This window comes from Pseudomonas sp. AP3_22 TE3818, assembly GCF_053628995.1.
In genome coordinates this window covers 2,935,530-3,050,872 of sequence record NZ_JBRJHL010000001.1, presented here as the reverse complement: position 1 = coordinate 3,050,872, position 115,343 = coordinate 2,935,530, and the positions used below count along the sequence as shown (strand labels likewise).

General features: G+C 59.4%; 101 protein-coding genes, 1 tRNA gene and 1 pseudogene (2 of these 103 cut by a window edge). 47 read left to right on the top strand and 56 right to left on the bottom strand.

Translation table 11 applies throughout. The features are described 5' to 3' along the window. Positions 1-2,049: the 3' portion of a methionine synthase gene (metH, locus tag AB7M25_RS13765; RefSeq protein WP_429389012.1), read on the top strand. Its footprint begins 1,662 nt before the window's first position; 2,049 of the gene's 3,711 nt are visible here — the last part of the coding sequence; its start codon lies beyond the left edge, outside the window; it ends in the stop codon at positions 2,047-2,049. A 334-nt stretch (positions 2,050-2,383) separates the two neighbouring features. Here metH and AB7M25_RS13760 read toward each other — a convergent pair whose 3' ends face one another. Next, positions 2,384-8,863 carry an NEL-type E3 ubiquitin ligase domain-containing protein gene (locus AB7M25_RS13760; protein WP_454237464.1) on the bottom strand — a complete coding sequence of 2,160 codons (6,480 nt, stop codon included), beginning with the start codon at positions 8,861-8,863 and terminating at the stop codon, positions 2,384-2,386. Between the two features lie 280 nt (positions 8,864-9,143). Between AB7M25_RS13760 and AB7M25_RS13755 the strand changes: the two genes are divergently transcribed. Next, positions 9,144-9,362: a DUF2970 domain-containing protein gene (locus AB7M25_RS13755; RefSeq protein ID WP_429389016.1), complete on the top strand. Its 219-nt coding sequence runs from the start codon at positions 9,144-9,146 to the stop codon at positions 9,360-9,362. A 5-nt stretch (positions 9,363-9,367) separates the two neighbouring features. Here the strand turns inward: AB7M25_RS13755 and AB7M25_RS13750 are convergent, their stop codons facing one another. Beyond that, complete coding sequence (locus AB7M25_RS13750) at positions 9,368-10,453, bottom strand: ABC transporter substrate-binding protein (RefSeq protein WP_454237463.1); 1,086 nt, start codon at positions 10,451-10,453, stop codon at positions 9,368-9,370. 523 nt (positions 10,454-10,976) lie between these two features. Between AB7M25_RS13750 and AB7M25_RS13745 the strand changes: the two genes are divergently transcribed. Beyond that, on the top strand, positions 10,977-12,635 hold the full coding sequence (locus tag AB7M25_RS13745; protein WP_102699683.1) for a nitrite/sulfite reductase: 1,659 nt from the start codon (positions 10,977-10,979) through the stop codon (positions 12,633-12,635). Then, positions 12,619-13,113 carry a DUF934 domain-containing protein gene (locus AB7M25_RS13740; protein ID WP_007976503.1) on the top strand — a complete coding sequence of 165 codons (495 nt, stop codon included), beginning with the start codon at positions 12,619-12,621 and terminating at the stop codon, positions 13,111-13,113. Before AB7M25_RS13745 ends, AB7M25_RS13740 begins: the two co-directional genes overlap by 17 nt. Before the next feature lie 53 nt (positions 13,114-13,166). Here AB7M25_RS13740 and AB7M25_RS13735 read toward each other — a convergent pair whose 3' ends face one another. The 3 genes from AB7M25_RS13735 to sohB form a co-directional block, all read right to left on the bottom strand. Beyond that, positions 13,167-17,048: a dermonecrotic toxin domain-containing protein gene (locus AB7M25_RS13735; RefSeq protein ID WP_454237462.1), complete on the bottom strand. Its 3,882-nt coding sequence runs from the start codon at positions 17,046-17,048 to the stop codon at positions 13,167-13,169. After that, positions 17,045-17,782: a hypothetical protein gene (locus tag AB7M25_RS13730; protein ID WP_454237461.1), complete on the bottom strand. Its 738-nt coding sequence runs from the start codon at positions 17,780-17,782 to the stop codon at positions 17,045-17,047. Before AB7M25_RS13730 ends, AB7M25_RS13735 begins: the two co-directional genes overlap by 4 nt. A gap of 341 nt (positions 17,783-18,123) precedes the next feature. Beyond that, on the bottom strand, positions 18,124-19,146 hold the full coding sequence (gene sohB, locus AB7M25_RS13725) for a protease SohB (protein WP_046038501.1): 1,023 nt from the start codon (positions 19,144-19,146) through the stop codon (positions 18,124-18,126). 201 nt (positions 19,147-19,347) lie between these two features. Between sohB and AB7M25_RS13720 the strand changes: the two genes are divergently transcribed. The 5 genes from AB7M25_RS13720 (at position 19,348) to AB7M25_RS13700 (ending at position 23,866) form a co-directional block, all read left to right on the top strand. Beyond that, positions 19,348-20,058: a histidine phosphatase family protein gene (locus tag AB7M25_RS13720; RefSeq protein WP_429389025.1), complete on the top strand. Its 711-nt coding sequence runs from the start codon at positions 19,348-19,350 to the stop codon at positions 20,056-20,058. Between the two features lie 64 nt (positions 20,059-20,122). Beyond that, the gene (locus AB7M25_RS13715; RefSeq protein WP_007976511.1) at positions 20,123-20,437 is read left to right on the top strand and encodes an SCP2 sterol-binding domain-containing protein; all 315 of its coding nucleotides are present in this window, start codon (positions 20,123-20,125) and stop codon (positions 20,435-20,437) included. A 237-nt stretch (positions 20,438-20,674) separates the two neighbouring features. Further along, positions 20,675-21,538, top strand: coding sequence for a LysR family transcriptional regulator (locus AB7M25_RS13710; RefSeq protein ID WP_429389027.1), 864 nt, complete (start codon positions 20,675-20,677; stop codon positions 21,536-21,538). 106 nt (positions 21,539-21,644) lie between these two features. After that, positions 21,645-22,790 carry a sterol desaturase/SRPBCC family protein gene (locus AB7M25_RS13705; RefSeq protein WP_429561207.1) on the top strand — a complete coding sequence of 382 codons (1,146 nt, stop codon included), beginning with the start codon at positions 21,645-21,647 and terminating at the stop codon, positions 22,788-22,790. Continuing rightward, on the top strand, positions 22,787-23,866 hold the full coding sequence (locus tag AB7M25_RS13700) for an SMP-30/gluconolactonase/LRE family protein (RefSeq protein ID WP_429389031.1): 1,080 nt from the start codon (positions 22,787-22,789) through the stop codon (positions 23,864-23,866). Before AB7M25_RS13705 ends, AB7M25_RS13700 begins: the two co-directional genes overlap by 4 nt. Positions 23,867-23,987: 121 nt before the next feature. On the opposite strand, the gene AB7M25_RS13695 is transcribed toward AB7M25_RS13700, so the two are convergent. Then, complete coding sequence (locus tag AB7M25_RS13695) at positions 23,988-24,149, bottom strand: hypothetical protein (RefSeq protein ID WP_173677945.1); 162 nt, start codon at positions 24,147-24,149, stop codon at positions 23,988-23,990. Positions 24,150-24,258: 109 nt separating this feature from the next. Next, entirely contained in the window at positions 24,259-24,492 is a 234-nt protein-coding gene (locus AB7M25_RS13690) for a DUF465 domain-containing protein (protein WP_104448376.1), read from the bottom strand. Here AB7M25_RS13690 and AB7M25_RS13685 point away from each other — a divergent pair. Next, positions 24,491-24,667, top strand: a complete 177-nt coding sequence (locus AB7M25_RS13685) for a hypothetical protein (RefSeq protein WP_429394641.1) — start codon at positions 24,491-24,493, stop codon at positions 24,665-24,667. The genes AB7M25_RS13690 and AB7M25_RS13685 overlap by 2 nt on opposite strands. A gap of 43 nt (positions 24,668-24,710) precedes the next feature. After that, positions 24,711-25,232 (top strand): DUF4142 domain-containing protein, encoded by a 522-nt coding sequence (locus tag AB7M25_RS13680; RefSeq protein ID WP_454237460.1) that lies wholly within the window; start codon positions 24,711-24,713, stop codon positions 25,230-25,232. 563 nt (positions 25,233-25,795) lie between these two features. On the opposite strand, the gene AB7M25_RS13675 is transcribed toward AB7M25_RS13680, so the two are convergent. After that, entirely contained in the window at positions 25,796-27,907 is a 2,112-nt protein-coding gene (locus AB7M25_RS13675) for an ATP-binding protein (RefSeq protein WP_454237459.1), read from the bottom strand. Positions 27,908-28,186: 279 nt separating this feature from the next. Further along, entirely contained in the window at positions 28,187-28,876 is a 690-nt protein-coding gene (locus AB7M25_RS13670) for a GntR family transcriptional regulator (RefSeq protein WP_007973313.1), read from the bottom strand. A gap of 140 nt (positions 28,877-29,016) precedes the next feature. Between AB7M25_RS13670 and AB7M25_RS13665 the strand changes: the two genes are divergently transcribed. From AB7M25_RS13665 to AB7M25_RS13635, 7 genes are all read left to right on the top strand, one after another. Next, a complete protein-coding gene (locus tag AB7M25_RS13665) occupies positions 29,017-30,102 on the top strand; it encodes an ABC transporter ATP-binding protein (protein WP_454237458.1) in 1,086 nt (361 codons plus the stop codon). A 1-nt stretch (position 30,103) separates the two neighbouring features. Next, positions 30,104-31,021: an ABC transporter permease gene (locus AB7M25_RS13660; protein ID WP_007995937.1), complete on the top strand. Its 918-nt coding sequence runs from the start codon at positions 30,104-30,106 to the stop codon at positions 31,019-31,021. Further along, positions 31,018-31,806 carry an ABC transporter permease gene (locus tag AB7M25_RS13655; protein ID WP_429394649.1) on the top strand — a complete coding sequence of 263 codons (789 nt, stop codon included), beginning with the start codon at positions 31,018-31,020 and terminating at the stop codon, positions 31,804-31,806. The genes AB7M25_RS13660 and AB7M25_RS13655 overlap by 4 nt, the downstream gene beginning before the upstream one ends. Positions 31,807-31,823: 17 nt before the next feature. After that, positions 31,824-32,891: an extracellular solute-binding protein gene (locus AB7M25_RS13650; protein ID WP_454237457.1), complete on the top strand. Its 1,068-nt coding sequence runs from the start codon at positions 31,824-31,826 to the stop codon at positions 32,889-32,891. A gap of 156 nt (positions 32,892-33,047) precedes the next feature. After that, the gene (locus AB7M25_RS13645; RefSeq protein WP_454237456.1) at positions 33,048-34,244 is read left to right on the top strand and encodes an amidohydrolase family protein; all 1,197 of its coding nucleotides are present in this window, start codon (positions 33,048-33,050) and stop codon (positions 34,242-34,244) included. Next, positions 34,241-35,728, top strand: a complete 1,488-nt coding sequence (locus AB7M25_RS13640) for an amidohydrolase family protein (RefSeq protein ID WP_454237455.1) — start codon at positions 34,241-34,243, stop codon at positions 35,726-35,728. Before AB7M25_RS13645 ends, AB7M25_RS13640 begins: the two co-directional genes overlap by 4 nt. A gap of 12 nt (positions 35,729-35,740) precedes the next feature. After that, complete coding sequence (locus AB7M25_RS13635) at positions 35,741-36,403, top strand: flavin reductase family protein (RefSeq protein WP_150723605.1); 663 nt, start codon at positions 35,741-35,743, stop codon at positions 36,401-36,403. Between the two features lie 181 nt (positions 36,404-36,584). Here AB7M25_RS13635 and AB7M25_RS13630 read toward each other — a convergent pair whose 3' ends face one another. The 5 genes from AB7M25_RS13630 to AB7M25_RS13610 form a co-directional block, all read right to left on the bottom strand. After that, positions 36,585-39,683, bottom strand: coding sequence for an error-prone DNA polymerase (locus tag AB7M25_RS13630; protein ID WP_429561204.1), 3,099 nt, complete (start codon positions 39,681-39,683; stop codon positions 36,585-36,587). Beyond that, a complete protein-coding gene (locus AB7M25_RS13625; RefSeq protein ID WP_429561203.1) occupies positions 39,659-41,074 on the bottom strand; it encodes a Y-family DNA polymerase in 1,416 nt (471 codons plus the stop codon). The genes AB7M25_RS13630 and AB7M25_RS13625 overlap by 25 nt, the downstream gene beginning before the upstream one ends. Before the next feature lie 7 nt (positions 41,075-41,081). After that, positions 41,082-41,699 carry a translesion DNA synthesis-associated protein ImuA gene (gene imuA, locus AB7M25_RS13620; protein ID WP_007973327.1) on the bottom strand — a complete coding sequence of 206 codons (618 nt, stop codon included), beginning with the start codon at positions 41,697-41,699 and terminating at the stop codon, positions 41,082-41,084. Continuing rightward, positions 41,699-42,316: a transcriptional repressor LexA gene (gene lexA / locus AB7M25_RS13615; RefSeq protein WP_007973328.1), complete on the bottom strand. Its 618-nt coding sequence runs from the start codon at positions 42,314-42,316 to the stop codon at positions 41,699-41,701. The genes imuA and lexA overlap by 1 nt, the downstream gene beginning before the upstream one ends. Before the next feature lie 159 nt (positions 42,317-42,475). After that, entirely contained in the window at positions 42,476-42,550 is a 75-nt protein-coding gene (locus AB7M25_RS13610) for a gamma-butyrobetaine hydroxylase-like domain-containing protein (RefSeq protein WP_429561210.1), read from the bottom strand. 1,217 nt (positions 42,551-43,767) lie between these two features. Here AB7M25_RS13610 and AB7M25_RS13605 point away from each other — a divergent pair. Continuing rightward, the gene (locus AB7M25_RS13605; RefSeq protein WP_429389054.1) at positions 43,768-44,487 is read left to right on the top strand and encodes an AAA family ATPase; all 720 of its coding nucleotides are present in this window, start codon (positions 43,768-43,770) and stop codon (positions 44,485-44,487) included. 69 nt (positions 44,488-44,556) lie between these two features. Here AB7M25_RS13605 and AB7M25_RS13600 read toward each other — a convergent pair whose 3' ends face one another. The 11 genes from AB7M25_RS13600 to AB7M25_RS13550 all read right to left on the bottom strand — a co-directional run bounded on the left by AB7M25_RS13600 (position 44,557) and on the right by AB7M25_RS13550 (position 55,349). Next, positions 44,557-44,835: a DUF971 domain-containing protein gene (locus tag AB7M25_RS13600; RefSeq protein WP_429389056.1), complete on the bottom strand. Its 279-nt coding sequence runs from the start codon at positions 44,833-44,835 to the stop codon at positions 44,557-44,559. Beyond that, positions 44,832-45,794, bottom strand: a complete 963-nt coding sequence (locus tag AB7M25_RS13595) for a HEAT repeat domain-containing protein (protein WP_454237454.1) — start codon at positions 45,792-45,794, stop codon at positions 44,832-44,834. Before AB7M25_RS13595 ends, AB7M25_RS13600 begins: the two co-directional genes overlap by 4 nt. Next, a complete protein-coding gene (locus tag AB7M25_RS13590; protein WP_454237453.1) occupies positions 45,791-46,639 on the bottom strand; it encodes an ABC transporter ATP-binding protein in 849 nt (282 codons plus the stop codon). Before AB7M25_RS13590 ends, AB7M25_RS13595 begins: the two co-directional genes overlap by 4 nt. After that, positions 46,639-47,421, bottom strand: coding sequence for an ABC transporter permease (locus AB7M25_RS13585; RefSeq protein ID WP_102699700.1), 783 nt, complete (start codon positions 47,419-47,421; stop codon positions 46,639-46,641). The genes AB7M25_RS13590 and AB7M25_RS13585 overlap by 1 nt, the downstream gene beginning before the upstream one ends. A 117-nt stretch (positions 47,422-47,538) precedes the next feature. Further along, positions 47,539-48,945, bottom strand: a complete 1,407-nt coding sequence (locus tag AB7M25_RS13580) for an ABC transporter substrate-binding protein (RefSeq protein WP_429389064.1) — start codon at positions 48,943-48,945, stop codon at positions 47,539-47,541. 236 nt (positions 48,946-49,181) lie between these two features. Next, positions 49,182-49,427 carry a 4Fe-4S dicluster domain-containing protein gene (locus AB7M25_RS13575; protein WP_003180418.1) on the bottom strand — a complete coding sequence of 82 codons (246 nt, stop codon included), beginning with the start codon at positions 49,425-49,427 and terminating at the stop codon, positions 49,182-49,184. A gap of 26 nt (positions 49,428-49,453) precedes the next feature. Further along, complete coding sequence (locus AB7M25_RS13570) at positions 49,454-51,184, bottom strand: fumarate reductase/succinate dehydrogenase flavoprotein subunit (RefSeq protein WP_102699701.1); 1,731 nt, start codon at positions 51,182-51,184, stop codon at positions 49,454-49,456. Further along, a complete protein-coding gene (locus AB7M25_RS13565) occupies positions 51,181-51,933 on the bottom strand; it encodes a GntR family transcriptional regulator (protein WP_429517260.1) in 753 nt (250 codons plus the stop codon). Before AB7M25_RS13565 ends, AB7M25_RS13570 begins: the two co-directional genes overlap by 4 nt. Before the next feature lie 220 nt (positions 51,934-52,153). Then, positions 52,154-53,122: a Gfo/Idh/MocA family protein gene (locus AB7M25_RS13560; protein WP_429389070.1), complete on the bottom strand. Its 969-nt coding sequence runs from the start codon at positions 53,120-53,122 to the stop codon at positions 52,154-52,156. A 16-nt stretch (positions 53,123-53,138) separates the two neighbouring features. Beyond that, positions 53,139-54,026, bottom strand: coding sequence for a Dyp-type peroxidase (locus AB7M25_RS13555; RefSeq protein ID WP_429561200.1), 888 nt, complete (start codon positions 54,024-54,026; stop codon positions 53,139-53,141). A 282-nt stretch (positions 54,027-54,308) separates the two neighbouring features. Then, positions 54,309-55,349 (bottom strand): AraC family transcriptional regulator, encoded by a 1,041-nt coding sequence (locus AB7M25_RS13550; RefSeq protein ID WP_429517264.1) that lies wholly within the window; start codon positions 55,347-55,349, stop codon positions 54,309-54,311. Positions 55,350-55,587: 238 nt separating this feature from the next. Between AB7M25_RS13550 and AB7M25_RS13545 the strand changes: the two genes are divergently transcribed. Continuing rightward, a complete protein-coding gene (locus AB7M25_RS13545; RefSeq protein ID WP_429389094.1) occupies positions 55,588-56,505 on the top strand; it encodes a SphA family protein in 918 nt (305 codons plus the stop codon). A 105-nt stretch (positions 56,506-56,610) separates the two neighbouring features. On the opposite strand, the gene AB7M25_RS13540 is transcribed toward AB7M25_RS13545, so the two are convergent. The 3 genes from AB7M25_RS13540 to AB7M25_RS13530 form a co-directional block, all read right to left on the bottom strand. Continuing rightward, entirely contained in the window at positions 56,611-57,819 is a 1,209-nt protein-coding gene (locus AB7M25_RS13540; RefSeq protein WP_454238355.1) for a DSD1 family PLP-dependent enzyme, read from the bottom strand. 74 nt (positions 57,820-57,893) lie between these two features. Continuing rightward, on the bottom strand, positions 57,894-59,288 hold the full coding sequence (locus tag AB7M25_RS13535) for a D-arabinono-1,4-lactone oxidase (protein WP_429389076.1): 1,395 nt from the start codon (positions 59,286-59,288) through the stop codon (positions 57,894-57,896). A gap of 22 nt (positions 59,289-59,310) precedes the next feature. Next, positions 59,311-59,697 carry a c-type cytochrome gene (locus AB7M25_RS13530; RefSeq protein WP_429389078.1) on the bottom strand — a complete coding sequence of 129 codons (387 nt, stop codon included), beginning with the start codon at positions 59,695-59,697 and terminating at the stop codon, positions 59,311-59,313. A gap of 253 nt (positions 59,698-59,950) precedes the next feature. Here AB7M25_RS13530 and AB7M25_RS13525 point away from each other — a divergent pair, with 253 nt between their 5' ends. After that, positions 59,951-61,576, top strand: a complete 1,626-nt coding sequence (locus tag AB7M25_RS13525; protein WP_015094851.1) for an NADP-dependent glyceraldehyde-3-phosphate dehydrogenase — start codon at positions 59,951-59,953, stop codon at positions 61,574-61,576. Between the two features lie 44 nt (positions 61,577-61,620). Then, a complete protein-coding gene (locus tag AB7M25_RS13520; RefSeq protein ID WP_454238354.1) occupies positions 61,621-62,661 on the top strand; it encodes an FUSC family protein in 1,041 nt (346 codons plus the stop codon). 15 nt (positions 62,662-62,676) lie between these two features. On the opposite strand, the gene AB7M25_RS13515 is transcribed toward AB7M25_RS13520, so the two are convergent. Next, positions 62,677-63,570: a DMT family transporter gene (locus tag AB7M25_RS13515; RefSeq protein WP_454237452.1), complete on the bottom strand. Its 894-nt coding sequence runs from the start codon at positions 63,568-63,570 to the stop codon at positions 62,677-62,679. Positions 63,571-63,706: 136 nt separating this feature from the next. On the opposite strand from AB7M25_RS13515, the gene AB7M25_RS13510 reads away from it, so the two are divergent. Beyond that, on the top strand, positions 63,707-64,144 hold the full coding sequence (locus AB7M25_RS13510) for an Lrp/AsnC family transcriptional regulator (protein WP_007973356.1): 438 nt from the start codon (positions 63,707-63,709) through the stop codon (positions 64,142-64,144). A gap of 56 nt (positions 64,145-64,200) precedes the next feature. Beyond that, a complete protein-coding gene (locus AB7M25_RS13505; RefSeq protein ID WP_429389084.1) occupies positions 64,201-64,530 on the top strand; it encodes a YceK/YidQ family lipoprotein in 330 nt (109 codons plus the stop codon). 60 nt (positions 64,531-64,590) lie between these two features. Here the strand turns inward: AB7M25_RS13505 and AB7M25_RS13500 are convergent, their stop codons facing one another. Next, on the bottom strand, positions 64,591-65,262 hold the full coding sequence (locus tag AB7M25_RS13500) for a Bax inhibitor-1/YccA family protein (protein WP_429389085.1): 672 nt from the start codon (positions 65,260-65,262) through the stop codon (positions 64,591-64,593). Between the two features lie 123 nt (positions 65,263-65,385). Between AB7M25_RS13500 and AB7M25_RS13495 the strand changes: the two genes are divergently transcribed. Both AB7M25_RS13495 and AB7M25_RS13490 read left to right on the top strand, forming a co-directional pair. Beyond that, positions 65,386-65,473, top strand: a tRNA-Ser gene (locus AB7M25_RS13495). 203 nt (positions 65,474-65,676) lie between these two features. Continuing rightward, positions 65,677-65,886 (top strand): hypothetical protein, encoded by a 210-nt coding sequence (locus tag AB7M25_RS13490; protein ID WP_454237451.1) that lies wholly within the window; start codon positions 65,677-65,679, stop codon positions 65,884-65,886. A 55-nt stretch (positions 65,887-65,941) separates the two neighbouring features. On the opposite strand, the gene AB7M25_RS13485 is transcribed toward AB7M25_RS13490, so the two are convergent. Further along, positions 65,942-66,091 carry a hypothetical protein gene (locus AB7M25_RS13485; protein WP_454237450.1) on the bottom strand — a complete coding sequence of 50 codons (150 nt, stop codon included), beginning with the start codon at positions 66,089-66,091 and terminating at the stop codon, positions 65,942-65,944. Between the two features lie 413 nt (positions 66,092-66,504). Here AB7M25_RS13485 and AB7M25_RS13480 point away from each other — a divergent pair, with 413 nt between their 5' ends. From AB7M25_RS13480 to AB7M25_RS13470, 3 genes are all read left to right on the top strand, one after another. After that, positions 66,505-68,658: a flavin monoamine oxidase family protein gene (locus tag AB7M25_RS13480; protein ID WP_454237449.1), complete on the top strand. Its 2,154-nt coding sequence runs from the start codon at positions 66,505-66,507 to the stop codon at positions 68,656-68,658. Positions 68,659-68,904: 246 nt separating this feature from the next. Continuing rightward, complete coding sequence (locus tag AB7M25_RS13475; RefSeq protein WP_454237448.1) at positions 68,905-69,114, top strand: hypothetical protein; 210 nt, start codon at positions 68,905-68,907, stop codon at positions 69,112-69,114. Positions 69,115-69,680: 566 nt separating this feature from the next. Further along, positions 69,681-70,037: a hypothetical protein gene (locus AB7M25_RS13470; RefSeq protein ID WP_454237447.1), complete on the top strand. Its 357-nt coding sequence runs from the start codon at positions 69,681-69,683 to the stop codon at positions 70,035-70,037. Between the two features lie 286 nt (positions 70,038-70,323). Here AB7M25_RS13470 and AB7M25_RS13465 read toward each other — a convergent pair whose 3' ends face one another. The 9 genes and pseudogenes from AB7M25_RS13465 to AB7M25_RS13425 form a co-directional block, all read right to left on the bottom strand. Then, complete coding sequence (locus tag AB7M25_RS13465) at positions 70,324-70,764, bottom strand: hypothetical protein (protein ID WP_454237446.1); 441 nt, start codon at positions 70,762-70,764, stop codon at positions 70,324-70,326. A gap of 8 nt (positions 70,765-70,772) precedes the next feature. After that, a complete protein-coding gene (locus tag AB7M25_RS13460) occupies positions 70,773-72,296 on the bottom strand; it encodes a hypothetical protein (protein ID WP_454237445.1) in 1,524 nt (507 codons plus the stop codon). Positions 72,297-73,279: 983 nt separating this feature from the next. Then, positions 73,280-73,744: a hypothetical protein gene (locus tag AB7M25_RS13455; RefSeq protein ID WP_454237444.1), complete on the bottom strand. Its 465-nt coding sequence runs from the start codon at positions 73,742-73,744 to the stop codon at positions 73,280-73,282. 66 nt (positions 73,745-73,810) lie between these two features. Then, on the bottom strand, positions 73,811-74,605 hold the full coding sequence (locus AB7M25_RS13450; protein WP_454237443.1) for a DNA adenine methylase: 795 nt from the start codon (positions 74,603-74,605) through the stop codon (positions 73,811-73,813). Positions 74,606-74,806: 201 nt separating this feature from the next. Further along, positions 74,807-75,841, bottom strand: a complete 1,035-nt coding sequence (locus tag AB7M25_RS13445) for a phage late control D family protein (protein WP_454237442.1) — start codon at positions 75,839-75,841, stop codon at positions 74,807-74,809. A gap of 52 nt (positions 75,842-75,893) precedes the next feature. Continuing rightward, positions 75,894-76,100 carry a tail protein X gene (locus AB7M25_RS13440; RefSeq protein WP_454237441.1) on the bottom strand — a complete coding sequence of 69 codons (207 nt, stop codon included), beginning with the start codon at positions 76,098-76,100 and terminating at the stop codon, positions 75,894-75,896. After that, positions 76,075-76,155: pseudogene (locus AB7M25_RS13435) on the bottom strand (phage tail protein); the annotation flags it as partial. The gene AB7M25_RS13440 and the pseudogene AB7M25_RS13435, both read right to left, overlap by 26 nt. Positions 76,156-77,031: 876 nt before the next feature. Then, on the bottom strand, positions 77,032-77,337 hold the full coding sequence (locus AB7M25_RS13430; protein ID WP_454237440.1) for a hypothetical protein: 306 nt from the start codon (positions 77,335-77,337) through the stop codon (positions 77,032-77,034). Between the two features lie 516 nt (positions 77,338-77,853). Next, entirely contained in the window at positions 77,854-78,117 is a 264-nt protein-coding gene (locus AB7M25_RS13425) for a hypothetical protein (RefSeq protein ID WP_429561147.1), read from the bottom strand. 346 nt (positions 78,118-78,463) lie between these two features. Between AB7M25_RS13425 and AB7M25_RS13420 the strand changes: the two genes are divergently transcribed. Beyond that, positions 78,464-78,802, top strand: a complete 339-nt coding sequence (locus AB7M25_RS13420; RefSeq protein WP_429561146.1) for a hypothetical protein — start codon at positions 78,464-78,466, stop codon at positions 78,800-78,802. A 354-nt stretch (positions 78,803-79,156) separates the two neighbouring features. Beyond that, entirely contained in the window at positions 79,157-79,459 is a 303-nt protein-coding gene (locus AB7M25_RS13415; RefSeq protein ID WP_429561145.1) for a hypothetical protein, read from the top strand. Between the two features lie 685 nt (positions 79,460-80,144). Here the strand turns inward: AB7M25_RS13415 and AB7M25_RS13410 are convergent. The 4 genes from AB7M25_RS13410 to AB7M25_RS13395 form a co-directional block, all read right to left on the bottom strand. Then, the gene (locus tag AB7M25_RS13410) at positions 80,145-81,344 is read right to left on the bottom strand and encodes a patatin-like phospholipase family protein (protein ID WP_429517270.1); all 1,200 of its coding nucleotides are present in this window, start codon (positions 81,342-81,344) and stop codon (positions 80,145-80,147) included. A 326-nt stretch (positions 81,345-81,670) separates the two neighbouring features. Next, positions 81,671-81,952: a hypothetical protein gene (locus AB7M25_RS13405; protein WP_454237439.1), complete on the bottom strand. Its 282-nt coding sequence runs from the start codon at positions 81,950-81,952 to the stop codon at positions 81,671-81,673. Between the two features lie 395 nt (positions 81,953-82,347). After that, the gene (locus AB7M25_RS13400; protein ID WP_429517284.1) at positions 82,348-82,800 is read right to left on the bottom strand and encodes a VOC family protein; all 453 of its coding nucleotides are present in this window, start codon (positions 82,798-82,800) and stop codon (positions 82,348-82,350) included. Between the two features lie 85 nt (positions 82,801-82,885). Beyond that, complete coding sequence (locus AB7M25_RS13395; RefSeq protein WP_429389865.1) at positions 82,886-85,021, bottom strand: calcium-binding protein; 2,136 nt, start codon at positions 85,019-85,021, stop codon at positions 82,886-82,888. A 508-nt stretch (positions 85,022-85,529) separates the two neighbouring features. Between AB7M25_RS13395 and AB7M25_RS13390 the strand changes: the two genes are divergently transcribed. The 3 genes from AB7M25_RS13390 to gltS all read left to right on the top strand — a co-directional run bounded on the left by AB7M25_RS13390 (position 85,530) and on the right by gltS (position 88,908). After that, positions 85,530-86,636, top strand: coding sequence for an acyltransferase family protein (locus AB7M25_RS13390; RefSeq protein ID WP_429389867.1), 1,107 nt, complete (start codon positions 85,530-85,532; stop codon positions 86,634-86,636). Between the two features lie 263 nt (positions 86,637-86,899). Next, positions 86,900-87,460: a lipid-binding SYLF domain-containing protein gene (locus AB7M25_RS13385; protein WP_429389891.1), complete on the top strand. Its 561-nt coding sequence runs from the start codon at positions 86,900-86,902 to the stop codon at positions 87,458-87,460. Positions 87,461-87,693: 233 nt separating this feature from the next. Next, complete coding sequence (gene gltS, locus AB7M25_RS13380; RefSeq protein ID WP_454237438.1) at positions 87,694-88,908, top strand: sodium/glutamate symporter; 1,215 nt, start codon at positions 87,694-87,696, stop codon at positions 88,906-88,908. A gap of 43 nt (positions 88,909-88,951) precedes the next feature. Here gltS and AB7M25_RS13375 read toward each other — a convergent pair whose 3' ends face one another. Next, a complete protein-coding gene (locus tag AB7M25_RS13375) occupies positions 88,952-89,866 on the bottom strand; it encodes a pirin family protein (RefSeq protein WP_454237437.1) in 915 nt (304 codons plus the stop codon). 122 nt (positions 89,867-89,988) lie between these two features. On the opposite strand from AB7M25_RS13375, the gene AB7M25_RS13370 reads away from it, so the two are divergent. From AB7M25_RS13370 to AB7M25_RS13360, 3 genes are all read left to right on the top strand, one after another. Continuing rightward, a complete protein-coding gene (locus AB7M25_RS13370) occupies positions 89,989-90,900 on the top strand; it encodes a LysR family transcriptional regulator (RefSeq protein WP_454237436.1) in 912 nt (303 codons plus the stop codon). Between the two features lie 93 nt (positions 90,901-90,993). After that, a complete protein-coding gene (locus AB7M25_RS13365; RefSeq protein ID WP_429389874.1) occupies positions 90,994-91,809 on the top strand; it encodes a helix-turn-helix transcriptional regulator in 816 nt (271 codons plus the stop codon). A gap of 108 nt (positions 91,810-91,917) precedes the next feature. Beyond that, positions 91,918-92,991, top strand: a complete 1,074-nt coding sequence (locus tag AB7M25_RS13360) for a threonine aldolase family protein (protein WP_429389876.1) — start codon at positions 91,918-91,920, stop codon at positions 92,989-92,991. A 79-nt stretch (positions 92,992-93,070) separates the two neighbouring features. On the opposite strand, the gene AB7M25_RS13355 is transcribed toward AB7M25_RS13360, so the two are convergent. From AB7M25_RS13355 to AB7M25_RS13340, 4 genes are all read right to left on the bottom strand, one after another. After that, positions 93,071-93,328, bottom strand: a complete 258-nt coding sequence (locus AB7M25_RS13355; protein ID WP_015094817.1) for an Atu4866 domain-containing protein — start codon at positions 93,326-93,328, stop codon at positions 93,071-93,073. Positions 93,329-93,343: 15 nt separating this feature from the next. Then, positions 93,344-94,081, bottom strand: a complete 738-nt coding sequence (locus AB7M25_RS13350) for an SDR family oxidoreductase (protein ID WP_007979562.1) — start codon at positions 94,079-94,081, stop codon at positions 93,344-93,346. A 133-nt stretch (positions 94,082-94,214) separates the two neighbouring features. Beyond that, on the bottom strand, positions 94,215-95,138 hold the full coding sequence (locus AB7M25_RS13345) for an NADP-dependent oxidoreductase (RefSeq protein WP_454237435.1): 924 nt from the start codon (positions 95,136-95,138) through the stop codon (positions 94,215-94,217). 75 nt (positions 95,139-95,213) lie between these two features. Continuing rightward, positions 95,214-95,654: a DoxX family protein gene (locus AB7M25_RS13340; RefSeq protein WP_454237434.1), complete on the bottom strand. Its 441-nt coding sequence runs from the start codon at positions 95,652-95,654 to the stop codon at positions 95,214-95,216. A gap of 195 nt (positions 95,655-95,849) precedes the next feature. Here AB7M25_RS13340 and AB7M25_RS13335 point away from each other — a divergent pair, with 195 nt between their 5' ends. The 4 genes from AB7M25_RS13335 (at position 95,850) to AB7M25_RS13320 (ending at position 99,638) form a co-directional block, all read left to right on the top strand. Next, positions 95,850-96,767 carry a LysR family transcriptional regulator gene (locus AB7M25_RS13335; RefSeq protein ID WP_429389886.1) on the top strand — a complete coding sequence of 306 codons (918 nt, stop codon included), beginning with the start codon at positions 95,850-95,852 and terminating at the stop codon, positions 96,765-96,767. A 376-nt stretch (positions 96,768-97,143) separates the two neighbouring features. Further along, complete coding sequence (locus tag AB7M25_RS13330; RefSeq protein WP_429389888.1) at positions 97,144-97,443, top strand: hypothetical protein; 300 nt, start codon at positions 97,144-97,146, stop codon at positions 97,441-97,443. A gap of 160 nt (positions 97,444-97,603) precedes the next feature. Then, positions 97,604-99,343: a dipeptidase gene (locus AB7M25_RS13325; protein ID WP_454237433.1), complete on the top strand. Its 1,740-nt coding sequence runs from the start codon at positions 97,604-97,606 to the stop codon at positions 99,341-99,343. Positions 99,344-99,506: 163 nt separating this feature from the next. Further along, positions 99,507-99,638, top strand: a complete 132-nt coding sequence (locus AB7M25_RS13320; protein ID WP_454237432.1) for a hypothetical protein — start codon at positions 99,507-99,509, stop codon at positions 99,636-99,638. Between the two features lie 205 nt (positions 99,639-99,843). Here the strand turns inward: AB7M25_RS13320 and AB7M25_RS13315 are convergent, their stop codons facing one another. Both AB7M25_RS13315 and pdxR read right to left on the bottom strand, forming a co-directional pair. Further along, on the bottom strand, positions 99,844-100,371 hold the full coding sequence (locus AB7M25_RS13315; protein ID WP_429384437.1) for a GNAT family N-acetyltransferase: 528 nt from the start codon (positions 100,369-100,371) through the stop codon (positions 99,844-99,846). A 3-nt stretch (positions 100,372-100,374) separates the two neighbouring features. Then, positions 100,375-101,859: a MocR-like pyridoxine biosynthesis transcription factor PdxR gene (gene pdxR / locus AB7M25_RS13310; RefSeq protein WP_454237431.1), complete on the bottom strand. Its 1,485-nt coding sequence runs from the start codon at positions 101,857-101,859 to the stop codon at positions 100,375-100,377. Positions 101,860-101,975: 116 nt separating this feature from the next. On the opposite strand from pdxR, the gene AB7M25_RS13305 reads away from it, so the two are divergent. After that, positions 101,976-102,740 carry a sulfite exporter TauE/SafE family protein gene (locus AB7M25_RS13305; RefSeq protein ID WP_429384442.1) on the top strand — a complete coding sequence of 255 codons (765 nt, stop codon included), beginning with the start codon at positions 101,976-101,978 and terminating at the stop codon, positions 102,738-102,740. Positions 102,741-102,814: 74 nt separating this feature from the next. Here the strand turns inward: AB7M25_RS13305 and AB7M25_RS13300 are convergent, their stop codons facing one another. From AB7M25_RS13300 to AB7M25_RS13285, 4 genes are read right to left on the bottom strand one after another with little or no spacing between them, the layout of a single operon-like run. Then, positions 102,815-104,059 carry a CaiB/BaiF CoA transferase family protein gene (locus tag AB7M25_RS13300; RefSeq protein WP_429392980.1) on the bottom strand — a complete coding sequence of 415 codons (1,245 nt, stop codon included), beginning with the start codon at positions 104,057-104,059 and terminating at the stop codon, positions 102,815-102,817. A 25-nt stretch (positions 104,060-104,084) separates the two neighbouring features. Continuing rightward, positions 104,085-105,287 (bottom strand): 3-oxoadipyl-CoA thiolase, encoded by a 1,203-nt coding sequence (locus AB7M25_RS13295; RefSeq protein ID WP_454237430.1) that lies wholly within the window; start codon positions 105,285-105,287, stop codon positions 104,085-104,087. Positions 105,288-105,312: 25 nt separating this feature from the next. Continuing rightward, positions 105,313-106,842, bottom strand: coding sequence for a 3-hydroxyacyl-CoA dehydrogenase (locus AB7M25_RS13290; RefSeq protein ID WP_454237429.1), 1,530 nt, complete (start codon positions 106,840-106,842; stop codon positions 105,313-105,315). Between the two features lie 3 nt (positions 106,843-106,845). Further along, the gene (locus AB7M25_RS13285) at positions 106,846-107,628 is read right to left on the bottom strand and encodes an enoyl-CoA hydratase (RefSeq protein ID WP_454237428.1); all 783 of its coding nucleotides are present in this window, start codon (positions 107,626-107,628) and stop codon (positions 106,846-106,848) included. A gap of 237 nt (positions 107,629-107,865) precedes the next feature. Between AB7M25_RS13285 and AB7M25_RS13280 the strand changes: the two genes are divergently transcribed. The 3 genes from AB7M25_RS13280 to AB7M25_RS13270 are packed head-to-tail and all read left to right on the top strand — an operon-like array spanning position 107,866 to position 111,278. Beyond that, a complete protein-coding gene (locus tag AB7M25_RS13280) occupies positions 107,866-108,732 on the top strand; it encodes an IclR family transcriptional regulator (RefSeq protein WP_429392990.1) in 867 nt (288 codons plus the stop codon). Positions 108,733-108,792: 60 nt separating this feature from the next. Next, on the top strand, positions 108,793-109,947 hold the full coding sequence (locus AB7M25_RS13275; protein WP_429392992.1) for an acyl-CoA dehydrogenase family protein: 1,155 nt from the start codon (positions 108,793-108,795) through the stop codon (positions 109,945-109,947). A gap of 56 nt (positions 109,948-110,003) precedes the next feature. Continuing rightward, positions 110,004-111,278: an MFS transporter gene (locus AB7M25_RS13270; protein ID WP_429392994.1), complete on the top strand. Its 1,275-nt coding sequence runs from the start codon at positions 110,004-110,006 to the stop codon at positions 111,276-111,278. Between the two features lie 27 nt (positions 111,279-111,305). Here AB7M25_RS13270 and AB7M25_RS13265 read toward each other — a convergent pair whose 3' ends face one another. After that, positions 111,306-112,220, bottom strand: a complete 915-nt coding sequence (locus AB7M25_RS13265; RefSeq protein WP_454237427.1) for a LysR family transcriptional regulator — start codon at positions 112,218-112,220, stop codon at positions 111,306-111,308. A 158-nt stretch (positions 112,221-112,378) separates the two neighbouring features. Between AB7M25_RS13265 and AB7M25_RS13260 the strand changes: the two genes are divergently transcribed. Continuing rightward, positions 112,379-114,340 carry an FUSC family protein gene (locus AB7M25_RS13260; RefSeq protein ID WP_454237426.1) on the top strand — a complete coding sequence of 654 codons (1,962 nt, stop codon included), beginning with the start codon at positions 112,379-112,381 and terminating at the stop codon, positions 114,338-114,340. A 177-nt stretch (positions 114,341-114,517) separates the two neighbouring features. Next, a protein-coding gene (locus AB7M25_RS13255; protein ID WP_454237425.1) for a TonB-dependent receptor family protein crosses the window boundary here: on the top strand, positions 114,518-115,343 show its beginning. The gene runs 1,301 nt beyond the window's last position; the window shows 826 of its 2,127 coding nt (coding positions 1-826); the start codon lies at positions 114,518-114,520; its stop codon lies off the right edge, out of view.

The following is a 115,343-nucleotide window of genomic DNA, read 5'->3' as shown; positions in this document are numbered from 1 at the left end:
GAGCTGCCGTACGCGCTGACTTCCGGTGGCGTGTCCAACGTGTCGTTCTCCTTCCGCGGCAACAACCCGGTGCGTGAGGCGATCCACTCGGTGTTCCTGCTGTACGCCATTCGCGCCGGGCTGACCATGGGTATCGTCAACGCCGGGCAACTGGAGATCTACGACCAGATCCCGGTGGAACTGCGCGACGCCGTAGAAGACGTGATCCTCAACCGCACCCCGGAAGGCACCGACGCCCTCCTCGCCATTGCCGACAAGTACAAGGGCGACGGCAGCGTGAAGGAAGCCGAAACCGAAGAGTGGCGCAACTGGGACGTCAACAAGCGCCTGGAACACGCGCTGGTCAAAGGCATTACCACCCACATCGTCGAAGACACCGAAGAATCGCGGCTGTCCTTCAGTCGCCCGATCGAAGTGATCGAAGGCCCGCTGATGGCCGGCATGAACATCGTCGGCGACCTGTTCGGCGCCGGCAAAATGTTCCTGCCCCAGGTGGTGAAATCCGCTCGCGTGATGAAGCAGGCCGTGGCGCACCTGATCCCGTTCATCGAACTGGAAAAAGGCGACAAGCCTGAAGCCAAGGGCAAGATCCTCATGGCGACAGTGAAAGGCGACGTGCACGACATCGGCAAGAACATCGTCGGCGTGGTACTGGGCTGCAACGGCTATGACATCGTCGACCTCGGCGTGATGGTCCCGGCGGAGAAAATCCTCCAGGTGGCCAGGGAGCAGAAGTGCGACATCATCGGCCTGTCCGGCCTGATCACCCCGTCGCTGGATGAGATGGTCCATGTCGCCCGCGAAATGCAGCGCCAGGACTTCCACCTGCCGTTGATGATCGGTGGCGCCACCACCTCCAAGGCACACACCGCGGTGAAGATCGAGCCGAAGTACAGCAACGACGCGGTGATCTACGTCACCGACGCCTCCCGCGCGGTCGGCGTGGCGACCCAGTTGTTGTCCAAGGAGCTCAAGGCCGGTTTCGTCGAGAAAACCCGCCAGGACTACATCGAGGTTCGCGAGCGCACCGCCAACCGCAGCGCCCGCACCGAACGCCTGAGCTATGGCGCGGCCATCGCCAAGAAACCCCAGTTCGACTGGGCGAGTTACACGCCGGTCAAACCGACCTTCACCGGGACACGGGTGCTGGACAACATCGATCTCAACGTTCTGGCCGAGTACATCGACTGGACGCCGTTCTTCATATCCTGGGACCTGGCCGGCAAGTTCCCGCGCATTCTCCAGGACGAAGTGGTCGGTGAAGCGGCCACCTCGCTGTACAACGACGCAAGGGAAATGCTGCGCAAATTGATCGACGAAAAGCTGATCAGCGCCCGTGCGGTGTTCGGTTTCTGGCCGGCCAACCAGGTGCATGACGACGACATCGAACTCTATGGCGATGACGGCAAGCCAATGGCCAAGCTGCATCACCTGCGCCAGCAGATCATCAAGACCGACGGCAAGCCGAACTTCTCCCTGGCCGACTTCGTCGCGCCCAAGGACAGTGAAGTGACCGACTACGTGGGTGGTTTCATCACCACCGCCGGCATCGGCGCCGAAGAAGTGGCCAAGGCCTACCAGGACGCTGGCGACGACTACAACTCGATCATGGTCAAGGCCCTGGCCGACCGCTTGGCCGAGGCATGCGCCGAGTGGCTGCACCAGCAGGTGCGTAAAGACTATTGGGGCTACGCCAAGGATGAAGTGCTGGATAACGAAGCGCTGATCAAGGAGCAATACACCGGCATCCGTCCGGCACCGGGTTATCCGGCCTGCCCGGATCACACCGAAAAAGCCCAGTTGTTCGCCTTGCTCGATCCAGAGGCCGAGGAAATGAGCGCAGGCCGCAGCGGCGTGTTCCTCACCGAACACTACGCCATGTTCCCGGCAGCAGCGGTCAGCGGCTGGTACTTCGCTCACCCGCAGGCGCAGTACTTCGCCGTGGGCAAGGTCGACAAGGACCAGGTGCAGAGCTACACCTCGCGCAAAGGCCAGGAGTTGAGCGTGACCGAACGCTGGCTGGCGCCGAACCTCGGTTACGACAACTGATCCAGGATTGGGTTTGCTGCGATGGCGCTCCCCACGACGCCTTCGCGGGCAAGCCCGCTCCCACAGTTTTTTTGTCGTCCAAAAAAATTCTGATCCACATCAGATCCTGTGGGAGCGGGCTTGCCCGCGATGGGGCCTGCACATTCAACATCATCAGCGACTGACATTCCGCCTTCGCGGGCAAGCCCGCTCCCACAGGTTCTGCGTCGTGCTCAACAATCTGCGTTCAACTCGGTCATTGTGGGAGCGGGCTTGCCCGCGATGAGAGCATTACAGTCAACATCGCAGACGATTGACACAACTCCTTCGCGAGCAGGCCCGGGTCCAGAGTGGGTCATCTGCTCGGATTAATGTCACCAACCTCCTTGCGCGACAGTTCGACCATCTTGCTGTTACGTGCCGCCGCCAGGTCAAAAAGCCTGTTCAGCAATGCCGCTTCGTCGGTGTCATCAGCCTCCTCCGACATTTCCGCTTCATCGAGCCTGCGGAATTCTTCAGGGTATTTTTCCTTGAGGTATTGCACCCAGTAATCACGCTGGATCAAGTCTTCAAAGAAGCTGTCGGACTGTTCCGCGCTGATCACCTCGATCCGGGCTCCGGCCAGTTGCCCAGGCGTTACGCCCGAGGCGTAGGTCATGTGTTTGGGCTGCCCCGGCAGCTCCAGGCCATCGCTCCAGCCATCCGTCAGGCCGATTCGATAGCCCAGGCGAACTTCCGCTTCATCGCGACCACTGCGCGCAGCAGCTTTCGTCGCCAGATCGTCAACCTTGTCCAGGCGGAAAAGCTGTCGGGACAATTTCAACAACGCTTCGCCCTTAAGAGCCAGGCGCCCGGCGGGTATGTCGAGCAAGGCATTGTGGGTGAAGACTTTGCTCTCCAGCCCGCTGAAGGTAAGGATTCGACCGTCGACGCAGGTGCCATGGGTGTTAGAGCTGGCGAACAGGACCTCCCTGAGTTCGCTATTGCTGGCAGCGGCGTCCATGACCGTCCACACACGACGCGTGAGGTCCGCATTCGCCACCCTGAACTCCTGCGTATCCTGTAATCGCGAGAGCAAATGAAAAAACGCAGCGTTATCCGGCTCGGCCGCAAGCTGACTCCAGACTCGCCTCTTGCCGGCCAGCTCCTGCGGGGTAGCGTTGGCCAGCCAGGGCGCACTCTGCTCGAAATCGGGCTGCTCCTCGGGCAGCGACTCATCGGATTCGAAGCTTTCGCTTTCACTGACCCCTTCACCCTCGCCACTGGCATCGGCAATCATTTCGTCAAGATCAGTGCGTGACAGCCCCATCACCGTCTGATGCGCACCGGCCTCACGGTAATCCCTGATCTGCTCAAGACTTTCCAGCCCCAGGTTGTAGTTTTCACTGAGGTCCGTGCCGGAAATCAGCGCCTCATGGTTGCCATCAAAGACCTCGGCAGGGATTGAGGTGATGTCGTTTGTGCTCAGGTTCAACGTGTGGAGGTGGCTGGCGTCCAGCACACCTTGCGGCCATTCAGTCAGGTTGTTATTGCGCAGATCGAGTTTCTCCAGTCGCTCGAACACCCCAACATCGAAGCTGTCCAGTGCGTTGTGTCCCAGATCCAGCCATTCGAGGCGCTCCAGTCGGTTCAACGAGGCATAAAGATGCTCGGGGTCGCTGAATCGGTTCGCCGAAAGCTCCAGTTGTGCCAGGTCGCCCATATTCTGGATTTGCTCAGGTAACGCTTGCAGCTGGTTGCCGTTGAGCTTCAAGGCTTTGACCTGGCTGAACGCCCTGAGGAAATCATTGGAGCCTTGGGCTGACAGCCTCACCCCAGTCAGATTCAACGTATCCACGTGGGCAAACACTGCAGGCAATTCGGGCAGGTCACCCAGTTGCAGACCATTGAGATTCAACGTCTCTCCCACAGAACCTCGCGCGCCGGTCAGGCCGTCACGCCAGCACCCGAGGATACGCAAGGCTGCCGAACGGCGACTTTCGGCCGAGATTTTCCAGCCGGCCCCGCCAGACTCCCGCGTATACAGCCAGCCATTCAAGCGGCGCGTCAGGTCTTCGAACGTCTGGTCCCATTGGGCAAATCGCTCAATGAGTTGCGCATCGGTCGCTCCGTTCGTGCGCATCTGCTCAATCGCTTGCAGCGCTTCATCATCGGCGAGCGCCGGGTTCAATCGCTGTAGGCGCTCGGCAAAATGCACAATGCCATCGCCCACTGGGACTTCCGGCAGGGGCAGCAAATGCCGGGCGATGGAAAAGCTGCTTTCAGTCCACGGGAAGGTGACCGGTACGTCCTCCAGATCAAATCGTTCGAGCGTGCCCGCCGGCAGGACTTTGGCGACTTCGATGCGCTGACGGGCCGCTTTCAGCGCTTCCATGGCTTGCGCGGTCAACGGGATACCGGTCAGCTGGCTCTTGAGCAGCATGTCATCAGCAAGCCCTGGAGGCAGCGAGGATATCTTGCTGCCACGCAGATCCAGCCAGGCCATTTGCGACAGCTCCTGCGTTCCCGTCGGCCATGCGTGCAGTTCCGTGCCTCGCAGGTTCAAGGCCTTGAGCCGCGTCATGCCGCTGACATCCAGTGAATTCAGCGGGTTGTCGCTCAAGTCCAGGGCTTCAACCGCACGCAGGCCATTGAGCGCTTGCTGCACCTCGGGGCCGACAACGATCCGGTTGCCGGAAAGGTCCAGACGGCTCAGGTTCGCCAGGTCGCCCGGTGCAATCGGCACGTCGGTCAACGCATTCGCGCTCAGGTCGAGGGTGTGCAGCTCGGTAAACCCTCGAATAAAACCGCGGAACTGCTCAGCGGGTGCTTGCAGACCTTTCAAATACAGGGCTTTCACATGATCGAACGCACCGGCAGGCAGCTGCGGAAACTCCTTGAACTGCACTTTTGGCAACTCAAGCACCGAAGGATCGGCAGGCGAGCCGTAGCGCTTGAATACACCGTGACGCCAGTTAGTCCTGATAAAAGTCGCCGACCACGACCGCCCCGTCACTTCCTTGATATCCATGTTCTGCTGCATCGTTCGGCTGACCCATTCGTTCAGTTGCGAGTCCAGCTTGCGGTACTGCTCGCTAAGCGCGTCGACAGCTGCGAATCGCGCATCGGCCCCTTGCCATTGCTCGATAAAATTGTTGTACAAGCCAACGGATTCCAGCATGCCGTCGGCCAGACGTTTGAGCTCGCCTTTGCAGTAATCCCTGACCATTTCCTCGCGATCGATGAGATGTTCCGGGTGATTCTTCACGTACTCATACGCAGGCTTGAAGTTTTCCCGGACGAAGTTCGACCAGTCCAGCGACAATCCCGACCACAACTTTTCATGGCCTTCGAACACACCGTCAGGCAAGGTTCTGATCCCGGTGCTCCTGAGGTCCAGGCGTTCAAGCTTGGGTAGCTCCAGAACCCCTGTGGGCCATTCATACAGCGAAGGTGCAAGCACTTTCAGTTCGCGCAAGTTGCGCATACGGCTGACATCCAGTTGCAGCGGTGCGTACCCCGAGGAATAGACACTGAGTTCTTCCAGCGACGTCAACGCACTCAGCCTCGATGGCATATCAACCGCGTAGGGAACCGCTGAAGACAGGCTCAGGCCAGTGAGGTCCGGCATCGCGCTCAACGCTTTGGGCACATTGGTCAGCTGATCACTGGTTGAATTGATCTGCAGACGTTTCAGTTTGGGAAACGCGCTCAGCAGTCCATCGATGTTGGCGTCCGTGACGCAACGCCCCCAAAGAAGCAGCCCATCCACGTGTGAAAAGTCCGCCGCCAGTGCAGGCAGCGGGTCATCACACACCACTTCCAGTGAACGCAAAAGCGGCTGATCTTCGGCCAGCGGTGCGTTGCGCCAGGCTTGCTTGATGTTGCGGGCGGCGGTGGCCTTGCCGCCCAGCATCGATTGCAAAACGGGCTCCGATACCGGCCCGCCGCTCCATTGATCGAGTGTGGATTCAAGCTGCTGCCACTCACGCAGGCGCCTCTGCAAATGGCTGAAAATCTGCGCGTCGGTTTTCCCTTCGCGCAACTGCTTGAGGATGAACCCGTTGGCTTGCTGATCGGTGAGCTGCGGATAGACATCCCGTACGCGCGTCACCAACGACGGATTGATGCCCTGCCCTCGCCCGCTGGCGTAGTAACCGACTGTGCGTTCTGTCACTCGCACCGGTGGCTTGAATGCCTTGCTGTTGCCTTTGCGCTGCTCGAGCATTGACGCCAGTTGGGCTCGATGTTCGTTTGCAGCATCGACCATTATTTTCTGTAGTGCATCGCTTTGACTGACGTGTGGAACACCCAATGCCTGGCGCGCCTGATCAGGTAAGGCGTGCATGATTGAAGCGATAAAGTTGTCGCCGCTCGGGGGGATACCGTTGAGCGCCTCGCCGCGTTCATCAAATGCCTGGTAGGCCGGCCCCTTTTTCACCACATATTTGCGGTTCGCAGCGGTCTCACTGCCGATGCTGTCGATCAATGGACCATTGATGTGGCCATCGCGAACCTCCAGTCGCACGTCATCAGACCAGCCTGACAGTTTTTCCAGCGTGTGCAGTGCCAGCCATTTACTGTCAGCGGATGCCGCGCTCGGTAGATGCAAGCCGGCAAAGGCTTGGCTCACCCGCCGTTGCTGTGCATACCAACGAGCCTCTTCAAGCATTCTCAACGGAATTCGACGGGTTGTTTTCAGACGTGTGAGTTCTTCAGGATTGGCATCAAGCAGGACCCTCTGCGCGGTGGATTGGTCAAGACCCGGGCAAGCGCGCTGCAGCCTGCCGATCAATGAGTCGCGACTGGCCAGTTCGTTTGCCTGCACAGCGCCAGGATCAACCCCGAACAACCGCAGGGCGGCGGCCAGGTCGGGGGGTGGCGACAAATGATCCCTGTGCATCTTGCGCAAGGCGTTGTCGCTGATGCCGCTGAAGTCGGCGATCTTCAGCAGTTGATCGTCGGTAAGCGTTTCGGTCACATGGCCCATGCGCCGCAAAAGCGTCAAGCGATCCCACGTCAGCGGGCGCTCCAGCGTATGGCGCCAGGCGCCGTGCCCGTTGTGTTCGAGGATCGGTTCATACGCCGTCCTGTCGGTTGGGTGCCGGATTCGCCATTTTTGCAGCGACTCATCAAAACGGGTTTGATAGACCTTGCCCGCCTGACGGATGAACGTCCTGCGATTGAGCCGATAGTGTCCCGAAGCATCCGGGCCGGAATGGCTGCCCAGCACGACTTTACGCTCATAGCCGCTCAGGTCGGGTTTCCATAAGCGGGTCTGGCCATTGGGCAGCGTGACGGGCTCCAGGCATTCGACCACGGGCTCGGGTTTCACCGCGGTCAGTTTGCCGAGCCCTTTGCCCACGCCGGCCATGACGCCGATCAGCGCCAGGTTTTCCGCCACGTCGACCAGATGCGCCTTGGCGGCCTCGCGATCCCCCTCGCTCCACTCGATTGCGCCCTCGAACGACTCGTACAGCAACTGGCCGGCCATCACTGTGATCATGATTTCGCCGAGCACCGGCACGAACATCGACACCATGTTCAACCCAAGCATGCCGATTTCCAGCAGATGATTGAGCTTCTGCGCCCGCACCTTCGCATCGACGTCAGCGGTAGGAACCGCATGGCTGCGTGCGTCGGCAATGACCTTGGCGCGGTTCTGCTCGAACAGATAGGTCCACAGATCCGTGTTGTCAGACCATAGCCCGCCCTCTTCGCGAACGATGCCGAATGGGTCGAGGTAAGGGTCTTCGACCGGCTCGCGCCTGGCCTGGGGCTCGGGTGGCAGTTCCTTGATGCGGGCGATGGTGGATGTCGGCGGAATCAGCTGCGCGACTTTCACCCAGATGGAGCGCAACGGATCGGATGGCGAATCCGCGGCTTTGCGGGTGAATTGACCGAAGTAATAAGGACGGTCGGCATAGGCCACGAACTGGCTGAAAAAACGCTGGTGAGCCGTGGGTCCGGCCACGTCGGACGTTGATGAATCGCGGGCCATGAACTGGCGCTTGAACTCCTCGCGCCACTGCGCGGTGGTATAGCGCTTGAGTGGATGCTCCGGGTCGTGGGGAACATAAACGATGAAATCGCTGGTATAGCGGTATTTCTCACTGATGCTGAACACCACGCAGCCGATCATCCGACGCTTCATCAAGCTCAAGTCACGGAACCAGACCTGCCGGTCACCGAGCCGGGGATGGATTTCACCGCCGACCACCGACAGGATCATCGTGTAATCATCGGGCTCGATGTCTTTTTTCATCAGCGCCAGTTCGGCAGCCGCCTTCAGTGCGGCTTTCTGACTGGCGGTGAATTGCTGGCGCAGGGTCGCTTCTTTCTGCGCGTCCTCTGGTTGGAAAAACCCCTGAACGTAGGTTTGATACTGCGCACCGAGATCGAGAGCGCGACAAAGCGACAAGAACGCCCTGACCGTCATATTCACGGTGATGCCCTCGAACGTACCGGGGGTGGACGTTTCCAGGACAAATCCGGATTCGCGGTGAAAAGCACCGTCCTCACACTCGGACGCTTCGAAGTTATGCAGCGCGGCTTGCAGCAGGGAGAGTTTCATGACCTCGAACGTCGTTAGCTCTATTTCAAAAACGCCGACGTCCAGGGGGCGCCTCAGACACAGCAGGGTTTTGCTGACATCGACGTCCACGCCAAACCGATCCTTGAGCGCCTTGCTCAGTATTGGTGCGGCAAAGGTATCGATGTCCTGCAATGTCGACATCGTTTTGTCGAGCTGGGTCTGGGCGGTAAAACTGTCCTTGAAGCTTTCCCTCAATGCACGTTGCTGTCTGTAAGACGCATACCAATACCAGTCTGGCGGGCGCGCGCTGGTCTCTTTCATCGCCGCTCGCCTTTCGGGCGTGGCATCAACCAGCCAATCGGGGCTTGTCTTTTGTAGCAGGTCCGCGTGAATGCTGGTTCTTTGGTGGGCAATGGTAGACATGTGGTCTCTCCTGGCAAGTGGAGCGACAGGACACCATTGCGGGAGGACCGGTTTGCGGTAGATAGTTATCGCAATGACGCCAGTTTGTTACCACCGGCTTCAATGGCATGGCTCACGGCTGCAGCATGAATCGCCGGATTGGCTATGCTCTGAGGACATTCTTTTTGGCGAGGGATTTATGGACGATCCGGTCGACAACAAGCCGCCGACGTTCTGGCAGATGCTGCACAGTGTGTTGGCGGCAGCATTTGGAGTGCAGAGCGGGAAGAACCGCGCGCGGGACTTCACTCACGGCAAGCCGAGTCATTTCGTGATTCTGGGGATTGCCTTTACGGTGGTGTTCGCTCTGGCGCTGTTCGGCATCGTCAAACTGGTGCTGCTCGTGGCCGGGGTCTGAACCGTTCAGTGCATCAGGGTTTGCAGGCTGAAGGGGTAGCGATAGGACGTAGGCCGGCCCTTCGCCGACAACTTGTGGAAGTTCACGCCGAAGTCTCGTGCGCTTGCCATGGCCAGCAATCGCCGGGCCTGGGTGCGGTCGATCAGTTGTAGCAACGGTATCTGTCGGTCGCGCCCGCCATACTGGCTGACGTCGACGCCCTCATCGTAGTCGTGCAACTGCACCAGCGCCCAGCCACCCAGACTGAAATGCCCACCCAGCAGCACGCTCAGTCGGTTGTCCAGCAGCGCCTGCAACGCCGCCGGAGAATTGTTGATGGCACCGAACAGCGCACCTTTACCGGGAACGCCGCCGGTTTCGGCATAGGCCTGCATGACGCCGAATGCCATCTCGTCATTGGCCGCCCAGACCAGCGACGTCTGCGGATAACGCTTGAACAGCAGCTTGGCCTGTTCATAGGCGCGCTGGCGGGTCCAGCCGCCGTACACCAACTGCCGCAAACGCACTTCGGGGTGCTCGGCCAATGCCCGGCGCATGCCCTTTTCACGATACTGTGCGGATGGCGTGATCTTCAACCCGGAGAAGGCGAGCAAATCGATCGTCTGCCCGGGGGCAACCGGGCGGTGCAAGCGAATCAGCTCCTTGAGCATCAGGTAGCCGCCCTCCTCGTCGTTGGGTACCAGGCTGCCGAGCAAATCGGGGTACTTGTCGGGTCGCGCCTCCACCAGTTTCATCTGGTCGGGCGTCAGCGCGTTGTTGACCATGAACAACTTGACCCCGCTGCCCCGGGCGAGGCGCAGGATTTCCGGAGCGACATATTGCTCGTTGACGAACACCAGGTAGTCGGGACGATGGGTACTCTGCAGTGCTTCGCGTGCCTGCTTGATGGTGTTTTCAGCAACCCGGTCGGAATACTGAATGCGCAAGTCCATATCCAGGTCGGTGGCCGCCGCCTGCATGAATTGCGAGTAACTCACCCAGAAAGCTTCCGTGGCGGTTCCAGGATTCAGGAACAGCACTGACGCCGCCTGGGCATAAGGTCCCACGACCATGCCCAGCGTCAGTAATGCGCCATACAGAAACTTCAACATTGGTCGCCCGAGCCCCCGGAAATTCGCCGCGCATTATAGCCAGCGAACGTCCGTAAAACGGCGATTTTTCCGGTTTTTGTCGGACAATCGTCGGAACCGGGCCCGGACGGGGTCGCTTATTGGTGGCTGACCCAGAAAACCGCCGTCCCCACGACCAGGATGATCAGGAACAAGATTGCCCAGGCATCTACGGTGCTATCGCTTTTCCGTGCTTTGGTTGGGTTGCTCATTGCATCGCCTCTTGTCGGTTTTATCGGTGATTGCATAAAGACTCGAGCAGAGTAAAGACGACGATTGCCCGCATCACAAACAGGGTCTTTGCAACAACGATTCTCATTAGGCGATTTGGTTCTTTACATATGCTCAAACATCACTTTTACGCATAACTGCAAACTGGTATCTTGCCCCGGCTCCGTAGGGAGTGCGCGGCCGTGCGCGCAGAATTGCCGAGGTTTTATCGGACGCCAGCCAGCCAAAAAACGCCGCTGTTTCCGACCGGCCCAAGCCTGAGAACAGGACTTATATGTACGTATACGACGAATACGATCAGCGGATCATCGAGGACCGCGTCAAGCAGTTCCGTGATCAGACCCGACGCTATCTGGCAGGCGAGCTGAGCGAAGAAGAATTCCGCCCCCTGCGCCTGCAAAATGGCCTTTACATCCAGCGTTTCGCACCGATGTTGCGAGTCGCCGTGCCTTACGGCCAACTGACTTCGCGGCAAATGCGAATGATGGCCAAAATCGCCCGCGACTACGACAAGGGCTACGCCCACATCAGTACCCGGCAGAACGTGCAGTTCAACTGGCCGGCCGTGGAAGACATTCCGGACATTCTCGCTGAACTGGCCACCGTGCAGATGCACGCGATCCAGACCAGCGGCAACTGCCTGCGCAACGTCACCACCGACCAGTTTGCCGGTGTCGCCGCCGATGAACTGATCGACCCGCGCCCATGGTGCGAGATCGTGCGCCAGTGGACGACTTTCCACCCGGAATTCGCCTACCTTCCGCGCAAGTTCAAGATCGCCGTCAACGGTTCGACGTCCGACCGCGCCGCCATCGAAGTCCATGACATCGGCCTTGAGCCGGTGCACAACGCCGCTGGCGAACTGGGCTTCCGTGTGCTGGTCGGTGGTGGTCTGGGCCGTACGCCGGTGGTGGGGGCATTCATCAATGAATTCCTGCCATGGCAAGACCTGTTGAGCTACCTCGACGCCATCCTGCGGGTCTACAACCGCTATGGCCGTCGCGACAACAAGTACAAGGCGCGGATCAAGATCCTGGTGAAAGCGCTGACCCCTGAAGTCTTCGCGCAGAAAGTCGACGCGGAAATGGAGCACCTGCGCGGTGGCCAGACCACGCTGACCGAAGCCGAAGTGCAGCGTGTCGCCAAACATTTCGTCGACCCGGACTACAAGGCGCTGGACAACCAGTCCGCCGCCCTGGCCGAGCTCGACCTGCAGCACCCGGGCTTCGCCCGTTGGCGCGCACGCAACACCCTGGCCCACAAGAAACCGGGCTACGTGGCCGTGACCTTGTCCCTCAAGCCTACCGGCGTTGCACCGGGCGACATCACCGACAAACAGCTCGACGCCGTGGCCGACCTGGCCGAGCGTTACAGCTTCGGTCAACTGCGTACCTCCCACGAGCAGAACATCATTCTGGCCGACGTCGAGCAGGACAAGCTGTTCGTCCTGTGGGGCGAGTTGCGCGAGCAAGGCTTCGCCACGCCGAACATCGGCTTGCTGACCGACATCATCTGCTGCCCGGGTGGCGACTTCTGCTCCCTGGCCAACGCCAAGTCGATCCCGATCGCCGAATCGATCCAGCGCCGTTTCGACGACCTGGACTACCTGTTCGACATCGGCGAGCTGGACCTGAACATCTCCGGTTGCATGAACGCTTGCGGCCACCACCACGTGGGCCACATCGGCATCCTCGGGGTGGACAAGAAAGGCGAAGAATTCTATCAGGTTTCCCTCGGCGGCAGCGCCAGCCGTGACGCCAGTCTGGGCAAGATCCTCGGGCCGTCCTTTGCCCAGGAAGCCATGCCTGACGTGATCGAAAAGCTGATCGACGTGTACATCGAACAACGTACCGAAGACGAACGCTTCATCGACACCTATCAGCGTATTGGTATCGACCTCTTCAAGGAGCGTGTCTATGCAGCGAATCATTAAGAACAACGAGGTCGTCGACGAGACCTGGCACCTGCTGCCCAAGGACTTCAGCATCGACGAGATCACCAACTGCGACGACTACATCGTCCCCTTGCAATTGTGGCGCGAACACAGCCGTATGCTCCTGGCCCGCGATGGCGGCCTGGGCATCTGGCTGGATGCCGATGAAGAAGCCGAGGAGATCGGTGAAGACGTCGCGCAGTTCCAGGTCATTGCCCTGAACTTCCCGGCATTCACCGATGGTCGCAACTACTCCAACGCCCGACTGCTGCGTGACCGCTACGGTTTCAAGGGTGAATTGCGGGCCATTGGCGACGTGCTGCGTGACCAGTTGTTCTACATGCATCGCTGTGGTTTCGACGCGTTCGCCATTCGCCCCGACAAGGATCCGCACGAAGCCCTGGAAGGTCTCAAGGACTTCTCGGTGACCTATCAGGCCGCGACCGACGAACCGCTGCCGCTGTTCCGTCGCCGCTGACCGTCACCCCTTGAACCCCGGCCCCGGGGTTCAAGGGTTTTTTACCCCTCGCGCTAGAACACCGGATGATCCGCCAGCGGAATCGGCCGTCCCATGGCGACCCAGTCACGGTACAGCCGGACTCGTTCTTCCAGCACCACGAACATCCTGAACGGGTTTTCTGCATCGCCAACCCGCGTTTCGATACTCTGACGCAACCAGCCCCACAACTCCTCTGACGTATCCGCTTCGTGCAGCAAGTGCCACACACGCGCCTGCAGCGACAGATAGCCGACCTGGAAATCCGCCGTCAGGCTCAATCCATCCATGACCCGCAGCAATGTACTGCCCGATGGCTTGACGGCCAGTCGTTGCCAGATCTGTTGCCGCGCCTCGCGCACACTTTCGTCACCCTCCTCCAGCCAGGGCGTCACACTGCCGTAATCGGCACCCGGTTCACTCAGCCACAGGTTGATGCCGGTACGCTCGCGATGATCGACCAGGCGCAGCAAGGTATCTTCATCCGTCAGCGGATTACCCCACAGTTTCACCCGGTCCCGGGAGACCGCCTGATTCAGTATCGATTCGGGAACCCGGCGGATCCGGTTGCCTCGCAAGTCGAGCGAGGTGAGGTACGGCTGATCGGTGATGCCTATCGGACAACGGCTGATCCCGGTGTTTCTCAGGTTCAAAACACGCAACTCATTGAGCCCCAGGACAACGGGCGGGACGGTCAAGGGGTTGTCACTCAGGTCCAGCGTTTGCAAACTCACCAGATCATCCAACTGTGCCGCCGTGTTCTCCTGAAACTTCAGCAAAGTGGTACTCAGGTTCAGCGTAGTGAGACGGGTCATTTGCCGAATCGGTGGAGGCAACACACCCTCCAGTTCGCCATCTGCGTTGAGTAGACGCAGGTCGACACGCGCCAGGTTCAGGGAACGCAGGTTCGGAAAACTTTCGAGAAAGGCGCTCAGGCTCTCGCGCTCGACCAGGTGCAGGCCCTGCATCGATAACTCGACGACCTCATTGAAGCGTACGTTCATCGTCGGCAACCGATGGTAGTCCTCGAAAGCCAGGTCCAGCCTGTAACCGGAGAACACCTCACCCGACATCACTCTATTGATCCGGGGCGGGCATTTATGCCAGATGCTCATCAGTTCATCGCCCAGTTCGGTCCGTGTTTCACGCTCGAAATCGATCACGGTTTGCAGCAGTTCGACATTGTGTGCCGCCACCTGCCCGGGGCTCATGCCCGCTGCATCGTCATCGCCCACGGCCAGAAAATCGATGTCCATGTCATCGGCATCCAGCACGGACTGGTCGATCCACTGGCGCAGATCGGCATGCAACTGCTGCATCTGCGCTATCAGGCGATCCACCAGTGCCGGAGCCCCGGCACCTGCTTCAGTCAGCAACTCATCCGCCTGGGCATCGGTGAAATCCGGATACAGATCCTTGACCTGCAGACGCATGACTCCGTGGGTCAGCGCTGCGGCCTGTGGCGTGTTCGGGAAGCCGCCACCGCGCAACCCTCCGGCTTCGAAAGGCAACCGCGAATCCATTCGATTCAAGCCGAGTATCAACTCGGAACGGGACAAGGCATGACCGCCAATGCGCAACCGCAACTCGCTGGCAGCATCCGGCGAGTGAAGCGACATCGCCGTACGTTCCTCCACGGACAATAGGTCGACCAGCGCGGTAAACAGATCCGAACCCTCACCGTCGGTAGCCGCCACTGCGGTGTATCGATAGCGGTCACCGACCTTGATCAAACGCCGGCAATCCGTGGAATCGAGCGGGCCGCAGCGGTCGAGGACACGGCCACTGATTGCCCCGTCGAGTACCTCGATGCGCAGGCCTTGCGGCCAGTCGGGCAGGCGCTGCAGGGAGTGTAGTGCCAGGACATCGGTTTCGGGGTGCTGGACCGAGCGCAAGTACAAACCTTCATAGGCCCGGTTGAGCCGTACATGTTGTTGGTAGTCCCGCGATTTGTTGTCCAGTCGCTTGAGCAACTGCAGCGCCTCGTCAGCGTCGAAGGGCCGATGGATATCAACTCCCGAACGGTCGAGGATTTGCTCCACGGCGCTTTTCGGCAATCCTTGGTATTCGCGCTGAAACAGGCGAACCCATTCCTGCTCCGAGTGCTGGAGCGCCTGATAGCGGGCGTTGAACAATCCGGCCCGTGCTTGCGCATCGGCGACGGCTTCGAGTTCCTGATCGAGCTTGAAGCGTGTGATGGTATCGGCCAGCAACGGCGTTGTTGGGCGCCCCGCCTGCATCAGGCGCAGCATATCGTCATCGACCGTGCTGACCCGGGCGATCTGCCCCAGTACCTCGTCACTGAAGGCAGCATGGGGTGCGCAAACCTCACGCAACAGCGCTACGCGGGTCGACACCGGAACCGTTCCGGCTACGGGCTTGGCCAGCGTACCGGGATGCGGCTCGCTCGCGGGCTCTCCAGGCTCGTGCAGGGTTCCGGCGATTTTTTCTTCGCCCTTGAGTGCCACCACGGCCCCGACCAGCGGGAGCGCATTGAGCAAGCCGAACACGGTGCGCGTTACGCCCTCGGAGCGCTGCTCCGGTGTCTTGCCGTTGATGGCCTGATCGAGGCCATAACCGGCATCGATCAGGCCGGCCAGCACCAGGACGCCCTCGCCTCCCGGAATGAACAATGCCAATGGCCCGAACCGGTTGATCCAGCGCACCAGCGGTTCCACCACCGCGCTCAGGTTGTCGCGATTGACCTGGGCATCGTCACGGATGGTTTTGACGCTGGCCATCGAGGCCTGCTTCATGGCCAGCACCAGTTGCGCGAACGGATCGGTGCCGGAGGGAGCGCGCTCAAGATCGATGTAATCCTGCGGGTCCCAGAAACCGTCGTCGTTGAAGAGCCCGGCGCTCCTTTTCAGCCAGTGTTCGTTCGGGTAAACCGCCATGCCCTCCAGCGCGGTCGACACGCCCGCATGGAAGGTGCCGTCTTCCCGATCGTTCTCGGCAAAATGCGCGAGCAGCGCCTGGCGTGTGGCCGGTACCTGGCCCTGGGCCACGATCCATTGACGCAGGTGCCGCCAGTCGGTGAATTCATGCAAGGGTGAGGAATTGCCCGGGATATTCAGCAGGACCCGGCCGCTGTGACGGTGGCGATAACACCAGATATCGTCCGACGTGTAACGATAGATCGTCAGCCGACCGGCCTCGATCGGCGCCCTGACACGAGTCGGCGCCTGTAGCTGATCGATGGTCAACGCACTCCATACCTGCCCCGCTGGCAAGCCGGCGGCCTGCATGGCCAGGGCCAGGCCTTCCTGACTCAAACTGCCCTCCTGGTGTTGCAGACAGGCGCTCATGATAAAGGCGGCCTTGGCCGAGGTTCTCAGGTCGTAAGGCGCCGCCTGGACGATTCGCTTATCGGAGGGCCAGGTGCGATCAAGGTAAGCCTGATAGCGGGTTTGCAAATCCAGCTCCCACACCCACTGTTTGAACGCCGCCGGCCTGAGGGCAATTAGCGTTGCCGGTCCATACACCTGGGGCGTGGCCTGGCGATAGATGCCTTCGTAGGTATGGTGGTTGCCATTGCCGTGGTCGGCGAATTCATCGACATGCTCCACGATGCGAATGGACGGGCCGACATCGGGCGGTGTGTACAAGCCGAACGCGCTTTCGGCGAAGCGCCCGTCGCCGACGGTCTGGTAGTTCTCCAGCAACGCCTGGACCAGGGTTTGGGTGCTTGCCACCTGACCTTGCTCGATGCCGTCCTGCGGCGGGTGCCCGTGGTAGTGGTAATCCAGGGTGACCAACCGCGCGGTTGGCGGGTCGATGTCTTGCCCCCATTTCTCCTTGATCAACTGTGCACCGAACTGCTCGGGAGACTGCGGTAAAGCCGCGCTCACCACAGACTGCAGTGTTTCGCGCAATGGCGCAGGCTGGGGGTTTAGCGGTGTCTGATGGTCATTCATGTGCATTCCATGGCAACTATTTCTGGAACACCAACATAACCAGCCGCCGCGTTGCCGAAAGCAGGAACGATCGCCTGCCGACTACAGAGATTTCGCCGTGCGGTGGAGGACCTCGGGCAAGCGTTCGCAGGCAAAAAAAAGTTCTTCACACCCTCCCGGGAAACTGTAGGAGCCAGCTTGCTGGCGATGGACTCCTGTGCGCCGCGTTTATCCAGTCCACACGCGTAATCGTTAACGACCATCGCTGGCAAGCCAGCTCCCACAAGGGGCCCTGCCCACGCTGAAACTGTAGGAGCCAGCCTGCTGGCGATGGACTCCTGTGCGCCGCGTTTATCCAGTCCACACGCGTTATCGTTCACGACCATCGCTGGCAAGCCAGCTCCTACAAGGGGCCCTGCCCACGCTAAAACTGTAGGAGCCAGCTTGCTGGCGATGGACTCCTGTGCGCCGCGTTTATCCAGTCCACACGCGTTATCGTTCACGACCATCGCTGGCAAGCCAGCTCCCACAAGGGGCCCTGCCCACGCTAAAACTGTAGGAGCCAGCTTGCTGGCGATGGACTCCAGTGCGCCGCGTTTATCCAGGTCACACGCGTTATCGTTAACGACCATCGCTGGCAAGCCAGCTCCTACAAGGGAACATGCCCACGCTGAAACTGTAGGAGCCAGCCTGCTGGCGATGGACTCCAGTGCGCCGCGTTGTTCCAGTTCACACGCGTTATCGTTAACGATCATTGCTGGCAAGCCAGCTCCTACAAGGGGCCCTGCCCACGCTAAAACTGTAGGAGCCAGCTTGCTGGCGATGGACTCAAGCGCGCCGCGTTAATCCAGGTCACCCGCGTTATCGTTAACGACCATCGCTGGCAAGCCAGCTCCTACAAGGGAACATGCCCACGCTGAAACTGTAGGAGCCAGCCTGCTGGCGATGGACTCAAGCGCGCCGCGTTCATCCGGCTCACACGCGTTATCGTTAACGACCCTCGCTGTAAATGAAGCGCCCTCCAAACCAGTGAAAACACCAAAAAAAAACCGAGGCAAATGCCCCGGCTGGATGTTTGGCAGAATTTCCTGGCCCGTTACCAGAAACGTTGCTGGGTCAAACGGCTCCACCAACTCAACAGCACACGATCGACCGAGCCGCTGGCGGCCATGCCGATGCGCTCCGGCAGGCTTTTGCGTTCGGCGTAATGCAAGTGATAGAGCTCGGACTTGCTGGCGCGCTCAGCGAGGTATTCATCGCTGGTCTTGAGTTCGTCGACCAAGTGCTTGTCCAGCGCCGCGACGCCGAGCCAGATTTCGCCGGTGGCCACTTCATCGATCGCCAGTTGCGGACGGTAGCGCGACACGAAGTTCTTGAACAGTTGATGGGTGATGTCCAGGTCTTGCTGGAACTTCTCCCGGCCCTTCTCGGTGTTTTCGCCAAACACGGTCAAGGTACGTTTGTATTCACCGGCGGTCAGCACTTCGAAGTCGATGTCGTGCTTTTTCAGCAAGCGATTGACGTTGGGCAACTGTGCCACCACGCCAATCGAGCCGAGGATCGCGAACGGTGCGCTGATGATTTTCTGGCCGATGCACGCCATCATGTAGCCACCGCTGGCCGCAACCTTGTCGATGCACACGGTCAGGGGCACTCCGGCTTCGCGGATACGCGCCAGTTGCGAGGAGGCCAGGCCGTAGCTGTGAACCATGCCGCCGCCGCTTTCCAGGCGCAGGACCACTTCGTCCTTGGGTGTGGCGAGAGTCAGCAAGGCCGTGATTTCGTGGCGCAGGCTCTCGGTGGCCGAAGCCTTGATATCACCGTTGAAATCGAGCACGAACACCCGGGGTTTGGCCTCGGGCTTTTTCTTCTGCTTCTTGTCGGTCTTGGCCTGGGTCTTGCGCAGGGCCTTGAGCTGATCCTTGTCGAGCAAGGTTTGCTCCAGGCGTTCGCGCAGCCCTTTGTAGAAATCATTGAGCTTGCTGACCTGCAACTGCCCGGACGACTTGCGCCGCCCCTTGCTGCGCAGGGCCGCAAAACTGGCCAGGACCACCAGAATGGCGATCACCAGGGTCACGGTCTTGGCCAGAAAAATGGCGTACTCGGAAAAAAACTCCACGGGGACTCCTCAAACGATGCGCGGCTTGAACGCGCGCGGGATACCTCCAGCATACCCATGCGCCGACCTTGCGACCAGCCGTGAAACCTCTGGCAACGGGCCTGTAACGGGCATTTCAAACAAGCGTATGTTTTTTCATTGACAGCTCACCGCCATCCTCATAACCTCGCCAAACCTTCAACGTACCGGGATGACGCGGACGTGGGCAGTATCTATTTGATTCGACATGGCCAGGCCTCCTTCGGTGCAGACGACTACGACGTCCTGTCGCCGACCGGCATCCGTCAGGCTGAAATCCTTGGCCGGCACCTCGCCGAACTCGGGATCAGCTTCGACCGCTGCCTGGCAGGGGATCTACGCCGCCAGCAGCACACGGCCAACAGCGCGCTGGAACAATTCGCCGCGGTGGGCCTGCCGGTGCCGCTGCTGGAAACCGACTCCGCCTTCAACGAATTCGATGCCGACGCGGTGATCCGCGCGCTGTTGCCGGCCATGTTGCCGGACGAACCCGAAGCGCTGAACATCCTGCGCAACGCCGCGCAAAACCGTGGCGAGTTCCAGCGCATCTTCGCCCTGATCATCGAACGCTGGCTCACCGGTACCTACGACACACCGGGCCTGGAAAGCTGGCTGGGGTTTGTCGAACGGGTGCGGGCCGGCTTGCATCGCATCCTCGACCAGGCCGACAACACCCAGAAAATCGCCGTGTTCACCTCCGGCGGCACCATCACCGCCCTGCTCCACCTGATTACGCAAATGCCTGCCCGGCAGGCCTTTGAATTGAACTGGCAAATCGTCAACACCTCGCTCAACCAGCTGAAGTTTCGTGGTCGCGAGGTGTCGCTGGCTTCCTTCAACAGTCATGCGCACCTGCAACTGTTGAAGACCCCGGAACTCATCACGTTTCGCTGAGTCCGGACTATTGTGACCCTGGCAGTAATCACCCTGCTCTTATTACCCAAGAAAGGATCGAACCATGACCTCCGTAGCAGACGCCGTACAAGCAATGAAAGCCAAGTTCAACCCAGCCGCTGCCGCCGGTCTGGACCTGGTCTTCGGTTTCCGCATCGACGACACCAAGAACTTCTCGCTGATCGTCAAGAACAGCACTTGCGAGCTGCAGGAAGGCGAAAACCCGGACGCCCAGGTGACTCTGGTGATGGACGGTGAAACCCTGGAAGGCATCGTCGACGGTTCGACTGACGGCATGCAAGCGTTCATGGGCGGCAAACTGCGCGCTGAAGGCGACATGATGCTGGCCATGAAACTGTCCGAGCTGTTCCCGTCGTAAGCACCTGGCTCCCGGCCTTCGGGAGCGTGCCTGCGGCAAACGAATCCCGCCCCTAGTGGCGGGATTCGTCGTTTTTGCCTGCCCTGTGGCGAGGGGGCTCGCCCTTTCGACTTATCGGAAGGACGCCAAGGGCCGCTTCGCGCCCCAACGGGGGCGAGCCCCCTCGCCACAGGGTATGAGTGGTGCCTGGGAGGTTTGTGCTCTTACAATGCCTCAACCTCCCACACCGGCTGCCCCATGGACATCGACCTCGCCCGCACTTTCCTCGAAATCGTCCGCCATGGCAGCCTGGCTGCCGCCGCGCAAAAGCTCCATGTCACCCAGACCGCGATCACCGCACGGGTGCAGAAACTCGAGAGCCAATTGGGCAGTACCCTGTTCGTGCGCAACCGTGCCGGTGCTCGCCTGACGCCCAACGGTGAAGCGTTCGTGGTGTACGCCAATCAACTGGTGCAAACCTGGGACGCCGCACGGCGTGATCTGCCATTGCCCGAGGGTTACCGCGATGTGCTGCACATCGGTGGCGAGGTAAGCCTGTGTAACCCGCTGATGCTCGGCTGGGCCGGCGAAATCCGCAAGCACATCCCCAGCCACGCCCTGCGCATGGAAATCCATGACGGCGAAAACCTCCTGCGCCAACTGGAGTTGGGCGTTCTGGATGCTGCGCTGGTGTATCAGCCCGAGTATTGGCCGCGTTTGCAGGTCGAGCAGGTGCTCGAAGAAAAACTGATCCTCGTGCGCCTGGCTGACAGGCCCGATCCTTATGTGTACATCGATTGGGGCGCCGAATTCCGGCGCCAGCACGATGCTGCCCTGCCGGAAAAAGCCAAGGCTGCGCTGAGTTTCAATCTTGGCCCGTTGGGCTTGCAGTACCTTCTCGAAAACGGCGGTAGCGGGTACTTCCGCACCCGTGTCGTGCAGAGTTATCTCGATAGCGGTGCCCTGGAACGGGTGCCCAAGGCTCCGGAGTTCAACTACCCGACCTATCTGGTCTACTCCCGCGATCGTGACTCGCCGACGCTGCAACGCGCCTTCGACCTGCTGCGCGAGGTGATCGATTCCGACGAAGACTGGTCGCAACGCTGGGACCCGCTGACCTGAGACCGGTTTGCACCGGATCATGGCCGTTGTGTCCTCAAGGTTCGCCCCGCCAAAACAGCTGAATCGACTAATCTGCAGGAAATAACAATAACCACAGGTGATTGCAGTGAGGCAGACCACCGAAGGATTCCGCAGCCATTACCGCGCCGCCATTCATCCGCTCTACAACCCTTGGCTGCATGGCGCTTTTGTCCTGTTGTTCGGGGCACTGGCGATCAGCGCTTTCTGGAGCAACGTGCATCAGGTACAGCCAGGGGAATGGCTTGCGGTACCCGTCACCCTGCTAGTGTTCAACCTCGGCGTGTACGTGGTGCACCGCCACCTGGGGCATCACAAAAAGCGCTTCGCCCGGCTGTTTTATGCCCGTCACGCCGGCGACCACCACAGTTTTTTCACCCCTGGCCACATGACCTACGACAGCGCCCGCGACTGGCGGGTGATACTGTTTCCGGCCTGGCTGATCGTACTGCACACACTCGCCGTGGCCCTGCCTCTCTGGTGGCTGCTCAAGCCCATCGATACCAACGTCGCCGGATTGGTCGGCGGCGTCCTTGTCCTCGGCTACCTGGCTTATGAGGTGTTTCATGCCTGCGAGCATCTGCCGTCGCACAATCCGCTCACACGGCTGCCGTGGATCCGCCAGATGCGCCGGCTGCACGAACTGCACCACCGCCGCGAACTCATGCAGGAGCGCAATTTCAACATCGTTTTCCCGCTGATGGACTACCTGTTCGGCACCCTCTATTGGGAGCCGGAACCTGTGCCGCTCAACCCGACGAGAACGCCCATGACCCGCATGCAGCATCAGATTGTCATTGCCGGACACCCGATCGATGTATTGGCCTACGCCAGCACCGTGACCCTTTGGCCGCAATGGCACCCGTCGTCGCTGCACATCGATGGGCCCAAAGGTCCATTGCAGGCCGGCGCACGTTTCGAGGAGGACATCCGCGCCGGCGGCCGAGAAGGACACTTGAGCTGGGAAGTGGCGCAGTACCTGCCCGGCCAGCGCTGGAGCGCGCGTGCCCAGGGTGACCATGGCCTGTCGCTGGTGGTGACCTACGAATGCGAAGCCCTGGGCAAAGACACACGTTTCGTCCGTACCCTGGACTACCGATTCAGCGGTCTGGCGATGCGGATTGCCAACCGGTTGTTGCTCAAGCGGCGCATCGACCGGGAATCGGCGGCGTCGATGCAAGCGTTGCGCGAGATGGCGCAGAAATACCTGGTGGCAACCGGAGTCAACGCGTGAGCAGAATCCTCAAGTGCCTGCTGCTGGTCATTGTCGTCATCGGCGCCTTCCTGCTGCTGATGCCGACCAAGGTGCGACCGGTGGCCTGGACGCCACAACCCGCACCGTCCCTCTCCAGCGGCATCTACGCCGACAATCAGCGGCTCAAAGGCGTGGAGCGCGTCGGTGCCGCCGGCATCGACGGGCCGGAAGCCTTGTTGCTGGAAAACGACACGCTCATCACCGGCCTGCACGACGGGCGCCTGATCCGCACCAGCCTGGATGGCAAGACCACCAAAGTCCTGGCCGACACCGGTGGCCGCCCACTGGGCCTGGCCCGGCATCCCAATGGTCTGCTGGTGATCGCCGATGCCGTCAAGGGTTTGTTGTCTCTCGACGCCCAGGGTCGCCTGGTGGCCCTGACCACGGAGGCCGGCGGCGTTCCCTTCGGTTTTACCGACGATGTGGTCATCGACAAACCCGGTCACTACGCATATTTCAGCGACGCTTCGAGCCGCTTCGGTTATGGCCACGACGGTGAGGCCGTACTCGAACACGGTGGTGACGGTCGATTGCTGCGCTACGACTTCCAGACCGGCAAAACGTCGGTTGTGCTGGACAAACTGGAGTTTGCCAATGGCGTGGCCCTGGGACCGGACGATGCCTACGTGCTGGTCAATGAAACCGGCGCCTACCGCATCAGCCGCTATTGGCTCAGCGGCCCCAAGGCCGGCACCCAAGACCTGTTCATCGACAACCTGCCGGGCCTGCCGGACAACCTGTCGTTCAATGGTCACGACCGGTTCTGGGTAGCGCTGTATGCCCCCCGAAACGCCCTGCTCGATGGCACGGCGGCGCATCCGTTCGTGCGCAAGATGATCGTGCGAGCCATGACTGTTCTGCCCAAGCCCGTGGAAAAGCGCGGGTTCGCCCTGGGCCTGGACCTTGAAGGCAAGGTGATCGCCAACCTGCAGGACGGCAGCAGCGACAACTACTCACCGATCACCACGGTGCGCGAGTATGGGGACTGGTTGTATTTCGGTTCACTGAAGGCGCAGAACATGGTGCGGTTGCCTTTGAGCAAGGCGTTGCAATGATCTGTTGAGTTCAACCAAGCACCAATGTGGGAGCGAGCTTGCTCGCGATGGCGCCCGACCAGTCCGCATTTATACCGACTGACCCACCGCTATCGCAAGCTCGCTCCTACAGGGACGGTGTTCACTCTGGATCGATGTCGACACCTTCGTCATCCGGCCATTCATCAATGCCCGGTTCTTCCTCGGGATTGACCGTAGTGTGTTCGGGGCTCAGTGGTTCGGGATGAGTGGGTATCGGGTCGTAGCCACCCTGTTGTTCGCTGGGGTATTTGGGCTGGGTCATGAGGCACCTCGTTGAGAGCCGTAATATCGGTCTCTGAGCATTCGAGGTGCCGGTTCTGGTGGCCGTTCCAACTTTTCAGCCACCGATCGTCGGTGGCAGGCACGCTGGATCAGGACCGCAACTGGAGTTGTTTGACGATCTTGTCCTTGACCTCCAAGCGCTTCGCCTTGAGCTTCGTCACCGCATCATCGCTGGATTTGGCTTCCTCCGCTTTCACCACTTCGGCATCAGCCAGGGAATACTTGTTGATCAGTGAATCCAGTAACGGATCCGTGGTGCGTTTCTGCTGGATTTCTTCCTTTGTGCAACTCAGATCCTGAAAAAGGTCATGGGGCACCGGCATGGAACACCTCCGTTTGTTAATCGGTAGCAAACGCCAACTGATTGCGTTCACCAACTATCAGAATGGCCTCGGTTGGCCCGTTCTGTCGACCACCTGTCAGACCAGCGGTGCCCGTTCGTCGTCCTGTCGCAAATGCGATAAAACCTTTGCCTGCGCCGCCGCCTCCACCGGTTAACGATCACTCGATCACCTTTGAAAGCCTGTGTGGAGAATCACCAATGGACAGACTCAACGTGCGTCACCTGGCCCTGGTTATCGCGATGAGCAGTTGCATGGGCAGTGCCCTGGCTGCCACCTCCAATGACTTTGTCGATAAAGCGGCCGCCGGCGGCATCGCCGAAGTCGAGACCAGCCGGCTGGCTCTGGAAAAAAGTGCATCAGCCGACGTGAAGAAATTCGCCAACATGATGATTACCGATCATTCCAAGGCCAACCATGAACTGGCCGCCCTGGCGAAAAAATTCGACATCGAAGTGCCGGACAGCACAACGCTGACCAAACAAGCCAAGGAAAAAATCCTCGACATGCGCGACGAATCCTTCGACGCGGCCTATGCCGACAACCAGGTCAAGGCCCATGAAGAAACCATCGACCTGTTCAAGAAGGAGGCCAATACAGTGACGGACGACCGGGTCAAAGGCGCCACCGAGCTCAAGGGCTTCGCGCAAAAAATGCTGCCGGCGCTGGAAAAACACCTGCAAATGGCGAAAAAACTCCAGGCCGCGCATCCGAGCAAGTAACTGCGTCGTCCATGCATTCTTGTGGGGGCGGGCTTGCTCAGGTCAGAAAGCATCTCTATTGGATGTACCGGCCTCTTCGCGGGCAAGCCCGCTCCCACAGGTGCCGAGTACAGCCCCAAGAAATTGATCGGCTAGCAGCCCGCCATCGCTGGCAAGCCAGCTCCTACAGAACAGCGGAGGTGCGAACACCCGCTTCTCACCACTCATCAGGCCGAGCGTTAGCTCGCCTGCAGCTCTTGATCTTGATCCACCCGCCCCCTCGGCAGGCTGAGTGGAGGTGTTCATCCGGGGATGGGCGCGCAGCGCCGTTCGACGCAGTCGAACTCATTGCATGTAGGTCGAAGCGAAGCCGACCGGAGGGCAATGCCCCCGGATGAATGCCGGAGCGAAGGTACCCCGAGCCTCAGCGAGGGGCCGTACGTTCGGGGCGAGCGTTTTTTGCTTCCTTTTTTAGGCGCTTGTAAAAAAGGGAGTCGCCGTAAGGGCGAAACCATAAGCCGCCGTTACCGCAGCAACGGATATGTACACAGTCAACAAAAGACAGGCCGCCTGCAGAAATTTTGTCAGCCACCAAGAACCGTCCGCACCATCTGCGTCAACGCTTCAGGACTATAGGGTTTGCTGAGCAAATGGGTATCCGGACTCAGCTGGTGATTGCGCGAGATGATGTCGCGGGTATGCCCCGACGTGAACAGCACCGCCACCGGCGGCTCCTGCACCTTCGCCCAGGCCGCCAGATCCGAACTCTTGATCAGGCCGGGCATGACCACGTCGGTGAAAATCAGGTCCACCGTCACCCCTTCCAGCAACATTTGCATGGCAGTGTCTGCGTTGGTGGCCGTGAGGACTTGATAGCCCTCCTCGCACAACAACTCCACCGCCGACACTCTCACGGCCTCATTGTCCTCGACCACCAGGATGCGCTCGTGCCCGCCCCGTTGCGGCAAATCGGGGCCCGGCGTTTCACTGGGTAGCGCGCGCAAGGTGCGCGGAAAGTACAACTGCACCCGGGTCCCCCGCCCCACGTCACTGGCGATTTCGATATGACCGCCACTCTGCTTGACGAAGCCAAACACCATGCTCAAGCCCAATCCGGTGCCCTGCCCGTCGGCCTTGGTGGTGAAGAAAGGCTCGAACACCTTGGCCAGCACCTGCGGCGGCATGCCGACGCCGGTATCCGTCACGGACACCCGCACATAGTCCCCCGGGGCAATGCCCCTACCGGCGCAAAATGCGCGATCGAGGACGATGTTGTCCGCGCACAGGTCAATCCTTCCCTCGCCTTGAAGAGCGTCACGGGCATTGATCGCCAGATTGAGAATGGCGTTTTCCAGTTGGTTGCGATCAACAAACACATTCCAGGAATCCTCAGGTGCCGTCATGTGCACCTGAAGGGTTTCACCCAGGGCACGCAGCAACAACTCCGCCAGGCCATCGAAAATCTGCCGCAATGTGAAGACCGCGGGCGACAACGGTTGGCGGCGGGCGAACGCCAGCAATTGCGAGGACAACTTGGCACCGCGCTCGACGGCGGCAATCGACGCCGAGACCCGGCGCTGCACATTGGCGTTACCCCGCTCATGGCGCGCCAGCAAGTGCAGGTTGCCGGCGATCACTTGCAACAGGTTGTTGAAGTCATGGGCCACACCGCCAGTGAGGCCGCCGATGGCTTCCAGCTTCTGTGACTGGCGCAATTGCTCTTCCGCCGCCAGCCGCGCCTCGACCTCATCGGCCACCCGCTGCTCCAGGTTGCGGGTGAACTTGAGCAGGGACTCTTCGGCGGTCTTGCGTTCGTGGATGTCGATCAGCACGCCGGGGAAACGAAACGCCTCGCCCTGTTCATTGAACTCGCAACAGCCACTGGCGAGTATCCAGAGGTAACTGCCGTCGGGGCGCAGGATCCGGTATTCGACGTTATAGGGCTCGCCCGTCTCCACCGACAATCTGACGCGCTCCCGGACCCAGCTGCGGTCATCTGGATGGATGCGGCTTTCGGCGATTTCCTGTGACAGGTTTTCCAGGTCTTGCCCGAGGGGATAGGAAAACGTGCGGGCAAAACGCTCATCGCCCGACAGCACGTTGGCCTTGATGTCCCAGACAAAGGAGCCGAGCAATGCACCGGCGTTCAGCGCCAGGCGCACCCGTTCGTTGTCGGCGCGGTAGGCGTTTTCAGCCGCCTGCCGCCGACGTTCGGAGATCACCCGATCCGTAGTTTCCACCACCATGGCCATGACCCCGGCCGGGCGTCCGTCATCGTCGGCTACCGGGCTGTAGTAGAGGTCCATCCAGACATCTTCCGGAACCCCGTCACGCAGCAGCACCAGTTCTTTGTTGCGAAAGGACAAGGTGCCGCCCGCCAGGCAGGTGTCGACCACGTGGCGATTGAATTCGGCGACTTCTGGCCAACCCAGTTCCACGGCGGAGCCGAGCAGGTACGGATGACGCCCACCGGCAAACTTGGAATAAGCGTCGTTATAGATCATGTACCCGGACTGGCCCCAGAGCATCACCATCGGCAGCGGCGAGGCGAGCATCAACTGCACCGCGCTGGTCAGGCTCCTGGACCATGAGTCGAGCGGGCCCAGTTCGGTCCGGCTCCAGTCGAACGCACGAATGCGCCCGGCCATTTCGCCGTTCCACCCGGCACACCCGTGGCTATCCGCTAGAAACTGCATCGGCTGGCTCTATCCCGGTAAATGGCACCCGTTTGTTTCGAGCATGCTGCACGCGATTCGTTTCATAGAGGTATAGCTGATTATCACTGGCATTTTTTTGGCCGAAGAGAACCTTGTGGCGAGGGGGCTTGCCCCCGTTCGGCGGCGAAGCCGTCGTAAAGCCAGTGAATACGGTGTACCTGTGGGACCGAGTTTTCAGATTTGGGGCCGCTTCGCGACCCAACGGGGGCAAGCCCCCTCGCCACAAGATCCGTTCATGAACAGTACCGGCGTAAAACGCTACACCTCAATCAGGTGCTTGAGCGGGTTGTAACTGCTTTTCAGGGTCGCCGCGACATCGAGAATGGCCTTCTCGATGCCATTCAAATGCATGCAGGTCAGCTCGATGGCCGCGCTCTGGTTGCCCGCTTCGATGTATTCGATCAACCGCAGGTGTTCATCGTCGCGGCAGGCTTCGTGGCTGTCGTCATCGAGCGCGGCGGCGTACAGCGACGCCCGGGAGATCAGCTTCTGGAACCAGTCGAGCAGTACCGGGTTGTTCAGGCTGCGGGCCAGTTTGATGTGGAACTCGCCGAGCAGGTGAATCAGCCGTTCGTGATCACCGCTTTGATGCGCTTCATCTTCCAGCAGCAGGTGATCGCGCAGATCCTGGGTCACCGCTGTATCACGGCGACGGCACAGTTCGCTGACGATACCGATCTCGACCAGACGCCGGGTTTCGAACAGCGAGCGGATCTCCTCGTCACTGGGCAATGACACCGATGCACCTTTATTGGGCTCGGTGGTGACCAACCCATCGGCCTCCAACTGCTTGAGCGCAGCCCGCACAGACGTGCGGCTGACGTTGAACAGCTCGGCCAGCGAGGCTTCGCCCAGCTTCATCCCCGGACGCAACGAACGCTTGCTGATCGCCTCGTAAACCCCTTGGTAGACGCGGTCCACCGTGGTTTCCAGTTTCTTTTCCGTCATTCATCAACTCCTAACGCCCTGTGCAAACACCCCTGGCGAATGATCAGCCTTTGAAAAAGGGGCTTGCACGAGCAGGTTAATCCGGGTATTTCTAAATTGCATCCAGATTTTGCATACAATAATTAGAGGAATGCACCATTATGGGTCATCCAGTTGCAATTGAAGTGCGAAACGTCTCAAAGCGATATTCCGACGACCCCGGGCTGGCGCCAGCCCTCGACAATGTCTCTGTCGACATCGCCGACAACGAATTCTTCACCCTGCTCGGCCCCTCCGGCTGTGGCAAGACCACCCTGCTGCGCACCATTGCCGGCTTCGAGCACGTCAGCGACGGTGAGATCCGCCTCGCGGGCGAGCCGGTCAACGATTTGCCGCCGTTCAAGCGTCGGGTCAACACGGTGTTCCAGAGTTACGCGCTGTTTCCGCACATGAGTGTTGCGCAGAATATCGCCTTCGGCCTCGAGATGCAGGGCCTTGATCGCAAACTGATCCCGCAGCGGGTCGAGGAAATGCTCGCGCTGGTGCAAATGCAGCACTTGGCCAAACGCAAACCGGCCGAACTGTCCGGCGGCCAACAGCAACGGGTGGCTCTGGCCCGGGCCCTGGCGCCGAAACCGAAAGTGTTGTTGCTCGATGAGCCGCTGTCGGCGCTGGACCTCAAGCTGCGCAAGGAAATGCAGGTCGAACTCAAGCGCGTGCAAAAAGAAGCCGGGATCACCTTCATTTTCGTCACCCACGATCAGGAAGAAGCGCTGACCCTGTCCGATCGCATTGCCGTGATGTCCGCCGGCAAGATCCTGCAAATCGGTACGCCCAACGAGATCTACGAACGTCCGCAGCACCAGTTCGTCGCGCAATTCATCGGCGACATCAACTTCCTCCCCGGGCACCTCAAGCGCGGCCAGCAGAACGAAAAGCTCTTCGTGCCCAACGGCATGCCCGTGGAAATCCCCTGCCCGGCCCAGGGCTTTGACGGCAGCAAGGTGCAACTGGCGTTCCGCCCCGAGCGTTCGCAACTGGTCGAGCCGTCGCAGCCCCATCACCTGCGCGGCGTGATCGAGGCCGTGCTGTACGTCGGCACGGCCACGCTCTATCAGTGCCGATTGAACAACGACATCAAGGTCATGCTGCGCGAGAACAACGAAGGCCTGAGCCACGGGCGGGTGGTGGGCGATCGCATCGCGGTCAACTTGCCGCCCCACGCCTGCCTGCTGATGGAGGCCTGAGATGAGCGTCAGCAGCACTTCCCCGGCCCTCAACCGCGCGCTGTTGCTCAGCCCGGTCGTCCTGACCCTGCTGGCCCTGATCGCCATTCCGCTGGGCATCATGGGCTACATCAGCCTGTTGCCACGCAACGTCTATGGTGGCGTCGACTGGCAGGCCAACTGGCAATTGCAAAGTTACGTGCAGCTGTTTTTCCAGGAAGGTTTCGACGGTGAACTGGAACTGAACTGGGTCTACGCCCAAGCGTTGTTGCGCTCGGTGTTCCAAGCCGGTGGCACCACGGTGTTGTGTTTCCTGTTCGGCTTTCCGGTGGCGTTGTGGATGTCGAGCCTGACGCCGCGCCGACGCAACCTGATGGTGTTGCTGATCACCATCCCGTTCTGGACCAACCTGCTGATCCGCAACTATGCCTGGCTGATCATCCTGCGTGAACACGGCTGGGTCGCCCAGAGCCTCAACGCGCTGTTCCCCCAGGCCGGCGGCATCACCCTGCTCTACAACGACTTCGCGGTCAGCGTCGGCCTGGTCTACAGCTTCCTGCCGTTCATGATCCTGCCGATCTACTCGACCCTGGAGAAACTCGACTGGCGCCTGGTGGAAGCGGCCTACGACCTGGGCGCCAATCGCTGGCATGCGTTGCGGCGGATCATTTTGCCGCTGTCGATGCCGGGGGTGATTGCCGGTGCCTTGCTGGTGTTCGTGCCGAGCCTGGGTGCCTTCATTACCCCGGCGATTCTCGGCGGTGGCAAGACGCTGATGATCGGCAACCTGATCCAGCAGCAGTTCGGCACCGCGCGCAACTGGCCGCTGGGCAGTTCGCTGTCGTTCCTGCTGCTGGGGATCATGTTGCTGTCCCTGGTGCTCTACGCCCTCTATAGCCGCAATGCCGCCAAGACCCTGCGTCGAGGAGCCCAAGCATGATTGCCCTGCACCTGAAGAAACTGCCGCTGACCCGTGAAGTCAGCCTGTTGATGCTGGCCTATCTGTACTTGCCGATCTTCGTGCTGATCGCCTACAGCTTCAACGCCAACCGTTCGGCGACGGTATGGACCGAGTTTTCGTTCGCCTGGTACGGACGCATCCTGGCCAACCCGTCGATCCAGACCGCGGCGTTGAACTCGATCATCGTCGCCGGCATCGCCACGGTCTGCGCCACGGCGATTGCCCTGCTCGCGGCGCTGGCGACTTACCGGCCGTTCTACGGACAGAAAATGGTCGAAGGCGGGATCAACCTGCCGCTGATCCTGCCGGAGATCGTCACGGCCGTCGCCACCCTGCTGCTGTTCATGGCGCTGGGGATCAAGCTCGGTCTGCTGACGGTGATCGTCGCCCACATCGGCTTTTGCATCCCCTTTGCCTACCTGCCGATCCGCGCGCGGCTCAATGACCTGGACAAGAGCCTGCTGGAAGCGGCGAACGATCTGTACGCCAACCCCTGGCAGGTGTTTCGCCGGGTGACCTTGCCGCTGCTGTGGCCGGCGGTGCTGTCCGGTTCGGTGCTGGCGTTCGTGGTCAGCCTCGACGATTTCATCATGACCTTCTTCGTCGCAGGTCCCGGTTCGACCACCTTGCCGGTGTACATCTTCTCGGCGATCAAGGCCGGCGTGACGCCGGAGATCAATGCGATTTCGACCCTGATGCTGGTGATTTCCATCGTGCTGGTGGTGCTGGCCTTCTGGCTGGGACAGCGCGGCAAACAACAATGAGCCTGGAGGTTACTTTTATGAGCAATAAAGTGAAAAGCATGCGTTTCGCCGTTGCCAGTCTGGCCTTGAGTTGCTTCACCGCACTCACTGCGTTCGGCGCCCAGGCCGCCGAGCCCAAGGAGCTGTTCTTCTACAACTGGACCGATTACTACCCGGTCGACCTGCTGGCCAAGTTCGAAAAGGAGACCGGCATCAAGGTCACCATGGACGGCTACGACAGCAACGAAACCCTGCTGGCCAAACTGCAGGCCGGTGGCGCTGCCTATGACGTGATCGTGCCGTCGCAATCGATCATGCGCACCCTGATCAACCAGGACCTGCTGCTGGAAATCGACGCCTCGGCCCTGCCCAACTTCCAGTACGTCAAACCGGCATTCCGCGACCCGAGCTTCGACCCGGGCCGCAAGTTCTCGGCACCGTACCTGTGGGGCACCACCGGGTTCTCCTATGACAGCGCCCGGGTGCCCGGCGGCAAGCTCGACGACTCGTGGAAAGAGTTCTTCGAACCACGCAAGGAACTGCAAGGCCAACTCGCGGCCCTCGACACCTCCAGCAACGTGATCAACGCCGCCAGCCACTACCTGAATGTCGACGAGTGCAGCGAAAACCCGCAGGACGCCAAGCGCATCCTCGAACTGCTGCAGAAGCAGAAACCCTTCCTGAAGATGTACAGCTCGGACAACACCGTCGACCGCATGGCCTCCGGCGAAGTGATCATGATGCAGAACTGGAACGGCTCCACTGCCCGCGCCACCCTGCAGAAGAGCACCATCAAGTACGTCTATCCGAAGGAAGGCCTGGCCATGTTCCAGGACAACTTCGCCGTACCCAAGAGCGCGCCACACCCCGGCAACGCGAAGATCTTCATCGACTGGATGATGAAACCGGAAAACGCCGCCGCCGTGTCCAACGCCATCGCCTACGACAACGGCATCCAGAGCGACAAGCTGATCGACGCCAAATGGCGGGTGATGGATGCCATCAACATGCCCGACGAATTCGCCTCGCGCCTGCGTCCTGAAAAGGAATGCAGCAACAAGGCGCGGGAGCTGCAGGACCGTATTTGGGCGAAGCTCAAGGGCTGATTGTTTGACTTGAAACCGAGTCGCGGCCATCGCTGGCAAGCCAGCTCCCACAGGGTTTGGTGGTGTTCACAAATTTTGTGCCCAACACAGATCACTGCGGGAGCTGGCTTGCCAGCGATGAGGCCCTCCCAAACACCACAGAATTTGAGGTTTTGAATGACCCAACCCCGCTGGCTGCGCAACGTGCGCCCCTACGGCACCCCCGCCGAAGACCTGCTGATCGACAACGGTCGGTTCACCCAACGCCGTCCGGCTTCGAACGAGGCCCTCTGCGCCACCGACATCGACGGCCAGAACCAGTTGCTCACCCCCGCCCTGGTGGAAAGCCACGTCCACCTGGACAAAACCCTCTGGGGCCAGCCCTGGCGCCCCAACAGCGCCGGTCCGACCCTCAAGGACTACATCGCCAACGAACGGCGCATCCTGCGCGAAGTCACCACCCCCATCGCCCAACGTGCCGGCGCCTTGCTGGAAAACTGCATCGCCCGCGGCTCGCTGACCATGCGTTGCCACGTCGACATCGACCCGGAGTTCGGCCTGCGGCATGTCGAGGCCATGCAGCAACTGCGCGAACAATACCGCGACCTGATCGACCTGCAACTGGTGGTGTTCCCGCAAACCGGCCTGATCAGCCGCCCCGGCACCGCCGAACTGATGCGCGAAGCCATGGCCCTGGGCGTGGAGAACGTCGGTGGCCTGGACCCGTGCGGCATCGACAACGACCCGATTGCCCAACTGGATTTCGTCTTCAAGCTGGCCAGCGAATTCGACCGTGGCGTCGACATTCACCTGCACGACAAGGGCGAACTGGGCCTGTGGCAGATCGCCCTGATCGCCGACTACACCGAGCGTTTCAGCCGTCAAGGTCGAGTGATGATCAGCCATGCCTACTGCCTCGGCATGCTGCCATGGAGCCAGGTCAAACCGGTGGCCGAGCGCCTGGCAACACTGGGTATTTCGCTGATGAGTTCGGCCCCGGCCGATTGCGCGGTGCCGCCGTTCCTGGCCCTGCGCGAAACCGGCGTGAACCTGTGCCTGGGCTCGGACGGCATTCGTGATGCCTGGTCGCCCATGGGCAATGGCGACATGCTGGAGCGAGCGATGCTGCTGGCGTTCCGTTTCGATTTGAACAAGGACGAAGAACTGGCGGCGGCGTTCGACGCGGCGACTGTCAACGGCGCCCAGGCGCTGGGTTGCGCAGCCAATCGCCTGGAGATCGGCCAGCCGGCGGACTTCCTGCTGATGCCCGTGCAAACGCTGGGTGAAGCGGTGGTTTCGCGACCGCCGCGTCAAGTCTATCGCGCGGGTCGTTTGATCGCTGAGGGTGGTCGTTTGCTGGAAAGCCGCCTGTGAAGCGCATCGGCTTGCGAGCCAGTTGCGTGGTCGGCTTCGACGGCACGCAGCATGTGCTGTGGCGCGACGGCGAAGTGGTGTTCGAAGGCTCGCGCATCGAGTTTGTCGGGCGCAGCTATCCGGGCCCGGTAGATCAGTGGATCGATTACGGCAACGCGCTGATCGGCCCCGGCTTCATCGATCTGGATGCCCTTGGCGATCTCGATTCCACGGTGTTGACCCTGGACAACGGCGACGAGCGCGACATGGGCCGGATGTGGTCGGCGCAGTATCTGGCGCGTGGATCGCGGGAAAGCTACAGCCCCGAAGAAGAAGTCTTCAAATACCGCTACGCCTTCACGCAACTGATCCGCAACGGCATCACCACCGCCATGCCGATCACCTCGATGTATTACCGCGAGTGGGCCGAGACCTACGACGAGTTCGCGGCGGTCGCCGGCGTGGCGGCCGAGTTGGGACTGCGCACTTACCTGGGCCCCTGCTACATGAGCGGCATGAGTTACTGGCGCGCCGATGGCACCCTGGCGCACCACTGGGACGAAGCCCGGGGCATGGCCGGCCTCGATGCCGCCGAACGGTTTTTCCGGGACTTCGACGGCGCGAACAACGGCCTGATTCGCGGCGCGTTGCTGCCCGATCGCATCCAGACCTGCACCCCCGCACTGCTGCAACGCACCGCCGCGCTGAGCCGGGAACTGAACGCACCGATGCGCCTGCACTGCTGCCAGGGCCTCGGTGAAGTGGCGATGGTCGAGCAACTGCGCGGCACCTCGCCGCTGGGCTGGTTGCAGCAGCTTGGGCTACTGAACCCGCGCAGCCTGCTGCCCCACGGCATCTACACCCAGGGTGATGACGAACTTCAGCGAGTGGTCGATGGCGGCGCGAGCCTGGTGCATTGCCCGGTGGTGTTTGCCCGGGACGGCGAGGCCTTGAATTCGTTTGGCCGCTATCGGGCCAGGGGCGTCAACTTCGCCCTCGGCACCGACACCTGGCCAGCGGACTTGCTCGATAACATGCGCCAGGGCCTGAACATCGCCCGACTGATGGAGGGCGGCAACTCGCTGACCAGCACACTGGATATGTACAACGCCGCGACCCTTGGCGGCGCCAAAGCACTGGGGCGTGATGATCTCGGACGACTGGCGCCAGGCTGCAAGGCCGACATCAGCGTGTTCAACCTGCGCGGAATGCACCTGGGGCCTTTGTTCGACCCGCTGAAAAATCTTGTACTGGCCGGTCGCGGCGACGACTGCATCGCCAGCTACATCGATGGTCGCTGCGTGATGCAGGACGGCCAGGTCGAGGGCGTCGACTACCCCGCCCTGCAACGCCAAGCCCAACGCCAATTCGAAAAACTGATGCGCAGCCACAGCGACCGGGCCTTCGGCCAACCGGACTGGAAAAGCCTGTTCCAGCCGGCCATCCCGTTCGCCGACGACTACAGCGCACAGACGCCGCTAAGCGCGATCGAACCTCTCCTTTAGGGAATTCTGCCTATGCAAAGCTTTGACTTCAGCACACTGAGCCCACGGGACAAATACAAGATTCTGATCGGCAGCGTCGTGCCACGACCGATTGCCCTGGTCACCACCGTCGACGGCGAAGGCCGGATCAATGCGGCGCCGTTCAGCTTTTTCAATGCGCTGTCGGCCGATCCGCCCATCCTTGCCCTTGGCGTGGAAAACTACGGCGACCAAAGCCCCAAGGACACCACCCGCAATATCCAGCTCAATCAGGAATTCACCGTGAACATCGTCAGCGACGCCCTGGTGGAGGCCATGAACGTCTGCGCCGTGCCCTTTGCCCCCGGCTTCGACGAACTGACCGCCGCCGGCCTCACCGCCATCCCCGGCACCACGGTCAAATGCCCGCGCATCGGCGAAGCCCCGGTGGCGCTGGAGTGCCGGCGGATGATGGCGCTGTCCATCGGCCAATCCCGGGAGATCATCTTTGGTGAAGTGCTGATGGCGCATGTGCGTGACGAACTGATCGACCCGAAAACCCTGTACATCGATCAGTTGGGGCTCGATGCCATCGGACGCATGGGCGGACATGGCTATGCGCGCACGCGGGATTACTTCGATTTGCCGACGCGCTCGCTGCAGGCGTGGACGGATGCCCCGGGCGGTGGCGAGCGGTTTTGGCCGATTGCCAAGTAAATTGGGTATCGCACTCACTGTGGCGAGGGGGCTTGCCCCCGTTCGGCGGCGAAGCCGTCGTAAAATCGGTGAATGCGGTGCACCTGTGTAACCGAGTTTTCAGATTTGAGGGCCGCTTCGCGGCCCAACGGGGGCAAGCCCCCTCGCCACAGACAAGCCCCTCACACAATGCCCTCTGCGTTCAATGAAAGTCCCGGCTACGCACAGTGATGCCATCGAGCAACGCACTCAGGTCACTCAAGCGTCCGGCGATCAGATGCCGGACCTCGCCCTCCTTCTCCCAGCGCCCATCGACTTTGAGCAGCTGCGAGCCGACCAGCACCTGGCGCTGACGCTCGGCCAGGTCGCGCCACACCACCACGTTGACGTTGCCGAACTCGTCCTCGAGGGTGACGAAGGTCACGCCGCTGGCAGTGGCCGGGCGTTGCCGGCCGGTGACCAGCCCGGCGACGCTGACCGGCCGACCGTGCTCGACGTCCAGCAATTCTTTTGAACTGCGGCAGCGCCGCGCCTTCAACTCACCCCGCAACAGGGCCAGCGGATGCGGCCCGAGGGTGGTGCCGACACTGGCGTAATCGGCTTGCAGGTCCTCGCCCACGGTGGGTTTGGGCAGCGCCACCGCGTCCTCCTCCTGGCTCGGCAGGCCGGCAAACAAACCCAGCTGCTTTTGTACCCCGGCCACTTCCCAGCGCGCCCGGTGGCGGTCGCCGGCCAGGCCACGCAACGCGCCGGCATCGGCCAGTTGCTCCTGGGCGCGGGCATCGAGTCGCGCCCGCTCACCGAGGTCGGCGATGTCGGCGAACGCGCCTTGCGAACGGGCCGCCTCGATGCGTCGGGCATCGTCCTCGCGAAAGCCCTTGATCATGCGCAGCCCCAAGCGAATCGCCGGTTGCGCACCGCTGATCGGTTCCAGGCTGCAATCCCAGTCACTGGCGCGCACGTCCACCGGGCGAACCTGCAAATGATGACGCCGAACGTCCTGCAGAATCTGGTCCGGGCTGTAGAACCCCATCGGCCAGCTGTTGATCAGCGCACAGGCGAAGGCCGCCGGCTCGTGGCATTTCAACCAGCAACTGGCGTAAGTCAGCAAGGCAAAACTGGCGGCGTGGGACTCGGGAAAACCGTAGCTGCCAAAGCCCTTGATCTGCTCGAAGATCTGCGCGGCGAACTCGGCGGTGTAGCCGTTTTTCTTCATCCCGGCGGCCAGCCGCTCCTTGTGCGGTTCGAGCCCGCCGTGGCGTTTCCAGGCGGCCATGGAGCGGCGTAGCTGATCGGCCTCGCCGGGGCTGTAGTCGGCGGCGACGATGGCAATCTGCATCACCTGCTCCTGAAACAGCGGCACGCCAAGAGTGCGCTTGAGCACCACCTCCAGTTCCGGCGACGGATACGCCTCCGGCTCTTCCTTGTTCCGTCGCCGCAGGTACGGGTGCACCATGCCGCCCTGGATCGGTCCCGGCCGAACGATGGCGACCTCGATCACCAGATCGTAAAACGTCTTGGGCCTGAGCCTCGGCAACATCGACATCTGCGCCCGGGACTCGATCTGGAACACGCCGATGGTGTCGGCCCGACCGATCATTTCGTAGGTGGCCGCATCCTCGGGCGGGATGGTCGCCAGGCTCAGGTCCAGGCCCCGGTGCCGGCGCAGCAGATCGAAACATCGACGAATCGCGCTGAGCATGCCCAGCGCCAGGATATCGACCTTGAGCAGGCCCACGGCGTCGAGGTCATCCTTGTCCCACTGGATGATGGTGCGCTCGGCCATGGCGGCGTTTTCCACCGGCACCAGACTGTCCAGCGGCTGCTCGGAAATCACGAAACCGCCGGGGTGCTGGGACAAATGCCGGGGGAAGCCGATCAACTGCCCCGTCAGGCTCAGCACCCGGTGCAGCACAGGGCTCTGCGGGTCAAAACCACCTTCACGCAGGCGCTCGACGGGGGGCGTTTCATCGCTCCAGTGACCGCAGCAATCGGCCAGGGCGTTGATCTGGTCCGGCGGCAAGCCCAAGGCCTTGGCCACATCCCGTACCGCACCGGCGGCGTGGTAAGTGCTGACCACCGCCGTCAGCGCGGCGCGGGCCCGGCCATAACGCTGGAACACGTACTGCAAGACTTCTTCGCGGCGTTCATGTTCGAAATCGACGTCGATGTCCGGCGGTTCGTTACGTTCCCTGGACAGGAAGCGCTCGAACAGCAACGTGGTGCGATCCGGATCGATTTCGGTGATCCCCAGGGCGAAGCACACTGCCGAGTTGGCGGCAGAACCACGACCCTGACAAAGAATCTGTTGCTGGCGGGCAAAGCGGACGATGTCGTGGACCGTCAGGAAATAACTTTCATAGCCAAGCTCCGCGATCAGTTGCAGCTCTTTATCGATCTGCACCAACACTTCGTTTTTCGGCCCTTTAGGCCAGCGCCACTCGATGCCCTCCTCGGTCAAATGACGCAGCCACGAGGTGGCCGAGTGCCCTTGCGGCACCAGTTCGCGGGGGTATTGATAACGCAGCTGGCCGAGGTCGAAGGTGCAGCGCCGGGCAATGACCAGCGTTTGCGCCAGCAAGTCTGGCGGATAAAGCGCCTGCAGCACATCGAGACTGCGCAGATGACGCTCGCCGTTGGGATGCAGGCGCAACCCGGCATCGGCCACCGGCAGGTGGTGACGGATCGCGGTCATGGTGTCCTGCAAGGCCCGTCGTCCGCGTGCGTGCATGTGCACATCGCCACTGGCCACGGCTGGAATTCGCAGTTCCCGAGCCAGTGTGAGCAAATCGCTCAGGCGTTGCCCATCGTCCTGACCGCGATGCAACTGCACCGCCAGCCACAGGCGTTCGCCGAAGACCTGCTTGAGCCAGTGGCCCTGTGCAAAGGCATCGACAGCGTCCGGCACCCACAACGCCAACAGCCCCGGCAACGGTTCGCCGAAGTCTTCGCGCAGCACCTGATACTGGCCTTTGTGCGTACGGCGCCGGGCGCGGGTGATCAATCGGCACAGCGCCTGATAGCCCTCGAGGCTCTCCACCAGCAGCACCAGTTTCGGACCGTTCTCGATGCGTATTTCACTGCCGATGATCAGCGGCAACTCCACGGACTTCGCCGCTTGCCAGGCACGAACGATGCCCGCCAGGGTGCATTCGTCGGTGATCGCCAGGGCTTGGTAACCCTGCTTTTTCGCGCGCTGGAACAGCTCGAGGGCACTGGAGGCACCGCGCTGGAAGCTGAAGTTCGACAGGCAGTGCAATTCGGCATAGTCGCGGCTCATGCGAACCAGCCCTGCAACCACAACGGGCCGTCCTCGCCGACCGCCCGGTAGGCCCAGCCCTGTTGGCCGGCACGGGTTTCGATCAGGTAATAGTCGCGGCGTACGTCGTCACCGTCCCACCAGCCCGACTCGATACGCTCCGGCCCCATGAGGATGCGCGCCGCCCCCTGATGCAGGGCCAGCGGCTCGGTCAGCAGCCAGCCCGGCCGCTTCACGGCGCCCAGCGCTGCGCAAGGCAGGCTGTCGGCACTGGCCTGCCACGCGCACTCGGGGCGATGATCGGCCTGGAAGCGCAGGCCATGCACCGCGTCATCCCCCAGCCGTGCCCGCAGGCGTTCGCGCAGTTGCTCCCAGGGCAAGGACTGCTGCGGACGATCGTCGAACAGCTCCTGATGCTGGGGCACGAAGCTCGGCAAATCCTCGGCACGCAAGCGAAAGCCACGCACCGGCGCCTCGACCTGGACTTGCTCCAGCCGCCCCCGGGCCAGTTCGAAGAGCATCGCCGGATCACGCTCGGCGCTGAGCAGGCCGACCTTGATCAGCGTATCCGGCAACCTGGCGTGCTCCAGATGCAGGTCGAAACGCTGTACGCCGCTGTCGCGACCGCAGAGGAACGCCGACAGGTCGCCCGTCAACCGGCGCAACGGAAACAGCAGGGCTTGATGGGACTGCACATCGAAATTGAGCTCGATACGCACATCGAAGCGGTCCGGCGGCAGGTAAAACGCCAGTGCCAGCCGCCGCACACCCGACAGGGCATCCAGATGCTTGAGCACCTGGGCCTCGAAACGCCGGGCCAGGCTCTGCCGGGGCAACGCCTGCACCTGGCTCAAGGTGCGCAGGCCCATGCGCGACAAGGCCGTGGCAACCTGTGCTTCGAGGCCGAGCCGGTCGACGGGCATCTGCCCCAGGTGATGCTGCAAGGCTTGATCATCCGGGACCACCAGGCCGTCATAGGCATTGGCCAGCACCCGCGCCGCCACCGGGTTGGGCGCGGCCACGATGCGGTGCCGAAACCCCAGTTCGCCGAGCTCACGGCGCAAAAGCGCTTCGAATTGCGGCCAGGCGCCGAACAGGCCAAGACTGGATTCGATCTCGAACACCACGGCCCGGGGGTAATGCACGCTGACCTGGGAACTGAAGCGATAGGCCCAGGCGGCGAGAAACTGCTGCCAGCGCTCGATTTCACTGGCGTCGTATTCAGCCGTGGCAAAACCCTTGCTCAAGGCCTGTGCCGCGCTCATGGACTGGCCGGGACGCAAACCCAGCGCCCGCGCCGCAGCGTTGACGGCCTGCAGCACCCGGCGCTGGGCCGGGCCGGTCAGCAACGCCAGGGGTTCATCAGGATCGGCGCGCTGACGCAATGCCGCGTCCAGCGCCAGTTGCGGGAAAACAATGCAGACCCAGCGCATGGCAACCTCAATGCCCCACGGCGAAGGCAATCGGCGCCGAACGGGCCAGGCCGCCGCGGCACTTGAGCACGCGCAGTTGTGCCGGCCGGGCATCGATGGCGATGCGCAGGGCCGCCGGCGAAGGGTTGATCGCTTCACTGAGGGGGCGATAGGCGAAGGCCAGGGTCTGGCCGGTTTCCGCCGCCACCTGCAAGCGGCGCAAGGCGCGGTCGTCGGCCTTGTGCGGCCAGCACAGCACCGCGCCGCAACTGCCCGAACGCAGGCATTGTTCCGCGGCCCACAGCGCATCGCGCTCGCTGGCCCGGATGATCGACAACTGACGCAGATCGACCCCGGCGCCCTGCCACGCCTGGGGATACGGCACATAAGGCGGCGCCACCAGCACGATGCGTTCGCCCGCCGCCGACAGCCGTGCCAGCGTCGGCCACACCAGTTGCAACTCGCCCACGCCCTGCCCGGCCAGCAGGATTTCCGTCAGCGCCGCCTCCGGCCAGCCGCCGCTGGGCAATGCCGCGTCCAGCGCGGCGTGCCCGGTGGGTTGCGGGCTGGCGGCCGGCGGCGCAGGCCGGCCCCTCCAGACCTGGCCGCCATTGAACAGCGTATCCAGCGCAACGACGGCACCCATCAGCCTTGCCTCACCAGGCCACAGAACACGCCTTCGATGGCCAGGTCCTGATCGGCGTGCACAATGATCGGCTGGTAGGCCGGGTTGCGCGGCAGCAGGCGAACCACATCGCCGACCCGCTCGAAGCGCTTGATGGTGACTTCACCGTCGAGACGCGCCACGACGATCTGGCCGTTGAGCGCCTCGGGGTTGCGGTGCACGCCTACCAGATCGCCGTCGAGAATGCCGTCCTCGATCATCGAATCACCGCGCACCCGCAACATGTAGTCCGGCACCCGCGAGAAGATCGACGGATCGAGCAGCAAGCGGCTATGGATTTGCGCATCGACCCCGATCGGCGCACCAGCCGCCACCCGACCAAGCACCGGGATGTCCAGCAACTCGGGACGCGGCGGCTGCCCAAGCAGGCGAATGCCCCGGGCCTGATGGGGGTTGACCTCGATAAACCCGGCTTCGGTCAACGCCAGCACATGCTTGCGCGCCACACTCCGGGAGGCGAAACCGAACGCCTCGCTGATCTCGGCGAGGCTCGGAGGCTGACCGTGCTCGGCGATGCGATCGCGGATAAAGGTCAGGATGGCGGTACGGCGGGGAGTCAGAGTCGTCATGGAGTACATTTGTACTCTTTTGACTTTTTCCTGGCAAGGACCGTCAATCATCTGGTCGATAACCTGTGGGAGCGGGCTTGCTCGCGAAAGCGGTGGATCAGCCAATGAAGTATCGACAGACACACCGCTTTCGCGAGCAAGCCCGCTCCCACATTGGATTTCAGTGACTCAAGGGATGAGTTGCGCCAGATACGCCCACGGATAAATCCCTCGCTCATGGCCATCGCTGAAGACCCGTTGCAGGTCATCCCCTGCGAGGGCAACTCGATAACCCGCAGACGTAAAGCCCAGCGCTCCTTACTCGAACAAAACGGACGATCAAAAAACAAGGCCTACCGTTCGTCGCCTTTCTAAAAAAATAGCATCTGAAGAAAATAATAACCCATAAAAAAAGTACAAAACGCGCATTTACTCCTACAGAAATATTTTACTCAACATAGCAAGATCATTTCTGCTTGCCGAAAACTAAAACACAGATTCAAAAAAGAATTTCGCAGATCTACGTTAGACCCCACCACCACTAGAGCCAAACCAAACCGTTGAAGCTCCTAACATAACGTAGGAGAGATCTTAAAAGACCATAGGAAAACCCCTACAATATAAAATCGACTCACTTGCACTTAACACCAAAATCAACTAATCCTTGTACGCCACTTAATACAGGGTGACCAATTACGAATGAACGCAAAATAAAAATAACAACCCTGGAAAATACCAATGACCAAAAATATTTTACCCAGAGCACTATCCCTAACCTCCACATTCATCAAAGAACAACTAAAAGAACCCATCGCCTTTTTCTGGATCATGATATCCCCTTGTGCAATGTTCTATTTTTTTGCAACAACCAGGCAAGACCCCAACTATTTCTCCAGCAATTACATTACGATTTCGGCATGGTTTTATGCCTACATCTCTTCAAGTGTCGCACTATTCGGATTCGCCTTTTACATAATTGGAAGAAGGGAAAGCGGATTCACTCGATCATTCATTTACTCCAGGGAGTCAAAACTGATTTTTCTTTTATCGCACTTCATTGCCTACTCGCTAATATCAATATCTTATTGCGCAACCTTTTACTTGACGACCAAGTTTCCATTTGGAAACTACGCCCTCGGTGAACTACTGAATCTGGCACTACGCTTCTACATCTGCTTTATCATGTTTTGCGCTCTCGGAGCTGCCTTCTCATTGCTACCGATCAATTTTCAGAATTCGAGCACTTTGCTTTCCATTTTTTCGTTCTGCATGTTGATCCTCGGAGTCATGAGTGCCAGCAGACCAAATCCCATCACCGACGTATTGAACCTCGCAAACCCACTGACACTTGCAAGCCAAATAATGGAACAAGGCGTTGGATCCAACAAATTCATCACAGCTGCAATAGTTCTTTTGTTTATTTTTGTACTGTACAAAACGTTCAAACACCTAAGAATCAATCCCGTATGGAGCCGGTACTGATGAAAAAATTCACGGCGCAGAACATTGACTTCTCCTATACAGACACCCCCCTCTTGACCCAGGCATCTCTTGAGGTTGCTCAAGGTGACATTGTCGGCATTCTGGGGCCCAACGGATCTGGAAAAACAACTTTTTTCGATATCGTCTGCGACCTTAAAAAAGCAAAATCCGGCTTCATAAAAAACGACTTCAGTCGCTTTTTATACCTTTCCCAAATCATCTCCACTCCCCCACCGCTGCGTATGCGTGACATTTTTAAAATGGTATCTGCGCTATCATCAAACGAGCCCATGACACAAGATAAAACCCTGAAAAAACTAAGTGCCTGGAGCCCAGCGATAGTTGACCGATACCAGGACATATGGAACAAAAAGTCATCACTATGCAGCTACGGAGAGACACGCTGGTTCTTTACTCTTTCTCTTCTTTCAATTTCTGCAGACTTTGTAATTCTCGACGAACCTACTGCCGGTGTAGATCCAGAATTTCGCCACTATATCTGGCAATGTCTTCACGGCGCTGCCAGGGAGGGCACCGCCATTCTGATTTCATCGCACAATGTTGAGGAGGTAATTAACCATTGTGATTATTTTTATATGATCAGCCAGCAACGCTTCAATCGCTTTAACAACGGCCGTGAGTTCATGCAAAAGTATGGAGTAAAGACTGTGGACGATGCGTTTATCCGGGCCGTTACTGAACCTGTATTCGCAACATAAACCACCGGAAGCGCACGCGGGGGAGCTGCCGCAAACCGCGACAACCCCCGATAAGGAATGGAATTCGATTCAGTCGGTAAGTCCAGCCAGATACGCCCACGGATAAATCCCCCGCTCATGCCCATCGCTGAAGACCAGTTGCAGGCCATAGCCCTGCGGGTTCAGTTCGATCACCCGCACCCGGGCATCCACCAACGGTGCCATCCCCCGCATACGAAAGGCCCGGCACTGCGAACATGGACACTGACGACGCAGTTCGGCGTGGTCCAGCCACTGTTCGCGGCCATCGGGCCAGTTCAATCGCAGCTGCTGCCTACTCTGCGAATTACCCACCGCCAGCGGATTCATTGCAGTTGACTCAAGGCAATACGCACGGCCTTGCGCACTTCCGGGTCGCCGTCGTGTTGCGCGGCCTGCAATGGCGCAATCGCCCGTGGGTCGTTCAGTTCGCCCAGGGCCAGCGCGGCTTCCTTGCGCAGGTTGCTGATGCGATGGCCGAGGGTGTCGATCAGCGCATCGAGCGCCGGTCCATAACGCAAGCGACCGAGACTGCGGGTGGCGCGCAGACGCACCTGCCAGTAATCGTCGCCCAAGGCGTCGACCAGGGCCGGGCCGGCGTCAGGGTGGCCGACCTTGCCCAGGGTGGTGGCAGCTTCTTCGCGGACTTGCCAGGCATCGTCCCGCAAGGCCTGGCGCAGGGCCGGTAGCACCTGGGCGTCAGACGCCAGGCCCAGCGCCCCGGTGGCGGCACGTCGCACGTCGGTGTCCGGGTCGGCGCTGGCCAGTCGCGCCAGTGCCGGCAAGGCATCAAGCTGCTTGAGCCAGCCGAGTACACCCACCGCCTCGCGGCGCACGCTGGCGCTTTCATCGGCCAATGCAGCGGCAGCCGCTGCGGCGGCATCGGGGCAACGCAACTCGCGCAACGCCCTGAACGCAGCAATGCGTACGCCACTGTCGGCGTGCCCGGTCCACGGCAGAATGACCCGCCCCGCCGCTTCGCTCTTGAGCAGGCTGAGGCTTTGTGCAGCGGCCGCCTGCACCGCCGGGGATGGATCCGTCAGGGCCTGGCACAAGGCTTCGACCACGGGCGCGTCCTCCCAGGCTTCCAGCAACCGGGCGGCTTCGGTGCGGACCTCGGCCATCGGGTCTTCGGCCAGTCGATCGATCAACCACTGCAGGCCGTCCGGTTCCTCGAGATCGGCCAGTTCGATCAGCGCGATCCGGCGTACGCCGGGGTCGTCATCGGTCAGACGTGGTTGCAGGGCCAGAATGTCGTCGTTATCGGTTACATCAAATAGAGAGGTCATAGGGCAAATCGCGGCAGTTTGTTTTCAGGGGGAAGTCCGAGCGGGTTCAGGCGCGGCAGTTGCCGGCCGTCTTCGTGCCGCAGGAGTTCAAGGCAATGGCGCTTCAGATGCGAGAATTCATGGCGGGTCATCAGTTCCGTGCTGCGCGGCCGGGGGAAGTCCAGGCGCAGGTCTTCGATGATTCGCCCGGGGCGCGAGCTCATGACCAGCAAGCGGTCGGCGAGGAACAGCGCTTCGTCGATGTCATGGGTGACAAACACCACGGTGGTGCGGATGCGCGTCCAGATGTCCAGCAGCAGCTCCTGCATGTTCAACCGGGTCAGGGCATCGAGGGCGCCGAAGGGCTCGTCCATCAGCAACAGGCGCGGACGGTTGACCAGCACCCGGGCGATTTCCACCCGCTGCTGCATGCCGCCGGACAGTTGATCGGGCCAGCGCCCGGCAAACCCTTCGAGGCCCACCAGCGCGAGGATTTCATCCGCCGCCTTGAGCCGTTCGACCTTGCCGACGCCACGCATTTTCAGGCCGAACGCCACGTTGTCACGCACCGTGCGCCACGGAAACAGCGTGTGCTGCTGGAACACCATGCCCCGTTGTGGCGATGGCCCCGACACTGGCGCGCCATCCACGCTCAAGCTGCCGGTGCGCGGTTGCAGGTGGCCGGCCAGCGCCCCGAGCAAGGTGGATTTACCGCAACCGGACGGCCCGAGGATGCACACGAACTGCCCCGGTTCGATCTGGCAGTCGAGCCCCTGCACCGCTTCGAAAGCCCCATGGCCCTCGCCCAGGCTGATCGACAACCCGCGAATATCGATACGCCCTTCCAGGTGTTGAAAAACGCTCATCAGGCTTTTCCTCGTGGTCGATGCCAAGGCGTGAACAGCCCGCCCAGACGCTTGATCAACAGGCTGCTGCCCATGCCGAGCACGCCGATCAGCAACATGCCGACGACGATGTCGGCGTAATTCTGGATGGTGTAGGACTCCCAGGTGTAATAGCCGATGCCGAATTGGCCGGAGATCATTTCCGCCGTCACCAGGCAGAACCACGAGGTGCCCATGCCGATGGCCAGGCCGGTGATGATGCTCGGCGCGGCGCCCGGTAGAACGACTTCCAGCAGGATGGCCCGGCGCCCTGCCCCGAGGCTTTTCGCCGAGGCGATCAGGCGTGGGTCGACGCCTTCGACGCCGTGCACGGTGTTGAGCAGGATCGGGAACAGGGCGCCGGTGAAGGTGATGAACACCATCGACAGTTCCGACGAAGGAAACATCAGGATCGCCAGGGGAATCCACGCCACGGCCGGGATCGGCCGCAGGACTTCCAGGGGCGGCAGCAACAGATCTTCGGCCCATTTCGAGCGGCCGATGGCCAGGCCCAAGGCCACGCCTATGATCAGCGCCGCGAGGTAACCGGCGAATACCCGGCCGAGGCTGCTGCCCAGGTGCTGGGCGAGTTTGCCCGAGTCGCCAAGGCCAAGGGCGGCTTCAATGACCGCCAAGGGTGTCGGGACGTTGGCGAAGGTCACCAGGCCAAGGTTCCAGTGGTGGCTGGCGGCGAGTTGCCAGAACAGCAAACAGAGCAGCAGTGAAGCGGCTCTGGGAATCCAGCGTAAAAATGATCGGTACACAATTCTTCCTCTCAACCAGGAATCTGTAGGAGCCGGCTTGCCGGCGATAGCGGTGGGTCAGTCGACATCCATGTTGAATGTCCGTTTGCAATCGCCGGCAAGCCGGCTCCTACGGGGTTAGCGAGCGGCTACGGCCTGGGTTGTGGCATCGGTGAAGTCGTATACCTTGCCGCCCTGCGCCGTGGCGAACTGTTGGGCCTGGCCTTTGAGCAAGAAGGCGCTCAGACGCCCCTTGGCGTCGGTGGCAAACCACGCCTGATCCGCCAGCAACTTGATCCCGCTGTCGCTGGCCTGGGTGTACACCGCACGGATGCTCTTGCCTTCCTGTTTCAACGCTGTCAGCGCGGTAAATGCCGATTCCGCCGAGGCGTACTGACGGACTTTCGGCTCGCCACGCACCCAGATTTCCGCCACATGGCTGAAGTCGGTGATGGCTTTGCCGCTTGCCGCATCGACGGCTTTGAGCGGCGTCTGCTGGTAATTCCCAAGCTGCGCGCTGTAGTCCAGGTTCGAGGCCTTGAAGGCGGCGCGGATGAACTGGTCGTCGATGAAGGTGTTGAGATCGAGACCGCGATCGGCCTTCTTCAACAGCTTGAGGGTATCGATGGCGGTGCCCACGGCCTGGCGGTATTCCGGCTTCCAGCTCAGGTCGCGGGTCTGCACGCCAAGGGGGCCATGGAACAGGTAGTTGACCTCGGCATCGACCCCGGTGACCTTGGCGATCAACTCGCTGTATTTCTCCGGCTCAGCCGCCAGCAATTGGTTGGCTTCGATGCTCGCCCGCAGGTAGGCGACGACGATTTCCGGGTACTTTTTCGCATAGGCCTGATCGACCAGCGCACCATGGAAGGTCGGCGCATCGGCCTGGGAGCCGTCATAGATCTTGCGGGCGAAACCACGGCTGGGGAACAGCTCGGCGAAGGGTACGAAGTCGGCGTGAGCATCAATCTTGCCGGCCTGCAACGCGGAGCCGGCGACTTCCGGCGGCTGGGCGATGATGTTCACGTCCTTGAGCGGGTCCCAGCCCTGGGCCGCGACGGCGCGCAGCAGCATGCCATGGGCGGTGGAAGCGAACGGCACGGAAATGGTCTTGCCCTTGAGTTCGGCCAGCGACTGCACGCCCGACGCACTCGGCACCACGATGCCGTTGCCACTGCCCTTGGTGCTGCCCGACAACACGCTGATGAACAGACTGTGCTTGCCCGCCGTTTCGAAGGCCACGCCGTTGAACGCACCGGGGAAATCGGCCATGGCGCCGAAGTCGAGTTTGCCGGCGACCATCTCGTTGGTCAGCGGTGCGCCGCTGGTGAAGTTTTTCCACTGCACCTCGTATTGGGCGTCTTTGTAGGGGCCGTCGTGGGGCAGGTATTTGTCCAGCAGGCCGAGCTCGCGAATCAACAGGCCACCGGCGGCGCAGTTAATGGTGGTGTCCTGGGTGCCGATGGCAATGCGGATGGTTTCGGCCGAGACCGACAGGGTGAAGGAAGCCAGTACCAGACCGGCCAAAGCTGCACGCAACATCATGGGTGTTTCCCCTCGAATCATTTATAGGATGTTCGTCTCCGCCACGATCAGGGCGTGGTGGGAAACGAGGGGTGTTCTGGATCAGGCGTCCGGTGGTGGCCGGATGGCTTTTTGGGTTGTCAGGGCCGGCCTCATCGCTGGCAAGCCAGCTCCCACAGGTTTCGTGGGTGTAAGCAAGACCGGTGGCCGACAGAGACACTGTGGGAGCTGGCTTGCCAGCGATGGCGTCCTGTCAGTCAGCGCAATAAATAAGGGATCTCCACTTTCACCGCCCCGGTCGGGCAGTCCTTTTCACAGGGCATGCAGTACCAGCATTCGTCGAACGCCATGTAGGCCTTTTGCGTGGCCGGGTTGATCGCCAGCAGGTCCATCGGGCAAACGTCGACGCACACGGTGCAGCCTTTGTGGGCGATGCATTTGTCTTCATCGACCGTGACCGGTGCGTTGGAGCGGAAGAAGATTTCCTGGGGTTGGTAAGCCATGTTCGGTCTCTCTCGGGTTGTCGGCATCAAGCCGCATCGGCACCGACCCGCAGCCGGTCGTAAGCCTGCATCTCGTCGGCATCCAGCGGGATGATGTAAGGCTCGACGGCTTTCTTGAAACTGCTCATCAAACCGTTTTCGTCCTTCTTCAGGTGGCAATGGCAGAACCAGTCGCGGTCGTTGCGTTGCGGGTGATCGACGCGGTGGTGGTAAAGCCCCCAGCGGCTTTCGGCGCGGAACAATGAAGCGCGGGCGGCCATTTCGGCGCAGTCGCGGATCATGCTGACTTCCATGGCGCGCATCAGTTCGTGGGCGTTGTGGGCCTTGATCTGGTCGAGGTCGCGCTGGATGTCGCTGAAGCGTTGCAGGCCGATCTGCATCTTCTTCGTCACTTTCGGCGGTTGCAGGTAGTCGTTGACGAAGCGCCGCAGCTTGTACTCGACCTGAGCCGGTGGCAGGCCGTGTTCGCGGTCAAGCGGTGCATAGACCCGCTGTTTTTCGCTTTCGATCTGCGCGGCATCCAGCGCGGAAAACTCACGCCCGGCGACAAAATCCGCCGCGTTGTTGCCGGCAAACCAGCCATAGGTGAACGCACCGAGCATGTAGTTGTGCGGCACCGCCGCCATGTCACCGGCCGAGTACAAGCCCTTGACCGAGGTCTCGGCCTTCTCGTTGACCCACACTCCCGACGCCGAGTGCCCGCTGCAAAAGCCGATTTCCGAGATGTGCATCTCGACCATCTGCGTGCGGTAGTCGGTGCCGCGATTGGCATGGAACTGGCCACGGCTCGGACGCTCGTTGCTGTGCAGGATCTCTTCGATGTTCTGGATGGTTTCCTCGGCCAGGTGATCGAGCTTGAGGAACACCGGACCGTTGCCGCTTTCCAGCTCCTGATGGAACTCCCACATCATCTGCCCGCTCCAGTAGTCGCACTCGATGAAGCGCTCGCCCTTGTTGTTGGCGGTGTAGCCGCCCAGGGGGCCGGTGACGTAGGCGCAGGCCGGGCCGTTGTAATCCTTGATCAGCGGATTGATCTGGAAGCACTCCAGGTTCGCCAGCTCGGCCCCGGCGTGGTAGGCCATCGAGTAGCCGTCACCGGCATTGGTCGGGTTTTCGTAGGTGCCCATCAGGTAGCCCGAGGACGGCAGGCCCAGGCGTCCGGCGGCACCGCAGGCGAGGATGACCGCCTTGGCCTTGATCACATGGAAGTCCGCCGTGCGGCAATCGAAACCCATCACGCCGTTGACCGCGCCCTCCTCATCCGTCAGCAAACGCGTGCACACCAGGCGATTGGTGATACTCACCCGCGCGCGCTTCAACTGGCGGTACAGGACTTTCTTGATGTCGTGCCCTTCCGGCATCGGCAACACGTAAGCGCCCATGTGGTGGACCTTTTTCACCGCGTAGTCGCCGGTTTCGTCCTTCTCGAACTTCACGCCCCAGCGGTCCAGTTGCTCGATGGTTTCGAAGCTGTGGGTGGCATAGGCGTACACCGCCGCCTGGTTGACGATGCCGTCGTTGGCGATGGTGATTTCCTTGGTGTATTGCTCAGGCGTCGAGTGGCCGGGAATGATCGCGTTGTTCAGGCCGTCCATGCCCATGCTGATCGCGCCGCTGCGCTTGACGTTGGCCTTGTCGATCAACAACACCCGCAGATCGCGGTTGCGCTCCTTGGCCTTGATCGCCGCCATCGGGCCGGCGGTGCCGCCGCCGATCACGACGATGTCGTATTCCTGCTCCAACGTGCTGCGCGTCATGCCTGATCCCCTTTTTGCCGGTCAATCCGCAGGCGGTACTGGAAGGCGTCGCCTCGGTAGTAAAGGTGTTCGAAGTCCACTGGCCGGCCTTCGGCGTCGTGGGTCAGACGCTCGATGCGCATGATCGGCGAGCCGGGTTCGACGTTCAGTGCCTGGGTCAGGTCGCTGTCGGCCAGTACCGCATCGATGGCCAGGTCAGCATGACCGAGCGCCAGGCCGCAGTCGTTTTCCAGGATCAGGAAAATGTCGCGGGTGACCAGGTCGGCCTTCTCCAGGCGCTCGCCAACGGCCTTGGGCAGGTAGGTGATTTCCAGGGAAATCGGCTCGCGATTGATCAGGCGCACCCGTTTGATCTGCGCCACGACCTCGCCTTCGTCGACCTGCAAACGCTCGGCGACAAGCTTGTCGGCAGCAATGAACTTGAAGCTGCGCAGGCGGTTGATCACCTCATAGCCGCGGCCGGTCATGGACTCGGCCAGGCCTTGCAGGGTGCTGACGTTCTGGAAGGTTTTCGGCTTGGCGACGAAAGTGCCCTTGCCGTGGATCTTGAAGATCAGCCCTTCCTTTTGCAGGTCACCCAAGGCCTGGCGCACGGTGATGCGGCTGACCTTGAACAAGGCGCCAAGCTCGCTTTCGGAAGGCATCTGGCTGTCTTGCGGGTATTCGCCGTCGAGGATGCGGGCGCGCAGCACATCTCGCAGCTGGGTGTGCAGCGGGACGCTGCTCAGGGATAGAACGTTATCGGTCATGGCAGATCACTTGTTATAACGAGTTATGACGTGATCTTAGAGAGGCAGTGTGAGGATTGAGAAATACTGTTTGAGAATAAGGTTAGATTCGCGATGCAAGAACAAATGTGGGAGCGGGCTTGCTCGCGAAGGCGGTGTGTCAAACAACATTGGCGTCGACTGACACCCCCTCTTCGCGAGCAAGCCCGCTCCCACAAGGGGATATGTGTGATCTGAAGGATCAGTGGCGCTTGAGGATCCGGTCCATCACCCAATCGGTCTTCAGCGCCTGTTCGGCCATGGCGGGATGCTGCGCCTCACCACGAATATGCGCATTCATGCCCATTACGTGGTGCCACTGAATGTGCGCGTGATGCTCGATGGTCAGGCTGAGGTGCTCGTCGGCGTGCAGCTCGACCGGGTGTTCATCGAACACTGAAAAAGTGATCCGGCCTTTGCTGCCAATCACTTCGACCCGATCTTCGCGACGATCGGCGACGAAGTTCCAGCAGCCCATTCCCAGTGCCCCGCTGGCAAACCGCCAAGTGGCGCTGACGGCATCTTCGGCCGCGTACAAACCGGCCTGCCGTGCGGTGAACCCGGCGACTTCGACGATATCGCCGAACAGGTACTGAAACAGGTCCAGGCCATGGCTGGCCAGATCGGCGAAATAGCCACCACCGGCAATCGCCGGATCGGTGCGCCAGTTGTTCCCGCCCGCAAGATCCGCTGCCGACGGGGCTTTGGTGAGGGTCCAGCTCAGGTGCCGGACCTCGCCGATCCGCCCCTCCTCCAGCCATTGCCGCACCTGCCGGAAACGTGGCAGCGAACGCCGGTAATAGGACACGAACAGATGCAACCCGGCATCGGCAAACACCTGCTGCATCTCGCGACTTTGCCCGGCGTTGAGCGCCATCGGTTTCTCGACGCAGCAATGCTTGCCGGCGGCGGCCACCTGCAAGGCATAGGCGTGATGGCTGTCGGGCGGTGTGGCGATGTATACGGCGTCGACCTCGGGATCGTTGATCAGCGCTTGCGCATCGGTATAAACCCGCGCGATGCCGTGGCGCGCGGCGTAGTCGGTGACGGCTTCCAGGCGCCGCCCCATCACCGCCACCAGCGCCGATCCGGGCGCCTTGTAGAAGGCCGGCGCGCTTTTGCGTTCAGCGACACTGCCACAACCGATCATGCCCCAGCGCACCAGGTTCATAGGCTCTCCTTGCCGTTCAGTCGATACGCAATGCGCGCAGGTCCAGTCGACCGTCCTTGAGCGGCGGGCACCAGTAGTAGCCACCGGTGACCGGACGGCTGATACGGTACAGGCCGTCGGTGATGCCGTCTTCCAGGCCACTCATGCGGCGCAGCTGGGCTTCGAAGGCGTCGAGGGAGAAACCGAAGGCCAGGAACATCAGGCCGGCGCGGTCCCCTTCGATCCACGGCATCGAGCGGCGCACCACGAAGGCCTCAGGCGCAAAACTTTCCTGGGCGGTACGTTTGACGTGGGCGGAAACCGGCGCAGCGTCGATCTCTTCGTTATCGCTCAGGCGGCGACCCATGATGTTGTCTTTCTCATCCGCCGACAGCCCATGGAAACCTTTCAAGTCATGCTGCCACTGCTGGATCGCGGCGAAGCTGCCACCCACCGTGCCGTCCGCGCCTTCAGCCACCAGTGCAGCGGCTACTGCGGCTTCGTCGTGGGGGTTTTCGGTGCCATCTTCGTAGCCGGTCAGGTCATGGCCGGTCATGTGGCGGAAGGTTTCATTCATCTGCACCAGGCGCAACGCCGGGGCCAGTGCCGCGGCGATGGCGTTGCTGCGGTTGAGCAACTCGCCACGGTCTTCGCCGTGCAGCCAGCACCAGAGCGCGTGTTGGGTCGACGGATTGTCGACGCCGACGCCCGTCAGCGCCGGGAACGGCCGCAGACCTTCGATCTGCCCGTCCAGCGCCTTGACCAGGGACTCGCCGAAGCCGGCCACCACCGACTTGCCGTCCACCAGCCCTTGCAGGTTATCGAGCGCGGCCGGCAGTGCAGCGGCGGATTCGAGCGCGAAGAACATATGGCGGGCTTGAGGAGGAACGGGGGTGGCGAGAATGCCCGGCTGGTAATGACTCATATGAACTCCTTGAAAAAGAGCGCGGAGTTTAACCGGTGTATGAGGTTTTGTGTGCCGTCGGAGGTCAGGAACCTGTGGCAAAGGGGGCTTCTGTGGTGAGTGGGACTCTGTGGTGAGCGGGCTTCTGTGGCGAGGGGGCTTGCCCCCGTTGGAGCGCGAAGCGGTCCCCCCTACAATTTCAGTCATACCGCGTCGGCAGGTTTTGGGGCTGCTTCGCAACCCAACGGGGGCAAGCCCCCTCGCCACAGAAGCCCCTGCCAATGCCCTCTCATCACAAGGAGATCAAACCACGCTGGGACTTTCGCTACGGAACGCACTCGGACTCATGCCGGTCCAGCGCTTGAACGCCCGGCGAAAGCTGCGTACGTCGCTGTAGCCGACTTCCTCGGTGATGCGTTCGATGGACATGTCCGGGTTGGCCAGCAGGCTCATGGTGCGGGCCTGGCGCACTTGTTCCAGCAGCGCTTCGAACGTCAGCGCGTGTTCGGTGAGGCGCCGACGCAAGGTGCGGCTGCTCATGTTCAGGTCGCTGGCGATTTTCTCGATGTGGCTGCCCTCGGTCAGGTCCCGGGCAATCGCCCGTTCCACCGCCTGGATCAGGTCCATTTTCTGGTGCACCTGCACGGCTTCCAGTTCGAGCAGTTTCACCGCCTGACGCAGGGCCAGGGAGTGGTGATTGGGCAATTGGACATCCAGCCAATGCCCATCGATCACCATGCGGTTTTGCAGGCAACCGAAACGCACATCCGGTCCCAGCAGGCGCGAATATTCGCCGAGATAGTCCGGTGCCGCATGGATGAACTCCACGGCCACCGGCTTGAAATCCGCCCCGACCAGGGCCCGGCCGTACACCAGCAGGCTGGCGAAAAACTCCTCGACCGCGAACAACTGCACGTCGGCGAACGGCAAGCGACATTCAACGTCGACAAACACCCGGTCACCCGCCTCCTCCACACTGGACACGACAATGCCGCCCGAGGTGTGTTGATGGCGAATGCCCAGTTCAAAGGCATCGCGCAGGGTCTTGCACAGCGACAACACATGCCCCAACAGCCCCAGCGTGCCGAGCACATTCTGCGCGCCGACCCACAGGCCCAGCCCCTGGTTGGGCAAGGCCTTGAGCGCACGCTGAATCATGGCCACGGCCTGGCGATAGGAAATGCGCTGTGCCGGATCCTGAAGGTCTTCAAAGTCAAACCCCAACCCCCGGCACAGGCTCTGGGGGTTGATGCCTTTCTGCTCGGCGACTTCGGCCAGGGTTTGCAGGAGAAACGGCGACACCAGCGCCAGTTCAAAGGTGGGATCGATCACTTTCATTTGCATGGGGCCATACATTCCGGGACGAGCAGCATTCTTATTTTTGTAACCGGTTATGTCGAAGGAAGTTAGCACAGCGTTTGAAGGCTGTCCGCAGAAGTCCCCCTAAATGGCCGCCAATACCCTGCCTTGCAGGGCGCGGACAGCTTATTTCTATGGGGCGGCCCTCGTAGGGATGCCGGACAGCCCGCCAACAATAATAATGAGTACACCCATGATCGCGACTCGCACGACACTTCCCCTGATGGTCATCAGCCTGGCCGGCGTCTGCGCCCTGCAACCGGCCCTGGCCACCGAGGCTGGCGTGGACAACATCGGCCCCGGCACCGACGGCTTTTTCATGTTGCCGCTGTCGCCCGACAGCCTTCCGGACAACATGGTTGCGTTCAACCTCTACTACAACCACTACAAATCCACGAATCTGAACATCAGCTCCCTCGGCGGCAAGGTGCCGAACGTCGAGATCGAATCCACGGCCGTCATCCCGCGCCTGGATTACCTCAGCCCGGTGCGGGTGTTTGGCGGCCGGCTGGCCGGCTACATCGCGCAGCCTTGGCTCAAGCAGGAAGTCTCGGTGTTCGGCCTGCCGCAGGACACCCGCGAAGGCATGGGCGACACCACCATCGCGCCGATCATTCTCTGGGACATGGGCCCAAACCTGACCCTCGGCGCCGCCATTGAAGTCACGGTGCCGACCGGCGAATACAGCGTCGATCGCCTGGCCAACACCAGCAACAACTTCTACACCTACAAACCGCTGTTCTCCTTCACCTGGCTGCCGACGGACAGAACCGAGGTGTCGATGAAGACCACCTACAGTTTCAACGAGAAAAACAAAGACACCGATTACAAATCGGGGCAGATTTTCCACATCGACTATTCGGCCAGTTACAAGATCACCGACGACCTGATGTTCGGGCTGAACGGCTACTACCTCAAGCAAACCACCGATGACAAACAGTTCGGCCACACCGTGCAGTTCAACGGTCAGGACGTGAACGACGGGGTGCGCGGCCAGGTGTTTGCGATTGGCCCGGCGCTGCACTGGACCTTTCTCAAGTACGCCAGCGCGGAGATTCGCTGGGCCAAGGAATTCGACGTGGAAAACCGGCCTGAAGGGGAAATGCTTTGGGCCAAGGTCAGTATCCCGTATGCGTTTTGACTGAACTGACGCCATCGCTGGCAAGCCAGCTCCTACAAGGTGCAGCGCTGCCCTTGTAGGAGCTGGCTTGCCAGCGATGGCGGCGGCACAGCCACAGAAAATCCTTCAGGAATATACAGGCCAGGTATCAACAATCCTTCCCCCACGAACCGCCAGCAAATCCCCGAACTGCAACAACACCGCCTCCGTCTGGGCAGGCCGCAAGAATACCTGGTCCTCAACCCCAAGCCCCACCCCCGCCGAACCATTGACCATTTCCTGGTTCGAACTGCGGCCATACACACCATTGCTCTGCAACCCCGGTGGCGATTCGAACTCCGCCATCCAGTTGCCGCCATAGATAAAAAACGTCTCGCGCTGATTGGTGTCCCACCAGGAAAACAGCCTGGACTGGTCATCCAGCGCCGGAATGTTCACCGCCCCGGTGCTTTTCAGCACCGGCGTGGCGATGTAAGCGGCCGGCACATGCTCCACCAGTGACGGCAAGTCATAGTGAGTGGGCTTGAGCATCGCCGTCCCCACCGACACTTCGCTGCTGAGCTGCTCTTGCTCATGCAGGCGATAGCTCGGGCTGCCGGCCGTATTGAGGGTCAATCCTTCTCGCCATAAACCGGGATATTGCTGACGGGTGAAATCGACGCAGCGCTGGTAGATCACCATCACCTTGGCGAACAGCTCTTCGGGTGAACCCAGAATCCCCGGCACGCCCATGCCCACGAACGGGTCGTAGCCCATGAACCCGGCGAACTCCAGGTGCTGCGGGTGTTGGCTGATCAGCGTCAGCATCTGCCCGAGTACGCCAAGGTCGCTGATACCGCCGCGATGCAGCCCGACATCCAGTTCGATGTTCACCCGCACTCGCGTGCCCAGCCCCCGAGCCAGGGCAAGGTATTGCTGCAAACGCTCTGGCGTATCGAGCAGCCATTGCAATTGCTTCGAAGGGTCGAAAGGCCCCTTGTGCGACTGATAGAACAACTGCGCCGAACGCACCGGCAGCGGCTTGCCCAACAGAATGTCGGCCTCGGGAAACTGCACGGCGTCATGATTGAGAAAGGGTTGGTGAAACGACATCAGGCGTTGCGTGCCGGCGCGCTGGGCGATGTAGGCCAGAAGCCCCGGTGCCGGCAGCGACTTTTCCACCAGCCGCAGGTGTTTGCCGCCACGCTTGACCGACTGCCTCACCACGTCGACGTTGTGATCCAGCCGATCAAGGTCGATCAGCATCACCGGACGCATCGGCCCGTGGTCCTTGAGCTCGCGGTTGAGCAGGCGGAAATAGTCGCTGTAGGGCGCACCTCGGTCACCCGGCCGCAGCCACACCCCCACACCCGCCAACAAGGCGCCGACGCCTGCGGTGCCCAGTAAAAAACTACGGCGATTGACGGCCATCAGCTCACCCCCAGGATCGATGACAAATGCGCATTGAGGAATTTGCCGCTGGGGTCGAGTGCCTGCCGCACCTGGATGAACTCCTGCCAGCGCGGGTACAGCGGCTGCAGGTTTTTCGCGTTCAGCGTGTGCAACTTGCCCCAATGCGGCCGGCCGTTGTACTTCCAGAAAATCGGCTCGATGGCGGCGAAGAAGTTGTGATGATCCATCTGGTAATGCTGGTGGACCGAAATCGAACAGCTGTCGCGGCCTTCGAACATGCTCAAGGGAATGTCATCGGCCTTGACGTAACGGTATTCGATCGGAAACCAGGTGCGCAGGTCTTTGTCCTGGATCAGCTTGAGGATCTCGCGCAAACAGGCCGGGCCGTATTCGGCCGGCACGGAATATTCCATTTCGTTGAAGCGTACCGTGCGCACGTTGGCGTAGATGTCGAACGAGTCGCCCACCCGGTCATCGAAGCTGGCCAGGTGGCGCAGGTTATTGAGCATCGTGCGGCGCAGGTCCGGGAAGTCGCTGGCGTACTTGTCGATCTTCTCGATCAAGGTGACAAACTCGTTGCCGCCCTCCTCATCCGCCGGGACCGGCGGTGTGGCCGGGTCGGTGGTTTCGTTCAGGGCGATCGACAAGGCGTAGTCGGAATGGGTCACCACGAGCATTTCCCAATGCTGGTTTTCCCGGGTGTTCTTGTCCAGGTCTTCGAGCAACTCTTCGGTTTTGGCGATCCACTGCCGCTCCCGCAAGCGATACGCCGGGCGGTTTTGCAGGCGCACCCGGGTCGCCACGCCCAACGCCCCCAGGGACACCCTGGCGGCGCTGAACACCTCAGGATGACGATTGGCATCGCAATCCAGCACCTCGCCGCCGGCGGTCACCCACTGCAAGCCGCAGACATGCGCCGAATACGATTGAAAGTACTTGCCGGTACCGTGGGTCGAGGTCGAGATCGCGCCGGCGAGGGTCTGGTAATCGATGTCGGCCATGTTTTGCAGGGCCTGGCCGATATCCTTGAGCGGCGTGCCCATGCGTGACATCGGCGTGCCGGCGGCGAACTCGGCTTGCAGGGTGTTCGGATCGTGATCGAGTAACCCCGAGAAATAGCTCAGCGACAGCAAGGTGCCGTCGGTGGGCACCAGCGCGCTGAAGGAATGTGCCGAACCCACCGGGCGGATCTTGCCGGGGGCCTGGCGCACCACTTGGGTCAACTCATCCAGGTTCTTGGGCGCCAGCCGCGCCGCCGGCAGGCAATTCTGGCCGCCCGACCAGTTGCGCCAGGGAATCAACCGTGGCGCGCGCAGCAGCTCGGCCAGTGCCGGGGCTGAGCCGAGCGCGGTAAAGGCGCCGATGACGCTCGCCCGTTGCAACAACTGACGCCGTGTCAGGTCCATCGTCATGAATCGCACCCTGCCGTTCTTGTTATTGGATTTGCTGGCCGGACATAAAGGCAATCAGTGCCAGGAACTGTTCCTGCGAACACTGCATGCACATGCCCATCGGCGGCATGCCGTTGTAGCCGTTGATCGCGTGATCGAGCAGCGAGTCGGCGCCCTGCAGCACCCGTGGCGCCCAGGCCTTGATGTCGCCGGTCAGCGGTGCCCCGGCCGCCGGGTTGGCGTGGCAAAGCTTGCAGCTGTTGTCGTAGACCTGCGCCAGCTCGGCGTCGGCAGGCCTCGCGGCGCCAGCTTCGCTGCGGCTCGGCGGGTTTTTCGGTTCTTCGCCGCACCCCGCCAGCAACGCCGCAAAGACGCCCCCCGCCAAGGCCAAACAAAGGCTAGGCTTTTCAGTTAATCGGCTTGCCCGCATGGCTGTCCTCTCAGTGGCTGCCCGGTCGGCCGGGCGCAGCTTTTTTGTTGTGCTCAAGGAGAGCTCAACACTAAGGCACTCCACCCGGGCGGGTTGAGGGCATTGGGGGCCAACAAGGGGCGCTTCTGAGGCCATGACGGAGGGCATCGATAGATCCGCGAACGACAAAACGCTGAGATGAGTCATGACAAGGGTTGCTGAGGTCTGCTAAAACGATTCATCAGTGCATCACCCAATCCAGAGGGGTAGCGACATGACCACAGCCAATATTCTCCAGAACCTGTTCCCGAGCCCCGCCGACATCCCGGAAAAGTACCGCCTCGACGGCCAGACCGAACAGCGTGAGTACCTGGTCGATGGCGTACTGAGAACCTGGAACGGGCCACTGGCCCAAGTCCGCAGCCCGGTGTACCTGACCGGTGCCAATGGCGACGAACAAGTGATACTCGGCAGCACGCCGCTGCTCGATGCCGACACCGCATTGACCGCCCTCGACGCTGCCGTGCGCGCCTACGACCGCGGCCAGGGATTGTGGCCGACCATGCGCGTGGCCGAGCGCATCCAGCACGTCGAAACCTTCCTCGGGCGCATGCGCGAGCAGCGCGACGCCGTGGTCAAGTTGCTGATGTGGGAAATCGGCAAGAACCTCAAGGACTCGGAAAAGGAGTTCGACCGCACCTGCGACTACATCGTCGACACCATCAACGCGCTGAAAGAGCTCGATCGCCGCTCCAGCCGTTTCGAACTGGAACAGGACACCCTCGGCCAGATCCGCCGTGTGCCGCTGGGCGTCGCCCTGTGCATGGGGCCTTACAACTATCCGTTGAACGAAACCTTCACCACGCTGATCCCGGCGCTGATCATGGGCAACACCGTGGTGTTCAAACCGGCGAAACTGGGCGTGCTGCTGATTCGCCCCCTGCTGGAAGCCTTCCGCGACAGCTTCCCGGCCGGGGTGATCAACGTCATCTATGGCAGCGGCCGCGAGACGGTCAGTGCGCTGATGGCCAGCGGCAAGATCGACATCTTCGCCTTCATCGGCACCAACAAGGCCGCCAGCGACCTGAAAAAACTCCATCCCAAACCCCACCGCTTGCGCGCGGCGCTGGGCCTGGATGCGAAGAACCCGGGCATCGTCCTGCCGGAAGTGGACCTGGACAATGCGGTCAGTGAAGCGGTGACCGGTTCGCTGTCGTTCAATGGCCAGCGCTGTACGGCCCTGAAGATCCTGTTTGTCCACGAAGACGTGGTCGAGTCCTTCATCGACAAATTCAATGCCAGGCTCGCCAACCTCAAACCCGGCATGCCCTGGGAAAGTGGCGTCGCCCTGACGCCCCTGCCGGAATCGGGCAAGGTCGACTACCTGCATGCACTGGTGGCGGATGCCGAGAGCAAAGGCGCCAGGGTGGTCAACCCCAACGGCGGCGAGGCCCGGGCGTCCTTCTTCTACCCGGCGGTGCTGTACCCGGTCACGCCGCAGATGCGGGTTTATCAGGAAGAGCAGTTCGGCCCGGTCATCCCCATCGTGCCGTACCGTCATCTGGATACCGTGATCGACTACGTACTGGAGTCGGACTTCGGCCAGCAGTTGAGCATCTTCGGCACCAATCCGGTGGCGGTCGGCCGCCTGGTGGACACTTTCGCCAACCAGGTCGGGCGCATCAACCTCAATGCCCAATGCCAGCGTGGCCCGGACACCTATCCCTTCAATGGTCGCAAGAACTCGGCCGAAGGCACCCTGTCGGTGCATGACGCACTGCGGGTGTTTTCGATCCGCACGCTGGTGGCCACCAAGTTCCAGGAGACCAACAAGGACCTGATCAGCGAGATCATCAGTGGCCGCAGTTCGAGCTTCCTGACCACCGACTACATCTTCTGAGGAGAGCCAGCCTGAGTACATCCAGCGCCGATCGACTGCCACCGCTGCTGCGCCGATTGCTGCGTCCGTTGCTGGACCCGTACCGCCGCTACCGCCATGCGCGGGTGATCCATGCGGTGCGGGTGTCGCTCGGCTTGCTGGCGACGATCCTGCTGACCACCGGGATCAAACTGCCCCACGGTGAATGGGCGTCGGTGACCATGCTGGTGGTGATCGGCGGCTTGCAGCACCACGGCAACATCGGCAAGAAAGCCGCCGAGCGTGCCATCGGCACCTTGATCGGTGCCGGTGTCGGCCTGGCGCTGGTGGCACAACAGGCCTGGCTCGGAATGCCCTGGCTGACCTATTTCGCAATGTCGGTGGTCTGCGGGTTCTTCTCGTATCACGCCATCGGCAAGGGCGGCTACACCGCGCTGCTGTCGGCGATTACCGTGTTCATCGTCGCCGGGCATGGCGACAACCCGGTCACCGATGGCTTGTGGCGCGGGGTGGATATCCTGATCGGCATTGCCCTGGCCCTGGCGTTTTCCTTCGCCCTGCCGCTGTACGCGGTGTATTCCTGGCGCTACAACCTGGCCGATGCGCTGCGTGATTGCGCGAAAGTCTACGGGCGCATCATTGACGGCCAGGCCATCACCGCCGACGAACACCTCAAGCTCATGACGCGCCTGAATGCGGCGATGGTGCAACTGCGCTCACTGATGCCGTCGGTGTCCAAGGAAGTGAAGATTTCCATGACCGAGCTCGATGCCATCCAGCGCAACCTGCGCATGTGTGTCAGCACCCTGGAAATCCTTGGCAATACCCGACCGGATGCCAATGACCCCGAGGCCATGACGCTCCTGCAAACGGCATTGAAAGTCGAACATCGACAGATTCGCGTGCAATTGATCGGCATGGCCCGGGCGTTGAAATCAGGCGCCGCCCAGCGCCTCGATCGGCCCATGGAGGTGCCGCTGGTCAGCCTCGATGCACCGGTCTACAACAGGCTGGACGGCTATCGCCTGCTGACCCGACAACTGGTCGCCAACATCGGCGAGATGCGCCAGCGCCTGGCCAGGAACGCACCGCGCTGGAACATCTGACACCTGGGTCGCGGGTTACGGCGTCACCGTGCGCCGAAACTTCAGCGACCAGCCTTGTTGCATGCCGGCAGCGGCCAGCAGAATCGCCGCGACGCCGATCCATTGCAGCGGTTCCAGACGATGGCCGAAGGCAAACCAGTCAACGAAAATCGCCGCAATCGGATAGATGAAGGACAGCGCGCCCGTCAGCGCAGTCGGCAGTTTTTGAATGGCGCCGTACAGCAACACATACATCACACCGGTGTGCACCATGCCCAGTGTCACCAGGCTGGCCCATGCGCTCGGCGCCTGCGGCAGTGTCGAAAGATTCGCCAATGGCGCGAGCAACAACACGCCGGTGCTGACCTGGATCAGCGCAATCAGGTGCGGTGGCGTCCCCGTCAAACGCTTGATGATCAGCGCGGCAATCGCATAGAGAAACGCCGCGCCCAATGCCAGGGCAATGCCCGTCAGGTAATCGCTGCCGCTCTCGCCCTGGCTGCCATGGGCACTGACGATGGCCAACATCCCGAGAAACGACACGCCCAGCCAGACCATTTTCTGCGCGGTGATCCTTTCGTTGAGAAACAGCGCCGCCAGCCCCACCAGCATGAACGGCTGGACGTTATAGACGGCGGTGCCGATGGCAATCGACGCCCGGGAATAGGACGCGAACAACAACACCCAGTTGCCAACAATCGCCACCCCGCTGAGCACGGCGAGCAAAAACGTGGTGCGGGTCAGAATGCCGGGGCGCAGAAAGCCGAAGACGGCGCAAATCAGCAGCAAGGTGCCGGCACCGAACAGGCAGCGCCAGAACACCACATCCAGTACCGGTTGCCCGGACACCAGCACGAACCAACCGATGGTGCCGGAGATCAGCATGGCGGCCGTCATTTCAAACGAACCGCGGCGTAGGGATTTGTCCATCATCAGACTCCTGTGTTTGTGGCCAAAGTATGCCAATGCACCACAGCGCCACTCCATAGCAAAAAGCAGGCTAAACTCTGAATCGGCCTTTTTTATGAAGGCAGTTTTGAAAAAATGCCTAACAGAGGGTTTCGCCATGACCGATGACATCGACCAAGTGCTGATCACGGCCCTGATGGAAGACTCGCGACGCTCACTCAAGGCCCTGGCGCAAATCAGCGGCCTGTCCTCCCCCAGTGTTGCCGAGCGCCTGCGCCGCCTGGAAGAGCGCGGTGTGCTCAAGGGCTACACCGTTGAAATCGACCCGAAAAGCTTCGGTTATCAACTCCAGGCCATCGTGCGTATTCGCCCGTTGCCGGGCCAGTTGCAAGAGGTGGAGCGGCAAATCATGGCCATTCCCGAATTCACCGAGTGCGACAAGGTGACTGGCGACGACTGTTTCATCGCACGCCTGCACGTGCGCTCGATGGAACAACTGGACACCCTGCTCGACCGCCTCAACACCCACGCTGAAACCAATACGGCCATCGTCAAGAAAACCCCGGTCAAGCGCCGGTTGCCGCCCATGGCGTGAGTGATATTTGCTTCAGGCTGAAGTAGATTGATGGTTTCCGGCGAAGGATTGACGGCATGAAAACTCAGGCGATGCTACTGATGGCAATGATGCTTGCGGGTTGCGGCACGATTCAGACGGTTATGCGCAGTGATGAAGTGGCCGCAAAGGACCTGAAGGACCAAAAAAGTTACTGCGGCGCGGTACCGCGAATCTACAGCGGCGTGACCTACGATTTCTGCTACCTGAACGCGCCCCTCGAAAACGGTCGGGATGCGCAGGTACATGGCCCCGCCCCCGCCATCGTGCTGCTCGACGCGGTCGTGTCCGGGGCGGTGGATACGTTGCTGTTACCCTACACCCTCTACCGCCAGCAAGCTGACGGCAGCATTGTCATTACCGAGTAACCCCGGATTCCAGGCAATAAAAAACCCGCCTGAGCGGGTTTTTTACTTCAAGGCCGACGATCAATCATCACGGCCCATGATGCCGAACAGCTGCAACAGGCTGACGAACAGGTTGTAGATCGATACATACAGGCTGATGGTGGCCATGATGTAGTTGCGCTCGCCGCCGTGAATGATGGCGCTGGTCTGGAACAGAATGCAGACCGAGGAGAACAGCACGAAACCTGCGCTGATCGCCAGTTGCAGACCGCTGATCTGGAAGAACAGGCTCGCCAGCGTCGCACCCAGCAGCACAAAGAAGCCTGCCGTGATGAAACCGCCAAGGAAGCTCATGTCCTTGCGGGTGATCAGCACGTAGGCCGACAGGCCGCCGAACACCAGCGCGGTCATCGCGAAGGCCGAGCTGACCACTTCAGCGCCGCCCTGCATACCCAGGTAACGGTTGAGGATCGGACCGAGCAGGAAACCCATGAAACCGGTCAGGGCAAATGCCGACACCAGGCCCCAGGCCGAATCACGGAGTTTGTTGGTGAGGAAGAAAAGACCGTAGAAGCCGATCAGCACCACGAAAACGTTCGGGTAGCCAACACGCATCTGCTGGGCAACGTAGGCCATTACACCGCTGAATGCGAGGGTCAGGGCGAGCAAGCCGTATGTGTTGCGCAGGACGCGGCTAACCTCTAGCTGCTCAGCCTGCACGCTGTTATTAACTGCGTAATCCTGTTCGCGCATGGCGACACTCCTGTTGGTTTGAAACGTTCAGTCGCAAAGATCATAACAGACACTCTGTAACTAGCTATGCAGAGAGTTTGACAGTGTGTTTCATTCAGGTATTATGGCGCCCGCAACGCAAACGGAGGTGTGGCCGAGTGGTTTAAGGCAACGGTCTTGAAAACCGTCGACTGTAACAGGTCCATGAGTTCGAATCCCATCGCCTCCGCCATCTTTATACGACAAAGCCCTGATTATTCAGGGCTTTGTCGTTTCTGGAGCCTGTGAATCGGTGCAGCCTCTGGAGGTCGTTACAAAACTATTTGATAACCGTTACAAAACTTTCCTGATTTTCCCTCTCCCGGCGCCCTGCCAACGGTTAAAAATCCTTCATGAAACGCAGTGCTACGCTGACCTCATAACCGAGGATTCTCGATGCCAAACTCAGACCTGCTCCCTTCCCTGCTCTTCAAAATCAACGAAAACCAGCTTGCCCTGGAAGCCGCCATCATGGAACTTTCGAATTGGGTCGAGCAGCGCGGATCGGCTGACGTCTCCGACAACGTGCGCGGTGCCCTAGAAGCAATCGATAAGAATGAAGAGTTCATCAAAATGACGCTCGCGGTGATGATGGCGCCGGAATGACTGCAATCGGCCAATTTCAGCCAATGCTGACCGGCAGCTTCACGCCCTGAGGAAGTCAGTCAACCAAATCGAGGTTCTTGAGGAGAGCTGAACCACGCTTCCTCAAGGCATTCAAATAGATGGTTTCATCATTGACCTTCAGGCAGCCCTTCAGGGCGATCGCCCAGGGACGCAGCGCCGGCGGCATCAGATCGAGGACGGACATAGCCCCCTGGCCGTGGCCCGCAAGGCCAGGCGAGTCTTTCTATAACTCATTTGGGAATTTTTTTAATTCCCTAATATTATTTAGTAAACGATCAAGACAGGGCTACCCTTGGATCCACTACAATTGGATCCAGCCTAAACAATTATCTAAATAACAAATACTGTTTGACTCGAAAAGTAGGCGTTTGCACGGATAACTTTTCTGTTACAGGCATTTATTTCCTCAAATTTCAACTTGAGCATTCTGGCAGAGACATTACAAGAAGTAGAGCAGACGCAGTGTTGGAGCAGGAAAAAGTCAAGGATTACTTACAGCCGTATATATCAAAGCGACCCTCATAACAGTTATGTACTGCAGCTTCCCACCATTAACAGATGGTGCCTAAAGCAGCGCACTTGATAAAAGGAGCTATCATGTCATTTCCTACCTATGATGCATTTGGCGGTTTCGTCAATTCAATTGTACCGTTTGGCAGACGTCGGAGAGTTCTGCCCACCGGAAGGACATTGGATAGCCTAAATACTGGCGTCACCCGTATTGTGGATGTCTATGCTGCGAATTACGCCGAAGTAGTGCGAGACAATCCTGCCCCATTTGCAGTCTTAGACTCCACACAGAAAGGAACCCGAGTTGCCATTATTGGCGCAGGCATGTCCGGACTTTGCGCGCTCTACGAACTAACCCGCTGTGGGTTGACACCGACACTCTTCGAAGCCTCCGGGCGTATTGGCGGCAGATGTTTCACTGAACACTTCGAAACAGAGTCCCCAACGAGTCCCGGTGAAGCCGATCCCGCAGAAATGGGCGCAATGCGCTTTCCTGATACGGCAAAATTGATGTGGCACTACTTCAAGAAAACGGTTGTAAACGATAACCCGGATAGCCCAGCTGCTCAGAATCCAACCTTCCAACCATTCCCCAATCCCGGCATCGTCGCAACGGCACTGAATGTCGAGGGCAACACATCAACCTGGATTTCCAACCCGAATGATCTAAATTTCGGGCTGCCGCAACGCGTCTCTGATCTGGGAGATGACTTTGACAGGGTGTTCGTTGAAGAAACTACGATTATGGTCGATCCGAAGGGGCACTTGACCTGGACGCTAGAGCACGCCGCTGGAGTGCTAAAACAGCCGACCCTCTCGGCAGTGGATGAGAAACGACTTCAGGCATATTGGAGCGGCATCATCAACAAATTCGACAAGATGAGCCTGGAGACGTTTGTCCGGACCCAATTGCAGACCCCGCCGACTCCACACAACCCTGACGCGCCTAACTGGACGGAGAGTGACGTAAGAATGTTCAAGGCGGTGGGGTTTGGCACCGGCGGGATGGGGCAGGATTTCCCAACCTCGATGGTGGACTTTATTCGCTACGACCTGTGGAATTATGAGGCGCTGTACCGCTGGGGACCTGAGTTCACTTCTTCGGGATTCGCTGAGTCATTTCTTAAGCTCAGTACTGACTTGAATCCGGCTATAGAAGTCATCATGAGCGCAGCGTTTAATATAAGAATAGGACGCGGGGCCTCCCGAAATATAGTATCGCTCAACTATATAGAACCGGGTGGTACCGATCTTAAAGAAGGTCTGTTCGATTATATCATCATGGCCACTGGCAATCCCGCCATGATGCAGCCCATGCTGCTCGACGAAGGCACAAATGCCCCCCCAATTGTCGGACAGATCGAGCGCCCTTATGCATCGCTTGGTGATAATCTCAGCGACCCACTGACGCTTTACACCAAACAAATTCGGGAATCCATTCGCAACGTCGAATTTTATCCTTCCACCAAAATCTGGGCCGCAACGGACGAAACTTTATTATCTGGCTCCAATTGGCCAACAGCCGATAACCAGAAAGTAAGGTGGATCGTGACCGACCGTTTGCTAGGGCAAACAGCAATTTTCCCGAACGCAGACATCCCCCCATCGAAATACTCGGTTTTGCTGACCTATCAGAATGGGTTTGACTCTCTGCGTTATCACCCATTGCCGCTGCCGATTCCGACCCCCAACCCTGGCAACGTCGATGATGCGCAATATGCATTGGCAACCAATCAGCTGACCTTAAGTTATATTGGCATGTCCTCCAACAATCCTGACGCCACCGTTGCCAATGATGTCGGCAATATTATTAACGCTAGTTTTTTTAGCGCCGGCATTGGCGGGGGCAACACCTTCAAAATTGAATGGCATAATGAACCCTATATTCAGGGCGCATTCAGGCTCCTGCTGGCGGGGCAATATAATTACAATGCAGCTTTGGCGTTTCAGTACACGGTGGTTAATCCAAAAAGGTACATTCCGGGGACGCCTGATGGCATTCCGCAAGAATACCGGCGGGTGTTTCTCGCTGGAGAGTCCGCGTTTTTTCTGGACGGCTGGATCGAAGGGCCGCTTTATGCCGGAGTGAACTCGGCGTCAGCGGTACTGTATGCTATATTGGGTGCAGCTGCTGAGACCGGATTACGCACTGCTCAGTTCGTGGATCCAGACTTTATCTGGCGATTTGGAACCAATGCCCAAACAGCTGCCGTGGACTTCTGGAACGACTCGATGACATAACGTGTAGTTTCTGCGTTCTTATCTTTCAAGCGGCAAGACCAGAAACAGCCAAGTTGGACTACGGAGACGCAGAGCCCCTGGCCTTCTCATAGAAGCTCAGGGGTTCCTTATTTTTGGAGTGCTATTTAGTTCCGCCAACACTTCACCTCACCTCAGCCCCTCCCCCAGCGTCCTGCCGACCATGCCCTTCTTCTCTCCCCCGACGTTTGACGACTGCTACGCTGAAATCTCCACGGAGGAATCGCGATGCCCAACTCAGACCTGCTCCCTTCCCTGCTATTCAAGCTCAACGAAAACCAGCTCGCGCTTGAGGCCGCCATCCTAGAGCTTTCAAACTGGGTTGAACAGCGTGGGTCAGCCGACGTAGCCGACAACGTGCGCGGCGCCCTGGACACGATCGACCGCAATGAGGAGTTCATCAAGATGACACTCGCGGTGCTCATGACACGTGAGTGATTTCTCTGTCCAGCCCTGGGCTCCGCTTTCGTAACTGCTGAGTCAGCCCAATAACGAGCCAAGTTAAGTCGCCTTACTGATGGACTAGACAGACAAGCGACTATAGAGCCACTAGAATAGGCATTAGCTGATGCATTCTTGGACTTTTTAAATAATTAAAATTTGGCGTGCAGCTATGCAGGCCATTTTTAAGGCTCGAAGGATTTAAGAAACTATACTGAAATGTAGGAAGCCCAGCCTAGAGTTCGACTACTGAGCCACGGATAGCCAAAAAATTAGGGGCGCTGTCGCCTCCTTCAAATGAGCGCCAATCTTACTATCCTATTCGACAGCTTCTAAACAAATTTTTCGCCTATGAATTACAATGCGCACCTATAAATCCGTCCAACTATCACCCACCAAAAACAATACAGAAACATAGCCTTTTTTTTCATATCAACAACTGAGCTGATACTTGGCAAAAAGCTTCCACTGAAACACCGCGCATACAAACTAGATGGCGATACAAAATTGGTACAAGCCAGAGCTCGACACTTTTTGAAAGTACACAAGTGAAGGAGAAGTAAATGCGTCAACGCTTAGGGATGATCGGTGGCGTCATTACATCCATTTACTTGATCGGACTTGGGGCTCTAGTGTGGGAGCGAGTGGGACAACTACACACACGCCCCCTCAACGAGATCGGGGATTTCCTCGCCGGCGTTTTCGGTCCGGCCGCGTTCCTGTGGCTAGTCCTGGGCTTCCTTCAGCAAGGTGAAGAACTGCGACAAGGCACCGAGGTATTGAAGCTGCAAGCTACGGAGCTTAGAGAGATAGAAATTGGTTGTTCGGGTGCCACCGCCTACGATGTCGAAACTTATATCAATCCACCAATCGGTGGAACAAGCACCGCCAAGTTTGAAGTGATGTCTACACCCGCGTAGTAAAAGTTCCGGTTAAATTTCAGAATACTGCGGACGATATTCGGGGAGTAATCTCCTTGAGTTACTAAGCCGGCGACGGTAAGCGTAGACAGGAAAAATTCGTCTATTCCATATTCGCAGCCGACCCATGGGTTCAGATCAAGGGCGGAGTGGTTGCCTAGAAAATTTTAAGCAACCGTTTTCGACTCCAATCATGAGCACTGTCGTTGCTGTCCAGCGCCCCGACCAAACTAGGCGCACTTTGCATCAAAAATGCCGAAATACTGCACCACCATTTGCATTTATATTATTTAGCTGACCTCCAGCAAATAACATAAGGCTTCCCCGGCGCCTCATCGCTTAAAGCAATGTCATCTAACTTAATATCAAAGGTTTTATATTCCCCAGAACTAAGCTGCCCCGAGATAAACCGAACACAATCCGCGCTCCGCTTAACTTCGGTCCCGCTTGTAACAGTACCTATACAAGCGAGAGACGGCCAAATATCCTGTAGTTTACGATGATCTAGTACATTAGTTCGTGCGATGAGCCATCTTCCGTCTTGACTAGACTCAGCTGCTTTATCAAATTTTCGCAGAGTAGCAGTTAAACTCTCAATGTATTTTGACTTAGCAGAAGCGTCCGGTTGAACAGTATCAAAAAAACAAACAGGATAGAGCTTAACCGATGCGCAAGAACTTACCAGCACGCAGACGACAGCAAGGGAGATCGCTTTTATTTTAACCATGACAGCTGTCATGATCTATTGTCAAACGTTAAGACTTGGGCAATTGCCTCATCGGAAAAACCTTCAATCTTAAGTTTTTGATAGTTCGCATGCGAAAGAGCTCCAGTCAATACCCCTTGTTGAAAAGCAAGACTAGCATTACTTCCGAACTGCATATGGCGCTCTGGCACATCCACACGAGCAGGGTGATAAATCCTTTCAAGTCGAACGGCTAGTAAGCGGCAATGTTTAGGGTCATCCGTAAATGTGACTTTTTTTCTGTCTTCTGATAACTTTAAATCATAATCGTAGCTAGAGGAACCTGCAGACCCGCCAAAGCTATAGCCAAAAATTGACACCCCGCCTCGTCCATGAAAATTTCTTTTAGACCACTCTTCGGTCTCAAGGACATCGCCAAACTCTACAGTTAAAGATAAACCGCGGGCAATGATTAAAGAGACTGCAACGAACTCCAAATCTCTAGCACCCGGAATTAGATCAAATACTGGCTTCAATTCTTGACTGCTAAAAAGACTTGGATCGTACCAAAGGCCAGGCTGCGTGTAGACTTCTTCCATACCTGCGAAGTCCATTGAAAAGCTGCGCACACTTTTAAATGCACTCTTGTAACTGGACTCTCCTGACCCACCGCCGCCGCCTCCAACGTTGATGCCAAAAAGACTAAAGGAGCCACCACCCGCTGCCCCCCAAGTCCGCGCGTGTGATTCCTCGTGGGTGGTGGTTGAGGAAACGGAGATTAGTCGATGCTCAAGAGTGTTCTTTTGAAATTCTACTAAATTGATACTTGGGTAGAGGGCAGCAGAGACATCGCAAAGCTGACGCGAGCGATATTTGGGATCTGCAAAGGTAAAAACTGTGGCACCCGGAAAGTCCCTCTCAAAATAAATATTCCATGGGCGTGCTATTTTATAAGCCTCGGCAAGTTCAATTTTGGCTTGCAATAATTTTTTTTGGGCAAAACTATAGGAAGAGCTCCTAATATTGTCAATCTTTCGCGTATAACTTGCGATATCATCTGTATAGACCTGCCGCTGATCAGCATACAAAATGGTTTCTAGAAAGTTAATGTGGCGAAGTTGATAGGCTGGGCTTTCAGGTTTCAAATTTTCTGATTGGACTATGACGGCCCACTTCTCTGAGATCCCTGTTTCGAAAGCGACAAGTTCTCGAGTTACCCGAGCAACTTCGCGCTGGTTAGCCTCAATCCTGTTTCGGACATCCTCTGTTAGACCCTCATCAATGTCTGAAGATGCTATGTCAATAACACGCTCGTACTCAAAGGAAAAGCGTTCGGCTTGCACTGCTGTCCCTAGGTCTGCAGGTGACTGCTTAAATTTCCTGTCTGCAAACTGCCTAAATACCCCCTCTGTATAGAATGGAGCTTTCTCATTAACATCCAAAGTTGTAATGGTGTTATTCAGAAGCACTGGCTGACCACCTCGCTCTCCCACGAGTCTTAATAGCTCAGCATAGTATTGCTCCAGAGCGTATGGAAGGGCTGAGTCCGACGGTTTGATATTTAACTGAGCCATATAAATCTCCTTTTAAATAACTTAAGAGTTCTAAACCTATCTACCATCCATGCCGCATGAAGAAATTTAAATTTTTGCCTTGGCGCCTTCACTTTTAACGCTCATGCAACATGCCAGACCTTTGCAAGCACAAGCGTTATTTTTTACAAGACGCAAGTGTGACTATAGCGACAAGTTTGTAAGCTCTTGAGTCTTTAACAATCTGCTCACAAGGCATGCTTGTTACTGAAGCCGAAATTGACGATAGCCTCTATCCACCATCTTCGCCAGTCCGCCTCGGCATCGGACGCAGTGATGACCACAGTTGCGTAGGCTACTGAGGGGATGCCATGAGACGGCATCCCAGTGGCGTAGGATTTGCTTAGCTTGCGTTCAATCTGCGGTTCTACCGTGCCTCCGATTTGAGCTATAGAGATTAAGACAGTACAGCTTGTACAATATGACCATGATTTTGGCGCCGTACTTAACAGGGAGCTTCTAAATGCCTTCCAACACTCCCCAACATAAAAGTAAATGATCTCTAAGGCCTTTCTCGCGTTTGGTTCGAGCGCGGGCTGGTTGCTTGATAACAATCTAGAACACGACCGTCCACCTTGGATTGTGGTCGCTGAGGCACGACCTTGTGTGGCCATGGATAGAGATTCACCCCCCTTTCAGCATACCCGGTATACCGCTTAAGGCCGTTACAAATAGGCTATGCATCAAATCTGCTGATCTGTAGCGGTGTCAAACGGCACACGTTTTGCCCTAAATTTTCCCTAACCAAATCTTTTCAACTGTGAAGCCGAGCGCTTACCTCTGGTCGGCTTCCAACCTACACCTAGATCCAATCAGACAAACATGCGATAACTCCAAAATCCGACCCGATACGTTAGAAGCACGCAGGCACGCCCTCCATAACTCAGTAACTCCTGAGGGTGAGCTTTGTATTTCGTATGGAAAGTACCTAGTTATTTCGAGAATAGCGGAAGTTTTTGCTCAATTTATTTTGAGGAATTAACACTGTGCAGGAGGCTTTCGTAGATCGTACTACAGCCATACTGCGACCATAGTTTTTTATTTGTTTTTTTCCAATCCCAGTTATTTTCTTCATTCAGTTTTTTTGCAGTTGATTTTTCATCATCACTCTCACTTGCAAAACCTTTCAACAAATAACCAACCAACACATCGCGCCCCATCACGTCAACATTATAAACAATGTTAACGTCTCCAGCAGCCAACTCAAGATCAACCATCTTCCTGATATTTTTTATAGTCTCCCGAAAAAACAACTTGCTTACCTTCCGACTTTCCTCATCTGACTCGAAATTAGCCAATACCACCCTTGCACACCTTGAATAGTCGGCTGCAATAGCCGCCAGCCTATCAAGCTCCTTAGAGGAATCCGCGAAACATGCTGAAGAATAAAGTGATGTAATAGCCAAAGCCGCCATCCAATGCTTTAACACTGCACTTCCCTCAACACATCAAGGATAAATTTAATCACACTTCAACCACCTCTCACTGTAGCAGGTTCAGAAAAGCCCTCCCAACTCTGATGGCACCCAGTTCATGATAACCAGTTCGCCACTGACCTCAGCCTTGCCCTGCCGTTGGTTGGTCGTGGTGTAGCGGATGTCTAGCGTCTCGAAGTGAAAGCCTTCGAACACCCGGCGGATGTCCGGATGGTCGTTGATGCTGACCATCACCCTACCCTTGCAGCGGCGCATGAAGTCGGCCATGCGCTCGTAGTTCTCGAAGGGAAAATCCACCCCATACCCTGCGGTCTGCCAGTACGGTGGGTCCATGTAGTGGAAGGTATGCGCCCGATCGTAGCGTTCCGCGCATTCCAGCCAGGGAAGGTTTTCCACGTAGGTGCCTGACAGACGTTGCCAGGCAGCCGAAAGGTTTTCTTCGATCCGCAACAGGTTGATCGAAGGAGTGGTGGTGGCGGTACCGAAGGTCTGACCGGACACCTTGCCAGCGAAGGCATGGTGCTGCAGATAGAAAAATCGCGCAGCGCGCTGAATGTCGGTGAGGGTTTCGACACGGGTCATCTTCTGCCACTCGAACACCTGGCGCGAGCTGAGCGCCCATTTGAACTGGCGCACGAATTCTTCGAGGTGGTTCTGTACGACGCGGTACAGCGTCACTAGGTCGCCGTTGATGTCGTTGAGCACTTCCACCGGTGCCGCCTGGGGACGCATGAAGTACAGCGCCGCGCCGCCGGCAAAGACTTCGACGTAGCATTCATGGGGTGGGAACAGCGGAATGAGGCGATCGGCCAGACGGCGTTTGCCGCCCATCCAAGGGATGATAGGGGTGGACATGATAGCAAGACCTTTACTGTATAAATAAACAGGTGCTAGGCTCGCTCTGCTTTGTGCACAGAGCAGGAGCCTTGGCGGGACTTGCAGGGACAATCTGCAGGGACGGTGGCCAGGCTGGATGTTGACGCAACCAGACTGGCCGCTCCTTTTACTTTGATTTTTTGAAACTTTTGACTCGGGACGACTCATACGCCCGGGCGGTCAATCCGGTACTTCAAGCACGACTTTCTGCGGCTTGCCGGAGGCCTTGGCCTTGCCCTCCTTGCCGCCATTGCACTCCACCGACACCGTCCACCCGGACGGGGTGAAAGTGTGATCCACCGACTCCACCAGGTATTCACCATCGAGGCCGCGCTTGAAGCCTTGCGCCTCAATCATGATCTCGGCAAACAGGTCGGTACGCCCCGGCAGATCGAGACGCACCGAGGCGGTCGAACGATTGAACGCCGCCAGACGGGCCTTGGCCGCTTCGTCGGCCGCTGTGCGGTCCGGATAGATATGGCGATCGGTATGCACCGGCGGCAGGCCTTCGGGCACATTCGGATTGTCCAGGTGCGAAATGAGCAGCTCGCCGCTGGCCGGGTCCTGGTACTGGGTGCTGACACCCTGATGGGCGCTGCGATCGCTTAAAAGAAACCGCCAGCGGGTGACATCGCTGCGCTGCAGGGTGATGACCGCTAAGGCCTTTCCACTGGCGCTCTGCCCGCCCTGTCGCGGCAAGACCAGCAGCTTGCCGTCGGCCACCTTAGCCGTGCAGTCGTGCTTCTTGGCCACCCGGGTGATGAAGTTGAAGTCGGATTCATTGAGCTGGTCAATGCGCGGCACCCGGGTGTCGACCGGGCACGACGGCTGCCAGCCATTGCGCGCGGCCACGTCGCCGACGATCTGCGCCAGACTGACGTCCTCCCAACTGCCGCTGCGGGTGGTCTTACCGCTGCCGCGCATGTCGCTGGCCTTGCCGCTGATCACCAGTGTGTCCGGCGGGCCGGAGACGGCCACTTCGTCCACGGTGTAGCGGCCCATGCGCGTCAGGTCGGCACCGGCGTAACCCAGATAGATCTCGATGCTCGCGCCACGAACGGGCAGCGACACCGCGCCGTCGCGGTCATCGATGCGCAGTTCAAACGAATCCGAAGCCATGCCGGGCCGGTCGGACAGCTGCAGCGAAACCAGCCGATCATCGATCAAGGTGGTGATGTCGGCGCCGTCGGCGACGATACGAAACAGCGGTTGCATCGTGGTACTCCAGGCAAGAAAAAGCCCGCACTGAGCGGGCTGGGTAACGAGATCAATCCCACAGTGAAATCACGCTGTCAGTCTCCACCACCAATTCCGGCAGCGTGATCAGTACGCCCGCCCGGAACGGTTGTGGTTCATCGGCCAGTCCCTGATTGGCCGCCAGCACCGCCTCGACACAACGATTCAGGTGGCCGTAATAGTGGTGACACAGGGTGTCGAGCAGATCCCCGTCAGCTGTTCTGCAGGTCATCGCCATAACGGACAAACTCCAATGAAAAGCCCTGCTTGCGCGGGATGGCCCCGGGCAGCAAGGCGACATTACCGAGCGCGTTTACCGTCGTGTAGGCGCTATTGCTAAGCCCTCAAAATAGCGGAAAACGCGTTACGAAACGCCCGCTGAAAGATATGACCAATCTGTTGCATCTACCGGTTGAATACAAAATCGACTGTAGTCCTTCCCGACAGACACCAACCGGCCAAGAGCGGACTGTGGTTATCTAAAGCTGCAATTTGTTTTTTCCGCAAGCTAATTCAAAGCCTAAAAGACCAGCGAAATGGCTGGGCTTTTCAACGGGAATCATCGAGTTGAGATAGTCCCTGCCGCTTAGAAACTAAGAAAACTTCTCCACAATTGGTAAATTCGCATGGCCATGTGATTCATAACGCTCCAACCATTTTTGACCACAGTACCTGCACTTAAATGCCGTTTCCCATTTCTTAAAGTCGGTGCTTATTTCTTCAACAAATGGGGCAAGGTTACTTAGCTCTTCCACCTTGCTGCCATCCATTCGATCAGGCATGTTCACGCATTCGCACATATCACAGACTCCGTTCTCGAAACTCAGAGGCTAGGACTAGTGGGGAAATCAAGCTGGGCTCCCTCAAGCCTAACGATTGCCAATATAAATTCTCTCGATCCGAATCACATCACCCTTGTGCGACACGGCCAAGTCCTTGTAAGGAAGGTTTCGGTATCGCGCGCCAGCTCCCGCAGCATGAAGGCTCAGGGCGGCGCTGTAGTCTACGGTGTCTCGCATCCATATGAGGGTACTAAAAAAGAGGCAAGAGACCGGCCAATCGCGATTAGAGCGGGGTCAGCTATGGGTCGAAATCGGCCCTTCCCGATGTGCGCTGCGACTGACAAATCACGTTCAGATCAGGCAAGCCGACCGTGACATAAACTAAATTTACATTGATTTTTTATAGTGGTTCTCGATCTCGTAAACAGCAGCAAGCAAATCATCATCCTCTGTCCACTCCCCAACTCCACGAGTCAATCCAAGGCCAGTACCTTGAGGAACTTCGCCCTTTGATGGTCTCGGAAGCCCGCCAGAGATTGCCATGTCGCGAAAGCCCATGAGATTCTTCACTGTTGTGTCTGCAGACTCAACAATAAATGCATCCCTGGTACGGGCCTTTATTATTTCTGCAATAGCGATTGCAACATCGAGCAATCGCACAAACTCTTTTACGACAGCATCTACAGCGATCATTTGCTAAAGCTCCGAGTTTCAATGGCCTAGTTAGGATCAAAAAATTGAAACGATACTGTATACCATCACCGTTAGAGGCTGTCCGGTTTACCCAATTGTGGGGAGACCAATCTCGGCATCCAATCAAGCATAGCCATTTACTTTCCAGCAGTACATTCACCGGCGGCTATGGGTCGTTCTCAGCCGGTCACCACAGGCAGAAAACGGCCAATAGCGGTCAGCTAAGTGTGTCTGGAAATAAGGGTCGAGTCCTGGTGGGTGTCCTGGGCAGTTGGAGTAGGCTCTGCGCTTCGGGCGGAGTCATATTATCAATATTATCAAATGTAATATAAGTAGGATTGCGGGGAGCAATTGTACCCGTTAACGCCTCTTCGACAGTAGGAGACCTCCGACAGCTCGATAGCCAGTCGCTGGCACACTCGTTCCTTGTGGCGTGACGTAAAAGTCAACGCTATCCACAGCAGTGGAAGTGCCTTTTGCACCAACAGTTGACTCGCGAAGCGTCGCCAGTCAAGCCTACATGGCTACTCCCCGGTCTTTTCCCGGTTTCATCATCAGTCGATTATCTTGTTTTCGGTTGCGGCATTGCTGAACAAATTCCGCCGCCGCGACCACGCTGACGTTGAATGCATCAAATTCTTCTTTATTGATTTCGTAGTACTCCTCGTAATCGACAAGATTATTCGCAACCGGAATTGACAGGTAATATCTCCCAGTCAATTCTTCGACTCCAATGGAATAGCGCGCCTCTTTGCGTACAAGTATGTCTCTGAATCTCATTTCTATCCCCATTTCACCGATGCACAGTCGGCAACGGTGTTACATGATATCGATCAGTTGGTACGCCGCCAACGTCAATGACTGAATCGCCCCGGACTTAATAGTCACATCTGATTGGCTGCTTTCACCGATACCAATTTGGGCTGACCGTCCGCTCCTGGCCGGTTTCTGCCCCTCACGGAGGGCCGCTATGGGTCGCAGGCTGCCCTTCGCGACAGGCACCGATCGGCCCGGAGCTGCCTGTGGTTGTGATGATGGCAAATAAGTGGCTATCCTTGGGCAGTTACCGGAATTGGACGGGTATGCTTCGGCTCGCCTGTTATCTTAATCGATAGGTCCCTAACTCATGCCGCGCTATTTCGTTCTTGCCAAGGGCACAAAGGCCTTACCCCTATCGGGAAACTATCCTTGGCCGTATGAGGTCTCGCTTTGCTTCGAGGCCGTGGCTTGGCCGGTTGGCTTTTCTGAAGGCGTGGGTCATGGTGCCGCTGGTGGCGTCTTCACAGCTCAGGAGGCGCTGCATGCCAAATGGAGGGAGCATATTGCTGCCGCAAAGGGAGAGTGGCTGCTCCCATTCATTGAGCAATTGGCCGCAGGCGTGCATCTCGATGCGAGCAGCTTATTGGCAATAGCCGCCGCAAAGCTGGGCGAGCCTCCAGAAGGCTATGAATTCCGGAACGACTAACCCTCTAAAGCAATGTGCCAGAGCGTGGCAAAGCGGACGGTGGACACATTGATGGCAAATAGGTGGCATCACCGAAGCTGCTTCCCAACCTAGAGGCCGCAGGGCTTGTCGTCATCCATGTCACATTTCTCCCTGAGCAATGTTGCGTTTGCCGCCCCCCCCTCTAAGATAAATACGGACTTACAAAGCGACACAGAGCGTTATTGAAACGTCATCGCGAAAAAAACGCGACATGGCATGTCGGTTAATAGTAGTTAGGTGTCTATCGTGTGATCGAATGGATGGCAGCAGGATGAAAGAGCTCAGGCCAATGCAGAAGTTTATTCTGAATCCAGCTAAGGATTACATTACGCCATGAATTTGAGAACTGATAATTTTAATGTTGTGTATCAAGAGTTACGGTCTTTGGAATCAGCCCTTCTTGCTGAGTCCGAAAAGAGAAGGCGGGGTGAGCCAGCTTTAGGAAGAGGTGAGCAGCTCGATGCAATGCTTAAACAAATTCGGATTATGAAGGAGCAAATGGAAAATAAAACACTGCCACCTCCTGGTGCACGTATTCGTGGGATGGCGTCAATTGTTGTGGACTCATGGCCATTGAATAGCAAAATTGGTCAGCGTGTTGTTTCAGTTGAGCAGGTTTTTTTAAAGCTGCCCTAACACACCGCCAGCGAGCTGGGCGATGTGTTTTGTGACCCAAACACATGCAGCAGAAGGGATTTACTGCCGACCCAATGGAGTTCACCTACGGATTTGTAGATACCAACCTGATCGCTAATTAAGACGTCAGCTTTTGGGCTAGCCTCTATCATCCGACCGGCCGCTTCGGGCCGGCAGTAGCAATATTCGAGGGGCTGCTTTGGGTCGAACCCGGTCGTTCGGGACAGGCAGTGTCGGCCAGAAGCGAGCCTGCTCTTGGGGCATACCGAGAGCGAAATATCTGAACGTGTTTATCCTCGCGTCGGCACCTTTGCGAAATCGTCAAAATAACGGAAAAACGCGTTACAAAACGCTGATGCCCTCCCTTGTAGAATGCGGCCTGCAGCGGAGCCAAAAAATGCTCGTATTAGAACGAAATCTAGCTACAGGCCACGAGTTCCGGGCGTTTGTATCTCGGACTTGAAAACCGTCGACTGTAACAGGTCCATGAGTTCGAATCCCATCGCCTCCGCCATCTTTATACGACAAAGCCCTGATTATTCAAAGCTTTGTCGTTTCCGGGATTTGGGAATCGGTGCTGCCTTTTAGAGCCGTTTCCGGTTTTCTCCCCTCCTCTGGCGTCCTGTCGACCGCTGCTTTTCGCGGCGCCCTGCAAACGATCTGCCTGGATCTTTCAGCGGTTGTTTCATCGTTTAGCGTTTTCCAGGTACGGCAATTTATGCCACGGATAGCCCTTCGCGCTGAGTTGAAAGGCGTAATCGAACAAACGCTTCATGTACTCGCCATCGAATTTCCGGCTGTGCGCAAAGGTAAAGTCGGAGCCAATGTACGCAAGATTGAAATCCGCCCCATCCTGTTGCGCCATACGGTAGATACGCTCCAGGTCGCTGATCCCCTGGGTTTGAATCAAGGCACTGATGGCTCGACCGCCGATGCTCAATGTGCGGCGCTTGGTCCCGGACCACTGCGGCTCCAGTGTCCCGTTACGAATGACATAGAAATGACGGTCGAATCGCAACGGTGCTCCGGTGGCTTTGCTCAGCGCCATCACGGTGCTGGGCGGGTAAAGAAACACTTGGGTGATGACCCCTCCGTCCACGTGCATTTCCTGGAACTGTTTGCCGTCAACGTCCACATCAATCATCACGGGAGAGACTGCCCCGGGAATGCTCATTGACGCGAGCATGATGTTGCGAAAGAGGTCAAGCGCTCCCGGTGCCTGGCTTGCGGCAATCGCGCCCATGTTCCAGGTGACGGGCCGTCCCGAATCAAGGTCAGTGGTGCCGATCAGCAGGATTCGTCCTTTGGCGTACTCCGTCGCAATGGCCTCAAGAATCTGTGCAGTGACGTATTTTGCGATGAGCCGCGACAGTGGCTTGCTGTCCGCTATACCGTCGCTGGCAAAACGGGTTAATACGTTTCGTGAATGAAAAATGTCTTTGGGACCGATTGCGTTGGAGACATGCCGAATCACGCTGTCGTAATCGGACCCCAGGTAAGCGAACGGGGCGACCAGGGCACCCGCGCTGATGCCGGTGACGACCTTGAACAGGGGGCGAGTCCCATGCGTCGTCCATCCCGCAATCAGTCCCGCGGCGAATGCGCCCGCATCGCCGCCACCGGAAACCGCCAGCATATTGGCCAGCGGAAGGATATGGTTCGGCTTCCCGGCCTTGGCGAGCACCTCGCTCTCACGCTTGTTGGACTGAACCGCATCCTCAATGAAAGGCGTCAGGTCGTGGTCCAGCCTGTAGCGAGCATTGGGAATGCCCGGGATGACAGCCTTTTCCGTCAAGGTTGGCGGAACAGCGTCACGACGTGGCAGACACGCTTGAAGAAACATGTCCAGGGTTGAGGCGCCAGGTCTGAGCGGGAATGGTTTCAAAGCGCGTCTCCAGCCCTTGCCGTCGTCAGCAAGCGCTCATCATCCCGAGAGAGTCCCTACCCCTGCTGCTCGAGATGATTACACGCCAGCCCCGCCTGCGGCACTTCATTCGAACGCCGGGCTGCTTATTCTGCGCTCCTTTGCCTGATAAAAAAACTCACTGGCCGCGCGCGCCAGGTTTTATACGAAAGCCGTTGGACTCACCAGGTTAAGGGGCAGAGCGTAATATTCAACAAGCCGCGTTGGAGCGCCTGATGAAAGAACATGGTTTCAATAACCAGCAGAAGATGTATCAGAACCTCTAGCTCACGAGTGACAACCCACTACTAAAACAGGACGCTGTATTTATTTTTGGCGATGTTCAGTGTTGCCATAACCCGGACAGAACTATCGGTGTAGAACTTCTGGACAACACCGTCATATACACAAAGTACAACCCCTTCTCCCGACACGTATGAACTACCGTTATCCACCAACTTCAAATTGTGCACGCCGTAACTACGAGTGATATCTGGCTTGAGCTCTTCGCAAATGGCCAGGTGATCAGGTTCGCCAGCAATGGCGATAAGGGGTGCAAGCAGGGTCAACAGGATGAGTGACTTTTTCACTTTGGCTCGCCTTGACGCACATTTGGTTTGAATCTGACAGGCTCGACATTCAGCCATACTGCAGACACAACAGCACATGAATATACATTTCCACCCGGGTGCCGGAGCAAATGCAAGATACCCGTTATTAGCTGCCTTAAAGCTCATGACGCCGGATGGTAGTTTTGGCTTGACTACCTGTCAATATGCGATATCTGCTAGATTTTTATGCAGCATCGGACTCCTTCAAATGCAAAAACCGACTGTTTAACTATTGGAAAATCAATAATAAAACCGACAAGCCAACCAGGTTAATACTGAGTTTCAATCGTTAAGATCAGCGATATGCAAGGCACCCAAGTTATCTCGCGTTTGCAACCGGTCCGGTGGTGACGCTCAGCCATTGTCGCAGGTGCTCATCGAGAAGCGTGCTGCCCGAGCTCCTGGGCAAGTCCGATGAGAATGCCTTCGGGGCCGCGGATGTAGCACAGACGATACATCGCTTCGTACCGGACCACTTTGCCGACGAGCTCTGCGCCGTGTTTGTAGAGCCTGGCGAGTGTGTCGTCGATATCTTCCACGGTGAACATGACTCTCAGGTATCCGAGCGCGTTCACCGGAGCGCGGCGGTGATCGGCGACCACGGTAGGTGCGAGGAATCGGGAAATTTCCAGCCGGCTGTGACCGTCCGGCGTGCGCATCATGGCAATCTCGACGCGCATGTCGCGCAATCCTGTGACGCCATCCGCCCAGTCGCCCTCGATGGGGGCGCGCCCCTCGAGCTCAAGGCCCAGTTCGGTGAAGAACTCAATGGCAGCGTCGATGTCTTCTACAACGATGCCGATGTTGTCCATGCGCTTGACGGTCATGATGTCTCCCTGGCGCTTGAAGGGGCCCGACGCCCGGCCTGAGGCATGCTCACGCCATCACCAGGCGTGAGCATGCGTCGTTCACTCAGGTAAAGGCGAAGTCCGACTCGGTGATGGCGGCCTGTGGCACGCCGCTCAAGGTGATGGTTCCCACCCCCGGCTGGCCCGTGACGCTGATGACGGCCTCGCCGAACTGTTCTCCAACGGTAAGGTTAGCGAAGGTCAGACCGCTGGCGCTCAGATCGATCAGATCAATGCCGTCCTCGAAGTCGGCGATGGTGTCCGTCCCCCAGAGGGCACCGAACTGGAACCTGTCCGCATCGAGGCCAGGTTCGAACTGGACGCTGCCGACCATGAAGTCATCCGCCGCGCTGCCCACCAGCCGGTCGTCCCCCGTGCCACCAACCATGAAGGCGCCTGCACTGCCCGATTGCAACGTGTCGTTGCCTTCATTGCCCTCAAGGGTCGTCTGGAAGGCGAACGCGGCGCTGCTGCCGATCACCAGGTCGTTGCCGGCTCCGCCGAAGGCACTGCCGAAATCCTCGATGGTGAGCGTGTCGTTACCCTCGCCGCCGAACAAATTATCCAGGCCAGTGCCGCTGAGCAGCACATCGTCCCCCGTACCGCCATCGAGCAAGTCCTCTCCTGCCTGACCGAACAACTGGTCGTTGCCGCCAAGGCCGAAGATCTTGTCGTCGCCATCGGTGCCGACAATGATGTCGTTGCCATCGGTGCCCGCCGTGACGAACTCGGTATTGTTACCGAAGTCGCCCACCGTGAAGTTGTTGACGCCAAGGAAGTTCGCCGTGAAGTCGGTGCTGTCGAGCCGGCCGTTGTCATCGTCGTCCGCTATCAGCCAGGTGTTGCCCTGGCGGACCGTGTAGAACAGGTCGGTGATGCCGTTGCCGCCGCCGACCAGTGCCGCGCCAAGCTGTGGATTGAGCGTGACCTGGCCACGAAATACGAACTCATCGTTCAGCTCGAGCGTATCGCCCCCGGCCACACCGGCGCCCTCGAAGTCCTGGACCGTATCGAAGGTCGCGAAGGTCGAGCTGGGGTTGAACGAACCAAGGAAGAACTCGAACTCGTCATTGCCGGCACCGCCGTTCAACTGGTCTGCCCCGGCGTCGCCTTCGAGCGCGTCGTCACCATTGCCGCCGAACAGCTGGTCGTTGCCGGCATCGCCGAACAGTTCGTCGTTGCCGTCCTCGCCGAAGATCTGGTCGTTACCCTCGCCACCAAAGAAGTCGTCGTTACCGACACCACCGAACAACTGGTCGTTACCGGCATCGCCGTCGAGGGTATCGTTGCCGGCACCGCCATTGACGATATCAGTGCCGTTGCCGCCGGAAAGCGTCGTGTCATTGCCGGCCCCACCGTCAATGATGTCGTTGCCATCGCCACCCGTGATGAGGTCGCGGTCATCGCCGCCGTTGAGGGTGTCATTGCCCAGCCCCCCGGTAAGCCGGTCGATTCCCGCGCCACCGTTGAGGAGGTCGTTGCCGGCGCCGCCGTCGACGATGTCATTGCCGTTGCCGGCGTTGACCACGTCGTTGCCACCGAGCGCGAGGATCGTATCGGCGTCCGGGGTGCCGTTGATCACGTCATTGCCCTCGGTGCCACGTACGACGAAGGCCGTGGTGCCGAAATCGGCTCTTGTGAGGTTGTGCTGTCCCGTGAGTTGTACGGAGAAGTCACTGGCGTCGAGCACGCCATTGTCGTTGGAGTCCGCAAACAGCAGCGTGCTGGCGGCACCTACGGCATAGAACACCTCGGTAAAACCGTTGCCACCGAAACCGAGCGAAGCGCCCAGCGTCGGCACCGTGGGGCGAGCCCCCTCGAAAACCAGGCGGTTGCTCGCGGAGAGAAGCAGGTTGTCACCCCCGGCAACGCCGGCACCCTGGAAGTCGGTCACCGTGTCGCGGGCCACGGAAGAGGATTCCACGCCACTGCCGACAAACCAGTTGAAAGCGTCATTATCCGCGCCCCCGGTCAGGGTATCGGCACCGACACCGCCCGTGAGGCTGTCGAGTCCGGCGCCACCGCGAAGGAGGTCATCGCCGTCACCACCGACGAGTTCATCGTTGCCGTCACCCCCTTCTATCGTGTCGTTGCCTCCCTCACCCAGGATAAAGTCGTCGCCACCCAGGCCGAAGATCTGATCAGCCTCCGGGTTGCCAAATATGAAGTCGCCTTGTTCTGTCCCATTGATAACAGCCATGGTACTACCCTCCACTAAAGGAAATGGTAAGCGTTAACAGCGTTACAGCGGGTTGAGGAAATTAGACAAACCCAAGGGGTCACAAGTGCGTCATTTGGGCCTCACCGTTTATCGTGAATGCAGACCAGTGTTTTGGAGCCTTCGCCAATCTACCAACGCCGCTACATGGCTGGCCCGGGAGTTTCAGGGCAAGGGGGTTTGAAAAGCTGCTATCTTCAGCGACTGGAGGAAATATTCGGAAACACTAAAGGCTTCTCCTGCGTGAACTTTGACAAGAGCTCTACCGCACACCTTCTCACTGTTTCAATAGACGATTTCCACTCTCTTTTCACCGACCAGTGGTGCAAAAAGTGGTATGAAATTCGCTCATTTACGACGTCATCATGATTGTCAGTAACAAGCCGAAATCAAACGTGATGGCCAATTGTAGGCTTTGTAACAGAGCTGTGATTTAATCGCCGCCCTCCCTGCAGGCTCGACCTGCCAGACAACCGCAATGGAGTGCTTGATGCGCGCCACACACATACAAAACCTGACCGGGCTACGGGGATTCGCTGCCTTGTCAGTCCTGCTGCTTCACATTCGATACGGGGATCTCGCCAATGCCTACGGCGGCCTGGCATTTCTCTTCCAGACGAGAGGCCTCGGGGTAGATATATTCTTTATCCTCTCTGGTTTCATTCTGGCTTATGTCCACGGGAAAGACTTTGCAGACGGCCTTCGCGCTAAAGAGGCTATCAATTTCTGGGTGGCCAGGCTTGCCCGGATCTACCCGGTGCATTTGTTTATGCTGGTCATTACAGCGTTCATTTTGCCGATGCATCGTTTATATGAATGGTCGCCTGTCGATTCCGCCTACACGTTCTACGCGAACCTGTTTCTGGTGCATGCATGGGGCGTAACCCCCGAACTGACCTTCAATCAGCCTTCATGGTCGATCAGTTGTGAGTGGGCGGCCTACCTGACCTTTCCGTTCATCGCCTACCTCACAAGAAAGTGGGGAAAGATTTCGTTCTCACTCCTCTTGATCTGCCTGGCACTCTATGCGCCCTTCCTGGAACCAAAGTTGCTTGCCAATGGCATCTGGACCATCAAGTGCATCGTCTATTTTGTAGCCGGGTACTGCACCTATCAGGTATGCCATGACCTGCCGGACTCCAGACTCTGGAGAATCACCGCAATCGCAATTGCCCCACTGATCCTGCTGATGCTCTGGGCAACCAGCATCCAGTACTACTTCAACATGGTTTTCCCGTTCCTCGTGATCGTGATGATTGCCAGCCTGTTCCGTGCAGGACCGATATGGGCTTATTCCAACCCGGTGTCGGTTTACCTCGGGAAAATCAGTTTCAGCCTCTACATGTGTCACATCATGGTGTTGTTCGTAGAGCGCAAGATGTTTGGCATGATGGACCTGAAGTATGAGATTCCCCTGATCCTGGCCTTCTCGATGTTCCTCTATCACTGCATTGAAGAGCCTGCGCGGAAAGTGATCCGCCTGGTCTCCGAAGGTCGTCACCGCGAGCCTCCGCAAAAAAACTTCACCGATAGCTACGTATTGCCAACTACGGAAACGCAGCCGGAACCACAGAAAGAGCGCCAGACACTGGCGTAATAAAAGAAAGCCCGCCCAATCAGCGGGCTTTTTTTTACTCGACAAAAAACCAAAGAAAAGCCTGGCGAACGAACACCATCATTACGCAGTGGTCACAACATCTGATGGCATCGCAAATGACAGCTGGTCAAGAACCTGCTTCATACAAAAGCGACGCTTGAATTCACACATTTCAGGGCGCGCCGGATAACCTCAGCGGATTCAGTTCCTGCCCAATGCAGGCCCGCTGCTCTCATCCAATGCTCCCTCAGCGGAGTATGCAAATGACTCAATCAATGCGGTTCTTCCTCTCGTTCTTCCTCGCCACTGCAACATTGGCATCGACCGGTTTCCTGAACACTGCAGGAGCGGCCACCGCCGAGGATCTGAATGCCGATGCCAAACAAGCCTTGCAATTGCTTTACAAGGCCCATCCTTTTGCCGAAAAAATCTCGCACGAAGCCAAAGCGGTGCTGGTTTTCCCGAAAATCATCAAGGCGGGCCTTGTGTTCGGTGGCAGCTACGGCGAAGGCGTCCTGATGAAAGGCGCCACAGTCGAAAATTACTACAACTCCGTCAGCGGTTCATGGGGGCTGCAGGCCGGCGCCCAGTCGTACGGCTATGCGGTTTTCCTGATGACCGATAAAGCCGTGAAATACATAGCCGAAACCAAGGGCTGGGAAATCGGTGTGGGACCAACGGTTGTCGTGGTTGATGAAGGGGTGGCGAAAAACCTGTCCAGCTCGACGCTGAAAGACGACGCCTACGCGTTCATCTTCGACCAGCAAGGGTTGATGGCGGGGGTCAGTATCGAGGGAACGAAGATTTCCCTGATCAAGCGCTAGACTCAGCCGTTTGACTGGCCATCGGGAGCGTGATGGCGGCCTATGCCAATACTGGTGGGTTTTCCCATTCAGGCTAGGCTGTCCTCACTCCTGGCGCGCAGACGTAGCTGATGATGGCGGCTATCTGGACGAGCAAGGCTGGCAGTGAATGTATCGACCATTCATTGATCCAGGTCTAAACATTGAATGACCGAATACTGATAATGATTTTTCAATTCTCAGGTAGGCCTTAAATGACTTCACAGCTCTTCCAGGTTCACGGCCTCGTGAGTTTTACCCTTGCCATCCTCCTGCTTTTCCTCGGCAAAACCCTCGTCCAGCACAACGCCTTTCTCCGTCAATACTGCATCCCCGAATCGGTCGTCGGCGGCTTCGTCTGTGCGGCGGTGACGTCCTTGCTCTACTTCGGCCTGAATATCCAGGTCGAATTCGATCTGCAGGTTCGCGACACCCTGCTGCTCTATTTCTTCGCCGGCATTGGCTTGAAATCGGACATGCGCCAACTGCTCAAGGGTGGGCGCCCTCTGCTGATCCTGCTGTTACTCGCCGCTGTGTTCATTCTCCTGCAGAACTCGCTGGGCATGGGTATGGCCCAGGCGTTTGGGCTGGATCCCAAGGCAGGCCTGATGGTGGGCTCCATTTCCCTCACGGGCGGAGTGGGCACCACCCTGGCCTGGGCACCGCTTTTCGTCGAGAAACTGGGCATCAGTAACGCCCATGAGCTGGGCATCGCCAGCAACACCGTCGGCCTGATTGCCGCTTGCGTCATCGGCGGCCCTATCGCCAACCGACTGATAGGTCGTTATCGGCTGACGCCGTCCAGGGACGCGGAACTGGAAGTCGGCATTCTCGAGCAACAACCGAGCAAGGCGCTGGACTACTACGACGTGCTCTGGGCGTGGATGTGGCTCAACCTGACCCTGATGCTCGGCTATGGGCTCAACCTGTTGCTGGTCGATGCCGGCATCACCCTGCCCAAATTTGTCAGCTGCCTGTTCGCGGGCATCGTCATTCACCACCTTGTGCTGGCCTTTGTGGGTGATCAACGGCTGAAAAGCTGGAGCGGCGCCAGCCTGGGTCTGTCGCTGATCTCCGATATCTGCCTGGGCATGTTTTTGACCATGGCCCTGATGGGGCTTCAGCTATGGCAGCTCAGCGGCGCGCTGTTGTTCATTCTGTGTGCGTTGACCCTGCAAATTCTGCTGACGGTCGCCTACACGTATTTTGTGGTCTTCCGCTTCATGGGGCGCGATTACGAAGCCAGCGTGATCGCTTCCGGATTCGGCGGGATCGCCCTCGGCTCCACGGCGACAGCCATCGTCAACATGTCGACCGTGACACAGAAGTACGGCGCGGCGCACCAGGCCTTCCTGATCGTGCCACTGGTGTGTGGTTTTTTCATTGACCTGGTCAACGCCGTGATCATCAGCCTGTTCAGTGGTCTTTAGCGACCGCCTCTTCGATGCTCGAACGGCCAGGCACACGTCAGGGTTACTTGAAAACCGGCACGCTGCCTGAGCCGTCGGGCTTTTTCAGATACTCGCGCAACCGGGCGCCAATCTCGGCGATTTTCGCCTCCCCCGCCCGCAAGGCTTGCGGGTTGGTATGCACCGAGTAGTTGCCCAGTGCCAGTTCATGGCGATGGGGTAACGCCGAGCCGATCACGAAGACCGTCTCCTTGTGAATGGCCTTGAGCGTGACGGCACCGCTACCGGGTTCGAAAATCACCATTTCTCCCGCCATGACCACCCCGGGCGCGCCAAGGGATCCGCGGCTGACACTCAACCACAACGACTCATGTCCGTCGGGCGGTACATAGCTCCAGGACTCCCCGGCACGCAGCGTGACCAGCAGATAATTCATGCCGGCGGGAGCGCGGACCGGACTCTGAACGCCCTGATACGTGCCGAGAATCACCCGCGCCGGACCCACTTCGGGCATCGCGCTCGACTCCAGGTACTGGCTGTCGACACTGGCGTTTTCCAACGCCGGCGGCAGTGCCACCCACAGTTGAAAGCCCTGGATCCGTTTCGATGTACCCACCGACATTTCCTTGCCGTGCCAGACTCCGCCTCCGGCCCGCATCCACTCGACACCGCCGTAGTCGATCATGCCCTTGCCCGAATCCGCATCCTCGAAGCGCAGGTTGCCTTCGGTAATGACGGTGACAGTGGCGATGCCCGAGTGCGGGTGCATGGGCATGCCGTTGATGAACGAGCTCTCACCTTCGAACAGATCAAGGAACACAAAGGGCTTGATCAGGTGGCCAAGATCACCGGGGCTCATCAACCGGACGATTGCGCCATGTCCGCTGCCTGTGGTGCGGTAGCTGATCGCCCGGTAAGTGTCGGTTTCGCGCGCAGTGGCCGGAGCAACCGCGTTGTAAGGCTGTGGCTGAACGTTCATCAGGATCACTCTAAACAGGAGGCCTCGCGGCCCGATACTTCAGACAATAGAGCGAGGCCGATTACTTGATTAGCCGGTACAATTGGATTGCACTCGTCCACCCATGTCAGGAATGACCGGCCATGCTCGACCTCAATGACATCGCGATGTTTGTCCAGGTGGTCCGCTGCGGCAGCTTTGCCGAGGCGGCGCGCCGGCTGGGCATGCCGCCCAATACCCTGAGTCGCCGCATCCAGCAGCTCGAAGCGCACCTCGGCACACGGCTGCTGCAACGCTCCACCCGCAAGCTCACGCTCACCAGTGCCGGCCAAGGCTTTCACGAGCGTTGTGTGGGGGCCGTCGATGGTCTGTTCGAAGCGGGACAAGCGCTGATGACCGGCAGCAACGAGCCCAGCGGTCTGGTGCGCGTGGCGGCTCCCGCCGACTTTTTCGACTTTTTCCAGATGGCGTGGGTCAGCGAGTTTCTGGCCGCGCACCCGCGCGTACGACTCGATTTCGTGCTCAGCGACGCGAAGGCCGACCTGATCGCAGAACAGATCGACGTCGCCTTTCGCGGCGGCCCCTTGCGCGATTCGGGCTTTGTCGGCCGCCAGATCCTGGACCCGCGCAGCGTCGGCATGGTGGCCAGTCCGGCCTACATCGCGGCGCGTGGTGCCCCCCGCACCTTGCAGGACCTGGCGGACCACGACTGTGTGATCTCCGCGCAGCCGGGCGGCCATGCCACCTGGCGCCTGGTCGGTCCCGATGGCGAGGAAGAAGTGCAGGTTGCCGGGCGCTTCAGCGGCAATACCGCCCAGGCATTGCGCAAGGCCGCCGTGGCCGGGCTCGGCATCGCGCTGCTGCCGCCCGTGATGGCCAGGCTCGAGGTAGAGACCGGCGCGCTGATCCCGGTACTGCCGCAGTACCAACCCAAAGGCTATGGCCTGAACGTGCTGTATCCGAGTCGCCGACAGTTGCCGCTGGCGGTATCGGCATTCATCGGGCTGGTGATCCAGAAGATGAATACGGCAGACTCACCGCAGGTGCCTCGGTAACCGCCCCGTTACTGGAACCCCATGGATCTGAACCGTGGGAGCACCTAAACTTTGGGCGCCCCAGCCCTCCTCGCCGATTGTTGAACAGGTCCCATGACTGAACATGCCAAGTACCATCACGTGTCCGAAGTACCAGGCCTGGTGTTGGGTTCCGCACGTTTTGCCGATGTCGGTTTCGATCGTCATTACCACCTCGACTTCCACATTGGCTTTGTCACCGAAGGCGTCCAGCGTCATAGATCCAAAGGCGAGTCGTTTCTTTTGGGGCCGGGACGCATTGCCCTGATGCCGCCGGGTGAAATTCACGATGGCGCATCTGAAGGTGGCGGCGCCTATACGCTCAAGACGTTCCGCCTGTCGCAGGTACTGATCGCGGGCATGACCGAGGAGATCAGCGGTCAACCAAGAGAGCTTGAGTTGACCAGTGTGTTACTCGAAGACCCGCGGCTTGTCGGCAACCTGCGCGGGCTGCACGAAGCGATGCAGCAGGACGTTGGCCCCGGCAGTCTCGCGGTGCAGACACAATGGATCACCCTGCTTGAACGCCTGTTGCGCCAGTCACGGGCAATCACGCCCGAAAGCATTCCCGGATCGCTCTCAGCCCTGCAATGGTCGCGCGTCAGGGACTATTGTTTCAGCCACATCGATCAGCGAATCACGCTCGATGATCTTGCCGGATTGTGCGGTCTGGGTCGATTCCCGTTCCTCAAGCAGTTCAAGCGGACCATCGGCATGACGCCACACGCGTGGCTGCTTCGGCTGCGTCTGGAACGGGCGTGTGGCCTGCTATCGCGCAGCGGCCAACCGATCGTCGATGTCGCCCACGCCGTCGGCTTTTACGATCAAAGCCATTTCAACCGCGCCTTTCGCCAGGCATTCGGTGTCGCCCCCTCGCGCTACAGGACTTAGGGCGTCGCATCAGGCGAGCGTCAATTTTTTACAAGCGCGACAACCGTCCCTCTTCCTAGGATGCGCCAATCCAGGTGAAACACCTTCGCCTGCGCAGCCGAGAATTGGATGATGAACGGTGAAACAAACAGACCGCCCGCCCTGGGTTTTTCAAGTGACAACATCGCCGGCGCATCGCCGGAGGTGGTACACGCCCTCGTGAAACACAGCACGGGCCAGGCGGGTCCCTATGGCAGCGACGAGCTGACGGCGCGGGTCCAGCGCAAATTCAGCGAGATCTTCGAGCGCGACGTGGAGGTCCTTCTCGTGCCCACCGGCACCGCCGCCAACGGCCTGTGCCTGAGCGCGATGACGCCACCTTGGGGCAATATCTATTGCCATCCCGCCAGTCACATCAACAACGACGAGTGTGGCGCGCCCGAGTTCTTCTCCAACGGCGCGAAGCTGATGACCATCGACGGCCCTTCGGCCAAGCTGGACATCACCCGACTGCGTGAGCGCACCCGCGAAAAACTGGGTGACGTGCACACGACCCAGCCCGCCTGCGTCAGCATCACCCAGGCCACCGAAGTTGGCAGCATTTACACCCTGGACGACATCGCGGCCATCGGTGAGGTCTGCAAGTCGGCTTCCCTCGGGTTCCATATGGATGGGTCCCGATTCGCCAACGCCCTGGTATCCCTGGGTTGCTCGGCGGCAGAGATGACCTGGAAGGCCGGCGTGGATGCCCTGTCGTTTGGCGCCACCAAGAATGGCGTGCTGGCGGCGGAAGCCATCGTCCTGTTCAACCCCTCGCTCGCCACCGAGATGAGGTACCGCCGCAAGCGTGCAGGTCACCTCTTCTCCAAAATGCGTTTTCTTTCGGCGCAGATCGATGCTTACCTGACCGATGATCTCTGGCTGCGCAATGCCCGCAAGGCCAACGATGCCGCCCAGCGCCTGGCGCAGGGGCTTGCCGGGCTGAGCGGCGTTGAAGTGCTGGGCGGCACCGAGGCGAACATCCTGTTCTGTCGGCTGGACTCTGCCGTGATTGATGCACTGCTGAAGGCCGGGTTCGTCTTCTACCATGATCGCTGGGGCCCCAACATCGTGCGTTTTGTCACCTCGTTCGCCACCACCGCCGAGGATGTCGACCACCTGTTGAGCCATGTGAGGCGAGTGGTGAGGTCGGTACACGCATAACGGGCGCAAGGCGCGATGACCGATGGCGGCGGTGCTCACGCTATGTCGAATGAGCACCCGCCACTGCGGCGTCAGGCGTCTACATCTGGCGGTAAAGAATCATGCCCGCGTGATACAGGATCCCGTCGCGGAACTCCCCGTCAGCCGTGAAGCCGGTGTCATCGACGTACTCGATGTGGTCACCCTCCAGCCAATACTGGCCCTGGTAGGCACTCGTCTTGCGGCCCCGGGCTTCATCGTACCGGCCACCCGGTAACAGCTCATGGCGGATGAGCCCGTCTGCCGTGACCCACAGACCGACGTACTTATCCTGATCAGCGGATTTTTTCATCGTCATGTTCAGGTCCTCCGTTCAGAACGCACTGGCGGTCGGGCGGACAATCAGCTCACTGACGTCCACATCGGCAGGTTGTTCAATGGCATAAGCGATCGCACGAGCGACCGCCATTGCAGGGATGGCGATCTTGCGGAACTCGCGCATCTCCGCCCGCCCGCCTTCATCGGAAATGCTCTCGGCCAATTCGGACTCGGTAACCCCAGGGGAAATCACCGTGACACGAATGTCCCCGCCGACCTCCTGGCGCAACCCTTCCGAGATGGCGCGCACGGCAAACTTGGTCGCGCAGTAGACCGCCGCCGTCGGGCTGACGGTGTAGGCACCGATCGAGGCGATATTGATGAACTGGCCTGATTGCTGTTTTTGCATCAGCGGCAAACCGGCCGCGATACCGTGCAAGACCCCGCGAATATTGACGTCGATCATCCGGTCCCACTCGGAGACTTTCAGCGCCTCGAGTTTCGACAGCGGCATCACCCCGGCATTGTTGACGATCACATCGACCCGGCCGTGCAGCTTCAACGCAAAGTCCACAAACCCTTGCATGTCGTCTCGGCGGGTGACATCCAATGCCTGAAAGTGAGCGACTCCACCGCTCGCGTTGATCTCGCCACAGAGTATTTCTAGGCGCTCGGTACGACGTGCCCCGAGCACGACATGCGCCCCCTTGCTGGCCAACAGGCGCGCTGTCGCCTCGCCTATACCACTGCTCGCGCCGGTGATCAGAACGATTTTTTTCGAGATGTTCGACATGACCCTATTCCCTCACTTGAGTGTCTGGTGACGCGAGAGCGGTATCTCGCTGCCAGTCCAGATTAGGAATAACGACGGTCGGCCAGTTAGTCAGATCCTTCTGACAACTTGCCTGATCCTGTCGGGGAACACCTTACTTCGTGGTGTCGAGGACAAGCCTGCCCTGTAAATGCCGGCTCATGCTTTTCTCGATCGCCACTTTTGCGTCACTCAACGGGAATGCCTCGACGTCGACCGAGAGGTGTCCCTTGTCGAACAGTTCGGCAATCAGCGAAAGCTGCCGGCCATCCGAGCGAGTCGCAAAGTTGGCGGGGGTCACACCGTAGTCGTTGGCCAGCGACATGTTCGGCAGGCTCACGGGCGATACCAGCACGCCGTGTTTTTTCAGCACCGCAAAAGAACGGGTCTGTGTGTCGCCGCCTACCAGGTCCAGTACCACATCGACACCGGACACCAGTTTTTCGAATGCGTGGGTCCTGTAGTCGATGGTGTAATCAGCGCCGAGGTCTTTAAGGTAAGCGTGATTATGCGCGGAGGCCGTTGCGTAGACTTCGGCGCCCAGGTACTTGGCAATCTGCACGGCCATGCTGCCCACGCCACCGGCCGCGGCGTGGATCAACACTTTTTGCCGACGTTGCACACCCGCGTGTTCGGTCAGGGCTTGCCAGGCCGTCAGGGCCGTTGCGGGGACTGCGCTGGCCTGCAAGGCACTGAGTGATGTGGGTTTCAGCGCCAGTTTTGCAACCTGGGCGACGGCTTTGGTCGCATACCCCCCGACGATGTTGATGAAGCCGAACACTTCATCGCCGAGGCTGAATTCAGTGACGCCCTGCCCCAGCGCGATCACGGTACCGGCCACTTCAACCCCCGGGGTAAAGGGCAGCGGCAAAGGGATGAACGCTTTCATGGCACCGGAGAGGATCTTCCAGTCAATCGGGTTAACCCCGGCTCCGGCGACATCGATCAGCACTTCACCGACACCGGCCACCGGGTCGGCAATGTCTTCCAGACGTAAAACTTCAGGGCTGCCGTATTCGTACACGCGTATGGCTTTCATGGAGGTCTCGACTATCGAAAAAGAAGGGAGAAGAACATTGCGCTGCGAGGGGCTGGCCTTCGCAGCGCGGGGGTATCAACGACGGCGAGCGTCGAGGCTGAAACGACCGGCACCAAAGGCCACGACCTGCAGCAGGCCACCGGCCATTGCGATGTTCTTGAAGAAGTGGATGAACTGGTTTTGATCGCCCAGGGCGTTATGGAAGGCCAGTGCGGTAAACACGCTGAATACAGCCAGTACAGCGGCAACGGTGCGGGTGCGGTAACCGGCGATCAGTGCCAGGCCACCACCGATCTCAACGATGATCGCCACCGCCAGCGCCAATTGCGGAAGCGGAAGACCCACAGAGCTGATGTAGCCGACCATCATGGCCGGAGCGGCCAGTTTCGAAAAACCGGAGAGGATGAAGATTGCGCTGAGCAGTACGCGGCCGATCAACGAGGCCGAGGCTTGGGTGACGTCGGAACGGCTCTGTTCAGCGGTGGCGGAATGAGCGAAGTTTGCGGAAGTCGTCATGAGGCATTTCCTTCAATGGGGTGCGATTCGACATGAACCGCCCTGGTGAGGAAATGTTGCGCCTGGTCAGCTAACCTGAATAGCTGACTAATTTAGATTATTAGATTCGATAAATTAGAAAAGCAAACCCACATGACCGGTCAAGGCGTTCAATCGTGCAATGTGCCGAGCGGCGTCTGGCTTGAGGAAACAGGCATGATCTCTGACCCCGGAACACCGACACTGGATCAACTGCGCGTGTTCCTGACGGTCGTGGAAGTCGGCAGTTTTGCCGCGGCGGCCAGAAAACTGCACCGGGCCACCTCGGTCATCAGTTACTCGATCGCCAACCTGGAAATGCAGCTCGGCGTGTCGCTGTTTGACCGTCAGACCACCCGCAAACCCCAGCTCACCGATGCCGGCCGCACCGTGCTGGCCGAAGCCAGGACCATCGCCAACGGTATTCATGGATTGCGCGCCAAAGTGAAGGGCCTGCTCCAGGGGCTCGAAGCCGAGGTTCACGTGGTACTCGATGTGATGCTTCCCCCCGAGCGCGTGGTGGATGCACTCAAATCCTTTCGCGAAGAATTCCCGACCGTTGCCCTGCACTTGCATATGGAAGCCCTCGGCGCCGTCACTGAGCTGGTGATCAACCGTGGCGCGATCATCGGCGTCAGTGGGCCCATGAATGAAGGCATCGACGGTATCGAAAGAATGGGCGTCGGCAGTGTCGAGCTGATTCCGGTGGCCGCCCCGAATCATCCACTGGCATCGAGCGACTCGAATGTTCCGGGCGCCGGGCGAGAGTTCACGCAACTGGTGCTGTCCGACCGTTCGGTGCTGACCAAAGACAAGGATTTCGCCGTGCTCAGCAACCGCACCTGGCGCCTGGCGGACCTGGGCGCCAAGCACATGCTGCTGCGTGAAGGCATCGGCTGGGGCAACATGCCGGCCCCGATGGTCCAGGAAGATCTGGACAGCGGCCGACTCGTGCAACTGAACATTCCGGAATACAAAAGCGGCCAATATGCCTTCGACGTCATCTACCGCACGGATGTGCCACCGGGGCCGGCCGCGCGATGGTTGATTGACCGCTTCGTACAACAAGGCTCGGCGCAGGAGGTATCGGGTTGAGGGCGGTACTTGTCGACTTTCTGGAACCAGGGGATCGAAAAATGGTTTTTTTTCGAGCAGAGATCCCCCGGGGCATTTTTTTGGTTCTTCACGGAATCCCGAGGGATCTGTAGGAGCTGCAAAAGGCTGCGATCTTTTGATCGTGCTTTTGCGATCTGGAGATTGCTGAAGATCAAGATCAAAAGATCGCAGCCTTCGGCAGCTCCTACACCGCCCAGGCATTAATTAATGAATAGACCCAATCGGATAGCAGCAATACCAAAACCACATAATTCTATTGATTGAGACAGGTCCAGCCGAAGGTGGAGGATGTCCTGAAACAGGCCTAATCTGAATAGACACGACCTTGATCGCCTCTTGATACAGGGGAACCGGAATGACGGGACATACAGCACGCCAAGGCTCGTCATGGCTCCTGCTTTCCCTGCTCGCCGCCAATCTGGCGCTGACAGCCGGATGCTCAGGCAAAACCAACACGGCTCGCTATTCAGCCTCAAACACCGGCTCAGCCTGCTATGCAAAAGCCCTCCCCACTGTCGGCGAAGGTGGCCTCGCCTGGGGCGACACGCTGAACATGGCTCGCCAGAAATCCCTGAGTAACTGCATCCGCTATGCCGGCCGATCGGGCGGCACGCCGAATACCTGCCAGGTGGTGTTGGCGGAATGTAAACACTGATAGTGCGTTTTTTCGTTTCTGCGTCGCTTTTGCATTTCTGTGCGACAGATCCCACTTCAAGGGCTCCCATTTCACACGCGCATGGTGTTAGTTTTGAAATGTTTCTGATCAAACGATCAGATATTTCTTACAACCCGCCTGCAAAGGAATGCCCCCAGCAATGGATTTTTCACTCAAGCACCTGGCTGCGACCACCCTGATGCTCGCCAGCCTTTCGTCGTTCACCAGCGCCGCCCACGCCAACATCACACCGCAACAGAGCGCGACCATCCTCAAGACGTTCAATGATGCTTCGGTCAAGGATTTCCGCCAGTTCCTGCAAACCCTGGCCAAGAGTGATGTCGCCAAAACCGACGACCTCGGCCCGGCCATCAGTGCCTTCCTCGACAACAAGGCGCTGTCCGCTGAGCAGCAGAACGAAATCCATCGTTTGCTCGGTCTTTACGCCCGGGTCAAATACGGCAGCGCGGCCACCGAAACCTTGAAGGAACTGGTGGCCATTCCGACCGTGCGCGTGGACGGCGTTGACCAGCACGACAACCCCGAATTCCTCAAGATTGCCGAGAAGATCAAGGGCCTCGCCCAGGCCTTCAACCTGAGCTTTCGCAACATCGACAACCGCGTCTACGAGATCTCCCTCGAAGGCAAGGGCGATGAAGTCGTGGGCATTCACGCCCACGCCGATGTGGTGCCGGTGACGCCGGAGAACTGGGTGCTGCAGGACGGCACCCGCCTCGATCCGTTCAAGGTCACCCTGGTCGGCGATCGCATGTATGGCCGCGGCACCGAAGATGACAAGAACGGCATCGTGGTGGCGCTCTACGCCATGAAGATCATCAAGGAGGAGCAACTGCCGCTGGCGCGCAACTTCAAGCTGCTGGTCGACACCACCGAAGAAACCACCGGTGATGCCATCCCCTACTACTTCGAGCGCAACCCGACACCCAACTACAACCTGGCGCTGGATGGCGGCTACCCGGTGGTGATCGCCGAGAAAGGCTACGGCACCGTCATGGCCAGCTTCGCCAAGCGTGCTGGCGAGGGCAAAGGCGCAGAAATCATTTCGATGACCGGCGGCCTGGCCACCAACCAGATTCCGTCGACATCGGTCGCGACCCTGGTGACCGACAAGCCCGCCGAACTGGCTGCCAGCCTGCAAAAGGCCGGCACTGAGTACGCCAAGCGCAACGGCGGCAACTTCGAAGTGGCTGCCAAGGTCGACGGCAAGGACGTCAAACTGACGGTCACCGGCGTTTCCGCCCACTCTTCCGAGCCCGAGTCCGGCGTCAACCCGGTGGCCCGGATGCTCGACTTCATCAACAGCCTCGACGGCAAGGTCGCGCTCAAGCACAACCAGATCACCGACGCCGCCCGCTACGCCGCCGACAACTGGGGGCTGGACTACCTGGGCGGCAAGCTGGGGGTCGGTTTTGCCGACGAGTTCATGGGCCCGCTGACGACTTCCCTGACGTATGTCAGGATGGATGACAAAGCCTTCAAACTCGCCGTCAACCTGCGCGTGCCGAAGGGCAAGACGCCAGAGGTGCTCAAGTCCGAAATCGCCGCAAAGCTGGACGCCTGGAGCAAGAAGACCGGGATCGCACCGACCTTCGACCTGTCGATTGCCGAACCGATGTACCGCAACCCCGAGGGTGAATGGGTCAAGGCCCTGCTCGCGGTGGCCAGCGAAAACCTCGGCATGGAACACAAGTTCGGCACCTCCGCCGGCGCCACGTCCGTGCATGAATTGCCTAACGGCGTGCAATTCGGCCTGGCCATGCCGGACGTCAAATACACCGGTCACAACGACAACGAGTTCAAGACGACCGAGCAGTTCCTGCTGGACTTGCAGATCGTGACCGAGATGATGGGCCGCATCGGGCAATTGCCGACACTTTGATCGGTTCTTTCACAGGTTTGGACTCGGACGCGGTCCCCTGTAGGAGCTGGCCTGCCAGCGATGGTCGTTAACGATAACGCGTGTTAACCGGATAAACGCGGCGCATTTGAATCCATCGCCAGCAAGCTGGCTCCTACAGACGCGGTCTACTGTGGGAGCTGGCTTGCCAGCGAGGGTCGTTAACGATGGCGCGGGTAAACTGGATAAACGCGGCGCATTTGAATCCATCGCCAGCAGGCTGGCTCCTACAGACGCGGTCTACTGTAGGAGCTGGCTTGCCAGCGATGGTCGTTAACGATGACGCGTGTTAACCGGATAAACGCGGTCCCCTGTAGGAGCTGGCTTGCCAGCGATGGTCGTTAACGATGACGCGTGTTAACCGGATAAACGCGACGCACTTGAGTCCATCGCCAGCAAGCTGGCTCCTACAGACTTCCGGGAATGCGTGAAGAAGATCCCCCTTCGGACCCGCCCTGCCGGTGGGTCCGGTTTGATGCCGGCTACGGGACCCGGGGTACCCGCCACGACATGGCGCAGCGGCTACCGGGTTCAAAACCGCAGCCGTGCTCTTGTGCCAGGATGTCTGCAAGGCGCTTGTCCAGAGTTGCCCCAGCGGCGACTTCAAACCCCAGCCGCCGGTAAAAAGGCGCGTTCCACGGCACCTGTGTGAAGGTCGTCAGCGTGACACAAGCCAGCTGATTCAAGCGTGCATATTCCATCGCCGTTTCAACCAGTCTTCGTCCCCAGCCCTGCCCCTGCACGGACTGTTTGACCGACAGCTCATGGATATGAAGATCGCTGCCGTGGCGTTCTGCACTCAGGAAACCCATGGGCCGAGCTTGCGCATCGACAGCCACCCAGCAAGTCGATAACGCGATCAACTGCCTGTGTCGATCGACTGTCATGGGAGCGGCGTCCGCCAGCCAACCCAGCTCATCGATCGAGCGGAACGCCTGAGCGGCGCAACGCTCAACAGGGGGCAGCAACGGTGCATCATCGGGTACAGCCAGGCGAATGTGTGCAGGCATGAGTCAGCTTTTCTCCTCGACGTCCCGAATCACGGCAGCAAGAATGCGAATCCCGTCATGAACCTGCTGCGGTGTCAGGCCGGCATAGCCCAAAATGAGTCCTGCGGGTCGCTCATGCTCTGCGCACGAGGGTTCGGCAAACAGCGGCGAGAGCGGATAAACGCCCACCCCGCGTTCGAGCGCCAGCGCCTGTAGCCTGGGTTCATCCTGAGCGCGCAATGCCGATAACAGCAGTACGCCATGCAGGCCCGCCGCCATGCCGACCAGTTGCCCGTGCCCCACCAGATGTTGCTCGACGGCCTCCAGCAAAGCCCTTCGCCGCTGCTCATTCTCCCGGCGCAGGCGGCGTACGTGGCGCTCATAGGTGCCACTCTCGATCAACGAGGCGAGCACGTTTTGCTCCCAGCGCGGTGAGTGACGATCGGTCAGCCGTTTGGCTTCACGGAAAACATGCACCAGCTCCCGTGGCAGCACCAGATAGCCCAACCTGAGCTGCGGTGAAAGTGCCTTGGAGAAGGTGCCGACATAGATGACGCGAGCTTGCGTGTCCATCGATTGCAGCGCGTCGATAGGTCGCTGACCGTAACGAAACTCGCCGCCGTAATCGTCCTCAATGATCCACGCGCGCTGTCGACTCGCCCATCCCAGCAGTTCCAGGCGACGCGCGACCGGCAGCACCGCCCCCATGGGAAACTGGTGCGACGGCGTCACATAGGCCAGGCGCACGCGATCATCTTCCGGCAGGGCGCCGGTATTGAGCCCAAAGGTGTCGACAGACAGGGGCAGCGCCATGGCGCCCACGGCCTCAAAGCAATATCTGGCCATGCGGTAACCCGGTTCCTCGAAGACGAACCCATCGCCGGGGTTCAATAGAAGCCGGGCACACAGGTCAAGTCCCTGCTGCGAGCCATGCACGACGAGGATTTGCTCCGCATCGCACGTCAGGCCTCGTGCTCGTTGCAGGTAGCCTTGCAGGGCGCTGCGCAAACGCGTCTCACCTTCGGGCTGCCCGTACGCAAGGCTCGGCTGGCGCTTGACCAGTTCGGCACGATAGGCGCGCTGCCAGCCCAGGGCCGGAAAGTCCCTCGAGGCGACCGAACCGTAGCGGAAATCGATGCGCGCACCCGGCGATGCCATGCTGTAGGGCTTCAGGTCGGCAACACGCTGCCCGTACAGGGAAAGCGCAGGTGGCAGCGCTTTGTGCCGCACCGCGTTCCCCCTGGTGTGCCCGGACGAGGGACTGATCAGGCTCGCGACCGTGGCAGCTTTACCCGCCGTTGTCGCGACAAAGCCCTCGGCTGCCAGTTGCTCATACGCCGCCGTCACCGTGGTTCGCGACACGCCGAGCTCGGCCGCCAGTGCCCTGGTCGACATCAGCTTCGTGCCCGCTGCGAGCGTGCCCTCTTCGATCTGCGCCCGCAGCCTGGCATAGATGCGGCGTTGCGCACCGCGCAAGGATGCATCTGGCCCATCTGAAAACTGGCCCATGGAAAAACCTCAAAACTGGCACTTTCTGTGATGCAGGTCGTGGTCGACATTATGGATACCCGGCCACCCGGAATGAAATCCCCATTTTCAACCGACAACTGCAAGGAGACCGCCTCTTGGAACTGGAACTGACCGCCACCACACTCCTTGTCACCTTCGCCGGCGTCTTTCTGATCTGCTTCATGAAAGGCGCGTTCGGTGGCGGCTTTGCCATTGTCGGCATCCCGCTGCTGTCGCTGGTGATGGACCCGATCACCGCCGGCGGACTGCTCGCGCCGCTGTTCATCGCCATGGACCTGTTCGGCCTGCGCTACTGGAAGCCATCCACCTGGTCAAAACCAGACCTTCGTTTGCTGGTACCCGGCCTGGTCGTCGGCATTGGCGTCGGCTATTTACTCTTTCGCGTGATGGACCACCGTGCGGTCGCCATTGTGATGGCAGCGATCACACTGATTTTTGTCGGCCTCTGGTTCAAGGCCGGTGGAGAAGTCAGCGTACGCCCGCGCTCATCGCCCAAGGCGGTGGCCGCGGGTGTCACCTCGGGCATCACGACCATGGTCGCGCATTCAGGTGGACCACCCTTGGCGATGTACCTGTTGCCGCTGGGTCTGAGCAAGCAGCTCTATGCCGGCACCACCAGCCTGTTCTTCACGGTGGGCAATCTCCTCAAGGCGGTGCCCTGGCTGCTGCTGGCCAAGCCCACTGGAAACGTGCTGAGCCTGATGCTCATTTGCCTGCTCGCCGTTCCCAGCGGTGTCTGGCTTGGCTGGCGGCTGCACGCCAGACTGGATCAACGCCAGATGTACCGCGCCTGTTACGGCTTGCTGGTGGTCACCGCCGTGAAGCTGCTTTGGGATGGCATCGGCGGCTATATCGCCTGAAACGGTCCCGCCATCGTCAACTCGAGGTTGCGGACAGTATCCGACCGGCAATGGCCGCCCATCTTGATCGGCCGCTACTGCCTGAGGCCACCCAATTGCTCGATGACACCGCGACGCTTCAGTTCGGCAAGGCGCGCGTCGTCGATCCCCAACTGACGCTTGAGGACTTCATCGGTGTGTTCACCGAGCATGGGCGCTGGACGCGGATATTCCACCGGCGTACCCGACAATTTGATCGGGCTGCCCACCGTGACGAAGTCTGGCTTGAGCGGATGCGGGATGTTCACCAGCATGTTGCGCGCCTTTACCTGGGGCTCATCGAGCGCCTGGGCGATGCTGTTGATCGCGCCCACCGGAACACCCTTGGGATGAATACGTGCAACCCATTCATCGGCGCTATCGCCGCGAAAATGCTGCGCCAGGATGCCGACGATGACCTCACGGTGGGTGACCCGGTCCGCGTTGCGCGCAAAGCGCGGGTCTTTGGGCAGGTCCGGCAGGCCGATGGCCTCGCACAGGGTGACAAACTGCGAGTCGTTGCCGCAGGCAATAATGAAATCACCATCACTGGCCCGGAACACCTGGTACGGCACGATGTTGGCGTGAGCGTTGCCGTAGCGTCCCGGGGGTTTACCGGAAGCCAGGTAGTTCTGGCTCTGGTTGCACAATGTGGCGACCTGCACGTCCAGCAGCGCCATGTCGACGTGCTGACCCAGGCCGGTCTTCTCGCGACTGAGCAGAGCAGCCTGAATGGCAACCGTCGAATAGAGCCCCGTCATCAGGTCGGAAAACGCCACGCCGACTTTCTGTGGACCACCACCGGGTAAATCATCGCGCTCACCGGTGATGCTCATCAGCCCGCCGATACCCTGAATGATGAAGTCATAGCCCGGCTCTGCAGCCCGAGGGCCGGTTTGCCCGAACCCCGTCACCGAGCAATACACCAGTCGCGGATTGATCTCGGACAAGGTGGCGTAATCCAGCCCGTATTTCGCCAACGAACCGGCCTTGTAGTTTTCAATCAGCACGTCACTGCTGGCAGCAAGGGCGCGCACGATCTCCTGGCCTTCGGCACTGGCCAGGTCCAGCGCCACCGACAATTTGCCGCGATTGGTCGACTGGTAGTAGGAGGCCTCGTGGGTGGTCTGGTCATTTTGCCCTTTCATCCAGGGCGGTCCCCAGCCACGGGTATCATCACCCACGCCCGGCCGTTCGATCTTGATGACTTCCGCTCCCAGGTCGGCAAGCGTCTGGCCACACCATGGACCAGCGAGCACGCGGCTCAAGTCGAGCACGCGGTATCCTGTCAAAGCACCCATTTCATCTCACCTTTGCTTCGCGTCTTCAGACGCGCTCGATAACCATTGCCAGCCCTTGGCCGACACCTATACACAGACTGATCACGGCATAGCGTTTGCCGCTGTGCTGCAATGCGCGGGCGGTACTCAGCGCCAGCCTGGCGCCCGAAGCCCCCAGTGGATGGCCGACAGCAATGGCGCCGCCATTGGGGTTCACCCGCGGATCGTCGAATTCGACGCCCAGGCCCTTCAGACAGGCCAGAACCTGGCTGGCAAAGGCTTCGTTGATTTCGATGATGTCCATGTCCGCCAGTTTCAAACCGGCACGCGACACGGCCTTGTTGATCGCCTCGACCGGACCGACGCCCATGATACGAGGTGCCACACCTGCAGCGGCGGCAGACAGGATGCGCGCCATCGGCACCAGTCCGTAGCGTTCACCGGCAACGGCGGAACCGATCAGCAACGCCGCGGCGCCATCGTTCACACCCGACGCATTGCCCGCGGTCACCACCCCACCGACGTCCAGCGGTTGCAGGCGTTCCAGGGCAGCCAGATCCGTTTGCGGACGTGGATGCTCGTCACACTCGACCAACCTGGGCGGTGTCTTGCGCCCCGTTGGCACACTGACCGGGAGCAATTCGTCATCGAAGAAACCCGACGCGCGTGCGGCTTCATATCGTGCCTGCGAGCGTGCGGCGAACTGGTCCGCCTGGGCGCGGTCGATACCGAACTCCCGGGCCACGTTGTCGCCAGTCTGCGGCATGCTGTCGTTGCCATATTCGGCAGTGATCTTCGGGTTGGGGAAGCGGGCGCCGACGGTGCTGTCGAACACCGTCAGGTCGCGACTGTAGGCGGTTTGCGCCTTGGCCATGACAAAGGGTGCGCGGGACATGCTTTCCACACCGCCGGCAATGAACAACTCGCCTTCCTTGCAGGTCACGGCGCGTGCCGTGTCGATCACAGCGGCCAGGCCACTGGCGCACAGTCGATTGACTGTCTGCCCCGGCACCGTCACCGGCAAGCCCGCGAGCAGTGCGGCGTGACGGGCGATGTTGCGGCTGTCTTCACCCGCCTGGTTGGTGTTGCCGAGAATCACGTCCTCGATGGCATCGCCCGGGATGGCATGGCGGGCCAGCAGTTCACGGATCACGTGGGCGGCAAGATCGTCCGGCCGTACCGGGGCCAGCGCGCCGCCGTGGCGACCGAATGGGGTACGCAGCCCCGCAAAGATGTAAGCGTCGAGCATTGAAATGTCCTGAATATTGAAAAGATCAGCCAAGTGCCGGTTCGTTGTGACGCAGCGACAGACCCAGTGTTGCGCGTCGGCGTAGCCATGGGCCTGGGCGGTAACGCGGATCGCCCGTCAATTCACTCATGCGCTCGAGAATGGTCAGCAAGTGCCTGGCGCCGACACTGTCGCCCCATTCCAGAGGGCCTTGCGGGTAACCGAGGCCGCGTCGCACGCCTTCGTCGAGATCGTCCACGCTGGCAATACGCTGCTGGACGATGTCACCGGCCAGATTGACGACCATCGCCAGTACGCGTTGAGCGACAAAACCAACGCTGTCATTGATCACGCTGACACCCACACCATCGCGTGCCAGCAATGCATGCGCCGCATCGCGCATGTCCGGATGTGTTGCCGGTGTCAGCATCAACGTGCGGTAGCGAGCACTGTCGAGCAAAGGGTCGAGGCAGACCGTACGCGTCGGGTCGGTGGCAAAGCGCTCGGCGGCACTGGTGGCGTCCAGGCCGTAGGGCGCCAGCAGGCAGAGGGCTTCACTGGAGGGCGTGGCGCCCTGCTCCACCTGCGCCCCCAACCGCTCCAGCAAGGTCGCCAGGCGCGCATGGTCGGCCTGGTTCTCGGTACCGAGCCACACCGGCGGCAGCGCTTCCACTACAGGGACTGGCTGCGCTTTGGGCACATCAACCATGTGCCCGTCGGCGTAGCGATAAAACCCCCGTCCGACCTTGCGACCGACATGACCTGCCTCGAGCATCTGCCGGGTCAGCGCGGCCGGGCGATAACGCGGTTCCTGGTAAAACTGGCTGTAGATCGACTCGATCACCGGATGGGAAACATCCAGGGCGGTCAGGTCGAACAGCTCCAGCGGCCCCATGCGAAACCCCAGGCCTTCACGCAGGATGCGGTCGATTTCAGCGGGCTCGGCCACGCCTTCCTTGAGAATCTGCAAGGCTTCGGTACTGTAGGCGCGCCCGGCATGATTGATGATGAACCCGGGCGTGTCCTTGGCGCGAATACCGCGGTGCCCCATGCGAGCCGCCAGTGCTTGCAGGCGATCCCCCACCTGCCGGTCAGTGGCAAGGCCATCGATGACCTCCACCACTTTCATCAATGGCACCGGATTGAAGAAGTGGAAACCGGCGACCCGCCCGGGAATCCGGCAGTTTCGCGCGATGCTGGTCACCGACAGTGACGAGGTATTGGTGGCCAGCACGCAGTCGTCAGCCACGACCGCTTCAAGTTCGGCAAGCAGCGCTTGCTTGGCGTCCAGGCGCTCGATGATGGCTTCGATGGCCAGATCGACGTGCCTGAGTCCGGTCAGTACCGTGGCGACCCGAACCCGATCGAGGGTTGTCCGGGCCTCGCCGGCTTGCAGCTTGCCCTTGCCAACCAATTTGTCCAGGGTCTGCTTGAGGTTCTCACGGGCGGCCTGGGCGGCACCTTCACGGTTATCGAACAGCAGGACTTCAATACCGGCCTGCGCCGCGATCTGCGCAATACCGGTACCCATGACGCCAGCACCGACAATTGCCAGGTGATTGATCTCGCGTGTCATCCGTCATTCTCCCGAGAAAGTGGCCTGGCGTTTTTCCAGGAAGGCACGCGCGCCCTCCTTCTGGTCCCTGGAGTCGAACAGCAACTGGAACGCCTTACGCTCAAGGGCCAGGGCACTGTCCAGAGGCAGATCGGCACCGGCCAGCATCACCTCCTTGATCTGCGCCACCGCCAGTGGCGGCAAGGCAGCGATCTCAGCCGCCAGCGCGAGGGCGCGTGGAAGGGTTTGGTCATCACTGACCATCTCGCTGATCATGCCCATGGCCAGCGCCTCGGTTGCCGTCACCAGACAACCGGTCAGCGCAATGCGCATAGCCTGGAACTTGCCAACGGCGCGAATCAGCCGCTGGGTGCCACCGGCACCCGGCATCAGGCCGAGCTTGACTTCCGGCTGGGCGAAACGCGCCGATTGCCCGGCGACGATGATGTCGCAATGCATGGCCAGTTCGCAGCCGCCGCCCAGCGCAAAACCGTTCACCGCGGCAATCACCGGTTTGGGGCAACGACTGATGGCCTCCCACAGGTACTCCGTGTGGCGACGGTACATCTCGATGGGGCTGGCCTCGGCGAATTCGCGGATGTCGGCGCCGGCGACAAAGTACTTGTCACCGCCGGCAAGCACGATCGCACGGACCCGATCATCAGTGGCCAGGGCCCGGAAAATCGTTGCCAGTTGCTCACGCACTGCTCCATTAAGCGCATTTTTGGCCTCGGGCCGGTGAATGCTCACGACAGCGACGCCATCGTCGCCAACTTGCAGACCCACTACAGATTCTCGGGAATCCATATCTACCTCTTGTTTTGTTTCGCTATGCGAAACTCAGTACCGTATTTGTGATTTATCATAGGTACGCTTCAAAATTTCTGTAAATTAAATTTTTGAAATATATGTTTTTTTCCTTTGTTATCAACTAGTTGAATACTTCAATAAAAACACATTGGCTTTTTTTGATGCGACCACTACAATTTCGCTAGACGAAACTGAATTTTATTTACTTGCATTTCACAAATTTGAGGTTCTACCATGAGTCGCAACAAAGACGACCAACCCGCCGTGGAGAAGATCAAGGGAACCGATGAAATCGACTTGCTGAAGAAAGGCATGCTCGACCCCGCCAGCGCGCCGGGCGAGGACGAAATCGGTGGCCAGTTCGTGACGGCATTGGCACGCGGGCTCGAACTGATGAGGTGCTTCACGCCGCGTCAGAACGTTCTGGGCAATCAGGACCTGGCGCGAATGACCGGGCTGCCCAAACCAACCGTGACACGCCTGACCAATACGCTGATGCGCCTGGGTTGTCTCAAGCGCGAAGTGCATTCGGGCAAGTACCAACTGGACGTCGGTGTGCTCGGTTTTGGCTACGCCATGCTGTCGAATCTTTCGATTCGCTCACTGGCTCATCCGCTGATGGAGGAACTGGCCAATCACGCCCAGGCCGCCGTTGCGATGGCCGCGCGCGATCGGCTGCAGATGGTTTACCTGGATGTGGTCCAGGGCAAAGGCAATACGACCATGCGTCGGCAGATCGGCAGCTACCTGCCCCTGGCACAAAGTTCGATGGGCCGCGCGTGCCTTGCCGCGATGCCGGAAACCGAGCGGGAGTTCCTGCTCGATCACATCCGCCAGCGCGAAGCCGAGCAATGGCCAGCCATCCGCAAGGGGCTGGACAAGGCATTCAGGGATTACTCCGACTACGGCTTCTGCCTGTCGATCGGAGAGTGGCATCGCGACGTCAATTCCGTTGCGGTGCCGTTGCTGCATCCGCAGTTCGGGTTGCTGACCTTCAACTGCGGAGGACCGAGCTTCCAGCTGCCCCGGGAGCAACTCATGGACGATACAGGGCCGCGTCTGATCGACATGGTCAACAACATTGGCGCCGCTGCCCGGTGAGGTAACGGAGTAACGGCGCCCTACAACAAACGGCTCGCTTGCGAGCCTGCAGGAGCGCACATGATCCGTGACACCGAAACGCTGCAGATTTTGCTGGATTCACTTCACCAGTTCGTCAATGAGGTACTGATCCCCCGTGAAAACGAGGTGGCTGAAACTGATGCGATCCCCCGGGACATCATCGGGCAGATGCGTGACCTGGGCCTGTTCGGCCTGACCATTCCGGAGGACTTCGGTGGCCTGGGCGTCACCATGGAGGAAGAGGTGAACATCGCCTTCGAACTGGGCCGCACCTCTCCGGCCTTTCGCTCCTACATCGGCACCAACAACGGCATCGGCTCCATCGGTATCCTGCTGGACGGCACCGATGAGCAGAAACAGCATTACTTGCCAAAGCTCGCCAGTGGCGAACTGCTCAGTTCCTTCTGCCTGACCGAACCTGACGCCGGCTCGGACGCCGCCTCGCTGAAAACCACCGCCGTGCGCGACGGTGACAGCTACATCCTCAATGGCACCAAGCGCTTCATCACCAATGGACCGCACGCCAGCATCTACACAGTGATGGCGCGCACCAACCCCGGGATCAAGGGCGCCGGCGGCATCAGCGCGTTTATCGTTGAGCGCGGCACGCCGGGCGTTTCCCTGGGTAAAACCGACCATAAAATGGGCCACAAAGGCGCGCACACTTGCGACGTCATTTTCGACAACGTACGCGTCCCTGCCAGCCAGTTGATCGGTGGCGTCGAAGGCGTTGGCTTCAAGACCGCGATGAAAGTGCTCGACAAGGGTCGCCTGCATATCGCGGCACTGAGCGTCGGCGCCGCCGAGCGGATGCTCGACGATGCCTTGCACTATGCCCTGGAGCGCAAACAGTTCGGCCAGCCCATCGCCGACTTCCAGCTCATCCAGGCCATGCTCGCCGACAGCAAGGCGGAGATCTATGCCAGCCGCTGCATGGTGCTCGATGCCGCACGCAAGCGCGACGAAGGCCGCAACGTCAGCACCGAAGCATCCTGCGCCAAGATGTTTTCCACCGAAATGTGCGGCCGTGTCGCCGACCGCTGCGTACAGATTCATGGCGGCGCCGGCTATGTCAGTGAGTACGCCATCGAACGCTTCTACCGGGACGTTCGCTTGTTCCGCATTTATGAGGGCACGACCCAGATCCAACAGATCGTCATTGCCCGGAACATGATCCGCGAAGCTCGAAACTGAGTTCGCGATCCATCCCATACAAATCGTTCCCCTCATAAATACAAAAAGGTAACGCTATGGACACTGCTGCTCAGGTGGGTGAGACCACGCATGCAAAAACCAGTACCTGGGTACTGGTCTTCGTTTTCTGCTTCCTTGGATTGTTGATCGATGGCGCCGATCTGATGCTGCTCTCCTACAGCCTGGGCAGTCTCAAGGCCGAATTCGGCTTGAGCAACGTAGAGGCCGGCAGCCTCGGCAGTTTCACCCTCGCGGGCATGGCCATCGGTGGCATATACGGTGGCTGGGCCTGTGACCGTTTCGGCCGGGTGAAAACCGTTGTGTGGAGTATCACGCTGTTTTCCGTCGGCTCGGCAGTGCTGGGGCTGACACACAGCTATTGGCAGTTCGCGATCATTCGATTCGTCGCATCTCTGGGCATTGGCGCACTGTATGTTGCGTGCAACACGCTGATGTCCGAATACGTGCCGACCCGCTATCGCACGACGGCGCTCGGCACCCTTCAAGCCGGCTGGTCGGTGGGCTACATCGTCGCCACGCTGCTGGCGGGCTGGATACTGCCGATCCACGGTTGGCGCTGGTTGTTCTACATCGCCATCATCCCGGTGATCCTCGCCCTGGCCATGCAGCGCTTCGTCCCCGAACCGCAAGCCTGGATCGATGCACAGGTTGCCCGTGCCCGGCAGAAAGTCGCTGGTGTGGGCAAGCTGTCAACCGAAAAGCCGGAGGGCATGTTCAAGCAGATTTTCAGTGACCCGCAGGCTCGCCGCATGTTCATCCTCTGGGCGTTGACGGCCGGTTTCCTGCAATTTGGCTACTACGGCGTGAGCAACTGGATGCCGACCTACCTCGAAAGCGAACTGGGCATGAAATTCAGTTCCATGACCGGTTACATGGTCGGTACCTATACGGCGATGATCCTCGGCAAGGTGCTCGCCGGCCTGGCGGCGGACCGTATCGGTCGTCGGGTCGTATTCGCCTTCGGCGCCCTGGGGACCGCCGTGTTCCTGCCAGCGATCGTGCTGTTCCAGAGCCAGGAAAACATCCTCTGGATGCTGGTGGTGTTCGGCTTCCTGTACGGCATTCCCTACGGCGTTAACGCGACCTACATGACCGAAAGCTTCATGGTCAAATTGCGTGGGTCTGCCGTTGGCGGTGCCTACAACATTGGTCGCCTGGGCGCGGCTGTCGCCCCCGCCTCGATCGGCTATCTCGCCTCGAATGGTTCGATCGGCCTGGGTTTCATGGTCATGGGCGCGGCCTACTTCATTTGTGGTGTGATTCCGGCGCTGTTTATCCGGGACAAGCAGTTCGATCCGCAAAAGCAATAGCGCGCCCACGCGCAGGTCGATTCGACGTTACGCGGCTCCCTCGGGATCTATCTGCCAGGTCGAAAACACTTCGATGGCGAAATCCACGAACGCACGCACCTTGCGATCCAGGGTCGCATGCTGGGGAAACAGCGCATACAGCTGCGCATCGTCGGCTCGATTCCAGCGCGGTAGCACGATCTCCAGTTCACCCGCAGACACCCGGTGCGCGGTGAATTGGGTGGAGATGAGCGCGATACCGCCACCGTTGACGGCCTGCCGGATGATGGTGACCGATTCGTTGGAGATGAGCACGGGCTTTACGGTGAGCTCGGCAACCTCACCCACGTCGTTTTTCAGGCGCAAGGTGGAGGACGGGCCATCGCCTCCCACCACCAGGATGTCGTGGTTGACCAGGTCCTGCGGGCTCGCAGGCCGGCCGACACGATCCAGATAGGCGGGGCTGGCCACGAGCCTGGCACGCGACCAGCCCAGTGACCTGCTCGCGTATTGCGAATCGACAAGGGGACCTGTCCGTAGCGCTGTGTCGAATCCATGCTCGATCAGGTCCAGGGGTTGGTCGTCGTAGGTCAAAACGAGCTGTACTTTCGGATAGCGCCGACGAAATTCGACCAGTGCAGGTTCCAGCACGATCAACCCGACGGCATAAGGCATCAGGACACGAAGCGTGCCTTCCGGCTCAGTGCGCAACGCTTGAGTCGTGCGGTTGGCGTCGTCAAGAATCTCTTCGGCGCGTACGCAACGCTCATAGTAACCACGGCCCGCTTCGGTGACCGAGATGCGCCGCGTCGTGCGATACAGCAATTGCACCCCAAGCTCATGCTCCAGCGCCTTGACCTTGCGGCTGGCACTCGTGACGGGCATGCCCAGTTGTGCCGCGGCGGCGGTAAAACTGCCGCGTTCAACCACTCTCAGGAAAATACGGATGCTTTCGAAATCCATCGCACTGCCGCCTCTCATAGCCAGCCGATTATACCGATCAGGGAAATAATCTATCCCGAAAAAGCACAATTATCCCGTGGCATGCCGGGTTTTATCCTTCCGGGATGAAGACTCGACTTGCAAGCTTGCTTATCAGACACGCTCCCGCCTGGACGCGGTTGTTCACGCCACCGCCCGGGACGACCTGGTCGGGTGCAGGGTTCGCCGTGCGTACCACGGCGGCCTCGCTGATCGCGCTCTACATTGCCTTCCTGATCGGGCTCGACGCGCCCAAATGGGCGGCGATGACGGTGTGGATCGTGGCGCAGGAAAGCCGTGGCATGAGCCTGTCGAAAAGCAAGTACCGGATGGCCGGAACCACCCTGGGTGCGGTCGTGGCCGTCGCGCTCATCGCCTTGTTCTCCCAGACACCCGCATTAATCATGTTGACCTTGGCCCTGTGGCTCGGTCTCTGCACCGGAATTGCCACGGCATTACGTAATTTTCGTGCCTACGGGGCGGTACTGGCTGGCTACACCGCAGTGATCATCGTCATGGATGCCGTGGCTGCGCCCGAACATGTCTTCGATATTGCCATTGCGAGGATCACTTACATTTTCCTGGGCATCATCGTCGAAGCCGTGTTGGCCGCGATCTTCGCTCCTGGCAATCCACTCAACGATGCCCGTCGACAGCTAGACGGTTACGTCCGACAAGCAGCGGCGATCTGCGCGGCGACACTCAAGGGCGACGCCAACGACGTTGCACTGCACCCGCTCATGGCCAAGGCGGTTAATCTGCATACAGCGTTGGAATACGCGGCGGCGGGCTCGACAGTCATGAAATGCAGACTGGGTCACTTTCAAGCCTGCGCCACAGCGACGCTTGCGCTATTGGTGGCGGCCCGGCAGTCAAAAACACCACCGGCTGGCGCACTCGAACTGATGAGTGAAACACAGGCGTTGCTGGAAGCTGTTGCCACCAATCCATCAGCCAGGCACCTGGCAGTCGCTTCACTGAACGAACGTGTAAAAACCGCTTGCTCGCAAGAAGCGCTCACCGTTGGAGCCTTGCCCTCTCCCCGGCTCATCCTGCTCGATCAACTGCGAGTGCTGCTTGAATCGCTGCACCAGGCATTGGTGCAACTGGACTCGCTCGATCATGAGCAGGCGCCGGCGTTGCCACTGGCTTTTCACATCGACCCGGTCGCCGCTGTACACAATGGTGTACGAACCTTCCTTGCCGTGCTCGCGGCAGCGTCGTTCTGCATGGTGACTGGCTGGTCGTCGGGCCCTGGCTTCGTGACCATCGTGGGTGTGGTGTGCGCACTGTTTGCCACCCGGGCGAACCCCGTGGCGGGCGGCATCGGGTTCATGTTGGGTGCGGCTTGCGCGGCCATCGCGGCGGCTCTGTGCAATTTCGTGCTGCTGCCGGCTGTATCGGACTTTGCCATGCTGGCGCTCATCACTGGAGGATTCATGTGTGCCGCCGGCCTGGCGATGCGTCATCCACGCACCGCCGCACCGGGGGCCAGTTTCGCGATTTTTTTCTGGAACCTGATTTCTCCGCAAAACAACTCGCAGATGATCGACGCGGCCAACTTCTTCAATGGCGTGCTGATTCTGCTGCTGGGCATGGCGTGCGGTACGTTGATTTTCGCCCTGGTCTTTCCCGCCAGCCCCCGTGCAGCGCGATACCGCCTGCATCGCGCTGTCCGCAGGGATCTGCGGCGCATTGGCCATCATCCGGGCAGATGGACTGGCGGCGAATGGCTGACCCGCACCGCAGACCGTCTGGGTCATCAACTGACGGCCGTCGGCCGCCACTTCGACACCCAGGCTGGACGTGAGCTGCGCGGACTCCTGGGTGCCTGGACGATTGGCGACGCCGTGATCGCGCTGCATCAGTTGGCCGAAGGCTTTCACCCGGCACGCCGGCCCGTGGCAGTCCTCCTGCGCCGACTCACCGACATTGATCCGCTACGTTTGGCTCGCGCAGCCCGCTCCAGTGCACGGCACTTCACCTGGCAATCTCGTGGTGCCAGCGAAAGCAAACGCCAGGACCTGCTGAGCGCAGCGATTCTATCCCTGGCCATCGCCGAGGCGGCATCCGAGCACGGCGCTTTTCTCGGTGCTGGATGATTCAACCCTGTCGGGATCGCTCCTCGCGCAGGAACGCCATCAACATCGTCGCCGGTTCACCTGGTTCCCCACTGGAAATATCCGGTGGGCAAAAAACCAGATTGCCATGTGCTCCCTTCGTTCATTCTTGCGTCGCACTGTTCATTGCCCGTTCCCCGTACGTCTGGAGTTTCCCCAATGCCCTCGCCTAATTCCTTGCCCGCCGCGCTGCTGGGCCTGGCCCTTGTTTGTCCGGCCATGACCGAGGCTCAGGGCCTTGAACTGGGGCAAGTGCTGATCGGGGCCGAGGACCAGAGTGACGAAGACCAGGGGATCGAGGACGCCAGGGCCCGGCTGGCCCAGGTACCCGGCGGTACCAATGTGGTCGACATGCGCCGTCCGCTGCAGGGCCGCGTGGCGAGTAACCAGGATGTGCTGGCTTATCAGCCCGGGATCTATGCCCAGTCGGCGGGCAATGAGGGGGTGAAGATCTCGATCCGCGGATCGGGCATCAACCGTGCGCCGGGTGCCCATGCCTCGGGGCTGTACACCATGCTCGACGGTCTGCCGCTGACCGGCCCTGGCGGCACGCCCTATGAACTGTTGGAACCGCTATGGCTCGACCATGTGGAGGTACTGCGCGGCGCCAACGGTTTCGACCGCGGTGCCCTGGCCTTGGGTGGGGCCATCGATTATGTCAGCCATACCGGCTACAACGCGCCTAAGTTACAGGTACGCTACGCAACGGGCAGTCACGGTTATCAGCAGCGTCAGGTCAGCTCCGGACAAGTGCTGGGTGACTTCGATTACTACATGGCCCTGACCGACGCAAACGCCGACGGCTACCAGGACCACACGGCCAGCGAGAGCCAGGGCGTCATCGCCAACTTCGGTTATCGCTTCAACCCGAACCTGGAAACGCGCTTCTACCTGCGCCACCGCCAGACCGACAACGACCTCGCGGGACGCGTGACCAAGCACTCCATCGAGCACGATCCACGGGCGGCCAACCCCGCCTACGTAG

Coding starts and splice junctions, on each gene's coding strand:
- AB7M25_RS13760 (WP_454237464.1), bottom strand. CDS start 8,863: ATGAAAGAGACCAGCGCGCGCCCGCCAGACTGGTATTGGTATGCGTCT.
- AB7M25_RS13755 (WP_429389016.1), top strand. CDS start 9,144: ATGGACGATCCGGTCGACAACAAGCCGCCGACGTTCTGGCAGATGCTG.
- AB7M25_RS13750 (WP_454237463.1), bottom strand. CDS start 10,453: ATGTTGAAGTTTCTGTATGGCGCATTACTGACGCTGGGCATGGTCGTG.
- AB7M25_RS13745 (WP_102699683.1), top strand. CDS start 10,977: ATGTACGTATACGACGAATACGATCAGCGGATCATCGAGGACCGCGTC.
- AB7M25_RS13740 (WP_007976503.1), top strand. CDS start 12,619: ATGCAGCGAATCATTAAGAACAACGAGGTCGTCGACGAGACCTGGCAC.
- AB7M25_RS13735 (WP_454237462.1), bottom strand. CDS start 17,048: ATGAATGACCATCAGACACCGCTAAACCCCCAGCCTGCGCCATTGCGC.
- AB7M25_RS13730 (WP_454237461.1), bottom strand. CDS start 17,782: ATGATCGTTAACGATAACGCGTGTGAACTGGAACAACGCGGCGCACTG.
- AB7M25_RS13715 (WP_007976511.1), top strand. CDS start 20,123: ATGACCTCCGTAGCAGACGCCGTACAAGCAATGAAAGCCAAGTTCAAC.
- AB7M25_RS13710 (WP_429389027.1), top strand. CDS start 20,675: ATGGACATCGACCTCGCCCGCACTTTCCTCGAAATCGTCCGCCATGGC.
- AB7M25_RS13695 (WP_173677945.1), bottom strand. CDS start 24,149: ATGACCCAGCCCAAATACCCCAGCGAACAACAGGGTGGCTACGACCCG.
- AB7M25_RS13685 (WP_429394641.1), top strand. CDS start 24,491: ATGGAACACCTCCGTTTGTTAATCGGTAGCAAACGCCAACTGATTGCG.
- AB7M25_RS13690 (WP_104448376.1), bottom strand. CDS start 24,492: ATGCCGGTGCCCCATGACCTTTTTCAGGATCTGAGTTGCACAAAGGAA.
- AB7M25_RS13680 (WP_454237460.1), top strand. CDS start 24,711: ATGGACAGACTCAACGTGCGTCACCTGGCCCTGGTTATCGCGATGAGC.
- AB7M25_RS13675 (WP_454237459.1), bottom strand. CDS start 27,907: ATGCAGTTTCTAGCGGATAGCCACGGGTGTGCCGGGTGGAACGGCGAA.
- AB7M25_RS13670 (WP_007973313.1), bottom strand. CDS start 28,876: ATGACGGAAAAGAAACTGGAAACCACGGTGGACCGCGTCTACCAAGGG.
- AB7M25_RS13665 (WP_454237458.1), top strand. CDS start 29,017: ATGGGTCATCCAGTTGCAATTGAAGTGCGAAACGTCTCAAAGCGATAT.
- AB7M25_RS13660 (WP_007995937.1), top strand. CDS start 30,104: ATGAGCGTCAGCAGCACTTCCCCGGCCCTCAACCGCGCGCTGTTGCTC.
- AB7M25_RS13655 (WP_429394649.1), top strand. CDS start 31,018: ATGATTGCCCTGCACCTGAAGAAACTGCCGCTGACCCGTGAAGTCAGC.
- AB7M25_RS13650 (WP_454237457.1), top strand. CDS start 31,824: ATGAGCAATAAAGTGAAAAGCATGCGTTTCGCCGTTGCCAGTCTGGCC.
- AB7M25_RS13645 (WP_454237456.1), top strand. CDS start 33,048: ATGACCCAACCCCGCTGGCTGCGCAACGTGCGCCCCTACGGCACCCCC.
- AB7M25_RS13635 (WP_150723605.1), top strand. CDS start 35,741: ATGCAAAGCTTTGACTTCAGCACACTGAGCCCACGGGACAAATACAAG.
- AB7M25_RS13625 (WP_429561203.1), bottom strand. CDS start 41,074: ATGCGCTGGGTCTGCATTGTTTTCCCGCAACTGGCGCTGGACGCGGCA.
- imuA (WP_007973327.1), bottom strand. CDS start 41,699: ATGGGTGCCGTCGTTGCGCTGGATACGCTGTTCAATGGCGGCCAGGTC.
- lexA (WP_007973328.1), bottom strand. CDS start 42,316: ATGTACTCCATGACGACTCTGACTCCCCGCCGTACCGCCATCCTGACC.
- AB7M25_RS13605 (WP_429389054.1), top strand. CDS start 43,768: ATGAAAAAATTCACGGCGCAGAACATTGACTTCTCCTATACAGACACC.
- AB7M25_RS13600 (WP_429389056.1), bottom strand. CDS start 44,835: ATGAATCCGCTGGCGGTGGGTAATTCGCAGAGTAGGCAGCAGCTGCGA.
- AB7M25_RS13595 (WP_454237454.1), bottom strand. CDS start 45,794: ATGACCTCTCTATTTGATGTAACCGATAACGACGACATTCTGGCCCTG.
- AB7M25_RS13590 (WP_454237453.1), bottom strand. CDS start 46,639: ATGAGCGTTTTTCAACACCTGGAAGGGCGTATCGATATTCGCGGGTTG.
- AB7M25_RS13580 (WP_429389064.1), bottom strand. CDS start 48,945: ATGATGTTGCGTGCAGCTTTGGCCGGTCTGGTACTGGCTTCCTTCACC.
- AB7M25_RS13575 (WP_003180418.1), bottom strand. CDS start 49,427: ATGGCTTACCAACCCCAGGAAATCTTCTTCCGCTCCAACGCACCGGTC.
- AB7M25_RS13570 (WP_102699701.1), bottom strand. CDS start 51,184: ATGACGCGCAGCACGTTGGAGCAGGAATACGACATCGTCGTGATCGGC.
- AB7M25_RS13565 (WP_429517260.1), bottom strand. CDS start 51,933: ATGACCGATAACGTTCTATCCCTGAGCAGCGTCCCGCTGCACACCCAG.
- AB7M25_RS13560 (WP_429389070.1), bottom strand. CDS start 53,122: ATGAACCTGGTGCGCTGGGGCATGATCGGTTGTGGCAGTGTCGCTGAA.
- AB7M25_RS13555 (WP_429561200.1), bottom strand. CDS start 54,026: ATGAGTCATTACCAGCCGGGCATTCTCGCCACCCCCGTTCCTCCTCAA.
- AB7M25_RS13550 (WP_429517264.1), bottom strand. CDS start 55,349: ATGCAAATGAAAGTGATCGATCCCACCTTTGAACTGGCGCTGGTGTCG.
- AB7M25_RS13545 (WP_429389094.1), top strand. CDS start 55,588: ATGGTCATCAGCCTGGCCGGCGTCTGCGCCCTGCAACCGGCCCTGGCC.
- AB7M25_RS13535 (WP_429389076.1), bottom strand. CDS start 59,288: ATGACGATGGACCTGACACGGCGTCAGTTGTTGCAACGGGCGAGCGTC.
- AB7M25_RS13530 (WP_429389078.1), bottom strand. CDS start 59,697: ATGCGGGCAAGCCGATTAACTGAAAAGCCTAGCCTTTGTTTGGCCTTG.
- AB7M25_RS13525 (WP_015094851.1), top strand. CDS start 59,951: ATGACCACAGCCAATATTCTCCAGAACCTGTTCCCGAGCCCCGCCGAC.
- AB7M25_RS13515 (WP_454237452.1), bottom strand. CDS start 63,570: ATGGACAAATCCCTACGCCGCGGTTCGTTTGAAATGACGGCCGCCATG.
- AB7M25_RS13510 (WP_007973356.1), top strand. CDS start 63,707: ATGACCGATGACATCGACCAAGTGCTGATCACGGCCCTGATGGAAGAC.
- AB7M25_RS13505 (WP_429389084.1), top strand. CDS start 64,201: ATGAAAACTCAGGCGATGCTACTGATGGCAATGATGCTTGCGGGTTGC.
- AB7M25_RS13500 (WP_429389085.1), bottom strand. CDS start 65,262: ATGCGCGAACAGGATTACGCAGTTAATAACAGCGTGCAGGCTGAGCAG.
- AB7M25_RS13490 (WP_454237451.1), top strand. CDS start 65,677: ATGCCAAACTCAGACCTGCTCCCTTCCCTGCTCTTCAAAATCAACGAA.
- AB7M25_RS13485 (WP_454237450.1), bottom strand. CDS start 66,091: ATGTCCGTCCTCGATCTGATGCCGCCGGCGCTGCGTCCCTGGGCGATC.
- AB7M25_RS13480 (WP_454237449.1), top strand. CDS start 66,505: ATGTCATTTCCTACCTATGATGCATTTGGCGGTTTCGTCAATTCAATT.
- AB7M25_RS13475 (WP_454237448.1), top strand. CDS start 68,905: ATGCCCAACTCAGACCTGCTCCCTTCCCTGCTATTCAAGCTCAACGAA.
- AB7M25_RS13470 (WP_454237447.1), top strand. CDS start 69,681: ATGCGTCAACGCTTAGGGATGATCGGTGGCGTCATTACATCCATTTAC.
- AB7M25_RS13465 (WP_454237446.1), bottom strand. CDS start 70,764: ATGGTTAAAATAAAAGCGATCTCCCTTGCTGTCGTCTGCGTGCTGGTA.
- AB7M25_RS13460 (WP_454237445.1), bottom strand. CDS start 72,296: ATGGCTCAGTTAAATATCAAACCGTCGGACTCAGCCCTTCCATACGCT.
- AB7M25_RS13450 (WP_454237443.1), bottom strand. CDS start 74,605: ATGTCCACCCCTATCATCCCTTGGATGGGCGGCAAACGCCGTCTGGCC.
- AB7M25_RS13445 (WP_454237442.1), bottom strand. CDS start 75,841: ATGCAACCGCTGTTTCGTATCGTCGCCGACGGCGCCGACATCACCACC.
- AB7M25_RS13440 (WP_454237441.1), bottom strand. CDS start 76,100: ATGGCGATGACCTGCAGAACAGCTGACGGGGATCTGCTCGACACCCTG.
- AB7M25_RS13430 (WP_454237440.1), bottom strand. CDS start 77,337: ATGATCGCTGTAGATGCTGTCGTAAAAGAGTTTGTGCGATTGCTCGAT.
- AB7M25_RS13425 (WP_429561147.1), bottom strand. CDS start 78,117: ATGAGATTCAGAGACATACTTGTACGCAAAGAGGCGCGCTATTCCATT.
- AB7M25_RS13420 (WP_429561146.1), top strand. CDS start 78,464: ATGCCGCGCTATTTCGTTCTTGCCAAGGGCACAAAGGCCTTACCCCTA.
- AB7M25_RS13415 (WP_429561145.1), top strand. CDS start 79,157: ATGAATTTGAGAACTGATAATTTTAATGTTGTGTATCAAGAGTTACGG.
- AB7M25_RS13400 (WP_429517284.1), bottom strand. CDS start 82,800: ATGACCGTCAAGCGCATGGACAACATCGGCATCGTTGTAGAAGACATC.
- AB7M25_RS13395 (WP_429389865.1), bottom strand. CDS start 85,021: ATGGCTGTTATCAATGGGACAGAACAAGGCGACTTCATATTTGGCAAC.
- AB7M25_RS13390 (WP_429389867.1), top strand. CDS start 85,530: ATGCGCGCCACACACATACAAAACCTGACCGGGCTACGGGGATTCGCT.
- AB7M25_RS13385 (WP_429389891.1), top strand. CDS start 86,900: ATGACTCAATCAATGCGGTTCTTCCTCTCGTTCTTCCTCGCCACTGCA.
- gltS (WP_454237438.1), top strand. CDS start 87,694: ATGACTTCACAGCTCTTCCAGGTTCACGGCCTCGTGAGTTTTACCCTT.
- AB7M25_RS13375 (WP_454237437.1), bottom strand. CDS start 89,866: ATGAACGTTCAGCCACAGCCTTACAACGCGGTTGCTCCGGCCACTGCG.
- AB7M25_RS13370 (WP_454237436.1), top strand. CDS start 89,989: ATGCTCGACCTCAATGACATCGCGATGTTTGTCCAGGTGGTCCGCTGC.
- AB7M25_RS13365 (WP_429389874.1), top strand. CDS start 90,994: ATGACTGAACATGCCAAGTACCATCACGTGTCCGAAGTACCAGGCCTG.
- AB7M25_RS13360 (WP_429389876.1), top strand. CDS start 91,918: ATGATGAACGGTGAAACAAACAGACCGCCCGCCCTGGGTTTTTCAAGT.
- AB7M25_RS13355 (WP_015094817.1), bottom strand. CDS start 93,328: ATGACGATGAAAAAATCCGCTGATCAGGATAAGTACGTCGGTCTGTGG.
- AB7M25_RS13350 (WP_007979562.1), bottom strand. CDS start 94,081: ATGTCGAACATCTCGAAAAAAATCGTTCTGATCACCGGCGCGAGCAGT.
- AB7M25_RS13345 (WP_454237435.1), bottom strand. CDS start 95,138: ATGAAAGCCATACGCGTGTACGAATACGGCAGCCCTGAAGTTTTACGT.
- AB7M25_RS13340 (WP_454237434.1), bottom strand. CDS start 95,654: ATGACGACTTCCGCAAACTTCGCTCATTCCGCCACCGCTGAACAGAGC.
- AB7M25_RS13335 (WP_429389886.1), top strand. CDS start 95,850: ATGATCTCTGACCCCGGAACACCGACACTGGATCAACTGCGCGTGTTC.
- AB7M25_RS13330 (WP_429389888.1), top strand. CDS start 97,144: ATGACGGGACATACAGCACGCCAAGGCTCGTCATGGCTCCTGCTTTCC.
- AB7M25_RS13325 (WP_454237433.1), top strand. CDS start 97,604: ATGGATTTTTCACTCAAGCACCTGGCTGCGACCACCCTGATGCTCGCC.
- AB7M25_RS13315 (WP_429384437.1), bottom strand. CDS start 100,371: ATGCCTGCACACATTCGCCTGGCTGTACCCGATGATGCACCGTTGCTG.
- pdxR (WP_454237431.1), bottom strand. CDS start 101,859: ATGGGCCAGTTTTCAGATGGGCCAGATGCATCCTTGCGCGGTGCGCAA.
- AB7M25_RS13300 (WP_429392980.1), bottom strand. CDS start 104,059: ATGGGTGCTTTGACAGGATACCGCGTGCTCGACTTGAGCCGCGTGCTC.
- AB7M25_RS13295 (WP_454237430.1), bottom strand. CDS start 105,287: ATGCTCGACGCTTACATCTTTGCGGGGCTGCGTACCCCATTCGGTCGC.
- AB7M25_RS13290 (WP_454237429.1), bottom strand. CDS start 106,842: ATGACACGCGAGATCAATCACCTGGCAATTGTCGGTGCTGGCGTCATG.
- AB7M25_RS13285 (WP_454237428.1), bottom strand. CDS start 107,628: ATGGATTCCCGAGAATCTGTAGTGGGTCTGCAAGTTGGCGACGATGGC.
- AB7M25_RS13280 (WP_429392990.1), top strand. CDS start 107,866: ATGAGTCGCAACAAAGACGACCAACCCGCCGTGGAGAAGATCAAGGGA.
- AB7M25_RS13275 (WP_429392992.1), top strand. CDS start 108,793: ATGATCCGTGACACCGAAACGCTGCAGATTTTGCTGGATTCACTTCAC.
- AB7M25_RS13270 (WP_429392994.1), top strand. CDS start 110,004: ATGGACACTGCTGCTCAGGTGGGTGAGACCACGCATGCAAAAACCAGT.
- AB7M25_RS13265 (WP_454237427.1), bottom strand. CDS start 112,220: ATGGATTTCGAAAGCATCCGTATTTTCCTGAGAGTGGTTGAACGCGGC.